The organism is Ruegeria sp. BHSC043 (genome assembly GCF_059612985.1).
Genome location: NZ_JBXWRS010000002.1, coordinates 112,289 through 222,311 on the forward strand (window position 1 = coordinate 112,289; position 110,023 = coordinate 222,311).

Annotated in this window: 109 protein-coding genes and 1 pseudogene (2 of these 110 cut by a window edge); 66 read left to right on the forward strand and 44 right to left on the reverse strand. The window is 63.7% G+C overall.

Annotated elements, in window-relative coordinates; all coding sequences use genetic code 11:
- The 3 genes from AC2FMM_RS05590 to tig all read left to right on the forward strand — a co-directional run.
- Positions 1–219 carry the end of an NAD(P)H-hydrate dehydratase gene (locus AC2FMM_RS05590; protein WP_496796026.1) on the forward strand. It extends 1,359 nt beyond the left edge of the window, so 219 of the gene's 1,578 nt are visible here — the last part of the coding sequence; the start codon falls outside the window, past its left edge; it ends in the stop codon at positions 217–219.
- A 308-nt stretch (positions 220–527) separates the two neighbouring features.
- A complete protein-coding gene (locus AC2FMM_RS05595) occupies positions 528–1,649 on the forward strand; it encodes a porin (RefSeq protein ID WP_496796027.1) in 1,122 nt (373 codons plus the stop codon).
- A gap of 184 nt (positions 1,650–1,833) precedes the next feature.
- On the forward strand, positions 1,834–3,165 hold the full coding sequence (gene tig / locus AC2FMM_RS05600; protein WP_496681325.1) for a trigger factor: 1,332 nt from the start codon (positions 1,834–1,836) through the stop codon (positions 3,163–3,165).
- 169 nt (positions 3,166–3,334) lie between these two features.
- Here tig and AC2FMM_RS05605 read toward each other — a convergent pair whose 3' ends face one another.
- The 6 genes from AC2FMM_RS05605 to rpsF form a co-directional block, all read right to left on the reverse strand.
- A complete protein-coding gene (locus AC2FMM_RS05605; protein ID WP_496681309.1) occupies positions 3,335–4,189 on the reverse strand; it encodes an acyl-homoserine-lactone synthase in 855 nt (284 codons plus the stop codon).
- Positions 4,190–4,286: 97 nt separating this feature from the next.
- Positions 4,287–4,988: a helix-turn-helix transcriptional regulator gene (locus AC2FMM_RS05610; RefSeq protein ID WP_496681312.1), complete on the reverse strand. Its 702-nt coding sequence runs from the start codon at positions 4,986–4,988 to the stop codon at positions 4,287–4,289.
- Positions 4,989–5,181: 193 nt separating this feature from the next.
- Positions 5,182–5,703 carry a transglycosylase SLT domain-containing protein gene (locus tag AC2FMM_RS05615; RefSeq protein ID WP_496711438.1) on the reverse strand — a complete coding sequence of 174 codons (522 nt, stop codon included), beginning with the start codon at positions 5,701–5,703 and terminating at the stop codon, positions 5,182–5,184.
- Positions 5,704–5,855: 152 nt separating this feature from the next.
- Entirely contained in the window at positions 5,856–6,473 is a 618-nt protein-coding gene (gene rplI / locus AC2FMM_RS05620) for a 50S ribosomal protein L9 (RefSeq protein WP_496681315.1), read from the reverse strand.
- A 12-nt stretch (positions 6,474–6,485) separates the two neighbouring features.
- Positions 6,486–6,713: a 30S ribosomal protein S18 gene (rpsR, locus tag AC2FMM_RS05625; protein WP_005982441.1), complete on the reverse strand. Its 228-nt coding sequence runs from the start codon at positions 6,711–6,713 to the stop codon at positions 6,486–6,488.
- A gap of 28 nt (positions 6,714–6,741) precedes the next feature.
- A complete protein-coding gene (gene rpsF / locus AC2FMM_RS05630; RefSeq protein ID WP_149774836.1) occupies positions 6,742–7,095 on the reverse strand; it encodes a 30S ribosomal protein S6 in 354 nt (117 codons plus the stop codon).
- Between the two features lie 283 nt (positions 7,096–7,378).
- Here rpsF and AC2FMM_RS05635 point away from each other — a divergent pair, with 283 nt between their 5' ends.
- Together AC2FMM_RS05635 and AC2FMM_RS05640 are read left to right on the forward strand one after the other, a co-directional pair.
- Positions 7,379–7,897, forward strand: coding sequence for a hypothetical protein (locus tag AC2FMM_RS05635; RefSeq protein WP_496711439.1), 519 nt, complete (start codon positions 7,379–7,381; stop codon positions 7,895–7,897).
- Positions 7,898–8,025: 128 nt separating this feature from the next.
- Entirely contained in the window at positions 8,026–8,598 is a 573-nt protein-coding gene (locus AC2FMM_RS05640; protein ID WP_496681320.1) for a YceI family protein, read from the forward strand.
- A gap of 73 nt (positions 8,599–8,671) precedes the next feature.
- Here the strand turns inward: AC2FMM_RS05640 and AC2FMM_RS05645 are convergent, their stop codons facing one another.
- The gene (locus AC2FMM_RS05645; RefSeq protein WP_496796028.1) at positions 8,672–9,901 is read right to left on the reverse strand and encodes a cytochrome b/b6 domain-containing protein; all 1,230 of its coding nucleotides are present in this window, start codon (positions 9,899–9,901) and stop codon (positions 8,672–8,674) included.
- A gap of 171 nt (positions 9,902–10,072) precedes the next feature.
- On the opposite strand from AC2FMM_RS05645, the gene fabD reads away from it, so the two are divergent.
- The 7 genes from fabD to mltG all read left to right on the forward strand — a co-directional run bounded on the left by fabD (position 10,073) and on the right by mltG (position 16,401).
- On the forward strand, positions 10,073–11,011 hold the full coding sequence (fabD, locus tag AC2FMM_RS05650; RefSeq protein ID WP_496711441.1) for an ACP S-malonyltransferase: 939 nt from the start codon (positions 10,073–10,075) through the stop codon (positions 11,009–11,011).
- 41 nt (positions 11,012–11,052) lie between these two features.
- Positions 11,053–11,790: a 3-oxoacyl-[acyl-carrier-protein] reductase gene (gene fabG / locus AC2FMM_RS05655; RefSeq protein WP_496681068.1), complete on the forward strand. Its 738-nt coding sequence runs from the start codon at positions 11,053–11,055 to the stop codon at positions 11,788–11,790.
- Positions 11,791–12,000: 210 nt separating this feature from the next.
- The gene (locus AC2FMM_RS05660; RefSeq protein WP_005982462.1) at positions 12,001–12,234 is read left to right on the forward strand and encodes an acyl carrier protein; all 234 of its coding nucleotides are present in this window, start codon (positions 12,001–12,003) and stop codon (positions 12,232–12,234) included.
- Positions 12,235–12,373: 139 nt separating this feature from the next.
- Positions 12,374–12,913 carry a GNAT family N-acetyltransferase gene (locus tag AC2FMM_RS05665; protein WP_496686512.1) on the forward strand — a complete coding sequence of 180 codons (540 nt, stop codon included), beginning with the start codon at positions 12,374–12,376 and terminating at the stop codon, positions 12,911–12,913.
- A gap of 123 nt (positions 12,914–13,036) precedes the next feature.
- A complete protein-coding gene (locus tag AC2FMM_RS05670; RefSeq protein ID WP_496740805.1) occupies positions 13,037–13,780 on the forward strand; it encodes a 1-(5-phosphoribosyl)-5-[(5-phosphoribosylamino)methylideneamino]imidazole-4-carboxamide isomerase in 744 nt (247 codons plus the stop codon).
- A gap of 194 nt (positions 13,781–13,974) precedes the next feature.
- Positions 13,975–15,240, forward strand: coding sequence for a beta-ketoacyl-ACP synthase II (gene fabF / locus AC2FMM_RS05675; protein WP_496681077.1), 1,266 nt, complete (start codon positions 13,975–13,977; stop codon positions 15,238–15,240).
- The gene (gene mltG, locus AC2FMM_RS05680) at positions 15,241–16,401 is read left to right on the forward strand and encodes an endolytic transglycosylase MltG (RefSeq protein ID WP_496740801.1); all 1,161 of its coding nucleotides are present in this window, start codon (positions 15,241–15,243) and stop codon (positions 16,399–16,401) included. It begins immediately after the preceding gene.
- A 121-nt stretch (positions 16,402–16,522) separates the two neighbouring features.
- On the opposite strand, the gene AC2FMM_RS05685 is transcribed toward mltG, so the two are convergent.
- Positions 16,523–17,773 carry a DEAD/DEAH box helicase gene (locus AC2FMM_RS05685; protein WP_496796029.1) on the reverse strand — a complete coding sequence of 417 codons (1,251 nt, stop codon included), beginning with the start codon at positions 17,771–17,773 and terminating at the stop codon, positions 16,523–16,525.
- Between the two features lie 517 nt (positions 17,774–18,290).
- Between AC2FMM_RS05685 and AC2FMM_RS05690 the strand changes: the two genes are divergently transcribed.
- Both AC2FMM_RS05690 and AC2FMM_RS05695 read left to right on the forward strand, forming a co-directional pair.
- Positions 18,291–18,635 carry a hypothetical protein gene (locus AC2FMM_RS05690; protein ID WP_149774847.1) on the forward strand — a complete coding sequence of 115 codons (345 nt, stop codon included), beginning with the start codon at positions 18,291–18,293 and terminating at the stop codon, positions 18,633–18,635.
- Positions 18,544–19,914, forward strand: a complete 1,371-nt coding sequence (locus AC2FMM_RS05695) for a DNA-packaging protein (RefSeq protein WP_496796030.1) — start codon at positions 18,544–18,546, stop codon at positions 19,912–19,914. Before AC2FMM_RS05690 ends, AC2FMM_RS05695 begins: the two co-directional genes overlap by 92 nt.
- Here AC2FMM_RS05695 and AC2FMM_RS05700 read toward each other — a convergent pair whose 3' ends face one another.
- Positions 19,915–20,718, reverse strand: a complete 804-nt coding sequence (locus AC2FMM_RS05700; RefSeq protein ID WP_496796031.1) for an SDR family NAD(P)-dependent oxidoreductase — start codon at positions 20,716–20,718, stop codon at positions 19,915–19,917.
- Between the two features lie 231 nt (positions 20,719–20,949).
- Between AC2FMM_RS05700 and AC2FMM_RS05705 the strand changes: the two genes are divergently transcribed.
- The 16 genes from AC2FMM_RS05705 (at position 20,950) to AC2FMM_RS05780 (ending at position 33,505) form a co-directional block, all read left to right on the forward strand.
- Entirely contained in the window at positions 20,950–22,122 is a 1,173-nt protein-coding gene (locus AC2FMM_RS05705; RefSeq protein WP_496796032.1) for a phage portal protein, read from the forward strand.
- Positions 22,115–22,339, forward strand: a complete 225-nt coding sequence (locus tag AC2FMM_RS05710) for a GTA head formation protein, RCAP_rcc01685 family (protein WP_093962401.1) — start codon at positions 22,115–22,117, stop codon at positions 22,337–22,339. The genes AC2FMM_RS05705 and AC2FMM_RS05710 overlap by 8 nt, the downstream gene beginning before the upstream one ends.
- A gap of 26 nt (positions 22,340–22,365) precedes the next feature.
- On the forward strand, positions 22,366–22,911 hold the full coding sequence (locus AC2FMM_RS05715; RefSeq protein ID WP_496796033.1) for an HK97 family phage prohead protease: 546 nt from the start codon (positions 22,366–22,368) through the stop codon (positions 22,909–22,911).
- 34 nt (positions 22,912–22,945) lie between these two features.
- The gene (locus tag AC2FMM_RS05720; RefSeq protein ID WP_496796034.1) at positions 22,946–24,124 is read left to right on the forward strand and encodes a phage major capsid protein; all 1,179 of its coding nucleotides are present in this window, start codon (positions 22,946–22,948) and stop codon (positions 24,122–24,124) included.
- 177 nt (positions 24,125–24,301) lie between these two features.
- On the forward strand, positions 24,302–24,901 hold the full coding sequence (locus AC2FMM_RS05725) for a head-tail connector protein (RefSeq protein WP_496796035.1): 600 nt from the start codon (positions 24,302–24,304) through the stop codon (positions 24,899–24,901).
- The gene (locus AC2FMM_RS05730; protein WP_496681100.1) at positions 24,898–25,236 is read left to right on the forward strand and encodes a phage head closure protein; all 339 of its coding nucleotides are present in this window, start codon (positions 24,898–24,900) and stop codon (positions 25,234–25,236) included. Before AC2FMM_RS05725 ends, AC2FMM_RS05730 begins: the two co-directional genes overlap by 4 nt.
- Positions 25,233–25,646 (forward strand): DUF3168 domain-containing protein, encoded by a 414-nt coding sequence (locus tag AC2FMM_RS05735; RefSeq protein WP_496686487.1) that lies wholly within the window; start codon positions 25,233–25,235, stop codon positions 25,644–25,646. Before AC2FMM_RS05730 ends, AC2FMM_RS05735 begins: the two co-directional genes overlap by 4 nt.
- A gap of 20 nt (positions 25,647–25,666) precedes the next feature.
- Positions 25,667–26,080: a phage major tail protein, TP901-1 family gene (locus AC2FMM_RS05740; RefSeq protein ID WP_496686484.1), complete on the forward strand. Its 414-nt coding sequence runs from the start codon at positions 25,667–25,669 to the stop codon at positions 26,078–26,080.
- A complete protein-coding gene (locus AC2FMM_RS05745; protein WP_496796036.1) occupies positions 26,080–26,400 on the forward strand; it encodes a gene transfer agent family protein in 321 nt (106 codons plus the stop codon). Before AC2FMM_RS05740 ends, AC2FMM_RS05745 begins: the two co-directional genes overlap by 1 nt.
- Positions 26,397–26,606 carry a rcc01693 family protein gene (locus AC2FMM_RS05750; protein WP_496796037.1) on the forward strand — a complete coding sequence of 70 codons (210 nt, stop codon included), beginning with the start codon at positions 26,397–26,399 and terminating at the stop codon, positions 26,604–26,606. Before AC2FMM_RS05745 ends, AC2FMM_RS05750 begins: the two co-directional genes overlap by 4 nt.
- The gene (locus tag AC2FMM_RS05755; protein ID WP_496711452.1) at positions 26,593–27,255 is read left to right on the forward strand and encodes an RcGTA-type gene transfer agent tail tape measure protein; all 663 of its coding nucleotides are present in this window, start codon (positions 26,593–26,595) and stop codon (positions 27,253–27,255) included. Before AC2FMM_RS05750 ends, AC2FMM_RS05755 begins: the two co-directional genes overlap by 14 nt.
- Before the next feature lie 15 nt (positions 27,256–27,270).
- Positions 27,271–27,903, forward strand: a complete 633-nt coding sequence (locus AC2FMM_RS05760) for a phage distal tail protein, Rcc01695 family (protein ID WP_496740788.1) — start codon at positions 27,271–27,273, stop codon at positions 27,901–27,903.
- On the forward strand, positions 27,903–28,790 hold the full coding sequence (locus AC2FMM_RS05765) for a phage/gene transfer agent baseplate hub protein (RefSeq protein ID WP_496686471.1): 888 nt from the start codon (positions 27,903–27,905) through the stop codon (positions 28,788–28,790). The genes AC2FMM_RS05760 and AC2FMM_RS05765 overlap by 1 nt, the downstream gene beginning before the upstream one ends.
- On the forward strand, positions 28,790–29,233 hold the full coding sequence (locus AC2FMM_RS05770) for a C40 family peptidase (protein ID WP_496711454.1): 444 nt from the start codon (positions 28,790–28,792) through the stop codon (positions 29,231–29,233). Before AC2FMM_RS05765 ends, AC2FMM_RS05770 begins: the two co-directional genes overlap by 1 nt.
- On the forward strand, positions 29,233–33,201 hold the full coding sequence (locus AC2FMM_RS05775; protein WP_496796038.1) for a baseplate multidomain protein megatron: 3,969 nt from the start codon (positions 29,233–29,235) through the stop codon (positions 33,199–33,201). Before AC2FMM_RS05770 ends, AC2FMM_RS05775 begins: the two co-directional genes overlap by 1 nt.
- A 7-nt stretch (positions 33,202–33,208) precedes the next feature.
- On the forward strand, positions 33,209–33,505 hold the full coding sequence (locus AC2FMM_RS05780; protein ID WP_496796039.1) for a DUF7742 family protein: 297 nt from the start codon (positions 33,209–33,211) through the stop codon (positions 33,503–33,505).
- On the opposite strand, the gene AC2FMM_RS05785 is transcribed toward AC2FMM_RS05780, so the two are convergent.
- On the reverse strand, positions 33,486–33,824 hold the full coding sequence (locus AC2FMM_RS05785) for a TraR/DksA family transcriptional regulator (RefSeq protein ID WP_496711457.1): 339 nt from the start codon (positions 33,822–33,824) through the stop codon (positions 33,486–33,488). The two genes, AC2FMM_RS05780 and AC2FMM_RS05785, sit on opposite strands and share 20 nt — an antisense overlap.
- 86 nt (positions 33,825–33,910) lie before the next feature.
- Here AC2FMM_RS05785 and cysE point away from each other — a divergent pair, with 86 nt between their 5' ends.
- On the forward strand, positions 33,911–34,720 hold the full coding sequence (cysE, locus tag AC2FMM_RS05790) for a serine O-acetyltransferase (RefSeq protein WP_496681130.1): 810 nt from the start codon (positions 33,911–33,913) through the stop codon (positions 34,718–34,720).
- A 68-nt stretch (positions 34,721–34,788) separates the two neighbouring features.
- Here cysE and AC2FMM_RS05795 read toward each other — a convergent pair whose 3' ends face one another.
- The 5 genes from AC2FMM_RS05795 to AC2FMM_RS05815 all read right to left on the reverse strand — a co-directional run bounded on the left by AC2FMM_RS05795 (position 34,789) and on the right by AC2FMM_RS05815 (position 40,294).
- On the reverse strand, positions 34,789–36,105 hold the full coding sequence (locus AC2FMM_RS05795; protein WP_496711458.1) for a pyruvate dehydrogenase complex dihydrolipoamide acetyltransferase: 1,317 nt from the start codon (positions 36,103–36,105) through the stop codon (positions 34,789–34,791).
- A gap of 14 nt (positions 36,106–36,119) precedes the next feature.
- Positions 36,120–37,499: a pyruvate dehydrogenase complex E1 component subunit beta gene (locus AC2FMM_RS05800; protein WP_496796040.1), complete on the reverse strand. Its 1,380-nt coding sequence runs from the start codon at positions 37,497–37,499 to the stop codon at positions 36,120–36,122.
- A gap of 15 nt (positions 37,500–37,514) precedes the next feature.
- Positions 37,515–38,504 carry a pyruvate dehydrogenase (acetyl-transferring) E1 component subunit alpha gene (gene pdhA, locus AC2FMM_RS05805; protein ID WP_496681139.1) on the reverse strand — a complete coding sequence of 330 codons (990 nt, stop codon included), beginning with the start codon at positions 38,502–38,504 and terminating at the stop codon, positions 37,515–37,517.
- A gap of 130 nt (positions 38,505–38,634) precedes the next feature.
- A complete protein-coding gene (locus AC2FMM_RS05810; RefSeq protein ID WP_496681140.1) occupies positions 38,635–38,934 on the reverse strand; it encodes an FtsB family cell division protein in 300 nt (99 codons plus the stop codon).
- Positions 38,935–39,103: 169 nt separating this feature from the next.
- Positions 39,104–40,294, reverse strand: coding sequence for a phosphoglycerate kinase (locus AC2FMM_RS05815; RefSeq protein ID WP_496796041.1), 1,191 nt, complete (start codon positions 40,292–40,294; stop codon positions 39,104–39,106).
- A 136-nt stretch (positions 40,295–40,430) separates the two neighbouring features.
- Between AC2FMM_RS05815 and AC2FMM_RS05820 the strand changes: the two genes are divergently transcribed.
- The 3 genes from AC2FMM_RS05820 (at position 40,431) to AC2FMM_RS05830 (ending at position 42,558) form a co-directional block, all read left to right on the forward strand.
- Positions 40,431–40,937, forward strand: coding sequence for a peptidylprolyl isomerase (locus AC2FMM_RS05820; RefSeq protein WP_496681145.1), 507 nt, complete (start codon positions 40,431–40,433; stop codon positions 40,935–40,937).
- The gene (locus AC2FMM_RS05825) at positions 40,930–41,475 is read left to right on the forward strand and encodes a peptidylprolyl isomerase (protein ID WP_496711461.1); all 546 of its coding nucleotides are present in this window, start codon (positions 40,930–40,932) and stop codon (positions 41,473–41,475) included. The genes AC2FMM_RS05820 and AC2FMM_RS05825 overlap by 8 nt, the downstream gene beginning before the upstream one ends.
- 120 nt (positions 41,476–41,595) lie before the next feature.
- The gene (locus AC2FMM_RS05830; RefSeq protein ID WP_496796042.1) at positions 41,596–42,558 is read left to right on the forward strand and encodes a DUF3179 domain-containing protein; all 963 of its coding nucleotides are present in this window, start codon (positions 41,596–41,598) and stop codon (positions 42,556–42,558) included.
- Positions 42,559–42,566: 8 nt separating this feature from the next.
- Here the strand turns inward: AC2FMM_RS05830 and aqpZ are convergent, their stop codons facing one another.
- The 5 genes from aqpZ to AC2FMM_RS05855 form a co-directional block, all read right to left on the reverse strand.
- Positions 42,567–43,256 (reverse strand): aquaporin Z, encoded by a 690-nt coding sequence (gene aqpZ, locus AC2FMM_RS05835; protein ID WP_496796043.1) that lies wholly within the window; start codon positions 43,254–43,256, stop codon positions 42,567–42,569.
- A gap of 180 nt (positions 43,257–43,436) precedes the next feature.
- Entirely contained in the window at positions 43,437–43,940 is a 504-nt protein-coding gene (locus AC2FMM_RS05840; protein WP_496681152.1) for a bactofilin family protein, read from the reverse strand.
- Positions 43,930–45,255 (reverse strand): DUF5930 domain-containing protein, encoded by a 1,326-nt coding sequence (locus AC2FMM_RS05845; RefSeq protein WP_496681160.1) that lies wholly within the window; start codon positions 45,253–45,255, stop codon positions 43,930–43,932. The genes AC2FMM_RS05840 and AC2FMM_RS05845 overlap by 11 nt, the downstream gene beginning before the upstream one ends.
- 188 nt (positions 45,256–45,443) lie before the next feature.
- Positions 45,444–46,262 (reverse strand): ferritin-like domain-containing protein, encoded by an 819-nt coding sequence (locus AC2FMM_RS05850; RefSeq protein WP_496796133.1) that lies wholly within the window; start codon positions 46,260–46,262, stop codon positions 45,444–45,446.
- A gap of 76 nt (positions 46,263–46,338) precedes the next feature.
- A complete protein-coding gene (locus AC2FMM_RS05855; protein WP_496681163.1) occupies positions 46,339–46,800 on the reverse strand; it encodes a peroxiredoxin in 462 nt (153 codons plus the stop codon).
- A 59-nt stretch (positions 46,801–46,859) separates the two neighbouring features.
- Here AC2FMM_RS05855 and AC2FMM_RS05860 point away from each other — a divergent pair, with 59 nt between their 5' ends.
- The 4 genes from AC2FMM_RS05860 to AC2FMM_RS05875 all read left to right on the forward strand — a co-directional run bounded on the left by AC2FMM_RS05860 (position 46,860) and on the right by AC2FMM_RS05875 (position 53,414).
- Entirely contained in the window at positions 46,860–50,243 is a 3,384-nt protein-coding gene (locus AC2FMM_RS05860; RefSeq protein WP_496796044.1) for a YhdP family protein, read from the forward strand.
- Positions 50,244–50,288: 45 nt separating this feature from the next.
- On the forward strand, positions 50,289–51,335 hold the full coding sequence (queA, locus tag AC2FMM_RS05865; RefSeq protein ID WP_496796134.1) for a tRNA preQ1(34) S-adenosylmethionine ribosyltransferase-isomerase QueA: 1,047 nt from the start codon (positions 50,289–50,291) through the stop codon (positions 51,333–51,335).
- A 121-nt stretch (positions 51,336–51,456) separates the two neighbouring features.
- On the forward strand, positions 51,457–52,728 hold the full coding sequence (locus tag AC2FMM_RS05870; protein ID WP_496681165.1) for an MFS transporter: 1,272 nt from the start codon (positions 51,457–51,459) through the stop codon (positions 52,726–52,728).
- 107 nt (positions 52,729–52,835) lie between these two features.
- Positions 52,836–53,414, forward strand: a complete 579-nt coding sequence (locus AC2FMM_RS05875) for a DUF924 family protein (RefSeq protein WP_496681166.1) — start codon at positions 52,836–52,838, stop codon at positions 53,412–53,414.
- Here the strand turns inward: AC2FMM_RS05875 and AC2FMM_RS05880 are convergent.
- The gene (locus AC2FMM_RS05880) at positions 53,411–53,845 is read right to left on the reverse strand and encodes a hypothetical protein (RefSeq protein ID WP_496796045.1); all 435 of its coding nucleotides are present in this window, start codon (positions 53,843–53,845) and stop codon (positions 53,411–53,413) included. The two genes, AC2FMM_RS05875 and AC2FMM_RS05880, sit on opposite strands and share 4 nt — an antisense overlap.
- A 213-nt stretch (positions 53,846–54,058) precedes the next feature.
- On the opposite strand from AC2FMM_RS05880, the gene lpdA reads away from it, so the two are divergent.
- On the forward strand, positions 54,059–55,453 hold the full coding sequence (gene lpdA, locus AC2FMM_RS05885) for a dihydrolipoyl dehydrogenase (protein ID WP_496796046.1): 1,395 nt from the start codon (positions 54,059–54,061) through the stop codon (positions 55,451–55,453).
- A 161-nt stretch (positions 55,454–55,614) separates the two neighbouring features.
- Here the strand turns inward: lpdA and AC2FMM_RS05890 are convergent, their stop codons facing one another.
- Entirely contained in the window at positions 55,615–57,000 is a 1,386-nt protein-coding gene (locus AC2FMM_RS05890; RefSeq protein ID WP_496796047.1) for a dipeptidase, read from the reverse strand.
- A 325-nt stretch (positions 57,001–57,325) separates the two neighbouring features.
- Between AC2FMM_RS05890 and hemA the strand changes: the two genes are divergently transcribed.
- The 3 genes from hemA (at position 57,326) to ispG (ending at position 61,085) form a co-directional block, all read left to right on the forward strand.
- Positions 57,326–58,549 (forward strand): 5-aminolevulinate synthase, encoded by a 1,224-nt coding sequence (gene hemA / locus AC2FMM_RS05895; protein ID WP_496711477.1) that lies wholly within the window; start codon positions 57,326–57,328, stop codon positions 58,547–58,549.
- Positions 58,550–58,679: 130 nt separating this feature from the next.
- The gene (locus tag AC2FMM_RS05900; RefSeq protein ID WP_496681175.1) at positions 58,680–59,891 is read left to right on the forward strand and encodes a helix-turn-helix domain-containing protein; all 1,212 of its coding nucleotides are present in this window, start codon (positions 58,680–58,682) and stop codon (positions 59,889–59,891) included.
- A gap of 72 nt (positions 59,892–59,963) precedes the next feature.
- Positions 59,964–61,085 (forward strand): flavodoxin-dependent (E)-4-hydroxy-3-methylbut-2-enyl-diphosphate synthase, encoded by a 1,122-nt coding sequence (gene ispG / locus AC2FMM_RS05905; RefSeq protein WP_149774887.1) that lies wholly within the window; start codon positions 59,964–59,966, stop codon positions 61,083–61,085.
- Positions 61,086–61,159: 74 nt separating this feature from the next.
- Here ispG and AC2FMM_RS05910 read toward each other — a convergent pair whose 3' ends face one another.
- Positions 61,160–61,918 (reverse strand): DsbA family protein, encoded by a 759-nt coding sequence (locus tag AC2FMM_RS05910; protein WP_496796048.1) that lies wholly within the window; start codon positions 61,916–61,918, stop codon positions 61,160–61,162.
- Positions 61,915–63,297 (reverse strand): M48 family metalloprotease, encoded by a 1,383-nt coding sequence (locus AC2FMM_RS05915; RefSeq protein ID WP_496796049.1) that lies wholly within the window; start codon positions 63,295–63,297, stop codon positions 61,915–61,917. The genes AC2FMM_RS05910 and AC2FMM_RS05915 overlap by 4 nt, the downstream gene beginning before the upstream one ends.
- On the opposite strand from AC2FMM_RS05915, the gene AC2FMM_RS05920 reads away from it, so the two are divergent.
- The 6 genes from AC2FMM_RS05920 to AC2FMM_RS05945 all read left to right on the forward strand — a co-directional run bounded on the left by AC2FMM_RS05920 (position 63,296) and on the right by AC2FMM_RS05945 (position 71,892).
- On the forward strand, positions 63,296–64,459 hold the full coding sequence (locus AC2FMM_RS05920; protein WP_496796050.1) for a pyridoxal phosphate-dependent aminotransferase: 1,164 nt from the start codon (positions 63,296–63,298) through the stop codon (positions 64,457–64,459). The two genes, AC2FMM_RS05915 and AC2FMM_RS05920, sit on opposite strands and share 2 nt — an antisense overlap.
- Before the next feature lie 65 nt (positions 64,460–64,524).
- The gene (locus AC2FMM_RS05925) at positions 64,525–65,745 is read left to right on the forward strand and encodes an N-acetylmuramoyl-L-alanine amidase (RefSeq protein WP_496796051.1); all 1,221 of its coding nucleotides are present in this window, start codon (positions 64,525–64,527) and stop codon (positions 65,743–65,745) included.
- Positions 65,746–65,840: 95 nt separating this feature from the next.
- A complete protein-coding gene (locus AC2FMM_RS05930) occupies positions 65,841–68,330 on the forward strand; it encodes a penicillin-binding protein 1A (protein ID WP_496796052.1) in 2,490 nt (829 codons plus the stop codon).
- A 107-nt stretch (positions 68,331–68,437) separates the two neighbouring features.
- Positions 68,438–69,565 (forward strand): peptide chain release factor 2, encoded by a 1,128-nt coding sequence (prfB, locus tag AC2FMM_RS05935; protein ID WP_496681191.1) that lies wholly within the window; start codon positions 68,438–68,440, stop codon positions 69,563–69,565.
- A 110-nt stretch (positions 69,566–69,675) separates the two neighbouring features.
- Positions 69,676–71,076 (forward strand): amidase, encoded by a 1,401-nt coding sequence (locus AC2FMM_RS05940; protein ID WP_496796053.1) that lies wholly within the window; start codon positions 69,676–69,678, stop codon positions 71,074–71,076.
- A 24-nt stretch (positions 71,077–71,100) separates the two neighbouring features.
- Positions 71,101–71,892: a DUF2189 domain-containing protein gene (locus AC2FMM_RS05945; protein WP_496796054.1), complete on the forward strand. Its 792-nt coding sequence runs from the start codon at positions 71,101–71,103 to the stop codon at positions 71,890–71,892.
- A gap of 9 nt (positions 71,893–71,901) precedes the next feature.
- Here AC2FMM_RS05945 and AC2FMM_RS05950 read toward each other — a convergent pair whose 3' ends face one another.
- The 5 genes from AC2FMM_RS05950 to AC2FMM_RS05970 form a co-directional block, all read right to left on the reverse strand.
- Positions 71,902–72,123, reverse strand: coding sequence for a hypothetical protein (locus tag AC2FMM_RS05950; protein WP_496796055.1), 222 nt, complete (start codon positions 72,121–72,123; stop codon positions 71,902–71,904).
- Positions 72,120–73,277, reverse strand: coding sequence for an aromatic ring-hydroxylating oxygenase subunit alpha (locus AC2FMM_RS05955; RefSeq protein ID WP_496796056.1), 1,158 nt, complete (start codon positions 73,275–73,277; stop codon positions 72,120–72,122). The genes AC2FMM_RS05950 and AC2FMM_RS05955 overlap by 4 nt, the downstream gene beginning before the upstream one ends.
- 110 nt (positions 73,278–73,387) lie before the next feature.
- Positions 73,388–74,056, reverse strand: coding sequence for a helix-turn-helix domain-containing protein (locus tag AC2FMM_RS05960; protein WP_496796057.1), 669 nt, complete (start codon positions 74,054–74,056; stop codon positions 73,388–73,390).
- Between the two features lie 311 nt (positions 74,057–74,367).
- The gene (gene ilvN / locus AC2FMM_RS05965; protein WP_496684483.1) at positions 74,368–74,928 is read right to left on the reverse strand and encodes an acetolactate synthase small subunit; all 561 of its coding nucleotides are present in this window, start codon (positions 74,926–74,928) and stop codon (positions 74,368–74,370) included.
- Positions 74,929–74,988: 60 nt separating this feature from the next.
- Positions 74,989–76,740: an acetolactate synthase 3 large subunit gene (locus AC2FMM_RS05970; protein WP_496740745.1), complete on the reverse strand. Its 1,752-nt coding sequence runs from the start codon at positions 76,738–76,740 to the stop codon at positions 74,989–74,991.
- A 403-nt stretch (positions 76,741–77,143) separates the two neighbouring features.
- Between AC2FMM_RS05970 and AC2FMM_RS05975 the strand changes: the two genes are divergently transcribed.
- Positions 77,144–77,989: a HalD/BesD family halogenase gene (locus tag AC2FMM_RS05975; RefSeq protein WP_496796058.1), complete on the forward strand. Its 846-nt coding sequence runs from the start codon at positions 77,144–77,146 to the stop codon at positions 77,987–77,989.
- 6 nt (positions 77,990–77,995) lie between these two features.
- Here AC2FMM_RS05975 and AC2FMM_RS05980 read toward each other — a convergent pair whose 3' ends face one another.
- Both AC2FMM_RS05980 and AC2FMM_RS05985 read right to left on the reverse strand, forming a co-directional pair.
- Entirely contained in the window at positions 77,996–78,640 is a 645-nt protein-coding gene (locus tag AC2FMM_RS05980; RefSeq protein ID WP_496684491.1) for a response regulator transcription factor, read from the reverse strand.
- Positions 78,640–80,073, reverse strand: coding sequence for a cache domain-containing protein (locus AC2FMM_RS05985; RefSeq protein WP_496684494.1), 1,434 nt, complete (start codon positions 80,071–80,073; stop codon positions 78,640–78,642). Before AC2FMM_RS05985 ends, AC2FMM_RS05980 begins: the two co-directional genes overlap by 1 nt.
- A gap of 250 nt (positions 80,074–80,323) precedes the next feature.
- Between AC2FMM_RS05985 and AC2FMM_RS05990 the strand changes: the two genes are divergently transcribed.
- The 3 genes from AC2FMM_RS05990 (at position 80,324) to AC2FMM_RS06000 (ending at position 84,829) form a co-directional block, all read left to right on the forward strand.
- Complete coding sequence (locus AC2FMM_RS05990; protein WP_496711782.1) at positions 80,324–81,406, forward strand: TRAP transporter substrate-binding protein; 1,083 nt, start codon at positions 80,324–80,326, stop codon at positions 81,404–81,406.
- A 123-nt stretch (positions 81,407–81,529) separates the two neighbouring features.
- Positions 81,530–82,456, forward strand: a complete 927-nt coding sequence (locus tag AC2FMM_RS05995) for a TRAP transporter small permease subunit (protein WP_496794802.1) — start codon at positions 81,530–81,532, stop codon at positions 82,454–82,456.
- Positions 82,457–82,474: 18 nt separating this feature from the next.
- Positions 82,475–84,829: a TRAP transporter large permease gene (locus tag AC2FMM_RS06000; RefSeq protein WP_496796059.1), complete on the forward strand. Its 2,355-nt coding sequence runs from the start codon at positions 82,475–82,477 to the stop codon at positions 84,827–84,829.
- 74 nt (positions 84,830–84,903) lie between these two features.
- Here the strand turns inward: AC2FMM_RS06000 and AC2FMM_RS06005 are convergent.
- The 4 genes and pseudogenes from AC2FMM_RS06005 to AC2FMM_RS06020 form a co-directional block, all read right to left on the reverse strand.
- Positions 84,904–85,289 (reverse strand): annotated as a pseudogene (locus AC2FMM_RS06005) (VOC family protein).
- A gap of 6 nt (positions 85,290–85,295) precedes the next feature.
- On the reverse strand, positions 85,296–86,120 hold the full coding sequence (locus AC2FMM_RS06010; RefSeq protein ID WP_496686399.1) for an arginyltransferase: 825 nt from the start codon (positions 86,118–86,120) through the stop codon (positions 85,296–85,298).
- Between the two features lie 74 nt (positions 86,121–86,194).
- Positions 86,195–86,626, reverse strand: a complete 432-nt coding sequence (locus AC2FMM_RS06015) for an RDD family protein (protein WP_496796060.1) — start codon at positions 86,624–86,626, stop codon at positions 86,195–86,197.
- A gap of 61 nt (positions 86,627–86,687) precedes the next feature.
- A complete protein-coding gene (locus AC2FMM_RS06020; protein WP_496683893.1) occupies positions 86,688–87,107 on the reverse strand; it encodes a DUF2852 domain-containing protein in 420 nt (139 codons plus the stop codon).
- A 178-nt stretch (positions 87,108–87,285) separates the two neighbouring features.
- Here AC2FMM_RS06020 and glnE point away from each other — a divergent pair, with 178 nt between their 5' ends.
- Genes glnE through AC2FMM_RS06040 form a run of 4 tightly spaced genes read left to right on the forward strand, consistent with a single transcriptional unit; the run spans position 87,286 to position 92,132 of the window.
- Positions 87,286–90,078, forward strand: coding sequence for a bifunctional [glutamate--ammonia ligase]-adenylyl-L-tyrosine phosphorylase/[glutamate--ammonia-ligase] adenylyltransferase (glnE, locus tag AC2FMM_RS06025; RefSeq protein WP_496796061.1), 2,793 nt, complete (start codon positions 87,286–87,288; stop codon positions 90,076–90,078).
- Positions 90,065–90,337, forward strand: a complete 273-nt coding sequence (locus AC2FMM_RS06030; protein WP_496740741.1) for a hypothetical protein — start codon at positions 90,065–90,067, stop codon at positions 90,335–90,337. Before glnE ends, AC2FMM_RS06030 begins: the two co-directional genes overlap by 14 nt.
- A 47-nt stretch (positions 90,338–90,384) precedes the next feature.
- Entirely contained in the window at positions 90,385–91,593 is a 1,209-nt protein-coding gene (locus AC2FMM_RS06035; RefSeq protein WP_496796062.1) for an RSP_2647 family RNA methyltransferase, read from the forward strand.
- The gene (locus tag AC2FMM_RS06040; protein WP_496796063.1) at positions 91,590–92,132 is read left to right on the forward strand and encodes an RSP_2648 family PIN domain-containing protein; all 543 of its coding nucleotides are present in this window, start codon (positions 91,590–91,592) and stop codon (positions 92,130–92,132) included. The genes AC2FMM_RS06035 and AC2FMM_RS06040 overlap by 4 nt, the downstream gene beginning before the upstream one ends.
- A 63-nt stretch (positions 92,133–92,195) precedes the next feature.
- Here the strand turns inward: AC2FMM_RS06040 and AC2FMM_RS06045 are convergent, their stop codons facing one another.
- Positions 92,196–92,882 (reverse strand): M48 family metallopeptidase, encoded by a 687-nt coding sequence (locus AC2FMM_RS06045; RefSeq protein ID WP_093962334.1) that lies wholly within the window; start codon positions 92,880–92,882, stop codon positions 92,196–92,198.
- Positions 92,883–93,085: 203 nt separating this feature from the next.
- Here AC2FMM_RS06045 and AC2FMM_RS06050 point away from each other — a divergent pair, with 203 nt between their 5' ends.
- Complete coding sequence (locus tag AC2FMM_RS06050) at positions 93,086–94,570, forward strand: inorganic phosphate transporter (protein WP_496686388.1); 1,485 nt, start codon at positions 93,086–93,088, stop codon at positions 94,568–94,570.
- A gap of 19 nt (positions 94,571–94,589) precedes the next feature.
- On the opposite strand, the gene AC2FMM_RS06055 is transcribed toward AC2FMM_RS06050, so the two are convergent.
- The 5 genes from AC2FMM_RS06055 to AC2FMM_RS06075 all read right to left on the reverse strand — a co-directional run bounded on the left by AC2FMM_RS06055 (position 94,590) and on the right by AC2FMM_RS06075 (position 98,732).
- The gene (locus AC2FMM_RS06055; protein ID WP_496796064.1) at positions 94,590–95,774 is read right to left on the reverse strand and encodes a vWA domain-containing protein; all 1,185 of its coding nucleotides are present in this window, start codon (positions 95,772–95,774) and stop codon (positions 94,590–94,592) included.
- Positions 95,775–95,778: 4 nt separating this feature from the next.
- Positions 95,779–95,949 carry a hypothetical protein gene (locus AC2FMM_RS06060; RefSeq protein ID WP_496683914.1) on the reverse strand — a complete coding sequence of 57 codons (171 nt, stop codon included), beginning with the start codon at positions 95,947–95,949 and terminating at the stop codon, positions 95,779–95,781.
- A 23-nt stretch (positions 95,950–95,972) separates the two neighbouring features.
- Positions 95,973–97,322, reverse strand: coding sequence for a DUF2927 domain-containing protein (locus tag AC2FMM_RS06065; protein WP_496796065.1), 1,350 nt, complete (start codon positions 97,320–97,322; stop codon positions 95,973–95,975).
- Positions 97,319–97,765, reverse strand: coding sequence for a GNAT family N-acetyltransferase (locus tag AC2FMM_RS06070; protein ID WP_496796066.1), 447 nt, complete (start codon positions 97,763–97,765; stop codon positions 97,319–97,321). The genes AC2FMM_RS06065 and AC2FMM_RS06070 overlap by 4 nt, the downstream gene beginning before the upstream one ends.
- 121 nt (positions 97,766–97,886) lie before the next feature.
- Positions 97,887–98,732, reverse strand: coding sequence for an AAA family ATPase (locus AC2FMM_RS06075; RefSeq protein ID WP_496683935.1), 846 nt, complete (start codon positions 98,730–98,732; stop codon positions 97,887–97,889).
- Between the two features lie 378 nt (positions 98,733–99,110).
- Here AC2FMM_RS06075 and dksA point away from each other — a divergent pair, with 378 nt between their 5' ends.
- Positions 99,111–99,533, forward strand: coding sequence for an RNA polymerase-binding protein DksA (gene dksA / locus AC2FMM_RS06080; RefSeq protein WP_496683923.1), 423 nt, complete (start codon positions 99,111–99,113; stop codon positions 99,531–99,533).
- Between the two features lie 71 nt (positions 99,534–99,604).
- On the forward strand, positions 99,605–100,756 hold the full coding sequence (locus AC2FMM_RS06085) for an FAD-dependent oxidoreductase (RefSeq protein WP_496796067.1): 1,152 nt from the start codon (positions 99,605–99,607) through the stop codon (positions 100,754–100,756).
- 4 nt (positions 100,757–100,760) lie between these two features.
- Here the strand turns inward: AC2FMM_RS06085 and xth are convergent, their stop codons facing one another.
- Entirely contained in the window at positions 100,761–101,540 is a 780-nt protein-coding gene (xth, locus tag AC2FMM_RS06090) for an exodeoxyribonuclease III (RefSeq protein ID WP_496686377.1), read from the reverse strand.
- A 284-nt stretch (positions 101,541–101,824) separates the two neighbouring features.
- Positions 101,825–102,148 carry a HesB/IscA family protein gene (locus tag AC2FMM_RS06095; RefSeq protein WP_496796068.1) on the reverse strand — a complete coding sequence of 108 codons (324 nt, stop codon included), beginning with the start codon at positions 102,146–102,148 and terminating at the stop codon, positions 101,825–101,827.
- 76 nt (positions 102,149–102,224) lie between these two features.
- Between AC2FMM_RS06095 and AC2FMM_RS06100 the strand changes: the two genes are divergently transcribed.
- The 7 genes from AC2FMM_RS06100 (at position 102,225) to AC2FMM_RS06130 (ending at position 109,105) form a co-directional block, all read left to right on the forward strand.
- Positions 102,225–103,382, forward strand: coding sequence for a deoxyguanosinetriphosphate triphosphohydrolase (locus AC2FMM_RS06100; RefSeq protein WP_496796069.1), 1,158 nt, complete (start codon positions 102,225–102,227; stop codon positions 103,380–103,382).
- Positions 103,383–103,464: 82 nt separating this feature from the next.
- Positions 103,465–105,210 carry an arginine--tRNA ligase gene (gene argS, locus AC2FMM_RS06105; protein ID WP_496796070.1) on the forward strand — a complete coding sequence of 582 codons (1,746 nt, stop codon included), beginning with the start codon at positions 103,465–103,467 and terminating at the stop codon, positions 105,208–105,210.
- Between the two features lie 88 nt (positions 105,211–105,298).
- The gene (locus tag AC2FMM_RS06110; protein WP_496796071.1) at positions 105,299–106,363 is read left to right on the forward strand and encodes an SPOR domain-containing protein; all 1,065 of its coding nucleotides are present in this window, start codon (positions 105,299–105,301) and stop codon (positions 106,361–106,363) included.
- Complete coding sequence (gene nagZ / locus AC2FMM_RS06115) at positions 106,360–107,367, forward strand: beta-N-acetylhexosaminidase (RefSeq protein ID WP_496796072.1); 1,008 nt, start codon at positions 106,360–106,362, stop codon at positions 107,365–107,367. Before AC2FMM_RS06110 ends, nagZ begins: the two co-directional genes overlap by 4 nt.
- Entirely contained in the window at positions 107,357–108,151 is a 795-nt protein-coding gene (locus tag AC2FMM_RS06120; RefSeq protein WP_496682257.1) for a segregation and condensation protein A, read from the forward strand. The genes nagZ and AC2FMM_RS06120 overlap by 11 nt, the downstream gene beginning before the upstream one ends.
- Positions 108,144–108,803 (forward strand): SMC-Scp complex subunit ScpB, encoded by a 660-nt coding sequence (gene scpB, locus AC2FMM_RS06125; RefSeq protein ID WP_496682259.1) that lies wholly within the window; start codon positions 108,144–108,146, stop codon positions 108,801–108,803. Before AC2FMM_RS06120 ends, scpB begins: the two co-directional genes overlap by 8 nt.
- A 62-nt stretch (positions 108,804–108,865) precedes the next feature.
- On the forward strand, positions 108,866–109,105 hold the full coding sequence (locus tag AC2FMM_RS06130; protein WP_496682261.1) for a hypothetical protein: 240 nt from the start codon (positions 108,866–108,868) through the stop codon (positions 109,103–109,105).
- 3 nt (positions 109,106–109,108) lie between these two features.
- Here AC2FMM_RS06130 and AC2FMM_RS06135 read toward each other — a convergent pair whose 3' ends face one another.
- On the reverse strand, positions 109,109–110,023 hold the 3' portion of the coding sequence (locus tag AC2FMM_RS06135; protein ID WP_496796073.1) for a 2'-deoxycytidine 5'-triphosphate deaminase. Its footprint extends 165 nt past the window's final position; the window shows 915 of its 1,080 coding nt (coding positions 166–1,080); its start codon lies beyond the right edge, outside the window; it ends in the stop codon at positions 109,109–109,111.

Below are 110,023 nucleotides of genomic sequence, written 5' to 3' on the forward strand. Positions count from 1 at the left end.
CACCACGACCGCGCCGTTCCCTGGCTGGCGACGGCCGGGGCCGGTGATGTGTTGTCGGGGTTCATCGCAGGGCTGCTGGCGCGCGGGATCTCCGCGCCGACGGCGGCCGAGATCGCCGCCTGGCTGCATGTCGAGTGCGCCCGCAGTTTCGGGCCTGGCCTGATTGCCGAGGATCTGCCCGAACAGCTGCCGGAGGTGCTTAGACTGTTGCAGGTATGAACTCTGGGTGACATTTCCAGTACAAATCATCGGATTTCCGGCGAATTTCTGCCGTCAAGCCTGCGCAATTGCAGAGCCAGTGTTTGCTATATGCATGGCCAAGTGGCAGAATTCATTCGCAGCTTTGATGATGTTGCGAAGTGGAAAAGCTAAAGCATTGAAAAAACTTTGTATCTTGGCGTAATCGCGTCGCAGTGTGTGGCGAAATTGCAATGTCCGGCCATGGTGGGCGGAGGACCACTGGAACCGCAAGGTTCGACTGAACATCTGAGCAGTATCCGAAACCGGAAGCATTTATGGTGAACGACATGACACTCAATCTCAGACTTCCCTCGGCAGCAGCGCTGCTGGCGGCCACCACGGCGATCCCCGCCGCGGCTGAAATGAAATATGAAAACAACTCGGGCGGATATGTCCTTCTGTACGGGCAACTTAGCCCGGCAATCATCTCGGTGGATGATGGTCAGGATACTGATACCCGCCTTCTGGACAACGACCTGTCCAACAGCCGCGTCGGCCTGAGCCTGATGCAGCCCTTCGGACAGAACGAGTTCACCTTTCGCTTCGAGACCGCGCTGGGTCTGCCGAACTCGACCGAGTGGAACCAGAACGGCACCAATTTCAGCGGCTGGACCCGTGAAGACATCCGCTATGTCGATTTCGGGCTGAAGGGCAGCTGGGGTAAATTCTCGGCCGGTCAGGGCAGCATGGCATCGGACGGGGCGGCGCAAACCGACCTGTCCTATGTGGGGACGGCGCTGTATTCCTATACGGCCGACGAAAACTCGGGCTTCTTCTACCGTGGAACCAACGGGGCTCTGAGTGGCATAACCGTGGGCGATAGCACCAGCAACTTTGACGGCGCGCGCCGTGGCCGCGTGCGGTATGACACCCCTGACTTCAGCGGATTCTCGGCCAGCTTCGCCTATGGCCAAAACATCCTGTCCAGCAGCGATGACGACGACTATTACGACGTGGCGGTGAACTACAACAACACCTTCGCCGGTGGTGTCGAGTTTGCGGCCAGCCTCGCCTATGCCGTGCGCGACTTCGACAATGGGTCGGGCGAGCGCAACGATACCGTGGGGTCGGCCTCGGTGCTGCTGCCCAGCGGGTTCAGCTTTACCGCGGCGGCCGGCAGCCGTGACAACGTCGCAGGCCAGAGCGACCCGAGTTTCTGGTACACCAAGATCGCCTATGAAGGCGACTGGGTGTCCTGGGGCAAGACGGGCGTCGGCATCGACTATTATGACGGCTCGGACTTCGACACTGACGGCTCCAGCACTGACTCCTGGGGCATCGCCGTGGTCCAGCGGATCGACAGCATCAACACCGATGCCTACCTGAAATACCGCAACCACGATTTCGACGACGGCACATCGTTCGACAAGAACGAAGCCTGGGTTCTGGGCGCGCGCTGGAAGTTCTGATCGCGTCAAACCGTCAATCCAAGCGCCCCGGCCCGGTCCGGGGCGTTTTTTGTAGGGCAGGGCGGCAAATCGGAGCCGAACAGGCACCTTGCCCCTTGCCCTTCGGCGGCTGGGCAAATAGAAGGCGTCAAATTTGCCCGGCGCGCCCGTTTTGCGCGCCCCGAATCCTATGGGGACTACCAGAATGCAGGTTACCGAGACGCTGAACGAAGGTCTGAAACGCGGCTACAACATCGTTGTCACCGCCGCCGAGCTGGACGAGAAGGTCAACGAGAAACTGGCCGAAGCCCAGCCGGAAATCGAGATGAAAGGTTTCCGCAAAGGCAAGGTGCCGATGGCGCTGCTGAAAAAGCAGTTCGGCCAGCGTCTGCTTGGCGAAGCCATGCAAGAGACCATCGACGGCGCCATGAACAAGCATTTCGAGGAGAGCGGCGACCGTCCCGCCCTGCAGCCCCAGGTCAAGATGACCAACGAGGACTGGAAAGAAGGCGACGACGTTCACGTCGAGATGACCTATGAGGCGCTGCCGGAAATCCCCGAGGTTGATCTGAAGTCCGTTAAGCTGGAAAAGCTGGTGGTCAAGGCCGACGACGCCGCCGTGGAAGAGGCTCTGAAGAACCTGGCCGAAACCGCGCAGGATTTCAAAGCCCGCCGCAAGGGCTCGAAGGCGAAAGAGGGCGATCAGGTCGTCATCGATTTTGTCGGCAAGATTGACGGTGAGCCCTTCGAAGGCGGTTCGGCCGAAGACTATCCGCTGGTTCTGGGATCGAACAGCTTCATCCCCGGTTTCGAGGATCAACTGGTCGGCGTGAAGGCCGAAGAGGTGAAGGACGTGACCGTGTCCTTCCCTGAGGAATACGGAGCCGAGCACCTGGCCGGCAAAGAGGCCGTGTTCACCTGCACCGTGAAAGAGGTGAAAGAGCCCGTCGCAGCCGAGATCAACGACGAGCTGGCCCAGAAATTCGGTGCCGAGGATCTGGACGCGCTGAAAAAGCAGATAGCCGAGCGCCTGGAAGCCGAATATGCCGGCGCCTCGCGAGCGGTGATGAAGCGCGCCCTGCTGGACGAGCTGGATAAGATGGTGTCGTTCGATCTGCCGCCGACCCTTGTCGAGGCTGAAGCCAAGCAGATCGCGCACCAGCTGTGGCACGAAGAGAACCCCGACGTCCAGGGCCATGATCACGAAGAGATCGAGCCCACCGAAGAGCACACCAAGCTGGCCGAGCGCCGCGTGCGCTTGGGCCTGCTGCTTGCCGAACTGGGCCAGAAGGCCGAGGTGGAGGTCACCGATGCCGAGATGACCCAGGCGATCATGAACCAGGCCCGCCAGTATCCGGGGCAAGAGCGCCAGTTCTTCGAATTCGTTCAGCAGAATGCTCAGATGCAGCAGCAACTGCGCGCGCCGATCTTCGAAGACAAGGTCGTCGACTATGTGGTCGAACTGGCCGATGTCACCGAGAAGGAGGTCGGCAAGGACGACCTGCAGAAGGCCGTCGAAGCGCTGGAAGAGGAATAACAATCTCCGTCAGCCGGAAACCGATTGACCGTAATGTTCAAAGGCCCCCGCGCAGGGGGCCTTTTCTTTTGTCTGCCCCGTGTCAGAAGACCCCCCCAAATAAAAAGCGGAGCCGCCTGGAATGGGGCGGCTCCGCATGGGTGGCTTTTGTTCTTATGAGGTGAGGGGGTCAGGCCTCATGAGCAAAAGCACGGGGGGTCTGAAGGAGAGCTGTTTTCTGTTCGGGCGTGAACTGGTCCGACAGCGCCTCGATAAGGTTCAGCACGGCCTGGCGTTCAGATTCGGTCTTGGCCGCGGCCATCTGTTCGACGAAATAGGTTTCGAGCTCGGACAGGGGTTTGTGATCCCGGTTCGCCGGCGACAATTGCGTTGTCTCGATTCTGTCGAACAGGTCGCGGGCCTGCTGGTCGCTCAGGAACACGTCATGGTCGATTCCCGCGTAGTTCCGGATGGACGTGATCCGCTCTTCCGAGCAATCCATCAGGGCAGCCATGGCTACAACCTTGCCCATCGGTTTGGCTGTTCCGACATAGTCATACGGCGCATTTCCCGAACGTTGCAGGACGCGGTTCATGACCGGGTCGATGACGGCCACTGCGTCCATGACGCCGGCTTCCATCGCGTATTCGAAGGAACCGATCATGACCTCGCTGGTAACATAGGACACTGAGTTCTTGCCCCGTCCGCGACCAAGTTTCTTTGTATCGACACAGAAACGCGTCGCTTCCCACACTTGGGCGCTGCGGATCGGCGGCTCACCATCCAAGATCGAGTTGAACACATCGGCCAGCATATGCGGACCGGTCGTCTGCAAGAGACGCATACAGCCGACAACATCGCCCTCGTCGCTGATGCTGACAACATGGGCAGGATTGAGGTCGTCGAAATGATCGCGTTCCCGGCCATCCTTAATGTTTACTTCCCAGCCCAAGCGATCCCCGAAAACGCGTGCGCGCAGCTTGAACATTTCGTCCAGGACGTCTTTGAATTTGTGCTGGTTGATACCATCAATTACGATGATCATTCCATCCCCCTACAGTCTGGTTACCGTGAAGTTGAGATTAACCAACTTTGGAAACATGACTATTGGGGATTTCCCGTAATTTTCTGCCTTAATTCGGTCAGCCGGGGTAGATCAAGCCCAGGCCGATGGCTCGGCCGATCGCCTGCGCAGTGGTCAGAGCGCCAAGTTTCTCGCGTCCGGACCGCAAGTGGACTTCGACCGTACGATGAGAAATGCACAGAATATCTCCGATATCCTGCTGTGACTTGCCTTCGGCAACCCATTGCAGAATCTCTTTTTCGCGCGAGGACAGAGTTGGCAGGTACAAGGCTTTGGCCAGAACCCCCGATTGCATCACCGTGTCATGCGCCTGAACCGCCGCCATCTGAAGGTCGCCCATGACATGGCGTTTGAGCTTCTTCCATTCCGAATCCGAGCAGTCTTTGGTGACGCTCAGCAGCCCGCACTCGCCGTAAGGACCGCGGACGGGGACGGTCAGGCCTCGGTCGGTGATTCCAAAATCATGTGCATCGCGGAATACCGCATTGAACTTGTCATCGTGGTTGAAACGGCTCCAATCGACCGGCGCGATGCTCAGGGCCGATTGGTACAGAGTGGGATCAAGATGATGATAGCCCTGCGTCCCATAGTGTATCTTCCATTCTTCTGGATAGTTGGCATAGCCTTGCACGTCACCCTTCACGGGATGCGTGGTGGCATAGGACGCATAGTCGAAGCCGAGTTCGTTACAGACAGAATCAATGATGTCGAAGGCCGACCGTTCCCCATGGTCAATCGCGGCCAAGTCGATAAGTTTCACCAGTCCAACCTTTGTTCCGTTGGCATTTTCCCCCGAAATGCCGGTTCTGTCCCTTTAATGTATCGACGTTGCGTCAAGTGTTGAGCAAGACGCAAGCTTTTTGTGCATATCATATTGTCGTTTTGGGTGCCATTGCCAACGGTCGGAGCGAATTTTTTGAAACCGCCGAGCGGGATCGCCGCATTGCGGATCGTCATGATCGGATCGCGCCGTAGCCTGGTGACCCCGATAAGTCGGGACGCAGTCCCGTTTCCACCAGCATGCCGCGCGCCTTGGCCTCGGGGTAGTAGCCCTTGGCATAAAGAAATATGGCCCGATCCATGTCGCCGTCCGACAGCATCCAGGCGCCCCGCAGGTATTTCCCGGCAAACTCGAGATTGGTGTCGGCATCCAGCAACCCCTCGGGCTTGCCCTTGTAACCCATTGATCTTGCAGTCGCAGGCAGGATCTGCAGCAGGCCGTAATACGGTCGGTTCACGGCCCAAGGGCGGTGGGTACTCTCGCGGATTGCCAGTTTGTGCACCAATTCCCGTGGCAGCCCGTAGTGGTCGGCCCACTTGTTGATCGATGCCCTCAATTGGGGTGTTTCGTTCGGGTAGAGCGGCGGATCGAATGTCGCGGTGCGCGATACCACGTCCGGGTTCGGGGTGCCGCACGCAGCCAAAGGCGCAACCATAAGCAATTTCAGAAAACCGCGGCGATATTTGTCGGGCATGGGGCTCTCCTGTCACTTTGCGACCATGATAAGATTGCAACACCGCGCTGCAAGCAGAGGGCAGGGCGTCGGCTGAATGCTGCCCGATCGGCCAGCAAAAGAAAAAGGCCACGCGTCTGCGCGGCCTTTCCCAAAACAGGTTCGTCGAGAACTCAGGCCTTGGCTTCGTCGCCTTCGGCCGGGGCCTCAGCGGCCAGATCTTCATCGTCCGAAGCGGCAGAGCCGATGTCGTCGAACAGTTCGGCGATCTCGAAATCGGCAGCTGCCTCTTCCTCGGCGGCCAGTTCCTGGATCGATTTGCCCGAGGCCTGCAGTTCGGCTTCTTCTTCCGAACGGGCGACGTTCAGCTTGATCTCGACCTCAACCTCGGGGTGCAGGCGCACTGCAACGGTGTGCAGGCCCAGTTCCTTGATCGGGGCAACCAGCGCGACCTGCTTCTTGTCGACGCTGAAACCGGCTGCGGTTGCGGCTTCGGCGGCGTCACGCGGGGTGACCGAGCCGTACAGCGCGCCAGCGTCCGACGCCGAGCGAATCACGATGAACTGCTGACCGTCCAGCTTTTCGGCCAGGGCTTCGGCTTCTTTCTTGGTTTCCAGGTTGCGCGCTTCCAGCTGCGCTTTCTGGGCTTCGAAGGATGCGATGTTGGCTTCCGATGCGCTCAGAGCCTTGCCCTGGGGCAGCAGGTAGTTGCGCGCGTAGCCGGGCTTGACGTCGACGACATCGCCCATCTGACCCAGTTTCGCGACGCGTTCCAGAAGGATAACTTGCATGTCAGTCTCTCCTTACTTCACGGCGTAGGGCAGCAGGGCGAGGAAGCGGGCGCGCTTGATGGCGCGGGCCAGTTCACGCTGCTTCTTGGCCGAAACGGCGGTGATGCGCGACGGAACGATCTTACCGCGCTCGGAAATGTAGCGCTGCAGCAGACGGGTGTCCTTGTAATCGATCTTGGGCGCGTTGTCGCCCGAGAACGGGCAGACCTTGCGGCGGCGGAAAAACGGTTTTGCGGCCATGGTTTGGTGTCCTTTCCTCAGGCGTTGATCAACGGCGCTCGCGGCGGCCTTCGCGCTCGTCGCGCTTCTGCATCTGAACCGACGGGCCTTCTTCGTGTTCATCGACCTTGATGGTCAGAACGCGCATCACGTCGTCATGCAGGCGCATCAGGCGCTCCATTTCCTGAACGGCGCCGGCGGGGGCGTCGGTCTTCAGGAAGGCATAGTGGCCCTTGCGGTTCTTGTTGATCTTGTAGGCCATCGTCTTGACGCCCCAGTACTCGCTGTCGACGAGCTTGCCGCCGTTGTCAGCCAGTACGGTGCCAAAGTGTTCGATCAGGCCCTCGGCCTGCGCGTTGGACAGGTCCTGACGCGCGATCATTACATGCTCATACAGTGGCATGTTCACTCCTGTTTGTATCAAGGCGCATTTCATAGGCGGGGCCAGAAACCTTCGCGACCCTGCCACGAGAGGCTGCGCGATTCATGCGATTTGCGAAGGATGGCTCGGTATACACGTTTCTGGCGGGGGGGCAAGACCTGTCGGGGTTTGCGTCTGGGGCCGCCGTTTTTCCACCCCATTAACACCCCGCCGCCCAATTCCTGACGCTTTTCGAGCCGACTCTTTCGACAAATCCGGCACCCACTGGGGCCACTGAACACGGACATGGACAGGGTAAAAGAAGATGGCGGTCACGAACACCAACACGTTCCAGCAGGCACAGACCGGCAAGGCCTATGAAAAATCGGTGCCGGTGCTGATCACCTTCGCTCCAAACTGGAAGGCGCGGCTGGTGCTGTTTCGCGTGGTCGGCGCAGCGCTGATCATCGCGGCTTTCTCGATGTGGCTGATGCCGGGGTCGATTTCCGGTGCAGAGGTCTGGGGGTTCAAGCTGACCGTCTCGATGCTGTTCCTACTGTTGGGGGTCAGCCTGCTGACGATAGAAGTGCTGGACCCGCGTCCCGACGCCTATTTCGATCCGATCCGTCGCGAAGTGCGGGTTTTGCAAAAAAATGAAAACGGTCGCCCCAAAACCGTTCTGCGCCGGTCCTACGAAAGCCTGGGCGGCGCCCGCTTTGCCGACGACCAGGTCGAACTGTTCGAGGTGGATGGCAGCCTGTTGATGAAGCTGCCCTTGCAATCGGCGGATGTCAGCCGAGCGCTCAAGGGTCAACTGAGCGGAAACGTGACGATTTTCGCCTGAAACTCGGTCTGTTCAAAAAAGAACAGAACTTGTGAGATTTAAATGGATTGTGTGCCGCCCATGGGCGGCACATTTTCTTTGGCAAGCAACCCAGTGGGTTTGCGTTTACATTATTTTTGGAGATCGACATGAAAACCACCCTTCTTGCAGCCGCGCTTGCCGCCACTGCCACCGCTGCCTTCGCCGCGCCCGAGAAATACGTTCTGGACTCCAGCCACAGCCAGGTGATCTTCAGCTACAATCATCTGGGCTTTTCGACCACCACCGGCATGTTCTCGGGCTTTGAGGGCGAGATCATGTTCGACCAGGAAGACCCCGCCGCGTCTAGCGTGACCGTGTCGATGCCGGTCATGTCGATGATCACCGGCTGGAAGCCGCGCGAAGATCACTTCATGTCCGAAGACTTCTTTGCAGCGACCGAGGACGAGATGGTAACTTTCACCTCGACCAGCATCGAGGTGACCGGTGAGACCACCGCCAAGATCACCGGCGACCTGACGTTGAACGGCGTGACCAAGCCGGTTGTTCTGGACGCCAAGCTGAACCAGGTGGGCGAGCACCCGATGGCCGGCAAGCCCTGGGCAGGCTTTGATGCGACCACGACACTGGTGCGCAGCGACTTCGGCCTGGGAAAGTTCGCGCCGTTCGTCAGTGATGAAGTTGCAATCCAGATTTCGATCGAGGCGCAGAAGGCCGACTGATCCGTTCCAGGATGTGAAAGAGAAAACCGCCGGCGGCCTGCGCCTCGGCGGTTTTTTCATGCACGCGGTGCGCTTATTCGGCGCTGCGCGTGGCGGTCAGATTGGCCGCGACGGTAACGCCAAAGGCCAGCGAATCCTCCTGTGGCAGGGTCTTGCCAATGCCGAAATCCAGCCGATTCAGATCGACCGAGCCTGACATCCGCGCTGTGTCGCCCTGCAGGTCAAGGGCGAAGGGCAGCACGATGTCGACGGACTGGTCGCGGATGGTTAAAGGGCCACGCGCCTCGTAGCCTGTCTCGGTCTTGACCAGATCGGCCTGGAACCGGGCGGTGGGAAATTGGGCAGCGTCGAAGAAATCGGGGGCCATGGCCTGATCTGTCACGCTGCCCAGGCTCAGCGAGCCGATCGACACCGTCACGTCCACGGTCCCCGCCGGCCCCGGCGCACCAGGGTCGTCGAAGGTGATGGCGGCCGTCCAATCGGCAAACCGGCCGGTCACCGGGTTGCCCAACTGGGTGATCGTGATCGCCAGTTCGCCGTCCTGCACCTGCCAGTCCGATTGAACCTCTGCCAATTCTGTAGAGCCAGCATCGGCCTGAGTCCCGGCGCCAAGCATCCCGGTCGCCCAGCCGCCCGCCAGTACCGCGACCCAGACGACCGCTGCCGCGGCTGCCGGCGCCGCAGAATGTGTCTGGTCGGGCGGGGTCGGCGCGTCGGACCGCCCCGGCAGCATCCGGCGCAGGGTCGAATCCTTATCGATGACGTGGTGCTTGAGCGCTCCCGCCACGTGCAGAAACACGGCGACCACCAGCACCAGCATGAACAGCCAATGCAGCGCGGCCATCAATTCGGCGAGGTGCGGAGATTTCGGCACCAGCGGCAGGTTCTGTCCGAATGGCCACAGGATGGGCGCAAAGCCCTCGGTCGCGGCATGGTCGATCCAGCCCGACAGCGGAACCAGCACCAAAGACCCGTACAGCAGCCAATGCACCGCATCGGCGGCGAAGGCCTCGGGCTTGTTGTCGGCGTTCAGCAGACCCGGCTTGGGTTGGCTGAGCGCCCACAGGATGCGCGCCAGTGCCACGAAGAACACCGTGATCCCGACGGTCTTGTGCAGCGAAAACAGGCGGGCGGCGCGGGCGATGTCGGCCTCGGACGAGGGGATCGCCGGGTCTGAGATCGCATGTGCCAGGTCATTGGCGATCCAGCCGAGCGGTAGCGCGGTAAAGATCAGCAGGGCTGTCACCCAGTGAAAGGTCTTGGTCACGCTGCCATAGCTAGCAGGGGTGTTGGTCAGGGGCATGGGTGGTACGCTCCGGAATTGGCTTCTGCGCCAAGGTAGCGGCCCCGCGGGGCGACACAATAGCGTGCTGCGCACAGACAGGGTGCCATAATGCAGAGTGCAGGCAAAGCTTGTGCCAGACCGCCACTCGGTTTACACCCCGCGCAACCTGACGTCATCCAAGAGGTCGCAATGACAATCGCGTTTGTTTTTCCGGGGCAGGGCGCCCAGACCATCGGCATGGGCAAGGCGCTGGCCGATACCTATCCCGCCGCCAAAGCCGTGTTCGACGAGGTGGACGAGGCGCTGGGCGAGAAGCTGAGTACCCTGATCTGGGAGGGCGACATCGAAACCCTGACCCTGACGCAGAACGCGCAGCCGGCGCTGATGGCCACGTCGATTGCGGCGATACGCGCGCTGGAGTCCGAGGGCGTTCAGGTCACTCGGGCGGCTTTCGTCGCGGGCCATTCCTTGGGTGAATATTCGGCTCTGGCTGCGGCCGGCGCGCTCAGCGTGGCCGACACGGCTCGCCTGTTGCGCACCCGCGGTCAGGCCATGCAAAGCGCCGTGCCGGTGGGCGAGGGCGCGATGGCTGCGATCTTGGGGCTGGACCTGGATGCGGTGCGTGCCGTGGCCGAGGAAGCGGCACAGGGCGACGTGTGCCAAGCCGCCAACGACAACGATCCCACGCAGGTCGTGGTGTCGGGGGCGAAGGCTGCCGTCGAACGCGCGGCCGAGATCGCGAAGGCAAAGGGCGCCAAGCGCGCCGTGATGCTGCCGGTCAGCGCCCCGTTCCATTGCGCCCTAATGCAGCCCGCCGCCGAAGTGATGGCCGAAGCGCTGGCAAGCGTCGAAATCAAGGCGCCGGCTGTTCCTCTGGTGGCCAATGTCCGCGCCGAGGCGGTGACCGATCCCGACCTGATCCGTCAATTGCTGGTCGAACAGGTCACCGGTTCGGTCCGCTGGCGCGAATCCGTTCAGTACATGGTGGCCCAGGGCGTGACCGAAGCTTGGGAGATAGGCGCGGGCAAGGCGCTGTCGGGCATGATCCGCAAGATCGATCGGGCCGTGGCCTGCACCGCCGTTGGCACGCCGGAAGACGTTCAAAAAGCGCTGCAGGCAGGCGAATAACCTAAAGTTGGTCCGACAGGACACTCGAAAAGGATGCAGGTATGTTTGATTTGACTGGAAAATGCGCCCTGATCACCGGGGCTTCGGGCGGGATCGGGGGCGAGATCGCACGCACCTTGCACGCCGCAGGGGCCACTGTGGGCCTGTCGGGCACGCGCGTAGAGCCGCTGCAGAAACTGGCGGATGAACTGGGCGAGCGTGCTCATGTCCTGCCGTGCAACCTGGGTGACGCCGAGGCCGTGGCCGCGCTGCCGAAGCAGGCCGCCGAGGCCATGGGGTCCGTTGATATTCTGGTCAACAACGCAGGGATAACCCGCGACAACATTTTCATGCGCATGTCTGATGAGGAATGGCAGAGCGTGATCGACGTGAACCTGACCGCGACCGCCAAGCTGTGCAAAGGCGTTCTGCGGGGCATGATGAAGGCGCGTTGGGGGCGCATCATCAACATCTCGTCCGTTGTCGGTGCAACCGGCAACCCGGGTCAGGTGAACTATGCCGCGTCCAAGGCGGGCATGGTCGGCATGACCAAGTCGCTGGCCTACGAGGTCGCAAGCCGGGGCATAACAGCAAATGCGGTTGCGCCGGGTTTCATCACGACCGCGATGACCGAAAAGCTGACCGACGACCAGAAGGCCGGCATCCTGGCGCAGGTGCCCGCCGGTCGGATGGGCGAACCGTCGGAAATCGCGGCGGCCGTGCTGTATCTGGCAAGCCCCGAGGCGGGCTATGTGACCGGAACCACCTTGCATGTGAACGGCGGCATGGCCATGTTGTAGGCGCATCGCGGGGCAGGTGCGAAAGCGTTTGCCTCTTGCGTCGTCTGTGCTATAGGCGGCGCATGTAATTAGGGGCCGGGCGTTCAGGTCGGCCTTCTACTTTCCCGGAGACCCGGGACCCAAACCGCCCGGATCGGGCAAATCAAGGCCACCCCGAGCGGGCAAGGGCAGAACCGGGCAGACCGCCCTGAAATGGAATGAGGAATAGACATGAGCGACGTCGCAGATCGCGTTAAAAAGATCGTTGTTGAGCACCTGGGTGTTGAAGAGGACAAAGTCACCGAGAACGCGTCCTTCATCGACGATCTGGGCGCGGACAGCCTGGACACCGTTGAACTGGTCATGGCTTTCGAAGAAGAGTTCGGCATCGAGATCCCCGATGATGCAGCCGAAACCATCCAGACCTTCGGCGACGCCGTGAAGTTCATCAGCGAAGCTTCCTGATCGCTTTGAATTATTGGGAAAACGGCGCTTCCGGGCAACGGAGGCGCCGTTTTTCTTTGCGCCGGCCATTTCCGGCTTGCCTCGCACGGCCAGGATTTGCTCTGCTCTGGATGTAGGCAGGTTCTGAACGGGCAAGGGCATGATAAGATCCACCCCGACGATCAATACCGCGCGGCTGACCCTGCGCGGGATGCGACCCGAGGATTTCGAGCGGTTCGCCCACATTTGGCGCGACCCGGATGTCGTGCGTCATATCGGCGGCAAGCCCCGCACACGCGGCGAGGCCTGGGATTCCTTTCTGCGCAATGCGGGCCATTGGCAGATGGCCGGGTTCGGCCAATGGGGCGTGCTGCTGCAATCGAATCGCACTTTGATAGGTCAGGCGGGGTTCTTTTTCGGCAACCGCTGTCTGGGCGAGGACTTCGACACCTTCCCCGAAGCCGGCTGGGTCCTGGCGCCCGAGGCGCATGGGCAAGGCTACGGGTTCGAGGCCGCGCAGGCCGCGCATGACTGGTTCGACCGGATCATGCCGGGCCCGCTGGTGGCGATGATAGATGCCGATCATCAGCCGTCGCAGCGACTGGCCGCCAGGCTGGGCTATGTCGCACTGCGCGAAACCCGGTTTCGCGACACGACCGTCAAACTGTTTCGTCGGGATGGCCCGCCCGCGCGTTTCTGAAACGCAACTTTCCGCTTGTTGCCGCAAATGGCTCTCAGTTTGCCGAAACTGGGAAGCGAAGGCCGTTGGCGGCCGCCTATGCTATCGTGGAAATCCGCAACGACTGGGCAGAGGAGTTGGCTGATGAGGATCTATCCCACGATGGAATTGCAGAATGGGCGGTGCGTAACCCTGGAAAAGGGCCGCCTGGACGAGGCGCTGATCTGGCATGTCGATCCGGTAGAAACCGCCCAAGGCTGGGCCGCGGCGGGGGCGGAATGGATGCACCTGACCGATTTCGACGCGATCGAAGGTTGCGACACGAACTCTGTGCTTGTCGAGCAGATCATCCGCAGCGCCGAACTGCCTGTTCAACTGGCGGGCGGGTTCCGCTCGCGCGAGCAGGTCGAGCGTTGGATCGACAAAGGGGCGGGCCGCATCGTAATCGGCACCCTGGCGGCGCGTGATCCCCATCTGTTCAAAGAGTTGGCCAAGCTATACCCAGACCAGATCGTGTTGGCCGTGGACGTGTGGCAGGGTTACGTGATGACGGACGGCTGGCGCACCCAAAGTGCGTTCACCCCGGAGGCTTTCATCGAAGCGTTTGCCGATGCTCCGCTGGCTGCCATTCTGGTCACCGATATCGACAGCGACATGGAGGATGTCGAGGCGCAGTTGGGCCTGATTTCGGGGCTGGCCGCGCATTCGCGCACACCGGTGATCGCCAGCGGCGTCGTGCGCAGCAGCGACGACATCTCGCGTCTGGCGTACATCCCCAATATCTCGGGTGCGTTGGTCGGGCGGGCGCTGTTCCGCAAGACGGTCGACTTGTCCGAGGCTTTGGCGGTAGCCAAAACCGCCCATGAACCTGTAGCGCAATTCCAGTAACGCAACAAATCCGTCCGGGCCGCCTCTGACAGGTTGTCGGGGGCAGTTCCTGTAGTTTTGCCTTTGCCGTGCGCGGTGTGCGCTGCGAGAGCAGGCGGCAAGCTGCCGGCGCGGAATACGCTGTTGCTCTTGCCCCCGGACCCCGGGCCGGGGTATGAGCGTGTCTCAAACAGCAAGCAGGCAAGAGGCATTTCATGCGCAGAGTCGTTGTAACCGGTCTGGGATTGGTCACTCCACTGGCCAGCGGGGTCGAGGAAACCTGGTCGCGGCTGCTGGCCGGCGAGTCGGGTGCCGGCCCGATCACCTTGTTCGATGCCGAAGCCGCAGGGGTCACCACGACCTATGCCTGCGAAGTGCCGCGTGGCGATGGCACCGACGGGACCTTCAACCCCGATGACTGGATGCCGCCCAAGGAACAGCGCAAGATCGAGGATTTCATCCTGTATTCGATCGCTGCGGCCGAGATGGCCTGCAAGGACGCGAACTGGCTGCCCGAGGACGAGGAAGAGCGTCTGCGCACCGGCGTTCTGATCGGGTCAGGCATCGGCGGTCTGGGCTCGATCGCTGAGACGGCCAATCTGATCCGCGACAAGGGTCCGCGCCGCGTGTCCCCGTTTTTCATCCCGGGCGCGCTGATCAACCTGGCCTCGGGTCAGGTCTCGATCCGCTTTGGCTTCAAGGGTCCGAACCATTCGGTCGTGACCGCCTGTTCGACCGGTGCCCACGCGATCGGCGATGCCAGCCGTATCATCCGCTCGGGCGATGCCGACGTGATGATCGCCGGCGGCGGCGAGGGCTGCATCTGCGAGATCGGTATTGCCGGCTTCAACGCCTGTAAGGCATTGTCGACCAAATATGCCGATAACCCCAAGGCCGCCAGCCGCCCCTATGACGTCGATCGCGACGGTTTCGTGATGGGCGAGGGCGCCGGAATCGTGGTTTTGGAAGAATACGAGCACGCCGTGGCCCGCGGCGCCAAGATCTATGCCGAGGTTCTGGGCTATGGCATGTCGGGCGACGCCTATCACATCACCGCGCCGGCCGAGGATGGCGACGGGGCGGAGCGCTCGATGAAGGCGGCGCTGCGCAACGCGGGGCTCGAGCCGAAGGATCTGGACTATATCAACGCGCATGGCACCTCGACCATGGCCGACACGATCGAATTGGCCGCGGTTGAACGCCTGCTGGGCGAATACGCTAGCAAGGCGACGATGAGTTCGACCAAATCGGCCACCGGTCACCTGCTGGGGGCCGCAGGCGCGATCGAGGCGATCTTCTCGATCCTGGCGATCCGCGATCAGGTGGCCCCGCCGACGATAAACCTGGACAACCCCGAGGTGGAAACGCCGATTGACCTGGCGCCGAATACCAAGCGCGAGCGTGAAATAAACGTGGCGCTGTCGAACTCGTTTGGGTTCGGCGGTACCAATGCCAGTGTGATTTTCGGAAAGGCGAAATAGATGTGGCGCGCGCTGGCCTCGAACATGCTGACCCTGCTGGTGGTCGGGATGTTCCTGCTGGGCGGGCTGATCCTGTGGGGGCAGTCGCAGTACAAGGCTGAAGGCCCTCTGGAAACCGCGATCTGCCTGCAGGTCAAAAGCGGTAGCAACATGACCGGCGTCAGCCGCCAGTTGGAAGATCAGGGCGCGATCAGCAGTGCCACGATCTTTCGCTTGGCCGCCGACTACACAGACAAGGCGCAGCGGCTGAAGGCGGGCAGCTTTCTGATCCCCGAAGGTGCCTCGATGGCCGAGATCATCGACGAGATCACCCGCAGCGGCGCCAGCACCTGTGGCACCGAGATCGAATATCGCATCGGCGTGACCCGGACGCAGATCCGCGTGCGTGAACTGGACCCGGCGACGCTGGAGTTTGTCGAGATCGCCTTGTTCGTGGTGGGTGAAGAGGACGCGCCGGAGATCTACCAGGAAAAGCGGAACAATCCTGACACGCGCTATCGCGTGTCCGTGGCCGAGGGTGTGACCAGCTGGCAGGTGGTCGAGGGGCTGAAGGCGGCGGACGCGTTGACCGGAGAGGTGGCCGAACTGCCGCCCGAAGGCATGCTGGCCCCCGACAGCTATGAGATTTCGCCCGGTGACGACCGCACCGCGCTGCTGCAACAGATGCAGGACAAACAGCAGACCCGCATCGCTCAGGTCTGGGAGACCCGTCAAGACGGTCTGCCGATCGAGACGCCGGAGGAGATGCTGATCCTGGCCTCGATCATCGAGAAGGAGACCGGCATCCCGGAAGAGCGCGGCCAGGTGGCCAGCGTGTTCATCAACCGTTTGCGCAAGGGCATGAAGCTGCAGACCGATCCCACGGTGATCTATGGTGTGACCAAGGGGCAGGGCGTTCTGGGCCGGGGTCTGCGGCGCAGCGAACTGCGGCGGGCGACCCCGTGGAACACCTATCTGATCGATGGATTGCCGCCCACGCCGATTGCCAACCCGGGACTGGCCAGCTTGCAGGCCGCCGTCGCACCGGACGAGACCGACTATGTCTTCTTCGTGGCTGATGGAACCGGCGGACATGCCTTTGCGGAAACTCTGCAGGAGCACAACCGCAATGTCGCCAAGTGGCGTGAGATCGAGGCCGAAAGGAACGGGTCGGGGAACTGATCCGCGCGGGCCCGAGCAAGGGTGATCAGGCCGAATAAGACGATCTGTCTGGTTTGAACGTTCGACGAGTATTCAGGACTCGATGGCCGGCGCGCATGGGGGCATGCGCGCCGGTCTTTTGTTACGCCGCCGATTTGCGGCGCGGACGGCGCCGACGGTTCGCAGCGCAATTTGCGCCTTGCGGCTTTGGCCCACGGCGCCGATTGCGCTGACGTCCACCGGGTTTGGCAGTGGCCGCGGCCTCGGGGGCCGTTCCGCTGGCCACGGGAATTTCGATCTTCATCAGCTTCTGAATTTGACGCAGCAGATCGTATTCATCCGGGGCGCAGAAGGCGATGGCTTCGCCTTCGCGACCCGCACGCGCGGTGCGGCCGATTCGGTGGACATAGTTGTCGGGCACCTCGGGCAGGTCATAGTTGATCACATAGGCCACCCCCGGAATGTCGATGCCGCGGGCTGCCACATCGGTGGCGACCAGCACGGTGATCTCGCCCTCGCGGAAGGCTTTGATGGCGCGGTCGCGCTGGCCCTGGCTTTTGTTGCCGTGGATCGAGGCGGCGTTGTAGCCGTCGGCCACCAGCCCCTTCATCAGCTTTTCCGCGCCGTGCTTGGTGCGCGAAAACACCAGCGTCAGGGCCTCGGTGTCGCGCGAGAGGATCTCGCGCAGCTTGGCGGGTTTTCCCGGCTTTTCAACGAAATGCACCGACTGGGTGATCTTGTCGGCCGCCTTGCCCGGAGGCGAGACCTGCACCCGTTGCGGGTTGGTCAGGTAGGCGCGGCTGAGCTCCTCCATCTGTTTCGGCATGGTGGCCGAGAACAGCATGGTCTGGCGCGGCGTGCCCAGTTCGGGCGCGATCCGGCGCAGCGCGTGGATGAAGCCCATGTCGAGCATCTGGTCGGCCTCGTCCAGCACCAAGTGCCGGACTTGGCCGAGATCCACCGCGCCGCGCTCCATCAGGTCGATCAGGCGCCCGGGGGTGGCGACGAGGATGTCGGTGCCGCGCGACAGGAACATGACCTGCTTGTTGATCGACTGCCCGCCGACGACGGTAGCCACGCGCAGTTTCGTCTTTTTGGTGAGCGTGCGCAGGCTGTCGGCGATCTGGTTCACCAGCTCGCGGGTGGGGGCGAGGATCAGGGCCTTGGCGGTTTTCGGCGCCGGTTTGCCGGGCTGGGCCAGAAGGTGGTCGATCAGCGGCAGGCCAAAGGCCAGCGTCTTGCCGGTGCCGGTCTGGGCGAGGCCCAGGATGTCATGACCTTCCAGGGCCAGCGGGATGGCCTGGTTCTGGATCGGGGTCGGTTGGGTGAATTTGGCGCGTTCAAGCGCGTCGTTCAGTGCTGGCGCAAGGCCAAGCATGTCGAAATCGAACAAGTAGTCTTCCTTTGTGGTCCGCGCCTGCATCTGCAACGCGCGAAGAGAGTCACTGATCGCGCGGGATGCGCGACCGGCAGGGGTTGTGCGTGGCCTCGGGATCAGCAGGCGAATCCTGCGGCATCCGGCCGACGCGTCGAGAACCCTGCGTGAATGGGAACTGGAGATATGGGGCGCTGTCGGACCTCGGTTCTGGTCCGCGTGCTCACGCGGCAGCGCTGCGGGACACATGAGGGCTGCGGCGTGGAATGTCAAGCCGCGTCGGCGGATTGGTGTGGAGCGGCGGCTTGTGTGGTATCTGGGCTGTGCCGTGTGAGGGGGTGGAAATTGAGATTTTGTTAACCCCGACAGTGCGCTACCCGTTGCGCGCTGTTGCGCGTCACCTTGACATGGCGCACTGTTTCGCGTATAAGTTGTGTCATGCTAGAAGAAGTGGGCGACGGCCCCGGGGCAACCCGGCGGCCGTTTTTCATTTCTCTCGTGCGGAGATCACTCACGCATGAGGTCACAGGCAAACATGACTTTGATTACCCCGGAAGAGCGGATGTCCCGGACGGCCGAGCTGTTGCAGTCGTTGGAGGTATCCATTCGCGGTTTGCGGCAAGCGGCGGAAGACCTGCGCAGGCGGATCGAGGCCGGGGAGGATGCAGACCTGGCGAGTTCAGCCAGACAACTCGGGCAGCTAGAGGGGCTGATCCGAAGTTGCCAGAAAGTGGAGACAAGCTTTGTCGAACAATGTCACAGACAAGCGGGAATTGCCCAAGGCGGCTATGCGCTCGACCTGGAGCGGGCCCGATCTGAGATCGGGTGCCGATTGGCTCGCCTCCGCGCCTGCTGCGGTGCGGGACAGATTTCTGAGTGAGATCGGGGAGGGGGGGCTGTGTGCCCTCCCTTTCCTGTTCGAGTTCTGGGCGCTGCCGCATCAGCTGCCGCCCGAGGGTGACTGGCGGTCCTGGGTGATCATGGGCGGGCGCGGCGCGGGCAAGACGCGCGCCGGGGCTGAATGGGTGCGATCCATGGTCGAGGGGGCCAAGCCGTTTGATGAGGGTGAGGCCCGGCGCGTGGCGCTGGTGGGCGAGACCTTTGACCAGGTGCGCGACGTGATGATCTTTGGCGACAGCGGGATCATGCAGTGCTCTCCGCCCGACCGGCGGCCGCAGTGGAAGGCATCGGAACGCAAGCTGGTCTGGCCCAACGGGGCCGAGGCGCAGGCCTTTTCGGCGCATGATCCCGAGGGGCTGCGGGGGCCGCAGTTTGACGCGGCCTGGGTGGATGAGCTGGCCAAGTGGAAAAAGGCGGGCGAGACCTGGGACATGCTGCAATTCGCGTTGCGGCTGGGCGAGCGGCCGCGGGTCTGCGTGACCACGACGCCGCGCAACGTGAAGGTTTTGAAGGATCTGCTGGCGGCGCCGTCGACGGTGATGACCCATGCGCCGACCGAGGCGAACCGGGCCAACCTGGCGGAATCCTTTTTGCAGGAGGTACGGGCGCGTTATGCGGGCACGCGGCTGGGGCGGCAGGAGTTGGACGGGGTGCTGCTGGCCGATGCCGAGGGGGCGTTGTGGACCGGTTCGATGCTGGATGCGGCGCGGGTCAAGGCGGTGCCCGAGCTGGACCGCGTGGTGGTGGCGCTGGACCCGGCGGTGACGGGCGGATCGGGCGCGGATGCCTGCGGGATCGTGGTGGTCGGCGCGCAGGTGCAGGGGCCGCCCGAGGACTGGCGCGCCTATGTGCTGGCCGACCGGACGGTGCAGGGCGTTGGCCCGGCGGGCTGGGCGCGCGCGGCGATTGATGCGATGGACGAATTCGGGGCCGAGCGGCTGGTGGCCGAGGTCAACCAAGGCGGGCAGTTGGTCGAAGAGGTGGTGCGGCAGGTGGACCCTCTGGTCCCGTTCCGGGCGGTGCGGGCCTCGCGTGGGAAGGTGGCGCGGGCCGAGCCGGTGGCGGCGCTGTATGAGCAGGGGCGGGTGTTCCATGCGGCCGGGCTGGACGCGCTCGAGGAGCAGATGTGCCAGATGACCGCGCGTGGGTTCGAGGGGCAGGGCTCGCCCGATCGGGTCGATGCGCTGGTCTGGGCGCTGCATGAGTTGGTGGTGGGGCCGGCAGCGGCCTACCAGCGGCCGAGGGTGCGGGTTTTGTGATCAGCCCTCGCGCTTTTCGAACTTCGCGAAGGCCTCGGCATAGTCGGGGTGCCAGCGCGAGAGGGCGGGGCGGTTGTGAATGATGTCCTCGGCGGCCCATTGAACGCGACGGCGGTCGCGTTCGGCATCGACGTCGTTGTCGGGGCAGAGGATGTAGAAATCGCCCTGGGCGATGCGGTCCAGGAAATAGTCGACGGTCTGCTCGCTGGTCCAGGCGGCGGCTGGTTTTTCCGGCAGGAATGACGCGACCATGCCGGTATAGGTAAAGCCCGGAACGAAGAGATGCGCGGAGATCGGTGCGCCGGCCTCGCGCAGCTCGTGCGCGAGCTGTTCGGTCAGCGTTTTGACGGCGGCCTTGGACACGTTGTAGCCGGGGTTGCCCGGCGGGGTGGTGATCCCCTGCTTTGACCCGGTGTTGATGACGACCGCCGGGCGGTCAGCCTCGATCATGTGGGGCAAAAAGGCTTGGACGCCGCGCAGCACACCCAGAAAGTTCACGTCGAGAATTTTCTGCCAGTTGTCGAATGACTCCCATGTTTTCGTCGGCAGGCTGATCCCTGCATTGTTCATCAAAACGGCGACTTGCCCGGCGGCGAGAGCTGTATCAGCCAGGTTTTCCATGTCGGCTTGAGAGGTGACATCCGTCGGCACCGCGGTGATGTTTACCGCGTCAAAGCCTGCTTTGAGGTCTTCCGTCGTTTCGTCGAGCGCCTGTCCCGGAAGGTCGGCGAGTATGACGTCCAGCCCGGCTTGAGCAAAACGCTGTGCCGCGACGCGCCCGACTCCGCTGGCGGCGCCGGTCACGACGGCGATCCCGCCGGTTTCAATTGCACGTTTGTACATGACTGGTCCCTCCTGATAGATTGACGACGAGGGTAGCGCATTTCTGGTTGATGCCGAGGTAAAACCTGAAGGCATAGGCTCCGACGCCGTTGCGCAACCGCCGTACGCCCCATTCCCGAGGCTTAAAGATCTTTCCGTCATAACTCCTTTCAACAAGCCGGGCAGAGCGGCGGCAGAAAGGAGCATCTGGACATGGTATTCGATTTCTTGCGTCGTGGATCGGCTGAGAAGGCCCCCGAGGCAAAAGTAAGCGCAGCCGGGCCGGTGGTGGCTTGGCAGACCGGCGGTCGCGTTGCCTGGAGCCTGCGGGACACAGCCTCGCTGACGCGCTCGGGGTTTTCCGGCAACCCGGTGGGGTTCCGGTCGGTCAAGCTGATTGCCGAGGCCGCGGCGGCGCTGCCTCTGGTGCTGCAGGACGACGCGCAACGGTACGAGACGCACCCGGTTCTGCGTCTGATGCGCCGTCCGAACGCGGCGCAGGGCAAGGCCGAGCTGCTGGAGGCGCTGTTCGGGCAGTTGCTGCTGTCGGGCAACGCCTATGTCGAGGCGGTGCAGGCCGAGGGCGGGCTGCCGGTCGAGCTGCATGTGCTGCGCTCGGACCGGATGAGTGTGGTGCCGGGGGCGGATGGCTGGCCCAGGGCCTATGACTACACCGCCGGGGGCAAGACGCACCGGTTCCCGGCCGAGGCCATCTGCCACATCAAGTCGTTCCACCCGCAGGATGACCACTATGGCTTTTCGCCCCTGCAGGCGGCGGCGATGGCGATCGACGTGCACAACAGCGCCTCGCGCTGGTCGAAATCGCTGTTGGACAATGCCGCGCGGCCCTCGGGGGCGCTGGTGTGGAAGGGCGGCGACGGGCAGGGCGTGATGGCCGAGGAACAATTCCGCCGTCTGAGCGACGAGATCGAGGCAAACTATCGCGGCGCGCGCAACGCCGGGCGTCCGATGGTTCTGGAAGGCGGGCTGGATTGGAAGCCGATGGGCTTTTCGCCCTCGGACATGGAGTTTCAGAAGACCAAGGAAGCCGCCGCCCGCGAGATCGCGCTGGCCTTTGGTGTCCCGCCGATGCTGCTGGGGATCCAGGGCGACGCGACCTATTCGAACTATCAGGAGGCCAACCGGGCGTTCTATCGCCTGACCGTTCTGCCCCTGGTGACGCGGGTGGCGGCGGCGTTGTCGGACTGGCTGTCGGGCTTTACCGGCGAAGATCTGGTGCTGAAGCCCGATCTGGACCAGGTGCCGGCGCTGGCGGCGGAACGCGATGCGCAATGGGCGCGGGTGGCCAATGCCGATTTCCTGACCGATGCCGAAAAGCGCGCTCTGCTGGGCCTGCCGGCGCTGGCGGAGACGGCGGATGGCTGACACGCCGGGATACCCGCCCTTTGACTGCGCGCCGGGCCTGCGCCTGGCCGCGCACGAGAGGGTGGCCGAGATCCAGCATGCGCATCTGTGCAGGCGGCTGGATCAGATCGAGGAAATGATGGAACGGCTGGAGCGGCGGTTGTGGCTGACGGTCTATGGCGTGGCGGCGGTGATCCTAGCGCAGGCGTTCCAGTCATTCCTGACGGTAGCGCCATGAATTCAGTGGCTTACGAGGAGTTTTTCATGGATTTGGAACGCAAGTTCGCGCGGTTCGGCGATGGGCTGTCGGTGACCGAGGACGCGGTGATCGAGGGCTATGCCAGCCTGTTCGGCCTGGTCGATCAAGGCCGCGACGTGGTGCAGAAAGGTGCCTATGCCGTATCGCTGGCCGGGCTGAGGGCGGCCGGTCAGCGGGTCAAGATGCTCTGGCAGCACGATCCGACGCAGCCCATCGGCGTGTGGGACGAGGTGCGCGAGGACGAGCGCGGCCTGTGGGTCAAGGGGCGGTTGCTGGAAAGCACCCAAAAGGGGCGCGAAGCGGCCGAGCTGATCCGCGCGGGTGCGCTGGACGGGCTGTCGATCGGCTATCGCACAAAGCGGGCCGTGAAGGATGACAAGGGCCGGCGGCTCTTGACGGAACTGGAGCTGTGGGAGGTGTCGCTGGTGACCTTCCCGATGCTGCCCAGTGCGCGGGTGGCGGCAAAGGGGACGGACCCCGATGCCGAGGACACCTGGCGCAGTATTGCCGAGGTGTTCGAGAACGCCCGGCAGGAGCTGGCGCGAACCTAGCGCGCCTCAACCCCCACCCAGAAAGGAAGTGCTGATGAGCAAGACCGAGACCGCGGCCTTGACCGGAGAGGGTGTGCCCCTGGTTCAGGAGGTGAAGCAGGCGATGGCTGGCTTCGTGAGTGAATTCAAGGGCCTGAAGGCTGAAGTTCAACATAAACTGCAACAGACAGAAGAGCGACTGACCATGCTGGATCGTAAATCAACCATTGCGGCGCGCCCGCATCTTGCGGCCTCGACCCTGGAGGAAGCGCCGCACCAGAAGGCCTTTGACGCCTATGTGCGCTCGGGCGACGACGATGCCCTGCGCGGGCTGGAGATGGAGGCCAAGTCGCTGTCGACGGCCGTCAACAGCGATGGCGGTTACCTAGTCGATCCGCAGACCGCCGAGACGATCAAGTCGGTGCTGAAATCCACCGCGTCGATCCGCTCGATCGCGTCGGTCGTGAATGTCGAGGCCAATTCGTTCGACGTGCTGATCGACCACACCGATGTGGGCGCGGGCTGGGCCGATGAAGCCGCGGCCGCCTCCGAGACCGGCACCCCGTCGATCGACCGCATCTCGATCCCGCTGCACGAGCTGAGCGCGCTGCCCAAGGCCTCGCAGCGGCTGCTGGATGACAGCGCATTCGACGTCGAGGGCTGGCTGGCGGGCCGTATCGCCGACAAGTTCGCCCGCGCCGAGGCGGCGGCCTTCATCAACGGCGACGGCATCGACAAGCCCAAGGGCATTCTGAGCCATCCGGCGGTGGACAATGATGTCTGGACCTGGGGCAACCTGGGCTATGTGCCCACCGGTGTCGCGGGCGGCATCGATGCGGATGCGATCGTTGACGTGGTCTATGCGCTAGGCGCGCAGTACCGCGTGAATGGCACCTTCGTGATGAACTCGAAAACCGCGGGTGTAATCCGCAAGCTCAAGGATGCCGACGGCCGCTTCCTGTGGTCGGATGGCCTGGCCGCGGGTGAGCCTGCGCGACTGATGGGTTATCCGGTGCTGATCGCCGAGGACATGCCGGATCCGGGCACCGACAGCTTCTCGATCGCCTTCGGTGACTTCTCGGCCGGCTATACCATCGCCGAACGCCCCGACCTGCGCGTGCTGCGCGACCCGTTCAGCGCCAAGCCGCATGTCCTGTTCTACGCCACCAAGCGCGTGGGTGGCGACATCAGCGACTTTGCCGCGATCAAGCTGGTGAAATTCGGCACCGCCTAAGCGGTGACGGATCCGGGGGGCCGGTGGGCCGGTCCCTCGGGCGGCGGGCGCGGGCCGGGGTGAGATCCCCCGCGTTGTCTAGCTGCTCCCCTCCGTCCGAGCAACGTGGGGCGGCACGTGCCCGCCATTTTCCAAGGATGCGGCCCCCGGAGGGGTCCGAGATTGCGGAGTGAATGGATGATGTTGATCGAAGAAACCGCCATCGCGGATGCGGCGCTGCCGGTGGATCAGTTCAAGGCGCATCTGCGGCTGGGCACGGGATTTGCCGAGCCCAGCCTGCAGGATGACGTGTTGAAAGGGTTCCTGAGGGCGGCGATGGCCGCGATCGAGGCGCGCACGGGCAAGGTGCTGATATCGCGCAGTTTCACATGGACGCTAAGCCGGTGGCGCAACGACGCGGGCGAGGTCCTGCCGGTTGCGCCGGTGACGAGTATCGACGCGGTGATGCTGACCGACGCGCTGGGCGCCCAGCAGGTGGTGGCGCCCGGCACCTACCGCCTGGAGCGGGACAGCCAGCGTCCCTGCCTGCGGCCGATGGGGGCTCGCCTGCCCGCCATTCCCACCGGTGGAGAGGCGACTATCGCGCTGACGGCCGGGATGGCGGCGGACTGGGGCGGACTGCCGGCCGATCTGGGGCAAGCGGTGCTGCTGCTGGCGGCGCATTACTATGAGTATCGCGACGAGACCAGCCTGAGTGACGGCTGCATGCCTTTCGGCGTGACCAGCCTGATCCAGCGCTATCGCATGGTGCGCTTCGGCGCGGGGGTGATGCAATGAGCGCGCCCCGTCTGAACCGGCAGCTGGTGCTGGAGGCCCCGGTGCGGGTAGCCGACGGTGCGGGCGGCTATGCCGAGACATGGACGCCGCTGGGCACGCTGTGGGCCGAGGTGACCGCCCGGACCGGCACCGAGCGCGCGGTCGCGAATGTGCCAGTGTCGCGCGTGAGTTACCGCATCGTTGTGCGCGGCGCGCCCGAGGGGTCGTCGATGCGCCCGGCGCCCGATCAGAGGTTTCGCGAGGGCGAGCGGCGCTTCGTGATCCGTGCCGTGGCCGAATACGACGCGGCCGGGCGCTATCTGACCTGTTTCGCGGATGAGGAGGTGGCGGCATGAGCTATGGCGTTTCGGCGGCGCTGCAGGCGGCGGTGTTCCAGCAATTGGTGGCGGATGCCCAGGTGGGCGCGCTGAGCGGCGGCGCGATCTATGACGCGGTGCCTTCGGGGACGGTTCCTCAGACCTACGTGACGCTTGGCCCCGAAGAGGTGCGCGAGGCTTCGGACAAGACGGGGCAGGGCACTTTGCATCGCTTCACCGTATCTGTGGTCTCGGAGGCCGCCGGGTTCGGCGCGGCCAAGACGCTGGCTGGGGCCGTGTGCGACGCGCTGGACGACGCCGCATTGACGCTGGATCGGGGGCGGCTGGTGGGGCTGTGGTTCGAGCGGGCCTCGGCCCGGCGCACCGGGACCGGCGGCGCGATCCGGCAGATCGACCTGAGATTCCGCGCCCGCGTGGAAGACAACTAAGCAATCAATGGAGAGAGCATATGGGTGCCCAGAACGGTAAGGACCTGCTGGTCAAGGTGGACATGAACGGCACGGGTCTGTTCGAAACAATCGCGGGGCTGCGGGCCACGCGTATCAGTTTCAACGCCGAAAGCGTGGATGTCACCACGTTGGAAAGCCAGGGCGGCTGGCGCGAGTTGCTGTCGGGGGCGGGGGTCAAGTCGGCCTCGATTTCCGGATCGGGCGTGTTCAAGGACGCCGGCACGGATGAACGCGCGCGGCAGTTGTTCTTTGATGGTGAAACGCCCGCCTTCCAGGTGATCATCCCCGATTTCGGCATCGTCGAAGGCCCGTTCCAGGTGACCGGGATCGAGTATGCGGGCTCGCACAATGGCGAGGCGACCTATGAGATGAGCCTGGCCAGCGCCGGCGCCCTGACCTTTGTGGCGCTGTGATGGTCAATCCGTGGGCGGGAGAAGTGGCGCTGGTGATCGATGGCCAGCGCCGGTTGCTAAAGCTGACGCTGGGCGCGTTGGCCGAGCTGGAGCAGGAGCTGGGCGCAGGGTCGCTGGTGGAGCTGGTGCAGCGGTTCGAGAGCGGCGCCTATTCCAGCGGTGACGTGCTGGCGCTGATCCTGGCGGGGCTGCGCGGAGGCGGGGCGGATGTGACCCGCGCCGACATGCTGCGGGCCGAGATCGAGGGCGGCCCGATGGCCGCGGCGCGGGCGGCGGCCGAGCTGCTGGCGCGGGCCTTCATGGTGCCGGGTGAGTCATGAGCGGCTTTGACTGGCCCGGCCTGATGCGGGCCGGGCTGCACGGGCTGCGGCTGACGCCGGATCAGTTCTGGCGTCTGACCCCGGCCGAACTGCGGCTGATGCTGGGGCAGGGACGCGGGATTCCGGCGATGAACCGGGCGCGGCTGGACAAGCTGCTGGCCGCCTGGCCCGACAAGATACGAGGAGAGCGTGATGGCGGAAAATGACGGGTTTGACGACCTGCAGGAGCGCGGCGAGGCGCTGGGCGATGCCCTGGGCGATGCCGCCACGATGGCGGCGGCCTTCGATGCCCAGATGAAGCGGATCAGCGCCGCTTTTGAAGAGACCGGGAAGGATGTCGCCACCTTGGAACGCGGCATGTCAACCGGGCTGCGTAAGGCATTCGACGGCGTGGTTCTGGACGGCATGAACCTGTCGGAGGCGCTGGACGTTCTGAAGAATTCGATGATCCGCACGGCCTATTCGGCAGCGATCAAGCCGGTGACGGATCATTTCGGTGGCATGCTGGCCAATACGGTCGGCGGCTTGGTGCAGGGGCTGCTGCCCTTTGCCGACGGTGGCAGTTTCGCCCAGGGGCGCGTCATGCCCTTTGCCAATGGCGGCGTGGTCACCGGGCCCACCATGTTTCCGATGCGCGGTGCGACCGGGTTGATGGGCGAGGCCGGCCCCGAGGCGATCATGCCGCTGGCGCGTGGACCCGACGGCAAGCTGGGCGTGCGCAACTCCGGCGGCGGACGGGCGGTGAACGTGGTGATGAACATCACCACACCCGACGTTCAGGGCTTTCGCCGCAGCCAAGGCCAGATCGCAGCCCAGATGAGCCGTGCCCTGGGGCGCGGCAATCGCAACCGGTAGTTTGGGGAGCAGGACATGAATTTCCACGAAATCAGATTTCCCGCCAGCCTGAGTTTCGGCTCGGTCGGCGGACCCGAGCGGCGCACGGATATCGTGACTCTGGCCAACGGGTTCGAAGAACGCAACACGCCCTGGGCGCATTCGCGGCGGCGTTATGACGCCGGTTTGGGGATGCGGTCGCTGGACGACATCCAGACGCTGATCGCCTTTTTCGAAGCGCGTCAGGGTCAGATGTACGGGTTCCGCTGGAAGGACTGGTCGGACTACAAGTCCTGCGCCGCCACTGCCGAGGTCGACATGGGCGACCAGGTGATCGGTCAAGGAGACGGGGTCACGACCGTGTTCCAACTGGTCAAGACCTATGCCTCGGGTGGGGTCAGCTATGTCAGGCCCATCGTCAAGCCGGTGCTGGGTACGGTCAAGGTGGGGCTCGATCAGGACGAGGCCCGAGAGGGCGTGGATTTCGAGGTGGACCTGAATCGCGGTCTGATTCAATTCGCGGTCCCGCCGGCCGAGGGGGTCGAAGTGACCGCCGGGTTCGAGTTCGACGTGCCGGTGCGCTTCGACACCGACAGGATCCAGGTCAGCGTGGCCAGCTTTCAGGCAGGCGACGTACCCAATGTTCCGGTGGTGGAGGTGCGGGTCTGATGAGCGGCGACAAGCAGGCATTGCTGACCCATCTTCAGTCCGGCATGACTACGGTCTGCCGCTGTTGGGCGATCACTCGAACCGATGGCGTGTCCTTCGGGTTCACCGACCATGACCGCGAATTGGCCTTTGACGGACTGGTGTTCAAGGCAAGCTCCGGTCTGACGGCCTCGGCGATCGAACAGGCAACGGGCCTGTCGATCGACAATTCCGAGGCCATGGGCGCCCTGACCGATGCGGCCGTGCGCGACGAAGATATCGAGGCCGGCCGGTTCGACGGCGCCGAGGTGCGGGCCTGGCTGGTCAACTGGGCCGCGCCGGACCAGCGGATGCTGCAGTTTCGCGGCTCGATCGGCGAGTTGCGGAGGGCCGGGCGCGCGTTTCATGCCGAATTACGGGGGCTGACCGACCGGCTGAACCGGCCATTGGGGCGGATCTACCAAAAACCCTGCACCGCGATTTTGGGCGACAAGGCCTGCAAGTTCGACACGACCACGCCCGGTTATTGGGCTGAGGTCGCGATCGCCGCGGTCGGCGACGGCCCGGTCTTGCGCCTGGAAGGGGCCGAGGAGATTGACGCGGGCTGGTTCGATCGGGGCCGGCTGGATGTGCTGAGCGGCGCATCGCAAGGGCTGTGGGCGACGATCAAGACGGATCGGCCGGTCTCGGGTGGGCGCGAGGTTATGCTGTGGTCCGGGATCGGTGGGCGCCTTTCAGCCGGTGATCGCGTCCGGCTGACGGCGGGTTGCGACAAACGGATGAGAACCTGCCGGTTGAAATTCGACAATCTTCTGAACTTTCAGGGATTTCCCGACCTGCCAGGCGAAGACTGGGTGATGGCCGTGCCCAAGAAAGGAAAACCGTACAAAGGAGGGAGCCGACGGTGATGCCGACCCGACATGACATCGTAAGCGAAGCGCGCCGCTGGTTGGGGACACCGTATGTCCACCAGGCCTCGGTCAGGGGGGCGGGTACCGACTGCCTTGGGTTGCTGCGTGGCGTGTGGCGCGCCGCAATCGGGGACGAGCCCGAAGCAGTACCGGCCTACAGCCAGGACTGGTCCGAGCTACAGGGCGAGGAGCGGATGTGGGTGGCTGCCCAACGCCACCTGATCGAACGTCCTGACCTTAGCCTGGCCATCGGAGCGGTGCTGCTGTTCCGCATGCGCGACCGAGGCGTTGCCAAGCATCTGGGCATCGTCAGCGAGACCGGCCCGGTCCCGCGCTTCATCCATGCCTATTCAGGGCATGGGGTGGTTGAAAACGCTCTGAGCGATCCTTGGCGCCGCCGGGTGGTCGCCTGTTTTGATTTTCCTTTGGAGGACACCTGATGGCGACCATTCTGTTATCGGCGGCCGGGGCCGCGCTGGGCGGGTCCATCGGCGGAACGGTGGCCGGCCTGTCCACGGCGATCGTCGGCCGTGCCATCGGCGCCACGCTGGGCCGTGTGATCGACCAGCGCCTGATGAGCCAATCGGTGATGGGAAGCGGCAGCGAAGTGGTCGAGACCGGGCGGCTGGACCGCTTCCGCCTGACCGAGACCGGCGAAGGCGCGCCCCTGGCCACCGTTTTCGGCCGGATGCGCGTGGGCGGGCAGGTCATCTGGGCTTCGGATTTTCTGGAGACGCGGTCGACCACGACCACGACGCAGTCTGCCGGGGGCGGCAAGGGCACGCCCAAACCCGCCGAAGTGACGACGACCACCCACAGTTACAGCTACTCGGTGTCGCTGGCGATTGCGGTCGGGGCAGGCAAAATCGCCGACGTTTCGCGCATTTGGGCCGATGGTGAGGAAATCGAGCGCACCAGCGTGAACATGCGGATCTATCGGGGGACGGATACTCAACTGCCCGACCCGTTGATTGAATCGATCGAGGGCACGGGCAACGTGCCGGCTTATCGCGGCACGGCTTATGTGGTGATCGAGGACCTGCAACTCGGCAGATTCGGCAACCGCGTGCCGCAGTTCTCGTTCGAGGTGATCCGCCTCGATCAGGAGGACATGCCGAACTATGAGAGCGAGCTGCAACGGATCGTGAAGGGCGTGGCCCTGATGCCGGGCACGGGCGAATACACGCTTGCCAGCCGCCAGGTGAACTATGGCAAAGGGCAGGGGCGGACCTGGGCCGCGAATGTCAACGCGCCGTCCGGCCAGCCGGATCTGGTCGACTCGCTGCGGGCAATGCGCCGGGAATTGCCCGCTTGCGAGGCAGCCTCGTTGGTCGTGTCGTGGTTCGGGGATGATCTGCGGTGCGGCCAGTGCAGCATTCGGCCCAAGGTTCTGCGACGGGATGTCGATGGCAAGAACATGCCGTGGAACGTGGCCGGGGTTGCTCGCAGCGCGGCTGCGGTCGTCAAGGAGATTGACGGCCGGTCGGTTTATGGTGGGACCCCGGCGGATGAGTCGGTCAACGAAGCCATCGCGCACCTGAAGGCCACGGGCAAGCGGGTCATGTTCTATCCGTTCATCCTGATGGATCAACTGCCGGGGAACGGCCTGCCGGACCCGTGGTCCAGTGCGGGCGATCAGCCACATCTGCCGTGGCGCGGGCGGATCACGTTGGACGTTGCGCCGGGTCGGGACGGGTCTGTGGACGGAACGGCCCAGGCCGATGCGCAGGTGGCCAGCTTCTTTGGCGCGGCCAGGGCGTCGGATTTCACAATTGGCGTAGGCACCGTCACCTATTCGGGGCCGCAGGAATGGGGGCTTGCGCGCTTCATCCTGCACTATGCCGCCCTGTGCAAGGCGGCCGGGGGGGTCGACTCGTTCTGCATCGGGTCCGAGATGCGGGGACTGACGCAGATCCGCGGCGCGTCAGGGTTTCCGGCCGTGGCCCGGCTGCGGACCCTGGCGGCCGAAGTGCGCCAGATTCTGGGGCCGCAGACCCGGATCGGCTATGCGGCCGACTGGTCCGAGTATTTCGGCTATCAACCGAGCGATGGCAGCGGAGACCGGTATTTCCACCTGGATCCCCTGTGGGCCGACGACAACATCGACTTTGTCGGGATCGACAACTACATGCCGATTTCGGACTGGCGCGACGGCGACGGGCATCTTGACGTCAAATCCGGTGCGCGGTCGATCTATGACCTTGGGTATCTGCGCGCCAACATCGAAGGCGGCGAGGGCTATGACTGGTACTATGCCTCGCCGGAGGAGCGTGACGCCCAGATCCGGACCCCGATCGAGGATGCCGAACACGGCGAGCCGTGGGTCTGGCGGTACAAGGACATCCGGAACTGGTGGTCGAACCCGCATCACGAACGCATCGGCGGGGTGCGGCAGCCGGCGCCCACCGCATGGGTGCCCGGGTCAAAGCCCATCTGGTTCACCGAACTGGGCTGCGCGGCCATCGACAAGGGAACCAACCAGCCCAACAAGTTCGTCGATCCGAAATCCTCGGAATCGGACCTGCCCAGGTTCTCGAGCGGGTTGCGCGATGACTTCATCCAGATCCAGTACCTCAAGGCTACCCTGGGCTATTGGGCGGACCCGCAGGTGAACCCGGTCTCCGAGATCTATGGCGGGCCGATGGTGGATGTGTCGAATGCCTTTGTCTGGGCCTGGGATGCGCGGCCCTATCCGACCTTTCCGAATCTGCGCTCGCAATGGAGCGATGGGGCCAACTATGCGCGCGGTCACTGGCTGAACGGGCGATCCGGTTCGCGCACTCTGGCCTCGGTCGTGACCGAAATCTGCCATGGTGCAGGGGTGACCGACATTGATGTGTCGGGCCTCTACGGCGTCGTGCGGGGCTATGCGGTCGAAGACGTGTCGGACGCGCGCTCGGCCTTGCAGCCGCTCATGCTGCGCTATGGGTTCGACGCGGTCGAGCGCGACGGGATGCTGGTGTTCCGTATGCGCGAGGGTCGGCATCCACACGACCTTGAACTGGACCAGATCGCGGAAAGCCCCGAGATCGAAGGGCGCGTGCAGTACCAGCGCGAGGCCGAAGCGGAAATGGCGGGCCGCGTGCGTCTGCGGTTCGTGCAGTCGGATTCCGACCACGACCTGGTGTCGGAAGAGGCGGTAATGCCCGATGACCGGACCCACTCGGTGGCCGTGAATGAAATGCCCTTGTCGATGACCCGGGGCGAGGGGCGACAGACCGTCGAACGGTGGCTTTCCGAGGCACGCGTGTCGCGCGACACGGCTCGGTTTGCGCTGCCGCCATCACTGTTGCATCTGGGCGCCGGAGACGTGGTGCGCCTACCTTCGGCAAATGCGGCGTCGAAGGCCCTGTATCGCATCGACCGGGTCGAGCAGGCCGACCTGCAGTTGGTGGACGCGGTCCGGATCGAGCCGGCGGTCTATGACCGGCCAGACATGGAAGATGACGGCGGCAGCGCCAAGCCCTATGCCGCGCCGGTGCCGGTTCTGTTCTATTTCCTGGATCTGCCGCTGATCACCGGTGCGGAAAGGCCCCACGCTCCGTATATTGCGGCGACGGCCGACCCCTGGCCGGGCAGCGTTGCCGTCTATGCCTCGGACCGGGATGAGGGGTACGAATTGCGGGATGTTCTGTCGGGGCAGGCCGTGATCGGATTTACCGAAACCCAACTGCCCAGGGCCGCGGCCGGGGTCTGGGACGAAGGCGCCCCTTTGCGGGTCAGGCTTATTGACGGGGTGCTGCAGTCGCAGTCGCGGGCTGCCTTGCTGAACGGGGCGAACCTGGCGGCCATCGGCGATGGCACCGCCGGTAACTGGGAGCTGTTCCAGTTCGCCGACGCGCAGTTGCAGGAACCCGGGGTCTACGACCTGTCGGGGCGGTTGCGGGGTCAGTTGGGCACCGATGCCCTGATGCCCGACTACTGGCCGGTGGGTTCGGTCTTTGTCTTGCTGGACGAGCGCATTTATCAGGCCAGTCTCGCCCGCACCGAGCGCCGCGTCGAGCGGCACTTCCGGATCGGGCCGGCAACGCGGGGTTACGACGACGAGTCCTACACCCACAGGGTCGAAACCTTTGACGGCAACGGGCTGCGCCCCTATGCGCCGGTGCATCTGCGCGCCCGGAATTCGGCGGGCGACGACCATCTGACCTGGGTGCGCCGGACCCGGATCGACGGAGACGACTGGAGCTTTCTCGAGGTGCCCTTGGGCGAGGAAGCCGAGGCCTATCTGATCCGCATCAGCGCCGGTGGCGCGTTGGTGCGCGAAGAGGTGGTCTCTGCTCCAGCCTGGACCTATACGGCCACGATGAAATCCGCCGACGGTGTCACCGGTTCCTATGGTGTCGAGGTCGCGCAGGTTTCGGCCAGCTATGGCCCGGGCCCCGCGGCGCGAATGACCGTGGGCTAGGTCGGCCATGCGCCCCGTTCTGCACGGAGACATCAGCGCGGCGGCGCGGGTTCTGTTGACCGCGCCGCCGCCCCAAAGGGACCGCCTGTGTGCCCGCATTTTCATCGAGGCCGAGCTGGCCGACCGGCATGTCGCGGCCACCGGGCGGCTGCATCCGCAGTTCGGCAACGGGTCGTTGATGGCGGCGGCGCGTGGCCGACCTCTGGCGGATGAACCGGGTTTCGACGACACGGATTACTGCCAGTGTTTCGAGACGGTTCTGCGCCACCTGATCCGGTTTCAGATCAGCCGGACGCGCAGCTGACGCATTTTCCGGCGGCGGGATCCAGTTCCAGCCGCCCGCGCGCGATGGCCTCGCCACAGTCTTCGCAATACCCGAATTCGCCCTCGTAGATGCGCGTCAGAGCGGCGTTTAGCCGGCGGGCTTCAAGGTCGCGCCGGGTCTGTTGGGCCTTGGCCATGGCCTGGTTCTGCAGCGCGTCCATCCGGCTGAGGCGCCCAACCGCCTGCTGATCAAGCTGGACGACCGACTGGGCCTGTTTCCCGGCTTCGGAATTCTGTTCCAATTCGGCCAACCGGGCGCGGATCAGTGTTTCGAATTCCTTCAGTTCCGCCTGCTTCATTTTCGGTTGCGTCGCACATCAAGGGTTTGCGTTTGGCCTTTTTGGGCCTAGATGGCTATTCTAGGCGCAGAAAAGGAACAAAAGCCATGTTTGAAACGCGCACCCAAGTCACTCCGGTCGATCCCGTCTGGGACCGGATCACATCCGAGGCGCAAGCCGCCGTCGAGAAAGAACCGCTGATGGGCGGGCTGGTGCACGCCTGCATTCTGCACCACAAATCGCTGGAACGCGCCTTGTCATATCGGATTTCGGCCAAGCTGTGCTCGAACGAAATGTCGATGATGGTGCTGCGGGAAGTCGTCGAGGAGGCCTATGCTGACGACCAGAGCCTGCTTACTGCCGCCCGGGCCGACCTGATGGCCGTGTACGAGCGGGATCCGGCCTGCCATCGCCTGCTGCAGCCGATTCTGTATTTCAAGGGCTACCAGGCCATGCAGGCGTATCGGGTAGCGCATTGGCTGTGGCGCAAGGGGCGCCACGATCTGGCCTATTTTCTGCAGATGCGCTGTTCCGAGATTTTCGGTGTCGACATCCACCCCGCCGCGAAGATTGGCAAGGGCATCATGATCGACCACGCCCATTCCATCGTGATCGGTGAAACCGCGGTCGTGGGCGACAACGTCTCGATGTTGCATTCGGTGACCCTTGGCGGGACCGGCAAGGAGGAAGAGGACCGCCATCCCAAGATCGAGGATGGCGTTCTGATCGGCGCTGGCGCCAAGGTTCTGGGCAATATCCGCGTAGGCCATTGCAGCCGTATCGCCGCCGGTTCGGTGGTTCTGCAGGATGTGCCGCCCTGCAAAACCGTAGCCGGAATCCCCGCCAAGATCGTGGGCGAGGCCGGATGCGACCAGCCCTCGATCTCGATGGACCACATGCTGGGCAAGGATCAGTAAGCCTTTTCTCAGGCACGAAAAAAGCCGCCTCGGGGTCCGAGGCGGCTTTTTGATTCTTGCGGCGTGGATCAGGCCAGCATGACCATCGGGTTTTCCAGGTTGTCCACGATGGCCTGCAGCAATTGAGCCCCAAGCGCGCCGTCGATCACCCGGTGATCCACCGACATAGTGACCGACATGACGGTCGCCACGGTCAGTTCGCCGTCCTCGCCCACAACCGGCTTCTTGGCGCCGGTGCCGACGGCCAGGATGCCCGCATGCGGCGGGTTCACGATGGCGTCGAAATTGTCGATGCCATACATGCCCAGGTTCGAAACCGCAAAGGTGCCGCCCTGGTATTCATGCGGGGCCAGCTTGCGCTCGCGTGCGCGGGCGGCCAGGTCCTTCATTTCGGTCGAGAGCGCCGACAGAGATTTGGTGTCGGCGTCCTTCAGGACCGGGGTGAACAGCCCGCCTTCGATCGCCACGGCCACGGCCACGTCCGAGGGTTTCAGTTGCAGCACCCGGTCGCCCGCCCAGACGGCATTGCATTCCGGTACCTGCTGCAGCGCGTTGGCGACGGCCTTGATGATGAAGTCGTTGACGCTCAGCTTCACGCCGCGGGCTTCCAATTGCTTGTTCAGTTGGCTGCGGAATTTCAGCAGCGCGTCCAGCTTGATGTCGCGGCGCAGGTAGAAATGCGGGATGGTCTGCTTGGCCTCGGCCAGACGGGCGGCGATGGTCTTGCGCATGCCGTCCAGCTTGACCTCCTCGTACTCGCGGCCTTCGTACATGCGGGCCACCATGTCGGCCGAGGGGCCGGCGGGGGCCGCCGCGGGTGCAGGCGCTGCGCTGGGGGCGGCTGCCGGAGCCGGAGCGGCGGCCGGAGCAGCGGTTGCGGCTTCGACATCCGCCTTGACGATGCGGCCATGCGGGCCCGAGCCCTTGATCTGCGCCAGGTCCAGCCCTTTCTGAGCGGCGATCCGGCGGGCCAGCGGAGAGGCGAAGATGCGTCCGCCGTCGGCTTTGACCGGGGCCGCCGGAGCCGGGGCAGGGGCGGGCGCCTCGGATGCCGCGGGGGCGGCAGCCTCGTTGCCCGCGTCGGCTGCGGGCGCAGCCTCGGGCGCCTTGGCCGGGGCCGCGGCGATGTCATCGGCGCTTTCGCCTTCTTCCAGCAGCACGGCGATCGGGGTGTTGACCTTGACCCCCTCGGTGCCTTCGGGGATCAGGATCTTGCCGACGATGCCTTCGTCGACGGCTTCGAATTCCATCGTGGCCTTGTCGGTCTCGATCTCGGCCAGCAGGTCACCCGAGGAGACGGTATCGCCTTCCTTGACCAGCCATTTGGCGAGCGTGCCTTCCTCCATGGTCGGCGAAAGGGCGGGCATCAGAATTTCGGTGGGCATCTGTCAGTCGCTCCTTACCGATAGGTCACTTGTTTGACGGCTTCGATCACCTCGTCGGTGGTCACCAGCGCCAGTTTTTCCAGGTTCGCGGCATAGGGCATGGGTACGTCCTTGCCGGTCAGGTTGATGACGGGCGCGTCGAGATAGTCGAACGCCTCTTGCATCACCACCGAGCTGATGTAGCTGCCGACCGACCCTTGGGGCCAGCCTTCCTCGACCGTGACCAGACGGTTGGTCTTCATCACCGAGTTGATGATCGCGCCGGTGTCCATCGGGCGGATGGTGCGCAGGTCGATCACCTCGGCGCTGATGCCGTCCTCGGCCAACTTGTCGGCAGCTTCCAAGGCGTATTGCATGCCGATGCCGAAGCTGACGATGGTCACGTCGGTGCCTTCGCGCCAGATGCGGGCTTTGCCCAGCGGCACGGTCAGGTCATCGACCTGCGGCACGTCGAACGAGCGGCCATAGAGGATTTCGTTTTCCAGGAACACGACCGGGTTGGGATCGCGGATGGCCGATTTCAGCAGGCCTTTGGCGTCGGCTGCCGAATAGGGCATCACCACCTTCAGGCCGGGGATCTGCATGTACCAGGCGGCATAGTCCTGGCTGTGCTGGGCCGCCACGCGCGCGGCGGCGCCGTTGGGGCCGCGGAACACGATCGGACAGCCCATCTGACCGCCGGACATGTACAGCGTCTTGGCGGCCGAGTTGATGATCTGGTCGATCGCTTGCATGGCGAAGTTGAAGGTCATGAACTCGACGATCGGCTTCAGCCCGCCAAAGGCCGAGCCGACGGCGATGCCTGTAAAGCCATGCTCGGTGATTGGCGTATCAATCACGCGTTTTGCGCCGAACTCGTCCAGCAGACCCTGAGAGACCTTGTAGGCGCCCTGGTATTCGCCGACTTCCTCGCCCATCAGGTAGACGTCTTCGTCGGCGCGCATCTCTTCTGCCATCGCGTCGCGCAGAGCTTCGCGGACAGTCTGTTGTTTCATCGGCGCGTCGGCTGGCCAATCGGGCGACAGATCCACGACGGGCGCGGCAGGAGCCGCCGCAGGGGTGGGTGCGGACGCCTCAACCGCCGCAGGCGCGGCGGCCTCGTTGCCCGCGTCGGCTGCCGGGGCAGCCTCGGGCAGGGCGGAGACGTCTTCGCCCTCTTCGACCAGCACGGCGATGGGTGTATTGACCTTGACCCCTTCGGTGCCCTCGGGGATCAGGATCTTGCCGATTATGCCTTCGTCGACGGCCTCGAACTCCATCGTGGCCTTGTCGGTCTCGATCTCGGCCAGTATGTCGCCGGAACTTACGGTGTCGCCTTCCTTGACCAGCCATTTGGCCAGGGTGCCTTCCTCCATGGTCGGCGAAAGGGCGGGCATGAGAATTTCGGTTGCCATGTCTTGTTCGTCCTCTCAGGCGTAGATGTCGGTCCAGAGCTCTTCGACGGGCGGCTCGGGGCTTTCCTTGGAGAATTCGGCGGCCTTGTTGACGACTTCCTTGATCTCCTTGTCGATCGCCTTCAGGTCATCCTCGGTGGCGTGCTTGCCCGATAGCAGCAGCTCGCGCACATGTTCGATCGGGTCGCTCTGTTCGCGCACTTTCTGCACTTCTTCGCGGGTGCGATACTTGGCCGGGTCTGACATCGAGTGGCCGCGATAGCGGTAGGTCTTGACCTCAAGGATATAGGGCCCCTTGCCTGCGCGGCAGTGGGCCACTGCTTTCTCTCCGGCCTCTTTCACTGCCAGCACGTCCATGCCGTTGACGATTTCGCCGGGAATGCCGAACGCCTCGCCGCGGTGATAGATGTCCTTGGTCGAGGTCGAGCGCGACTGCGCCGTTCCCATCGCGTACTGGTTGTTCTCGATCACGAAGACCACCGGTAGCTGCCACAGGGCGGCCATGTTGAAGGTTTCGTAGACCTGGCCCTGGTTCGCCGCGCCATCGCCGAAATAGGTGAAGGTCACGCGGCCGTTGTCCTTGTATTTATCGGCAAAGGCCAGACCCGCCCCCAGAGGTACTTGCGCGCCCACGATGCCGTGGCCGCCATAGAAATGCTTTTCCTTCGAGAACATGTGCATCGAGCCGCCCTTGCCCTTGGACAGACCGCCGATGCGCCCGGTAAGCTCGGCCATCACGCCGCCCGGATCCATGCCGCAGGCCAGCATGTGACCGTGGTCGCGGTAGGAGGTGATGCGCTTGTCGCCATCCTCGGCAGCGGCTTCGAGCCCCACGACGACGGCTTCCTGACCGATGTAGAGGTGGCAGAAACCGCCGATCAGACCCATCCCATACAGTTGCCCCGCCTTTTCTTCGAATCGGCGGATCAACAACATCTCGCGGTAGTAGGTCTTGAGTTCTTCCGCAGAAACGTTTGGTTTCTTTGTGGTTTTTCGCGCAGCCATCGTGGCGATCTCCCCCTTCCGGCAAGATAGTTTAGCGTTAAACTATCTTTTAATGCATTTCGCGCAGTCTGGCGAGTGGAAATGTGACGCAGCGTCTCGGCGCGCGCCGTGCCACAGCCGGAGTTGGCATTCAGCGGATGACGATTTCGTCGGCGCGGATCATGCCCAGAACCGAGCGTGCCTGTTCGTCCAGAAGATCAAGGTCAAGATAGGTGTCCGAAAGCCTGCGCGTCAGGTTCTCCATCCGCGCGATTTCGGCGTTCAATCCGCCGAGGTCGCGCGACAGAGCATCCCGTTCCGCCGCAATCTCGACCCGTCTGAGCAGGCCATAGTCGCCCTGTACGGCGGCGAAGGTGAAATACACACCCAGCAAAAACGCCACTGAAAAGAACAGGACTGTGCCCAAACCGGGCCGACTGGAACGGGACACTCTGTTTACCGCCGTATGAATACTGCCTCAAAATCGTGCCCGTTTCCCGGGCATCTGTCGGCACTATGTCACAGGTGATTCGGCTTGTGAATCCCCGAAAACGCGAAAATCTCGACAGCGATTCAAAAAAACAGGGCGCCTCGCCGGGCAGGGCGCCACCGGCCTTGGATCATTGGTCCAAGGCGGCGACGCCGGGTAGGGTCTTGCCCTCCATCCACTCAAGGAACGCACCACCGGCGGTCGAGATGTAGGTGAAATCATGCGCCGCGCCCGACGCGTTCAGCGCGGCGACCGTATCGCCGCCGCCGGCCACCGAGACCAGCTTGCCCGCGCGGGTCAGCTCGGCCGCTTTCAGCGCGGCGGCGTTGGTGGCCGCGTCGAAGGGCTCGAGCTCAAAAGCGCCCAACGGGCCGTTCCAGATCAGTGTTTTGCTATCTTCAAAGGTCTTGCAGATCGTGGCTACGGTTTCCGGCCCCGCGTCCAGGATCATCGCATCGGCCGGGCACTGATCGGCCGGCACCACCTTGTGCGGGGCGTGGGCCTCGAACTTTTCGGCCACGACCACGTCGCTGGGCAGGATGATGCGGCAGCCGGTTTCCTCGGCCTTGGTCATGATCTGCGCCGCGGTGTCGGTCATGGCGTGTTCGGCCAGCGATTTGCCAACGTCATACCCTTTGGCCAGCAGGAAGGTGTTGGCCATGCCGCCGCCGATAATCAGGTTGTCGACCTTCTCGATCAGATTGCCCAGCAGGTCCAGCTTGGTCGAGACCTTGGCCCCGGCGACCACTGCGGTGACCGGACGCTGAGGGTTGCCCAACGCGGCTTCAAGCGCGCTCAGCTCGGCCTGCATCAGGCGCCCGGCGCAGGCCGGCAGCAGCCGTGCCAGCCCCTCGGTCGAGGCATGGGCGCGGTGCGCGGCGGAAAAGGCATCGTTGCAATAGATATCGCCGAGCTTGGCCATCCCTTCGGCCAGTTTGGCGCTGTTCTTGGTTTCGCCGTCGTGAAACCGCGTGTTCTCCAGCAGTACGACCTCGCCTTCGCCTTGGTTGGCCACGGCCAGCTCGGCCTCATATCCGACGCAATCCTCGCCAAAACGGACCTTGGTGCCAAAGGCCGCTTCCAGCGCGGGAACCAGATGTTTCAGCGACAGGTTCTGCCGCCGCTCGCCGCCGGGGCGCCCGAAATGGGCCAGCAGGATGGGTTTGCCGCCCTTGGCCAGGATGTCGCGCACGGTGGGCACGATGCGTTGGATGCGCGTGTCGTCGGTCACCGCGCCGTCGACGACAGGCACGTTGATATCCACGCGCACCAGCACGCGTTTGCCCTGCAGGTCCATGTCGTCCAGCGTTTTCCAGCCCATCGTGTCATCCTCGCCGTTGTCACCACACGTCAGCGGTTCTTTTCCTGCATTTTGCCGACAGGTCAATGCTTCACTTGGCTTTCCCGCGTCCGGCGCATAGGTATTTGCGCAAATCATTTCCACAGGAGAGAGCCCCATGGCCGAGATCAAGGATCCCGAAAACACCATCATCATCGAGCTGAAGGATGGCAAGGTCGTCATCGAGCTGCTGCCCGACGTGGCACCCCAGCATTGCGAGCGCATGAAAGAGCTGGCGCGCGCGGGCGAGTACGACAACGTGGCCTTTCACCGGGTGATCGACGGCTTCATGGCGCAGACCGGTGATGTGCAGCACGGTGACATGGAAGACGGCTTCAACCTCCGCATGGCGGGCACCGGCGGGTCGTCACTGCCGAACCTTCCGGCGGAATTCTCGAAACTGCCGCATGACCGGGGTACGCTGGGCGCGGCCCGGTCGGCAAACCCGAACTCGGCCAACTCGCAGTTCTTCATAAACTTCAAGGACAACCACTTTCTGAACGGCCAATACACCGTTTATGGCCGCGTGATCGAGGGGATGGAGCATGTCGACGCCATCACCCGCGGCGAGCCGCCCGCGAACCCCGACCGCATGATCAGCGTCAAGGTGGCCGCCGATGTATAAGCTAGCCGCCGTTTTTGCCTTGCTGGCCAGCCCGGCGCTGGCCACGGGCCTGCAGATCGAAGTCGAGGGCGAGGCCAACGGCACGATCACCATCGACCTGTTCGAAGATGTCGCGCCCAAGCATGTCGAGCAGATCACCGCTCTGGCCGCCGAGGGCAAGTATGACGGGGTGGTATTCCACCGCGTGATCGACGGTTTCATGGCGCAGACCGGCGATGTTGAATACGGCAAGCTGGGCAGCGATATGCGCCGTGCGGGCACCGGTGGGTCCGATCGTCCTGACCTGCGGGCCGAATTCTCAGATGTTCCCTACGAGCGCGGCATCGTCGGCATGGCGAGGGCGCGCGACCCGAACAGCGCCAACTCGCAGTTCTTCATCATGTTCGCACCGGCGCCGTCGCTGAACGGCCAGTACACGGTTGTCGGCGAGGTGACCGGTGGGATGGACGTGGTGGACGCCATCAAACGCGGCACCGGCCCGAACGGCGCCGTGATCGGCCAGCCCGATGTGATGACCAAGGTCACCGTTACCGAATGACCTCGACACCCGGCGCGGATTCCGCGCCGGGTTTGACGCACGGGTGTTCACGTCCCCGTGCGGGGGGCTTGGCCCGCCGTCCGCGCATCGCGCACCATGGCAGACAGCCAGAGGTGCCTCATGCGATCCCTTCTATCCGCTCTTTTGCTGGTCTGCGCGGCGGCTGCGTCCGCAAACCCCGATCTGTGGCGCGGTGAATGGCCTCGGACCGATTTCGCGATGACCTCGGTACAGGACTGGAGCCAGATCCGCTCGGGCGGGCCGCCCAGGGATGGCATCCCGGCGCTCAGCGATCCCGTTTTCGTCGAGGTGTCCGTGAATACCGGACTGGCCGCTGCCGAGCCGATCATCTCCGTCGAGCTACCCGGCGCGCGTCCAAGGGCCTATCCGATCCGCTATCTGATCTGGCACGAGATCGTGAATGACCGGATCGGCAACCGGCCCGTCGCGATCACCTATTGCCCCCTGTGCAACTCGGCGCTGGTGTTCGACCGGCGGACGGAGCAAGGCGTGCTCAGTTTTGGCGTCACGGGCAAGCTGCGCCATTCGGACATGGTCATGTACGATCGTGAAACCGAAAGCTGGTGGCAGCAGGCCACGGGCGAGGCCATTGTCGGGCGGCTGACCGGAGCCCGGCTGCGGGCGCTTCCGGCGTGGATGGAAAGCTGGGCGCAGTTTCGCGAACGCAACCCCGATGGGCTGGTGATGGCCGAACCGGACTACAATCGCGACTATGGCCGCAACCCCTATCGCGGCTATGACACGTCGCGCCAACCGTTCCTGTATGACGGAGCGCTGCCACCACATGGCCTTCACCCTCTGGAACGTGTGGTGCGGGTGGGCGACCGGGCCTGGCCTCTGACCCGCCTGCGCCGCCAAGGCCAGGTGACCGAGGCTGGCGTGACGATCTCGTGGCGCAGCGGCCAGGCCTCGGCGCTGGACGCCGGGCGCATCGCCAAGGGGCGTGACGTCGGCTCGATCCGCGTCACTGATGCCGCCGGGCAGGACGTGGTGCATGACGTGATGTTCGCCTTTGCTTTCCACGCCTTCTGGCCCGACGGAATCTGGATGACGGGTCGCTAGGCCGGGCGTCAGTCCTCGGACACCATCGCGTTCCAGATCAGCGCGCCCACCGCGCCGCCGATCAGCGGGGCGACCCAGAACAGCCACAGCTGGGCCAGCGCAGGCCCGTCGGCGAAGAGCGCAACGCCGGTCGATCGCGCCGGGTTCACCGACGTATTGGTGACCGGGATCGAGATCAGGTGGATCAGGGTCAACCCCAACCCGATGGCGATGGGGGCGAAGCCGGCCGGCGCCTTTTCGGACGTGGCGCCCAGGATGATGATCAGGAAAAAGGCGGTCAGGACGATCTCGATCACCAGGGCGGACATCATCGAATAGCCCTCGGGCGAGGCTTCGCCATAACCGTTCGAGGCAAAACTGCCGACACCGGAAAACCCGGGCGCGCCGCTGACGATCAGGTGCAGAACCGCAGCCGCCAGTATGGCGCCGATCACCTGCGCGGCCCAATAGGGCAACAGATCCTTGGCTGGAAAGCGTCCGCCGATCATCAGGCCCAGGCTGACGGCCGGGTTGAAATGCCCGCCCGAGATATGGCCTACCGCAAAGGCCATCGTCAGCACCGTAAGGCCGAAGGCGAAGGAAACGCCCAGCCAGCCGATGCCGACATCGGCTACGCCCGCGGCCAGAACCGCACTGCCGCACCCGCCAAGAACCAGCCAGAACGTGCCGAAGAACTCGGCCATCAATTTTGCTCGCATCGTGAAATCTCCCAAATACATCGGAGGCAAGTGTAGCCGAAATCAGGAAAATTTCGAATCCCGCCCCGATATCCGTCCGGTATTGGTGTTAATTGGCCACCGGCTCCGGGGGCATCGCGCACGAAAAAACGCCGCGGCAGGGCCACGGCGTTTGGGTCGGAACCGTTGGGTTCTTCGGATTTACTGGCTGACTTCGGCGGCCGGGTTGGCGCCGGTCTTGCTGCTGCGGCCCGGGTTCAGCGGGTCGTCCTGACGCTGGACCGAGCCCTCGAAATGCGCGCCGCTTTCGATTGCGATGGTCTTGTGGATAATGTCGCCCTCGACACGCGCGGTCGAGGTCAGGCGCACCTTCAGCCCGCGCACGCGGCCTACGATCCGGCCGTTGATGACCACGTCATCGGCAGTCACCTCGCCCTTGATCGTCGCGGTCTCGCCGATGGTCAGCAGATGCGCACGGATGTCGCCTTCGACGGTGCCTTCGACCTGGATGTCGCCCGAGGTCTTGATGTTGCCGGTGATGTGCAGATCTGACGACAGAACCGAAGCCGGCGGCTTGGGTTTCGGTGGGGTTGCGGCCGCTTTCTGCTCGGTCGGGGCAGGGGTCGCCTGAGCGGCCGGAGCGGCGGGCTTCGCCGTTTCGGATGCCTTGGGTGCGGGCTCGTTGATCTTGCTCTTAGAAAACATTGTTCGCAGCCTTGATGTAGGTCATGGGGTTTACGGGTTTTCCGTTCACATGCACTTCGTAGTGCAGATGCGTTCCGGTCGACCGTCCGGTGTTACCCATATCAGCAATGTGGTCCCCGCGCGAGACCCTTTGGCCGACCTTCACGCGGATGTTCGAATTATGGGCGTAATAGGTTTCGATCCCGAAGGCGTGCTTGATCTTGACCAGCTTGCCGAAACCCGATTGCCAGCCGGCATGGGTCACGACGCCGTCGGCGGTCGCATAGATGTTTGTGCCCTTGGGGGCGGCGAAATCGGTGCCCTTGTGCATCCGGCGGCCACCGGTCTTTGGGTCGCGGCGATAGCCGTATCCGCTGGTGAACCGGAAGGACGAACGGATCGGCGTGGCAAAGGGCGCCTTTTCAGCGGCGATGCGATACAGGTTCAACTGGTCCATCTGTTCCAGCAGGCGGTTGGCGCGGATTTCATCCGGCGACAGTTCCTCGCCGCGGGTGCTGAACGATATCGGAGTCAACGGCCCGCCGATGCCGCTGTAGCCGCGCCGCACCTCGTCGAGGATGCGGTCCGTCGGCATGCCGGCCTGTCGGAACATCTTGTCCAGCGGCTCGACCGAGATCAGCATCGCCTCTTCCAACTGGCGGAAGATCTCGTCATTGCGTTCCTGCATCAACTGGATTTCAAGTTCCAGCTCGTCGCGCTGGTCCAGCGCACTCTGGGCATCGGACGCGATCTGGTCGCGCTGCTGGGCCGTGCGGGCCAGGGCCTCGGACAGGAATCCCAGTTGAACGGGGGCGGCCGATGCAAACATGGCCACGGCCGGGTCGTCGGCCTTCTGTTTCAGCGCGGCCAGTTCGGCGCGCGCCTCCTCGCGCTGTTTCATGGTGGCGCGCAGAGTGGCCTGAATCACCTCGATCCCTGTTTCCAACTCGTGCCGGCGGTTCTCGGATTCCAGCAGTTCAGACTGCATCGCCGAGATCCGCTCGAGCGCGGAATTGAAGCGTTCATGTGCGGCCAGCGCCTCTTGGGCGCGGGCGTCCCGTTCGGCGGACAGAATGTTCAGACGTTCCTGATAGACCGCCTGATCGCGTTTGGCCTGTTCCCGGAAATTGCCCGAACCGATGCTGTCCATCAGCAACAGCGCAGTTGCCACCGACGTCCAGCCGACCATGACCGCCACGCCCAGAACCGCCAGTACCTGGGTTTCCGAGCTAAGCCGGACAAAGCGCGTGTCCTTGTCGGATTTCAGAAAGACCCTGCGTTCGGGAAAGTGCCGTTCGAGCAGTGAGTGCAGTTTGATCGCCAGACGTGTTCGCACGCGTCTTACTCCTCATCCCCATTGTCCGGGTCGGTCATGAGTGGTTGCCGTGACGGCTTGCCGACCCTTGGGGCGACTGATTAATGGCCGGGCAGCGATTGGGCAAGTTTGTTAACCGATTGGTGCAAAAATCGCGCAATTTCGGGCTACGGATCGGCGAGAATTTGCCGAAGCGCGCGCTGCCCGGTCTATTTCCGGGCCGTTCCGGGCGGGGGCAGATCTTCGGCCAGGGGCCAGTAGAAATCGGGCGGCAATCCGGCCTCGGCCCGCTTCTCCTCGTTGAAGGGCGGTTTCAGGGCGCCGTGGAAATACCGGCGGACCAGATCGTGAAACACGTCCTTGGGGTCGGCATTTTCCCGACCGCACAGAAAGTGGAACCATTTCGACCCATAGGCGACGTGGCCGACCTCTTCGGCATAGATCACTTCCAGCGCAGCTACGGCCTGATCGGCCTTTGCCTTGCGGAAAATCTCGATCATGCCCGGTGTAACGTCCAAGCCGCGCGCCTCGAGCACCATCGGCACTACCGCCAGCCGGCCCATCAGGTCCCCGGCGGTGTCCTCGGCCGCGCGCCACATTCCGGCATGGGCGGGAAGCGCGCCGTAATGGCTGCCCATCGCCTCCAGGCAGTCGCAGACCATTTCGAAATGGCGCGATTCCTCCTCGGCGCATTTGACCCAGTCGTCGTAGAAGCCGATCGGCATCGGCACATGTCCGAACCGGGCGATGATGTCCCAATGCAGGTCCACCGCGTTCAGCTCGATATGGGCTACGGCGTGCAGCAGCGCGATGCGCCCGGCCTCGGACCCGGGGCGGCGGCGCGGCACGTCGCGCGGTGATAGCCGCTCGGGGCGGGCGGGGCGCGCGGGATGCAGCGGCGGTTCGGCGGTGCCGATCTCGATCGCCGGGGCATCGCCCTTGCGGGACGCGACCCAGTCGGCCGCATAGCGCCGCGACAGGGCGGTCTTGGCCCGCCCGTCCGCGGTGGTCAGCACGTCGGTTGCCATCTGGGTCAGGGTCTTGGCCACGGTGATCCTCGGGTCGAATGAAACTGCCGCCTCTTAGACCGGATGGCGCGCGGCGTCAAAGCGCGCGCACGGCCTCCAGCACCTCATCGACGTGACCGGGGACCTTCACCTTGCGCCAGACGCGGGCGATCTTGCCGTCGGTGTCGATCAGAAAGGTCGAACGCTCGATCCCCATCGATTTCTTCCCGTACATGTTCTTTTCGACCCAGACGCCGAAGGCCTCGCAGACGGTTCCGTCTTCGTCGGACAGAAGCGGCGTGGTCAGACCGTGCTTGGCGACGAATTTGTCATGTTTGGCGACGCTGTCGCGCGAGATGCCGAAGACCTGCGCGCCCGCCTCGGCGAAGGCGGGCAGAGCTTCGGAAAATCCGATGGATTCCTTCGTGCAGCCCGGCGTATCATCGCGGGGATAGAAGAACAGAACGACGGGGCGGCCGCGCAGGGCCGACAGGGTGACCGAACCGCCGCCGTCACGGGGCAGGGTGAAATCGGGGGCGATGTCTGAGAGGTCGGGCATGGAGGTCTCCGGTTGTGGTTGTCATGAACTGCCGCGGATAATAGAGCGGCGTCAGCGGGTTGGAAGGCTTGGTAGGCGAATTGGCTGAGCGGCAGGACGAAAAATCGGACAAACCAGGCCGGGCGCCGCGCCGCCGATCCCGCCGCCGGACGGCCGTTCTGTGGGCCTTGCGCGGGGTTTTCCTGCTGGTGTTTCTGGCCGTGTTCTCGGGGTTGATGGTCCTGGGGCAACGGGTGCATGCGCCGAACTGGCTGCGCGACCGGGTCGAGGCGCGGCTAGACCAGGCGCTGGACGGGGTGAAGATCCGGTTCGGCGATGCCAGTTTCATCATCCACGAAGGCTGGCGTCCGAGTCTGCGGCTGAGCGACGTGTCGATCAGCGATGCCGAAGGGCGGCAGATCGCACATGTGTCGGACTTGCGGGCCAGCCTGTCGATGCGCCCATTGCTGCGCGGACATGTCCGGCCCAAGCGGATCGTACTGAACGGCGCCCAGATCACGCTGGTCCGCGGGCCAGACGGGATGCTGACCCTGATCGTGGGGTCCGGCAGCGCCCCCGTGAGGCAGGCGCCAAATCTGGCCGAACTGATCGAGCAGGCTGATGCCGTTTTCCAATCTCCGGCCCTGTCCGCACTGGCGTCGGTCGAGATGGAGGCGATCACGCTGGACTACAGCGATCAGCGGCTTGGTCGGTCCTGGGTTCTGGATGGCGGGCACATCCTGGTCACCCGCGACGATCGGGCCTTGCGGCTGGCCACAGGGTTTTCGGTTCTGGCGGGGCGAGACTATGTGAGTATGGTCGAGGCCAACTATACCAGCTCATTCGGCTCGCCTCAGGCACAGTTCGGCATATCGATCACGGACCTGCCCGCCGTGGACGTGGCCGCGCAGGCGCCGGCCCTCGCGTGGCTGCAGGTGCTGGACGCGCCGATCTCGGGCGCCCTGCGCGGCAGCATCGACGAGCAGGGGGCGTTGGGGCCGGTTTTTGCCACGCTCAACCTCGGCCCGGGCGCCGTGCAGCCCAACCCCGAAACCCGTCCGGTGCCGTTTGACACGGCCCGCACCTATTTCACCTATGACCCCTACCGGCAGGTTCTGGATTTCAACGAAGTATCCATCGCCTCTGCCTGGGGAACGGTCCAAGGTGAAGGTGAGGCCTATCTCGAGGGTGTGGAGACGGGTGCGCTGCAGAGCATGGCGGTTCAGGTCCGCCTGACGGGAATCGGGCTGAACCCGGCTGATCTGTTCGTGGACGACCTGCACCTGAACCGGGCCCAGCTGGATTTCCAGGTCAGTCTGAATCCGTTCCGCCTGCAACTGGGGCAGGCGGTTGTCGAGGACGATAACGTGCGGCTGCAAGCGTCGGGCGCGGTGCAGGGCCTGCCCGACGGCTGGAGCGTGGATCTCGACGCTCGGATCAATCAGATCTCGCAGGGGCGCGTTTTGCAGTACTGGCCGCCGCGACTGGCGCCTAAGCCGCGCAAATGGGTCACGGAAAACGTGCTCGGCGGGCAGATGTCGAACGTGGATTTCGCTCTTCGCCTGCGCCCCCGGACCAAACCGCAGATCTACGCGGATTTCGAATTCGACGAGGCGACCGTGCGATTTGCCAAGACCCTGCCGCCGTTGCAGAACGCACGCGGTGAGGCCAGCCTGATCGAGCGGCGCTTTACCGTCACCGCCCATCAGGGATTAGTGCAGGCCGATCAGGGCGGAGTCGTCGATGCCGCGGGCACCTCGTTCATCATCCCGGACACCGGGATCAAGAAATCGACGCCGGGCATTGTTCGCATTCAGGCCAGAGGCAGCGTGACCGCGGCGCTGTCGCTGCTGGACCGGCCGCCATTGTCCGTGCTGACCAAGGCCAAACTGCCGGTCGATCTGGCCGACGGGCAGGTGCGGTTGAGCGGCACATTGGCCCTGCCGCTGATCAAGGGGCTCAAGCTGGAAGAAACCCGGTTCCATTTTGCCGGGGACATCCTGAACCTGCAGACCGATCGTCTTGTGCCCGGTTTCCGCGTCAGCGCGGCGAAACTGGCCCTGAGCGGCACCCAGGACGAGGTCTCCATCGCCGGCGACGGGTCTTTCGGCGCGGTCCCGATGCAGGTCCGCTGGCGACAGCCCATCGGCGGCACCGAACCGCAACGCAGCACGCTGACCGGGCAGATCGAGCTGTCGCCGCGTTTGATGGACGAGTTGAAGGCGGGATTGCCGCCGCAGATGCTGGCGGGGCAGGGCGTGGCGCAGATCGAACTGGGGATCGGGGGCGGTCAGCCGACGCGTCTGCGCGCCAGTTCGGATCTTGCGGGGGTGACGCTGGCGATCCCCGAATTGGGCTGGCGCAAGCCTCCGTCCGGCACGGGCGCGCTGACGGTCGAAGCCACCGTCTCCGAGCCGCTGAGCATCGACAGGCTGCTAATCGAAGCCGCCGGGCTGCGGGCCGTGGGAGCGATCTCGATCAGCGACGGCGCGCTGGACCGGATCCGATTCAGCACGTTCGAACTGGGCGACTGGCTAGCGGTTCCGGCCGAGCTGATTGGGCGGGGTGCGGCGGCCCCGGATATCCGGGTTCTGGGTGGGGTTCTGAACCTTGCCAAGGCGACCTTCGCCAGCGGTGGCGGGGGCGGTGGCGCAGGTCCGAAACTGGACGTGACGCTGGACCGGCTGCAGGTCACCGATACGGTGGCCCTGACCGGCCTGACCGGGAATTTCCAGACGACGGGCGGCCTGCAGGGCGGGTTCAGCGCCCGGGTGAACGGTGGTGCCGCCGTTCAGGGGCAGGTCTTCCCCAGCGGCGATGGCCGCAGCGCAGTCCGGCTGCAATCGGTGGATGCCGGGGCCGTTTTGCGGTCGGCCGGGTTGCTGACGCAGGCGCAGGGTGGCACGCTACAGGTCCAGCTGGACCCAGTGGCCGAGCCCGGAAATTACGACCTGAACCTGAATATCCGAAACACCCGCATCACCGACGCCCCGGCCATGGCGGCACTGTTGAACGCGATCAGCGTGGTAGGGTTGCTGGACGAGATGTCCGGGCAGGGGATCCAGTTCTCGTCGATCGAGAGCGTAATGCGAATCACGCCGACGCAGGTCAAGATCCTCAGCGGCAGCGCGGTCGGTCCGTCGCTGGGGTTGTCGTTCGACGGCACGGTCGATCTGAACCGCAAATTCCTGAACCTTCAGGGCGCGATTTCTCCGATCTACCTGGTCAACGCCATCGGCAGCGTACTGACCCAGAAGGGCGAAGGCGTTTTCGCCTTCAACTACAAGCTGGTCGGGCCGGTCTCGGCGCCGCAGGTCTCGGTCAATCCGCTGTCGGGATTGGCGCCATTGTTTCTACGCAACCTTATGCGCGACCCGGCACCGACGGTTTCGGACGGCCCCAACGCAACGCCCCAACGCGATGGCCCCAGCCCGTCTTTGGGGGCACGCGGAGAAGATCGTTGACCGGGATCTGTGGTCAAATCCATTCGGGCGTTGTATGCCGCGCGCATGAAGCTGAGTGATTTCGATTTCGACCTGCCCGAAGACCTGATCGCTACCCGGCCCGCCAGCCCGCGCTCGTCGGCGCGTCTGTTGGTGGCGCAGGGCGATGACCTGACCGATGCGCGCGTGTCCGACCTGCCCGACTGGCTGCGACCGGGTGACCGGCTGGTGCTGAACGACACCCGGGTCATTCCCGCGCGCCTGTCGGGGCGGCGCCACCGCAACAGCGCGCAGGGGCCGGTGTCGGCCGCGGTCGAAGCCACCTTGCTGGACCCGCAGGCCGACGGCAGTTGGGCGGCACTGCTCAAGCCTCTGAAAAAGGTGCGCGTCGGCGAAGAGATCGTGTTCTCGGGCGAACTGTCTGCGATTCTGGAACGCGTCGTGGACGGGCAGGCCCATCTGCGGTTCAACCTGACGGGCGAGGATTTCGACCGCGCGCTTGAGCAGGCCGGGGCGATGCCGCTGCCGCCCTACATCGCCGCAAAGCGACCGGCGGACGAGCGGGACAAGACGGACTATCAGACGGTCTGGGCGCGCCATTCCGGTGCCGTGGCGGCCCCCACCGCCTCGCTGCATTTCGACGAGTCGCTGCTGCAGGCACTGGCTGCGCGTGGGGTGGATTTCACCTATGTCACCCTGCATGTGGGCGCGGGCACCTTCCTGCCGGTCAAGGTCGAGGACGTGACCACCCACAAGATGCATGCCGAATGGGGGCGTGTCAGCGCGCAGGCCGCGGCCGAGATCGCCGCCACCAAGGCCACCGGCGGCCGCGTCATTCCCGTGGGCACCACGGCGCTGCGCCTGATCGAAAGCGCCGCGCGCGGCGGACGGATCGAACCGTGGGAAGGCGAGACCGACATCTTCATCTATCCCGGTTTCAAATTCCATGTGACCGATGCGCTGATGACCAATTTCCACCTGCCCAAATCCACCCTGCTGATGCTGGTCTCGGCATTGATGGGTAAGGACCGGATGCTGCGGATCTACGATCACGCTATTGCCAGCCGGTACCGCTTCTTTTCTTATGGTGACGCGTCGCTTTTGATCCCTTAAAGGGCGCGATCACCGGACCGAATCCGGGAAATGTCGTAGACAAGCGCGACCGGGGCGTATTCAGGTCGTTTACCGCAACGAGTTTGACGCAAAGAATTGTTCAGCAGAATTGGAGGCAGTCATGCTTCAGGTACTTGCCAGCGCATGGGCGCTTCTTCTTGGAATGGGTCTGCTGATGATCGGCAACGGCCTGCAGGGTACCCTGCTGGGCGTGCGGGGCGAGATCGAGGGCTTCTCGACGCTGGAGATGTCCTTTGTCATGTCGGCCTATTTCGTGGGATTCCTGGGCGGCTCGCGCCTGGCTCCCGAGATGATCCGGCGGGTCGGGCATGTGCGGGTCTTCGCGGCGCTGGCGTCGTTCATCTCGGCAGTGATGATCATGTATCCGATGCTGACCGACCCGATCGCCTGGTCGCTGGGCCGCGTGGTGATCGGCTTTTGTTTTTCCGGCGTGTATGTGACGGCCGAAAGCTGGTTGAACAATGCCGCCAGCAATGAAAACCGGGGGCAGGCGCTGTCGCTGTACATGATCGTCCAGATGATCGGCATCGTCAGTGCGCAGGCGCTGATGCTGGTGGGCGATCCGGCGGGGTACGAGACCTTCGTAATCGCCTCGATCCTGGTCTCGGTCTCGTTCGCGCCGATCCTGCTGTCGATCTCGCCGACACCGGCCTTTGACACGACCAAGCCGATGACGCTGAGACAGTTGATGGAAACCTCGCCGCTGGGCTGCGTTGGCATGTTCCTGCTGGGCGGCGTCTTTTCGGCCCAGTTCGGCATGGCCGCGGTCTATGGCGCCCGCGCCGGGTTGACCCTGGTCGAGATTTCGACCTTCGTGGCAACCTTCTACATCGGTGCGTTGCTGTTGCAGTATCCGCTGGGATGGTTCTCGGACCGGATGGACCGGCGGGTGCTGATCCTGCTGGTTTCGGTCGCCGGGGGGGCCGCGGCTCTGGTGGGCATGCTGTTTGGCATGACCTTCGCGGTTCTGCTGGCCGCCGCCTTCGTGATCGGAGGCATGTCGAACCCGCTTTATTCGCTGCTGATCGCCTATACCAATGACTATCTGGAATACGAGGACATGGCCGCTGCCTCGGGCGGGTTGATCTTCATCAACGGTTTGGGGGCGATCGCTGGCCCGCTCATCACCGGTTGGCTGATGGGCGATGCGGTGTTCGGGCCGTCCGGGTATTTCCTGTTAATCGCCGCGCTGCTGTTCGCCATGGCTGCCTATGCGTTGTACCGGATGACCCAGCGTGCCCATGTGCCGGTGGACGAGACCGCCGCGCTTGCGCCGCTTTACCCCACCGCCTCGCCGGTGGCGCTGGAAGTTGCGCAGGAAATCGCCATCGAGGCCGCGCAGGACGACGAAGAGGCTGAAACTCCGGCCTGAGCGCCGGATATGTGTCGCAAGTGTTGCAATATGTTACTGTAACATTTCTGTAAAAGACCCTTAAATGACCCTACGTCTCTTGGGGGAGAACACACGGAGTCATTGGGATGGTCGGTCCTGAAGAAGTATTGAGTTTTTGGTTGGATGAAGTCGGCCCCAAGGGCTGGTACCGCGAGGATGAGGCACTGGATACCCGGATCCGGGAGAGGTTCCTGACGACGTGGGAAGCGGCGTGCCAAGGGAAATTCTCGCTGTGGCTGACCTATCCCAGCGGGGCCTTGGCCTACATCATTCTGATGGATCAATTTCCGCGCAACATGTTCCGGGGCAGCGCTCGGGCCTTCGCGTCCGACAGGGCTGCGCTGGCGGCGGCCAAATGCGCCATCGACAAGGGCTGGGACCTGAAGATCGACGAACCGGCGCGGCAGTTCTTCTACATGCCGCTGATGCATTCCGAGAACCTGTGCGACCAGGAACGCTGTGTACGACTGATGTGCGAGCGCATGCCCAAGCATGGCAGAGACAACCTGCTGCATGCCCGCGCGCATCGCGAGGTGATCAGAAAATTCGGGCGGTTCCCCTATCGCAACGCGGCGCTGTCGCGGGAAACGACTGCGCCCGAGGCCGCCTATGTCAGCAACGGCGGTTACGGTGCCACCGTGCGCGAGTTGCAGGCGATCGCCTAGCTTTCCTGCGCCCCGCAGCCCCGCAGCGTCATCAGGCGTTGGCTGGTGGTGTCGATGGCCGTGATTATGGCTCGGTCGATCAACAGTTCCGGGGTTTCGGCGATCTGTGTCAGGGTATCTTGTGCCCGGTTCAGGGCTGCCAGGCTCTGGTCGAGCCGGTCCAGCGTTCGCGCCAGCTTCTGTCCAGTGTCCAAATCGGTACTGCCGCCGGCGCGAACGGCCTTCAACTCGTCCCGCAACGCGCTCAAATCCGCTCTGATGTTGCGGGCCTGCTCCTGAAATGGGCGCACGATCTGCAGATTCTGCTGGAACCGGTCCTGAATGTTCTCGACGCTCTGCGCCAGTTTCCAGCCGAGAAACAGGCACAGAGCCAACAGGATCAGAGTCGCGTTCAGTAGGGCAATCAGCAGATCCTTGAGTGTTCGGGCCATGGCCTGGGCCTCCTATGTCTCGGTCAAACACGTGTTGCCAATGGATTTGGTATCTTTTCTAGCCTTCCGCCCAGCGCTGCAATAGTCTTGACGGGCTGGGTTTCTACTTTTGTGACCTTACGTCACCAATGTCGCAGGCAGCGATGTTGAAGCGCCCGCAGAAATAGTTTAGCACTAAACTAGTTTTCATCAGACCCGCGCCGAGAGGTACACATGGCTGCAAAATCCTTTGATCTGATCGTAATCGGGGCCGGCCCCGGCGGCTATGTCGCTGCTATTCGCGCGGCCCAGCTGGGCCTGAAGACCGCAATCGTCGAGCGCGAGCACCTGGGCGGCATCTGTTTGAACTGGGGCTGCATCCCGACCAAGGCGCTGCTGCGGTCTGCCGAGGTATTCCACCTGATGGAACGCGCCAAGGATTTCGGGCTGAGCGCCGAGAAGATCGGATATGATATCGATGCTGTGGTCAAGCGGTCGCGCGGCGTGGCCAAGCAGTTGGCCGGTGGCGTCGGGCACCTTCTGAAAAAGAACAAGGTTACCGTGGTGATGGGAGAGGCGACGATCCCCGCACGCGGCAAGGTTTCGGTGAAGACCGACAAGGGAACCGAGGAGTTGGCCGCCAGCAACATCATCCTCGCCACCGGGGCCCGGGCGCGTGAGTTGCCTGGGCTCGAGGCCGACGGCGACCTGGTCTGGACCTACAAGCACGCGCTGCAGCCCCCTCGGATGCCCAAGAAGCTGCTGGTCATCGGCTCGGGCGCGATCGGGATCGAATTCGCCAGTTTCTTCAATACGCTGGGTGCGGACACGACGGTGGTCGAGGTCATGGACCGCGTTCTGCCGGTCGAGGATGCCGAGATCAGCGCCTTTGCCAAAAAGGCATTCATCAAGCAGGGCATGAAGATCATGGAGAAATCCATGGTCAAGCAGCTTGACCGCGGCAAGGGCAAGGTGACCGCCCATATCGAAACCAGCGGAAAGACGGAAAAACACGAATTCGACACGGTCATCTCTGCCGTTGGGATCGTCGGCAACGTCGAGAACCTGGGGCTCGAGGCGTTGGGGGTGAAGATCGACAGAACCCATGTCGTGACCGATGAATTCTGCCGTACCGGCGTCGATGGCCTCTATGCGATCGGCGACATCGCAGGGGCACCTTGGCTGGCGCACAAGGCAAGCCACGAGGGCGTCATGGTCGCGGAACTGATCGCCGGAAAACATGCCCATCCCGTCAAACCCGAGAGCATCGCTGGGTGCACCTACTGCCAGCCCCAGGTGGCATCGGTCGGCTACACCGAAGCCAAGGCCAAAGAGTTGGGCTTTGAGGTCAAGGTCGGCCGTTTCCCCTTTATCGGTAATGGCAAGGCCATCGCGCTGGGAGAACCCGAGGGCATGATCAAGACCGTTTTCGATGCCAAGACGGGTGAGCTGTTAGGGGCGCACATGGTCGGTGCCGAGGTGACCGAGCTCATCCAAGGATATGTCGTAGGGCGCCAGTTGGAAACCACGGAAGAAGACCTGATGAACACCGTCTTCCCGCACCCAACGCTGTCGGAAATGATGCACGAGGCCGTTCTGGACGCTTACGGACGCGCCATCCACTTCTAGCTGCAAATCGGATCATTGCGGAACGCGGAATGGGGCTCTGCCCCTACCGCGCTGCGCGCGGCTCCCCCGGGATATTTTGGGCCAGATGAAGTGCGGTCGTATTCTTCATCTGGCGTCAAATATCCCGGAGTGCGAGGCAGAGCCTCGCAAACTGCTTCTGCTCAGCGGGTCAGGGCGTCCAGGATACGGGCCCACGAGCGGATGCCCTTGTGAAAGCTGTTCACGTCATACTTTTCGTTGGGTGAATGGATGGCGTCGTCGTCGTTCGCAAATCCGACCAGCATCGAATCCAGCCCCAGAACGGAATTGAAATATCCCACGACCGGGATCGAGCCGCCCATGCCGGTGAAAACGGCCTCGCGGTTCCATTCATCTGAAAGGGCGCTGCGGGCGGCCTCGAACTCCCGCCGGTCCAGATTCATCACCGAGGCGGGGGAGCCTTCGAGGTCATTGTCCCAAACGACCTTGGCGTCGGGCGACAGGCGGTCTTCGACGTGTTTGCGGATCTTGTCCCGCAGTTTGTTGGGGTCCATGTCGCCGACCAATCGGCAGGTGATCTTGCAATGGGCTTCGCTGGGGATCACGGTTTTCGACCCCGCCCCGTTGTAGCCGCCCCATAGCCCGTTGATTTCCAGCGTCGGCCGTGCCCATTGCTGTTCAAGCGTCGAGTAGCCCTTTTCGCCGTGCGGCTGCGTGTAGCCGACCGAATTGAGGTACTCGGCCTCGTCAAAGCCGCAATTCTCCCATTGGCGCAGCTGGTCGGCGGGAACCTCGTGCACGCCTTCGTAGAAGCCTTCGACCGCAACGCGGCCGGTTTCCTCGTCGTAGAACGAGGCGACGATCCGGGAAATCTCGCGCAGCGGATTCAGGCCCGGGCCGCCGTAGTGGCCCGAATGCAGGTCGATGCGCGGGCCGATGATCGTGAATTCATCCTTGAGCATGCCGCGCAGTTGCGAGGCGATCGAGGGCACGCCGCGCGACACCATCGACGTGTCGCAGACCAGCGCCAGATCGGCCTTCAACTCGTCCTTGTTGGTCTCGAGGAACGGGACCAGCGAAGGCGACCCAGACTCTTCTTCACCTTCGAAGAAGAAGGTGATCCGGCAGGGCAGTTTGCCATGCACGGCCTTCCACGCACGGCAGGCCTCGACGAAAGTCATCAGCTGGCCCTTGTCGTCCGAGGCGCCGCGCCCGCGGATCACCTGGCCGTGCTCGGTCTCTTCCAGAGCCGGGTCGAACGGGTCGCGCTTCCACAGGTTCAGCGGGTCAACCGGCTGAACGTCATAGTGCCCGTAGAACAGCAGGTGCGGCGCGTCAGCATCATCGCCAACATGACCGACGACCATCGGGTGGCCCGGCGTTGCGCGCTTTTCTGACTGAATGCCCATGCTCTGCAAATCGGCGACCAGCCAGTCGGCAGCCTTGTCAACGCTTTCCTTGTAGGCTGGATCGGTCGAGATGGACGGGATCCGAAGAAATTCCATCAACCGGTCGATCGAGGTGGTAAGATCAGCGTCGATCTTGCTCAGTACGGCGTCAAGCGACATCGGGGGCTCCTGAATGGTTTTGAATTTGCGCCGAACCTATCAGCGCCAGCGGTGCCGTCCAGCCCAAGCCGCAGGGAAACCGCGGACAATATCGGAAACATGCGGGCATGTGAGGCGCCCGGCCTGCGTCGTTTCCTCGCGCTTGGTGGTGTCGAGTTTACTTGTCGCGGCTGGCCCGAGAGGATAATTGATGCAAATCAATGTTGCGACGGGTCCCGACGGGCTAGGCAAGTGCAGGAAACAAATAGCGGACGTTGCCTGAAAATCGGGTACTATGGCACGGAGAAACGCCTGGCCGCGCGAAAGGGTCATGAAGGAGGGTCCTTTGGACTATACAGCTCAGCTCGATACGGCGATTGCCAAGCTGCATGAAGAAGGACGTTACCGGACCTTTATCGACATCGAACGTCGCAACGGACAGTTCCCGCATGCGGTACGCACGCGCCCCGACGGGTCGCAGCAGGACATCACGGTCTGGTGCGGCAACGATTATCTGGGCATGGGGCAGCACCCTGTCGTGTTGCAGGCGATGCACGAGGCAATCGACGCAACCGGTGCCGGATCGGGCGGGACGCGCAACATCTCGGGCACGACCGTCTATCACAAACGGCTCGAGGCGGAACTGGCCGATCTGCACGGCAAAGAGGCGGCGCTGCTGTTCACCAGCGCCTACATCGCCAACGACGCCACTCTTAGCACGCTGCCCAAGTTGTTTCCGGGCCTGATCATCTATTCCGACGAACTGAACCATGCTTCGATGATCGAGGGCGTGCGCCGCAACGGGGGCGCCAAGCGGATCTTCCGCCACAATGACGTGGCCCATCTGCGCGAACTGCTCCTAGCCGACGACCCGGCCGCGCCCAAGCTGATCGCCTTTGAATCGGTCTATTCCATGGACGGCGATTTCGGTCCGATCGAGGAAATTTGCGACTTGGCCGACGAGTTCGGCGCGCTGACCTATATCGACGAAGTGCATGCCGTGGGCATGTACGGCCCGCGCGGCGGCGGCGTGACCGAGCGTGACCGGCTGGCGCATCGGATCGACATTATCAACGGCACCCTGGCCAAGGCCTATGGCGTGATGGGCGGCTACATCGCGGCCAGCGCGAAAATGTGCGATGCCGTTCGCTCTTATGCGCCGGGTTTCATCTTTACCACCTCACTGCCTCCGGCGGTCGCTGCGGGCGCCGCAGCCTCGGTCGCCTTCCTCAAGCGTGCGCCGGAACTGCGCGAGCAGCATCAGACCCAGGCCAAGATCCTCAAGCTGCGGCTGAAGGGGCTGGGCTTGCCGCTGATCGACCACGGCAGCCACATCGTGCCGGTGATAGTAGGCGACCCGGTACATACCAAAAAGCTCAGCGACATGCTGCTGGAAAGCTATGGCATCTATGTCCAGCCGATCAATTTCCCGACCGTGCCCCGCGGGACCGAGCGCCTGCGCTTTACCCCGTCGCCCGTCCATGGACCGGACGAGATGAACTGCTTGGTCCAGGCAATGGACGAACTTTGGTCACATTGTGCGCTAAATCGCGCCGAACTTGCCGGGTAGCCTCTGACTGACATGTGCAACATGTTTGGCGCGTGTTAAGCTCTCGCTAACAAAAGAAAACGGATGATTCGTTGTGGGGATGATTCGCCGTTTGCGTGTAACACGCGGTAGGCAGTTTGGGGCAGCAGGGATGATTGGGCGCAGGACTCAGCGCAATTCCGAGCAAGACGTGGAGGTCAGGCCAAAAGGGTTTGACGACTATGAGGTTCGCCTGGGCGATGTCATGCGCGGCGAGCGTGCCACCAAGGGCAAGTCTCTGCTGGATGTCCAACGTGAACTGCGGATCAAGGCCAACTACATCGCCGCCATCGAAAACGCCGACCCTGATGCGTTCGACACACCCGGCTTTATCGCCGGGTATGTGCGTTCCTACGCCCGGTATCTGGGCATGGACCCGGATGAAACCTTTGAAACCTTCTGCAAGGAAAGCGGGTTTTCGGTGGCGCATGGCATGTCGGCCCAAGCCTCGGTGGTCAAGAAAGGCGGCGGCGACTTGCCGGCGCGTGGACCAATGGGGCGCGACCCGTTCATTTCGCCGAACACGCCTTATCTTCCGGGCCGTGAATCCGTCTTCAGCCAGATTGAACCCCGGGCAATCGGCTCTTCGCTGGTCCTGCTGGCACTGATCGGCGGCATCGGCTATGGCGGCTGGTCGGTTCTCAACAAGATCCAGCAGGTGCAGGTCGCCCCGGTCGAACAAGCGCCGGTGGTGTTGGCCGATCTCGATCCGCTGGCGGCGATCCGGTCCGACACCGACGATGATATCGACGGCTTGCAGGCCCCCAGTGCAGAGGCGTTGGATCGTCTGTATCGGCCGCAGGCGCTGGACGTGCCGGTGCTGGTGGCGCGCGATGCGCCGATCTCGACGCTCGATCCGCGCACCGTAGGCACCTTCCGCCCGCCGGAACTGCCCGAGGTGGCTATGGCCGAAGTGCACACGGTCGAGCGCACACCGCTGCCGCAAGTGGTCGAACAGGTGGACACTGCGCTCAAGATCGTTGCGGTAGAACCTGCCTGGATGCGGGTCACCGCAGCCGATGGCAGCGTGATCTTCGAGGGAACGCTTGGCACGGTCGAAAACGGCAACGTCTTCGAGGTGCCGCTGACAGAAGAGCCCCCGCAACTGCGCGCAGGGGCATCGGGCAGCGTGTATTTCTCGATGAACGGCCAGCATTACGGCCCGGTCGGTAAGCCCGGAACCGTGTCCAAGGGCGTGATCCTGTCCAAGGACGCGGTTGCCGAAAACTACGCCGTTGCCGATCTCACGTCCGAGGCCAACAGTGCGCTGCGGCGTCTGGTGGCCGAGCTTCAGACCCAAGCGACCGAAGCCCCGGCAGAGTGATCTTGCCATTGCGGCGGGCTTGCCCCCGGACTATCTAAAGGCCAGACCTCAGACTGACGCGGATCCGTTTTCATGTCTCTGAACCACGTGCGCCCCTGGCGCGACATCTATCGCCGCAAATCCCGCCAGATCATGGTCGGCAACGTTCCGGTGGGCGGCGACGCGCCGATCGCCGTGCAAACCATGACCAACACGCTGACGACCGATGTCGCCGCGACCGTGGCGCAGGTACAGGCGGCGGCCGAGGCCGGAGCGGATATCGTGCGCGTATCGGTCCCGGACGAGGCGTCGTCGAAGGCGTTAAAGGAGATCGTGCGCGAAAGCCCGGTGCCGATCGTGGCGGATATCCATTTCCACTATCGGCGCGGCATCGAGGCCGCCGAGGCCGGCGCCGCGTGCCTGCGCATCAACCCGGGCAATATCGGTGATGAAAAGCGGGTGAAAGAGGTCATCAAGGCCGCGCGCGACCACAATTGCTCGATCCGCATCGGCGTGAACGCGGGCAGTCTGGAAAAGCACCTGCTGGAGAAATATGGCGAGCCGTGCCCCGAGGCGATGGTGGAAAGCGGGCTCGAACATATCCGCATCCTGCAGGACAATGATTTCCACGAATTCAAGATCAGCGTGAAGGCCAGCGACGTTTTCCTGTCGGCTGCTGCCTATCAGGGCATCGCCGAGGCCACCGACGCCCCGATCCATCTGGGCATCACCGAGGCCGGGGGGCTGGTCAGCGGCACGATCAAATCGGCCATCGGGCTGGGCAACCTGCTGTGGATGGGGATCGGCGACACGATCCGCGTCAGCCTGTCCGCCGATCCGGTCGAAGAGGTGAAGGTCGGTTTCGAGATCCTAAAATCTCTTGGCCTGCGCCATCGGGGCGTGAACATCATCTCATGCCCGTCCTGCGCGCGGCAGGGGTTCGACGTGATCAAGACGGTCGAGACGCTGGAAAAGAGGCTGGAACACATAAAGACCCCCATGAGCCTGTCGATCATCGGCTGCGTCGTGAACGGCCCCGGCGAGGCGCTGATGACCGATGTCGGCTTTACCGGCGGGGGCGCGGGTTCGGGCATGGTCTATCTGGCGGGCAAGGCCAGCCACAAGATGTCGAACGAACAGATGATCGACCACATCGTCGAGCAGGTGGAGAAGAAGGCGGCCGAGCTGGACGCCGCGGCCGAGGCGGCTGAATAGAAACAAAAAAAACCGCAGCACCTGGCTGCGGCTTTTCTCTGTGGTGTCGTATCCGGTCTCGACCTCTTGGCCGACTATCCCTGTTCGGCGCGCACGGCGTCGGCGATCTGCTGCATCTGATCGGCCTTCAGATAACCGCGCAACATTTCCGTACCCAGCACGAAGCTGGGCGTGCCAGAAATCTTGAGCCGTTGCGCCAGTTCGCGGGTCTGGGCGATTTCATCTGTCACCGCGTCGCTATCCATTGCAGCCAAGATCGCATCGCTGTCCAGGCCCAGCCCGTCGGAGATGCGGCGCAGGGCTACTTCGGTCACGTCTCCGCCGAATTCCATCAGCGCGTCATGCACCTGCTTGTAGGCGTCGTCGCCTGCGACTTGCTTGGTCGCGATAGCAAAACGTGACGACAACACCGAAGCGTCGCCAAGGATCGGGAACTCTTTGATGATAAAGCGGATGTTTCCATCCTGTGCCAGCAGGGCGTCGACCTCGGGCACCGCTCGGCGGCAATAGCCGCAGCGATAGTCCATGAACTCGACCAGAGTGATGTCGCCGTCTGGATTACCACCCACCCAGCTGTAGCCGTCGTTGAACAGCGCCTCGGCATTGGCTGCGACCAGGTCTTTGTCGGCTGCGGCTTCGGCTGCGGCGTTGCGCTGCTCCAGAATGTTGACCGCTTCGATGATGACCTCGGGGTTTTCCAGCAGATATTCGCGCACGGCCGCGCCGAACTCGGCCTTTTCGTCGGGACTCATCGCGCTCAGGTCCAGCGCCTGCGCGGGGCCGGATATCAGGGTAAGCCCCAGAAGGGCAGGTGCTACGTGTCTGAGGATCATTTCCGTTTCCTTTTCGATTTCTCAGCTCGTTCTGCGGCAATCAGCACATCCTGTGCCCGTTGCCAACCCGGTGAGCCTTCGGGCAATTGCCCGACGGCGCGTCTTGCGTGGATGCCCGCATCGGCCAGGCGGCCTTGCAGGGCATAGCGTTCGGCGGTGACGGTCGCGGCCATGCCGGGCTGTCCCAGCTTGGCATAGGCCACCCCCAGATCCTGCATCAGCCGCAGGTTTCGATAGTCGCGGGCGCGTGCCTTTTCAAGCACTTGCAGGGCTTCCTTCGTACGCCCTTCGGCCAGCAACCCGCGCCCGTACCCGGCCATGATCAGAGCATCGCGCGGCGCCAGTTCCATGGCCTTGGCATAGGCGTTGACCGCTTGCGCAAACCGGCGGTTTTCCAGCAGGATCTGACCTTTCAACTCGTAATAGTACGGATCCTCGGGCCGGATCGCCAAGGCCCCGTCGATGGACGACAGGGCCGCACCCAGATTGCGGTTCTGGTGATGGGCGGCGGCTTCGCGCATCAGGCGGATGTCCCGTGCGCTTTCTTCTTTGGCGCGGCGCAGGGTCCAGCTGGGCGAGCGCAGGAAGGCCGACAGTTTGCCCTTCACCCGCGCGAACCAGTAGTCGGCGTTCGGGTCGGGTTTGGCGCGGTCGCCGAATTCATCCAGAAAGGCCTCGGCGGCGCGCAGACGCTCGCGGCTGGTGGGGTGCGACCGCATGTAGGGGTCCTGATTGGCCTCGCTCAGCAATTCCTGGCCGGCGAATTTCCGGTGCAGGGCGACCATGCCGCTGGGCGAGATCTCGGCCCAACGCAGGTATCCGGCCGCGCTGCGGTCGGCCGAGGCCTCTTCGGCGCGGGTGTGGCCCAGAAAGCTGCGCAGCGCCGAGGCGGATGTTCCGGCGGCGATCCCGGCTGCGGCCTCGCCGCCCCCTGCAGCCGCGGCGATCATGGCCAGCGCGGTTCCGAACCCGGCGGCCCGCTTGGCGGCGCGCAGGTTTTCGGCCCGCCGGGCCAGATGCCCGTTGGCGATATGGGCGGCCTCGTGCGCGATGACGGCCTGCAGCATCTCGGGGCTGTCGACGCTGAGGATCAGCCCGTGGTTCACGTAGATCGTGTTGTAGTCGATCACGAAGGCGTTGAACGTATCGTCCTTGACCACCAGAACGCGCACGCGGTTGGTGTTCAGCCCCGCCGCGCGCAGGATCGGAAAGGCCAGTTCGCGCAGCCCGTGTTCGATATCTGGGTCGCGGATCAGGCTTTGCGCGTGGCTTTGCGCGGTGGCCGCGATCCACAGCGCCACCGCCAGCAGAAATGCCGGGATTGACGCCAGCCGGGATCCGCGTTCAAAAGCCATGGTCGCAACATGGGAGATGGGCATGCGAAACTCAACCCGGTCGGGCGTTGATCCCTTCATCGTGATGGACGTGATGGAGGCCGCGCGCCGCGCTGAAGAGGCCGGGCGTCACATCATCCACATGGAAGTCGGCCAGCCCGGAACCGGCGCGCCTCAAGGCGCGTTGGAGGCGCTGGCCCGCGCGATGCGGCACGGCCCGCTGGGCTATACCGTCGCGCTGGGTCTGCCGGCGCTGCGGCAACGCATCGCACGGATGTATGGCGAATGGTACGACGTAGACCTGAACCCCGAGCGGGTGGTGATCACCCTGGGATCCTCAGGCGGATTCCTGCTGGCCTTCACCGCGCTGTTCGACAGCGGCGACCGGGTGGGGATCGGCGCGCCGGGTTATCCGTCCTATCGTCAGATCTTGCGGGCGCTGGGGCTGGTGCCGGTCGATCTGCCGACTGCGCAGGAAAACCGCCTGCAACCCGTGCCACAGGATTTTGCCGGGCTCGACCTGCAGGGGCTGATGGTGGCCTCGCCCGCAAACCCGACCGGAACCATGCTGGACCACGCCGCCATGGGCGCGCTGATCGAGGCCGCGCAGGGGCAGGGTGCTTCGTTCATCAGTGACGAAATTTATCACGGGCTGGAATACGAGGCCAAGGCGGTCACTGCTCTGGAATTGACCGACGAGTGTTATGTCATCAACTCGTTTTCCAAGTATTTCTCGATGACCGGCTGGCGCGTCGGCTGGATGGTGGTGCCCGAGGATCAGGTGCGCGTGGTCGAACGCATCGCCCAGAACATGTTCATCTGTGCGCCCCATGCCAGCCAGGTCGCCGCGCTGGCCGCGATGGATTGCGAGGACGAACTGCAGGGCAACCTAGCCGTCTATCGCCGCAACCGCGACCTGATGCTGAAGGGCCTGCCCGAGGCCGGGTTCACCAACATCGCGCCTCCGGACGGGGCGTTCTATGTCTATGCCGATGTCTCGGACCTGACCCAGGACAGCCGCGCTTTTGCCGCCGAGATCCTGGACAAGGCCGGCGTCGCCGTGACGCCGGGGTTGGATTTCGACCCAGTGCGCGGCCATACGACCCTGCGCTTTTCCTACGCCCGGTCGACCGAGGACATCGAGCAGGGCCTGGAACGGCTCCGCAGCTTCATGGTGGATCGCCGAGCCGCGCAGAAGTCGGCCTGAGGCGTTCACAAACCGGCCGTGCTGCGATAGGCTGCCGCCAAACGATCTCGGGAAAACTTGAGGCCATGAGCAGGATCCTTTTCGCACTCGCCCTGATCTGGGCGCTGATCGGCGCGGCATGGGCGCAGGACTTCAATGCTTTGGCGCGTGTCCTGCCCGAGGATAGCCGGATCATCGACGATGACGGCGCGGGCGTGCAGGTCCAGCTGGGGCTAAGCCAGGGCGTGCCATATCGCATCTTCACCCTTCAAGACCCGTACCGGATGGTGATCGACTTCAAGGAAGTCGACTGGAGCGGGTTGAACCGCGAGGCCTTCCTGCAGACCCGGCGCATCAGCGCGGTTCGGTTCGGGGCCTATGTGCCCGGCTGGTCGCGTCTGGTGCTGGAACTGGGGGCGCCGCTGGCGGTGGACCGGGCCGCGATGCGTGTCGATCCGGCCTCGGGCGCGGCGGTGTTGACCCTGAACCTGAAAGGCACCGATTTCGAAAGCTTCGCCGCAAGCGCGGGCGCGCCGCACACGCCCGGATGGGATCTGCCGCCCCCGGCCGATCTGCCGGCGCTGCGCGGCGCGGATGACCGACGGGCGCTGCGGGTGATGCTTGACCCGGGCCATGGAGGCATCGACCCCGGCGCCGAGGCGGGCGGAACCAACGAAAAGACCTTGATGCTGACCTTCGCCCGCGAACTGCGCGAGGAACTGCTGCGCGCGGGCGGGTTCGAAGTAGTCCTGACGCGGGCCGACGATCATTTCGTCTCGCTGGAACGGCGGATCGCGCTGGCGCATCGCGCCGCAGCCGATGTCTTCATCTCGCTGCATGCCGACGCGCTGTCCGAGGGGCAGGCCCACGGCGCCACGATCTATGTCCTGTCCAACGAGGCCTCGGACGTGGCCAGCCGCAAACTGGCCGAGCGGCACGACCGCGACGACCTGATCGCCGGCGTTGATCTGAGCGGCTCGGACGACCAGATCGCCGACGTTCTGCTGGACATGGCCCGGCAAGAGACCCAGCCCCGGACCGAGGCGCTGGCGCAGACGCTGGCCAACGGCATGGCGCAACAGGGCGGGCCGATGAACCGCCGCCCTGTCCGTCGGGCCTCGTTTTCGGTACTCAAGGCCGCCGACATCCCGTCGGTTCTGGTCGAACTTGGGTTCTTGTCCAGCCCCAGAGATCTGAAAAACCTGAAAAATCCCGAATGGCGATCCACCATGGCGCGCGGCATCCGTCAGGGGCTTCAGGCTTGGCGGCAGCAAGATCTGGCCCGCCGCGACCTGATTGGGCAGTGACCCTGCGGCGCAAAACGGCTAGTATCGGCGCGGGTGCTTTGACCCTTGTGTGCAGCGGCACTATATAGGCGGCACCGCGAACAAAAGGCAGCAACGTGATCCGGTTCATTCTTTCGATTTTCGGGGCGATCTTCAGCCTCGTGACGCTTGGTATCTTCATGGCGGCGCTGGTGATCGGCGCGGTGTTCTGGATGTACGGCCGTGACCTGCCCAGCCACGAGTCGTTGGCCCAGTACAAGCCGCCCACCATCAGCCGTATCTATTCGGGCGAAGGCCACCTGATTGACGAATTCGCCCAAGAGCGCCGCCTGTTTACCCCGTCCGAGGAAATCCCCGACCTGGTCAAGCAGGCCTTCATCTCGGCCGAGGATAAGAATTTCTACACCCACCAAGGCTATGACCCGCGCGGCATCATCGCCGCCGCGGTCGAGGCGGTGAAGTCCAAGGGCGAAAACGTTCGCGGGGCCTCGACCATCACCCAGCAGGTGATGAAGAACTTCCTTCTGTCGGGCGACCGCCGGGCCGAGCGCAAGATCAAGGAAATCATCCTTGCCACCCGCCTGGAAGAGACGCTGGACAAGGAACAGATCCTCGAGCTTTATCTCAACGAGATCTTCCTGGGCCAGAACTCCTACGGCGTGACCGCTGCCGCGCAGACCTATTTCAACAAGACCTTGCAGGAACTGGCCCCGCATGAGGCGGCGACGCTGGCGGCGATGCCCAAGGCGCCGTCGGACTATCACCCGGTCCGGCAGAAGGATCGCCTGCTGGCGCGGCGCAACTATGTGCTGCGCGAAATGTACCAGAACGGGTACATCGACAAGGCGACCTATGAGACCGAAGTGGCGCAACCGCTGCGCTCGGTCCAGAACGGCGATTTCGAAAGCTTCCGCACCGCGCTGCCGCCGCGCGACTATTTCACCGACGAGATCCGCCGTCAGCTGAGCGAGGATTTCGGCGAGGGCGAATTTTTTACCGGCGGTTTCACCGTCCGCGCCTCGGTGGACGAAGAGATGCAGGTCGAAGCCGCACTTGCCCTGCGCGAGGCCTTGCAGAAATACGACCGGTCGCGCGGGAAATGGCGCGGAACCGGCCTGACCATCCCCGAGGAAATATTGGCCGACGAGGCACAATGGCGCGCAGAGCTGGCCAAACTGGAGGTTCCACGCGACGTGGTGCTGCCCACGCCGTGGTATCCGGCGGTGGTGCTGGACGTTGCTGACCAGCAACTGACCGTGGGGGTCGAAAACGGTCCGGCCGACGGCATCATCCCGCGCAGCGACATCAAGTGGATGCAGGGCGATTTCCGCGCCAATTTCAAGCGCGGCGACGTGATCCTTGTGATAGCCGCCGAAGACGGCCAGTGGTCGGCCCGCCAGATCCCCGAGGTTCAGGGCGGATTTGTCGCGATGGACGTGAACTCGGGCCGCGTTCTGGCGGTACAGGGCGGGTTCTCGTACCAGGACTCGGTGTTCAACCGCGCCACCCAGGCGCTGCGCCAGCCCGGTTCGGCCTTCAAGCCCTTCGTCTATGCCGCCGCGCTCGACAGCGGCTACAGCCCGGCGACCATCGTGGTGGATGCGCCCATCGAGGTGAATACGCCGCAGGGTCTGTGGACCCCCAAGAACTCGACCAACAAGTTCTATGGCCCCACGCCGCTGCGCACCGGGATCGAGCAGTCGCGGAACCTGATGACCATTCGCCTGGCACAGGAAGTTTCGATGCCCGTGGTCGCAGGTTATGCGGAACGGTTTGGCGTGTACGACAACATGGGCCCCTACCTGGCCAACGCGCTGGGGGCCGAAGAGACGACGCTCTACAAGATGGTTGCGGCCTATGCGATGTTTGCCAACGGTGGCGAGCGGGTCAAACCCACCCTGGTCGACCGGATCCAGGACCGGTTTGGCAAGACGATCTATCGGCATGATGATCGTCAATGCCTCGATTGCAATTCCAGCTGGCTGGAACCCGATGCGGCCCCCACCATCGTCGACGACCGCGAGCAGGTGATGGACCCGATCACCGCCTATCAGCTGACCTCGATGATGAAGGGCGTGGTGGATCGCGGTACCGCGTCGCGTGTGGTCAACCTGCCGGTTCCGACGGCTGGCAAGACCGGTACGACCAACGAATCCAAGGACGCCTGGTTCATCGGCTTCACCTCGAATATCGTGGCCGGCTGCTATATCGGCTATGACCGTCCGCGCCCGATGGGGAGGGGGGCCTATGGCGGCACGCTGTGCGGGCCGGTCTTCCAGAGCTTCATGGAAAAGGCAGTCGCGAAATACGGCGGCGGCCCGTTCGAAGTGCCCCCGGGCGGCCATTTCATCAAGATCGACCGGTTCAGCGGCGCGCGGCTGCCGGAAGATGCGACCGGCGATTACGTCGTAGCCGAATATTTCCGCGATGGTGTCGATGGTTTCATCGACCGCGTGTACGACGGCGGTTTCGCGATGGGATCCGACCTGCCTCTGTTCGAGGAGGTCACGAGCGGAGGCCGTCAGGTTCGGACATCGACCGGCGAAACGGTCATCGTGGGACCCAAAGCCAGCCAAGGCGATCTGCAGGGCGGCGGACTTTACTGATCCGCCACCGAGCGGGGGAAAGCTATGCAAACCCGCGCGGGTCATCTTGTGGTGGCCTGAACCTCTTGCTATCACGCAGGCCTGATTGAGCAAGTTGGGACCTGACCATGCGCGCCGAAATCCAGAACATCGTGGCCGAGATCCAAAAATCGCTGGAGCTGCTGGCCCAGCGTATGGACTATGAAACCGCGCCGCACCGGCTGGAGGAGTTCAACGCCCGCGTCGAAGACCCCAACCTGTGGGACAACCCCGAAAACGCGCAGAAGCTGATGCGCGAACGGCAGGTTCTAGTCGATGCGATCGAGACCTACGAGTCGATCAAGACCGATTTGAACGACAATGTCGAACTGATCGAACTGGGTGAGATGGAAGACGACGAAGAAGTCGTCAAGGATGCCGAAGAGGCCCTGAAAAAGCTGCGCGACAAAGCGGCCGAAAAAGAGCTCGAGGCGCTGCTGGACGGCGAGGCCGACGCCAACGACACCTTCCTGGAAATCAACGCGGGCGCCGGGGGCACCGAAAGCTGCGATTGGGCCTCGATGCTGGCGCGGATGTATGTCCGCTGGGCCGAGAAGAAGGGCTACAAGGTCGAGCTGCAGTCAGAAACCCCGGGCGAAGAGGCGGGGATCAAGTCGGCGGCCTACAAGATCTCGGGCCACAACGCCTATGGCTGGCTGAAATCCGAAAGCGGCGTGCACCGGCTGGTGCGGATTTCGCCCTATGACTCGGCGGCCAAGCGGCACACATCGTTCAGCTCGGTCTGGGTCTATCCGGTGGTGGACGACAATATCGAGATCGAAGTGAACCCGGCGGATATCCGCGTCGATACCTACCGGTCCTCGGGGGCGGGCGGTCAGCACGTCAACACGACCGACTCGGCGGTTCGGATCACCCACATCCCGACCGGCATCGTGGTGACAAGTTCGGAAAAATCGCAGCACCAGAACCGCGACATCGCCATGAAGGCGCTTAAATCGCGCCTCTACCAGATGGAACTGGACCGTCGAAACGCCGAGATCAACGCCGCGCACGAGGCCAAGGGCGACGCGGGCTGGGGCAACCAGATCCGGTCCTACGTTCTGCAGCCCTATCAGATGGTCAAGGACCTGCGCACGGGTTACGAGACCTCGGACACCAAGGGTGTTCTGGACGGTGATCTGGATGGGTTCATGGCGGCCACGCTGGCGATGAACGTATCGGGCAAAAGCCGGGCCGAGGCGCAGTCGGACGCCTGATTGCGCACGGGGCGGGTGGCACACCGACAAAAGATACATACAAAACACCGGGTTTAAATACGATCCGTCCATCGCTAGGCTGAGTTCGATCATAGCCTGGACGTAACCCCATGACCCCAATCGAAACTTCGGCCGTCGAACTGCTGAGCAAGCTGCGCGCGGGGCAGGTTTCGGCCGTCGAAGTGATGCGCGCGACGCTGGACCGGATCGCGCAGGTCAACGACCGGGTCAACGCCATCGTGGCACTGCAGGATGAAGATGCACTGATGGCGCAGGCGCAGGCGGCCGACGGCCATGCCCGGCATGGCCCGCTGCACGGTCTGCCAATGGCGGTCAAGGATCTGGTGAACGTGGCGGGCATTCCTTCGACCCAGGGTTCGCCCCTGTTTCGCGGCCATGTGCCCGATGCCGACGACCTCATCGCGGCCCGACTGCGCGCGGCAGGCGCGATCCTGATCGGCAAGACCAACACGCCGGAATTCGGTCTGGGGTCGCATACGTTCAACCCGGTCTATGGCGCAACCCGCAACCCCTATGACCTGACGCGCAGTTGCGGCGGGTCTTCGGGCGGGGCGGCGGTCGCCCTGGCCACGGGAATGCTGGCGCTGGCCGATGGGTCCGACATGATGGGCAGCCTGCGCAACCCGGCCGCCTGGAACAATGTCTATGGCTTCCGCCCGACTTGGGGCCGCGTCCCGTCCGAGCCGGTGGGCGATCTGTATCTTCATCAACTTTCGACGCTGGGTCCGATGGCGCGCAGCCCAGAGGATATCGGGCTGCTGCTGGACGTGATGTCGGGCGCGGACCCGCGCCAGCCCCTGTCGTTCGACAGCGATCCGGTCTCGCCCGTGCCGGTCAGAAGCCTTGAGGACATGCGCATCGGCTGGCTGGGTGACTGGGGCGGGGCCTTCCCAACGGAAGACGGCATTCTGCCGCTGTGCGCGCGCGAGTTGACGCTGTTTGCCCAGTTGGGCGCAACGATCGAGGAGGTACCGCCCCCCTTCGATGCCGAACGGATCTGGGAGTCCTGGATCACACTGCGCTCGTTCAGCGTGGCGGCCGGGCTGCAACCCCTGGCCGACCGCAAACACGCCCTGAAGGACAGTGCCCTATGGGAGCTCGAGCGCGGGCTGGCCTTGACCGCGATGCAGGTGCAGGCCGCCAGCGTGACCCGGTCAGACTGGCACCGGCGGGCGGTTGCGCTGTTTTCCGAATATGACGCGCTGGTGCTGCCAGCAGCGCAGGTCTGGCCGTTTCCGGTGGACTGGCCGTATCCGCGCCGCATCGCCGGGGTCGAGATGGACAGCTATCACCGTTGGATGCAGGTGGTGACGCCGGTCAGCCTGTTGGGGCTGCCCTGCCTGTCGATTCCGGCCGGATTCGGGCCGGGGGGGCTGCCGATGGGGATGCAGCTGTTCGGTCCGCGGGGCAGCGATGCCCGACTGCTGTCGATCGGGGCCGCCTATCATGCGGTTACGCATTGGCCGCAGAAACGGCCGCCCGAGATTTGAAGGAACTGGGAGGACAGACGGAACATGGACAGGCCATTCGGAGTTCCAAAGTTGAAACCCGCCAGCCGCGAAATGCTTCGCACGGCGCTGCGCCGGGGCTGGCAGGACTATTGCCGCGCGCCGATCTTCGGCCTGCTGTTCGCGGGGTTCTACGTTCTAGTGGGTTGGCTGATGGCATGGATCACGGTGCAGACGGGCACCTCGTACTGGCTGGTGCTGGCCGCGATCGGGTTTCCGCTGTTGGGGCCGTTTGCAGCGGTGGGGCTGTACGAGGTCTCGCACCGGCTGGAACAGGGCGCGCCGCTGGATTTCGGCGCGATCTTCGGCGTGGTGATCCAGCAGAGCCGCCGACAGTTGCCGTCGATTTGCGCCATCATCGTTGTGATCTTCCTGTTCTGGTTCTTTCTGGGCCACATGATCTTCGCCCTGTTCATGGGCCTGTCGACCATGACCAACGTGTCCTCGTCGCTCGAGGTGTTCCTGACTGCGAACGGGTTGACCATGCTGGCCGTCGGAACCGTGGTCGGAGCGCTTTTCGCGATCCTGCTCTACATGATCTCGGTGCTGTCGATTCCGATGCTGCTGGATCGTGAACTGGATTTCGTGACGGCGATGATTTCCAGCTATGCCTATGTCGCGGTGAACAAGCGTGTGATGCTCGGGTGGGGCGCGTTCATCGCCGTCACCACCTTCATCGCCATGATCCCGTGGTTTCTGGGCCTGCTGATCGTGCTGCCGCTGTTCGGCCATGCCAGTTGGCACCTGTACCGGCAGATCACGGGGGATAGTGACGGCGAAGAAACCGCCCCAACCTGATCGGTGCGGTCACTGCTGCGGAACCTCGCGCCCCATGTCGATCAGGCGCTGGCGCAGCCGGTCGGCGGCCGGCAGACCGGCCTCGAGCGCATGCACATAGGCGTGGGTCAGGAAGAACGCTGCTGCATCCGCATCGGTCTGCGCGTCTGCGGCCTGTTCATACAGGGCCGCCAAGGCCCGGATGTCGCCGGCCGCATGTGCGTTCAGCAGACGGTCGTCCAGTGCGCTCATTCGGCGGCGGGCCTATCGTGGCGCGCGATCAGCCGCTGTGCGACCCAGTCATGGAACAGATGCGTCGGCCCATCCATCGCCGGTGAGAAATGCCCTCCGTCGAAACCGGGGGCCGCGCGACCGCGCTGCATGCCTTCGACCACGAACACGTCTTCTTCGAACACCAGTTTCCACTGCTCGGTGTTGCGCGCGCGCAGGTCGGCATCTGTGTCCGGCGACGCATAGAACAGATGGATATGTTCCGATGTACGGTCCTGCGCCTCGGGGCGCAGGATGATGGCAAAGGCGTGGTCGCGATGCACGCCCAGCAAAACGTTGGGAAAGGCGGCGATGTATTCGGCGGCCGTGTCCCACTTGGCGCTCAGCCCCGGAAAATCGGGGAAGGTGCGGCCGTCCTCGCCGGTCAGCTGGCGATAGACAAGGGTACCCTGGCCGGAAAACAGGCCGGGCTCCTGGATGTGATAGTGGTCTTCCAGCCGGGAATAGCTGTTCAACCCGGGATGCACCCAGGGCAGGTGATAGCTTTCGCAGTAATTCTCGACCGCCAGCTTCCAGTTGCAGTTCACGTCCAGCCGGAAGGCGCTGTCGGGGCCGCCATGGTACAGCGGCTGGTCGAACTCGGCCCATCGTTCGATCAGCTTGGCGTTGGCATCCTCGAAGGCCGGAGCGGTTCCCGAGACGTTGATCCAGACCACCTCGCTCCAGATATGGCTGCGCACCTCGATCAGGCCCAGTTCGGACCGGTTCACCGCGTCATGCGCGTTCTGGCCCGGCCCGCCCACATGCGGGGTCGCCACCAGGCGACCCTCGGTCGAATAGCACCAGCTGTGATAGGGGCAGCGGATCGCGCCTTCGATCTTGCGCGGTTCGGCCACCAGGATCATGCCACGGTGGCGGCAGATGTTCTGAAACACCCGTACCTGGCCCGACCGGTCGCGCAGCAGCAGCAGGGGGATGCCGAGAAACTCGATCGGGACCGCGTCGCCCGGTTCGGGCACGTCGGCGGTTACGGCCAGTCCGGACCAGCCGTCCAGCAGCAGGGCCTGGCTCTCCTCGGCGTGCAGCCGGGGGTCGGTATAGTGCGCGTTGGGCAGGCCCAGCGCGGTTTCGATGCTTTGGCGAACGGCAGACAGATCGGTCAGGGTGCTGGCCATGTGGTCCTCCTCGGTTGCCACCCAGCCTAAGCAGTCCCACCGCCGGCCCGCTGTCATGTCCGCGACCCGGGTTTTTCTCACAACGACATGTTGGCGGCCTGCCGGGGTGGTCAGGACCGGGCCAGCCGCGCGACCCCGAGGGCCGCCTTCAGATCTTGCCCCAGGAACCGCAGTTCCAACTTTCGGCAGTCGGAGGCGCTTGCGCCTAGCCTGACGCTGTATCCGGTGCGTACCGACGCGGCCGGAGTGGTTGCGTCCGCAAGAACGTAGAAACGGGTGCCGATGGCATCGCGATGCGCCATCATGATTTGTGTCGTCGTGCCTGAGCGGAAGGCCAAGCCGCGCAGTTCGCGCGAAGCCGGTGTCGCACCCGGCGTGACGGGGTCGAAGGCGCGTACGGTCGCGTGGCTGCCCTGGTTCCGGGCAAACAGCAACAGATGGCAGGTGTGCCGCGGCTCTGCGGGATGGGTTTCGATGACATGATGAAACCCGCTGCACAGCAGGGTTTCCTCCCGTTTTATTTGGCCCGTCGCGAAAAACTTCAGCAGGGACGGAGGCAGCGGCGCCGACTCGATTTTCGGTATTTCAGAAAGGGGGGTAAGAAGGATGCGGGCATCAATCCCGAAAAAGCGGCAGATCCGGTCCAGCACATCAGGCCGTGGAAAGCTTTCGCCAGACAGATATCGATTGAACTGGGTGCGATTGATGCCCAGACGGCGGCAGACCTCGGACACCGAGGGATAGCCGCTGACCAGCTGCCGGAGGTTCTCGCCAAGCATTGTGCGCAATTCTTCAGGTGTGCGTGCTTTATGGCCCATGCCTTGTCCAGTCATGGCCTATGGCAACGCAACACGACTGTGCCGACACAGCGTCCGCCGTCGGCCTGAACCGGAATATCGCATAATTTTCCCCAAGAGCTTTCCTGTCGGAAAGAACCGACGCTAGGCTAATGCCTTATAGGCCAAAGGCAATAGGCATTTGGCGATTTTGCACAAACTATTTGGGAAAACCGGCCAGATGACACTGACCGGCGACAGTCTCGAGTGGATATGGAGACAAGCGGCCCCCCTTGCGCGGGGGCGACGACCCGTCAGCTGCCGCGCAGCAGGGCGGCCACGCCGGTCCGGGCGATTTCCATCAGTCCAAGCGGGCGCATCAGGTCGGCAAAGGCGTCGATTTTTTCGGGTGTGCCAGTAATCTCGAAGATGAAGGAATTCAAGGTGCTGTCCACCACGTTGGCGCGAAAGATGTCGGCCAGGCGCAGCGCCTCGACGCGCTTTTCGCCTTCGCCCACGACTTTGATGATCGCCAGTTCTCGCTCGACCGAGGGGCCTTCGACGGTCAGGTCATGCACGTCGTGCACAGAAACGATCCGGCCCAGCTGCGCCTTGATCTGCTCGATCACCTGCGGTGTGCCGGTGGTCACGATGGTGATACGGCTGAGGTGGCCGGTGTGGTCGACCTCGGCCACGGTCAGGCTTTCGATGTTGTAGCCACGTCCGGAAAACAGCCCGATCACGCGCGCCAGGACGCCGGGTTCGTTTTCGACCAGAACGGCGATCGTGTGGCGCTCCTGCACGTCCGAAAACGTCGGGCGCAGGTTATAGGCCGAATGGCGGGTAGAGCCTTTTTTAATGTGTAGGGCAGACATTTATGTCCCTTTCTTCAACTTTCGTGCGCCGGAAGGTCCGGCCGGGTGCGATGGGAGCGATCAGACCAGTACCGAGCCCTTGGAGTCGATCACACCCTGTGTTTCGGCCTCACCCAGCAGCATCTCGTTATGCGCCTTGCCCGACGGGATCATGGGGAAGCAGTTTTCGTGTTTTTCGACGAGGCAGTCAAAGATCACCGGACCGTCGTAATTTATCATCTCCATGATCGCGTCATCCAGATCGGCCGGGTCCGAGCACATGATTCCCTTGGCCCCGAAGGCTTCGGCCAGCTTGACGAAATCGGGCAGGGCCTCGGACCAGGAATGCGAGTAGCGTTCGCCGTGCAGCAGCTCCTGCCACTGGCGCACCATGCCCAGGCGTTCGTTGTTCAGGATGAACTGTTTCACCGGCAGGCGGTATTGGACGGCGGTGCCCATCTCCTGCATGTTCATCAGCCAGCTGGCCTCGCCCGCGACGTTGATCACCAGCGCGTCGGGATGCGCCATCTGCACCCCGATCGAGGCCGGGAAGCCATAGCCCATGGTGCCCAGCCCGCCCGAGGTCATCCAGCGGTTGGGGTCTTCGAACCCAAGGAACTGCGCGGCCCACATCTGGTGCTGGCCCACTTCTGTACAGACGTAGCGGTCACGGTCCTTGGTCAGTGCCTCAAGTCGCTGCAGCGCGTATTGCGGTTTGATCGACTTTTCGCTGTTCGTGTAGGCAAGGCAGTTCACCTTGCGCCAGTCCGAGATCTGGGCCTGCCACTTGGTGACGGCCGCGGCGTTGGTCTTGCGCCCGCGCGCCTTCCACACTTTCAGCACGTCTTCCAGAACATGCGCCACGTCGCCCACGATGGGGATGTCCACTCGGATCACCTTGTTGATCGAGGACGGGTCGATATCGATATGCGCCTTTTTCGACTTGGGCGAGAACGCGTCGATGCGCCCGGTGATCCGGTCGTCGAACCGGGCGCCGACATTGATCATCAGGTCACAGTCATGCATGGCCATGTTCGCCTCGTACAGGCCGTGCATGCCCAGCATTCCGATCCAGTTCTTGCCCGATGCGGGGTAGGCGCCCAGACCCATCAGGGTCGAGGTGATGGGGAAGCCGGTCGCGTCCACCAGCTCGCGCAGCAGTTGGCTGGCGGCAGGGCCCGAATTGATCACGCCGCCGCCGGTATAGAACACGGGCTTCTTGGCGGTTTCGATGGCAGCGACCAGTTCGGTGATCGCGTCCAGATCGCCCTTGACCGCCGGCTGATAATGCGAGGTCGAGGGTTTCGGCGCGGTATAGGTGCCGGTCGCGAACTGCACGTCCTTGGGAATGTCGATCAGCACCGGGCCGGGGCGGCCGGCAGTGGCGACGTGAAACGCCTCGTGCAGGGTTGCGGCCAGCGAATTGGTGTCCTTGACCAGCCAGTTGTGCTTGGTGCAGGGGCGGGTGATGCCCACCGTGTCGGCCTCCTGGAACGCGTCCGAGCCGATCATGAAGGTCGGCACCTGGCCGGTCAGAACCACGATCGGGATCGAATCCATCAGCGCATCGGTCAGGCCGGTCACCGCGTTGGTCGCGCCGGGGCCCGAGGTCACCAGCGCGACGCCGGGCTTCCCGGTCGACCGGGCATAGCCTTCGGCGGCATGGACCGCGCCCTGTTCATGCCGCACGAGGATGTGACGGATGTCGTTCTGCAGAAAGATCTCGTCATAGATCGGCAGGACGGCGCCGCCGGGATACCCGAATACCGTGTCCACGCCCTGATCCTTGAGGGCCTGGACCACCATCTTTGCGCCGGTCATCTCACGTGTCATCTGCTTTGCTCCGTTCGCGACATGTGTCTTGCGTTTGACATAAAAAAGCCCCCGAAGTTTCGGAGGCGCATGGGTTCGATTATGGTGTACCGTTACCGGCCCATGCGCGTGGTTCCTACGATTACGACTAGCGTTTTCATCGCCAGAGGCTCCTTTTTGCGTGCAGGGACATTATGGGTGGGGGGACGGGGCGTCAACAGGCAATCTGGCCAATTTCCTGTCTCTGCGGTCGAATTTTGCGACATTTTATTGCGCAGATTGACGCATGGCCGGAATTTCCGCGAATGGTGCCGCGGGCAAGGGTTCCGAAGTCAGAAAGCGGCAGGTCGATGTCTGAAATGGGCATGAGCCGCACGCGCCGCCGGGTCAGGCTGAAACGGAAAGTGCAAGGACGGAGGCGCGCATGCTTGTGGATTTGGTGGACCTGGGCCGTTATCCGATCGACCGGCCGGACTCGGCGGCCTACCAGCGGCTGATCGCCGATATCCGGCGCGAGCTTGACGCGGACGGGTGCGCGGTGCTGCCCGGTTTCGTGCACGACGGTGGTCTGGCGCAGTTGCTGGCCGAGGCCGAGGCCGTCGCCCCGCGCGCGCATCGCAGTTTCAACCGCACCAACCCCTATTTCACCCGAGACGACCCCCGGTTCGGCATCCGCCACCCGATCCGACGGTTCTATGACCGGTCGAACGCATTTGTACCGGCCGACAACTTCCCCGAGACCGGCCCGTTGCGGCGTATCTATGAATATGATGGCTTTCTGCCCTTTATCCGCGCGGCCCTGAACGAACCCCAGGATCGGTTCTTTCGCTATGACGATCCTCTGGCCGACGTGATCATCAACGTGGTCGAGGAAGGGCAGGGGTTCCCCTGGCATTTCGATACCAACAACTTCACCGTGACTCTGGCGATCCAGAATGCCGAACGGGGCGGGGCGTTCGAATACGCGCCCAACCTGCGCACGCCTGAACACGAGAATTTCGACAAGGTGGCCGCGATCCTCGACGGTGACATGAGCGCTGTCCGGCAACTGGAACTTCAGCCTGGTGACCTGCAGATATTTCGCGGCCGCTACTCGCTGCACCGGGTTGCACCGGTCAGCGGCCCTTGGCCGCGCTATGTGGGTATCTTTTCCTTCGTTGAGGCAGAGGGGATGTGTGGCGGCATAGAGCGGACAAAACAGCTGTACGGCCGCGTGCTGCCGCATCACCTTGCGCGTGCCGGGCGGCGGGCTGACCGTCTGTTGGACTGACCCGCGTCAGTACCCGACGCCGGTGCCCTGCAATACGCCATGTTCCAGCGCATAGCGCGTCAGGCCGGCGGTCGAGGAAATGCCCAGCTTGCGCTTGATGTTCTTGCGGTGGGTCTCGACCGTGCGGACCGAGATGTCCAGCGTCTGGGCCACTTCCTTGTTCGACTTGCCCTGCGCCAGTTCCAGTAGGATCGTCTGCTCGCGCCCGGTCAGCGCTTCGCGGGTGCTGTCGCCCTTGGGCTCCAGAGAGCCGCTGGCCCCGGTGCACAGATAGCGCTCGCCGCGCATCACCGCATCGATGGCCTGTTTGATCTCGTCGGTCGGCACATCCTTGAGGATGTATCCCTTGGCGCCATGGCTCAGCGCAGTCGAGATGTATTCGGGGCTGTCATGCATCGACAGGATCAGGATTCGGGTCTGGGGCAGGCGTTCCAGAATGATCTCGGTGGCGCTCAGCCCGCCCGTGCCGGGCATGTTCAGATCCATCAGAATCACGTCGGGCCGCAGATCCGGGGCCAAGTCGATTGCTTCCTGCCCGTTGCCCAGGGTGCCGACCACGTTAATGTCGTCATAGCTTTCAAGGATCGACTGGATGCCCTCGGCAACCATCGGATGATCGTCGACGATCAGGACTCGGGTCGTGTCTGTCATCAGGAACCGGCCTTTCTTTTGGGTGTCGCGTCTTCCTGCGGCGGCAGCAGGTGGCTCAGCGGCAGGCTGACCTCGATCACCGTTCCGCTCTGCGCGCCGCGTGATGACAGAATGCGCAGGGTCCCGTCAAGCTGTTCGATCCGCTCCTGCATGTTGCGCAGGCCGATCCCGGTGCTGATCTGGCCCGGCCGGCTGCGCAACCCGCGCCCGTTGTCGGTGATGCGCATCGTGGCGCCTCGCTTGTGGCCGCGCAGGTCGATCGTCACCCGCGTCGCGCCGGAATGGCGTTCGACATTGGTCAGCGCCTCTTGCGCGATTCGGTAGAGCGCGATCTTGCTGTCATGGTCCAGACGGTTGCGGAACACGACGGTGGAAAACTCGGTCTCGATCCCCGTGCGTTCGCGGAAATCGTCGGTCAGCGCCTTGAGCGCGGGGCCGAGGCCCAGATCGTCCAGAACACCGGGGCGCAGGTCGCGGCTGATGCGGCGCACCTCGGTGATGGCGGTGCCCAGATTGTCGATCCCCTTGTCCAGCGGCGCCCGCGCACCGTCATGATCGCCTTTTGCGAGGCGCCGGCGCGCATTGTCCAGCGCATAGCGCACTCCGACCAGAATCTGGCTGATCCCGTCATGCAATTCGCGCGCTACGCGGCCGCGCTCTTCCTCCTGGGCGTCGATGACCCGCTTGGTCAACTCTTTCAGCTTGGCATCCGCGAGGCGACGTTCGCGGATGTTCAGCAGCATCCCCGAGGCAAAGACGATCAGCACCGCCGCCAGAACGATGCCGCCGATATAAAGGAAGGTGCGCTGCACGCGCGCCTCGACCTCGGCGCGGGCATTGGCGACGGTGGCAACGATGTCGTCGATGAACACGCCGGTGCCCACCGCCCAGCGCCAGTCCTGCAGGCCGACCACATAGGCGATCATCATCGCCTCTTCCCCGGTCGAGGGCTTCTGCCACATGAAGCTGTGCCACCCGGCGCCTTGCCGGGCCAGCCGGATGAACTCGTCCACCACGGGCACGCCGTTGCTGTCGGTCAGACCTTCCCAGTTGCGGTTGATGAACTCGGTCTGGCGGGGGCTGACCAGGTTGTTGCCGTCATAGTCATAGACGAAAAAGAACCCGTCCTTGCCGTAGATCATCGCCGACAGGATCTGGGCGACGGTCTTCTTGGCCTCTTCGTCATCGGGGGCAGCGCGGCCGTAGATATAGGCAAAGCCGTTACGCGCCTGGGTGACATAATTGCGCAGTTCCTGCTTCTTGGCCTCGATCAGGCGACGCTCCAGCGCCTGTATCTCACGCTCGGCCGTGGCGCGGGATTCGATGGCCACCATCAGCGCGATTGCCGCCACCGCCAGCACCAGCGGGATGGCCGCGACCAGTGACAGTTTCTGCGCATAAGTCAGCGAAAACAGAGATCGAAGTTTCCCCATGGACGAATCGATACGCAAGCCGCGGCGCAAATGCAAAGAGATTGGGCATCTTTCGCCGTTCCGGGCCCGAAAGTCACGCAGACGATAGCGGTAACAGCCGGTTTTGCCATCATGCCGGATCAAAAAATCGCGCGCTCTACGCAGTAGTAGGTATTCACTTTCAAGCGGCCTTGATTAACGTGTCGACACTCGAAGCGACTGGTCCGGGTGCGCCCGGGCCGTGAATGAATGAAGGGGAGGATCACCTGATATGGATCGTCGCAAGTTTCTGAAGACATCGGCACTGGGCGGCTCGGCCGCGGCGGCAACCGCACTGGCGGCACCGGCCTACGCGCAGGGCAAGCGCACGCTGACCATGGTTACCTCGTGGGGCCGCGGTCTGGCGGGCGTGTTCGACAGCGCCCAGCGCTGCGCCGACAGCATCACCGCAATGTCCGACGGCAACCTGACCGTCGACATCAAGGCCGCGGGAGAACTGGTCGGCGCGTTCGAAGTGTTCGACGCCGTGTCGTCGGGCCAGGCCGACATGTACCACGCCGCCGACTATTACTTCGTCGGTCAGCACCCGGCCTATGCCTTCTTCACCGCGGTTCCGTTCGGCATGACCGCGCAGGAACTGGTGAACTGGTACTACTTCGATGGCGGCATGGAACTGCATGACGAGCTGGGTCAGATCTTCGGCCTGAAGTCGTTCCTGGCCGGCAACACCGGCGCGCAGGCCGGCGGCTGGTTCTCGAAAGAGATCAACAGCCCCGAGGACTTCAACGGTCTGAAGTTCCGTATGCCGGGCCTGGGCGGCAAGGCGCTGGGCAAGCTGGGCGCATCGGTCCAGAACATTCCGGGTTCGGAAGTGTACCAGGCGCTGTCGTCCGGTGCGATCGACGGCACCGAGTGGATCGGTCCCTGGGCCGACGAAAAGGCCGGCTTCCAGGAGATCACCAAGATCTACTACACCGCTGGCTTCCACGAGCCGGGCGCGGGCCTGTCGCTGGCAACCAACCGCGAAGTGTTCGAAAGCCTGTCGCCGGCGCACCAGAAGATCATCGAGATCGCGGCCGCCGAAGCGCACCAATGGAACCTGGCGCAGTTCCTGGCCAACAACGGTGCGGCGCTGCAGCGTCTGCAGGCCGGTGGCGTGAAGGTCATGGAATTCCCCGACAGCGTCTGGGATGCCTTCGGCAAGGCCAGCCAGGACGTTCTGGCCGAGAACATGGGCGACGAGCTGTTCAAGAAGGTCCATGACAGCGCAATGGCGTCGATGAAGGCCTCTTCGTCGTGGCTGAACATGTCGTCGGGCGTCTACACCGCGCAGCGCGACCGCGTTCTGGGCTAACTGGCCAACTGGCAATCATTCGGTTTCCCCGCCTCGCGCGGGGAAGCCATTTCTGTTGCAGGTGCGCGGATCGGTCAAATTCCGGTATAATCAGCATCGCAACTGACGGGACCTGGGGACATCATGCAGGACGAAAACGGTATCTCGTTCTTCGGCGCCCTGTGGAACGGACTGCTCTGGTTCGTTCAAAACATCGCCGAAGCCTTCTATAATTTCGGATACGCGATCACGCATCCGCAGCTGTGGCTGGACTGGTCGAACAAAGAAGCGATCATGCGCTTCGTCTATTATGGCGGATCGGTCGAGTTCTTCTTCGTGGTCTTCACAGGCTTTCTGGTGATGACGGCCATCGGCATCTATCACCGGAATTTCATGTGGGGCGTCGTGCGCGTTCTGGAAGGCTTTGCCAACACGACGGGTCGGTTCTTTGCCTGGGCTGGCCTCCTGATGGTGATCCAGCAGATCGTCATCGTGTTCATGCAGCGTGTTTTCGCGCGGCCCGACATGGCGTTCGGCCTGGGTATTCCGTTTCAGATGGATATCAGCTGGTACGCCGAAGAGCTGAAGCTGTACAATGCGCTGGTCGTCTGCCTGTGTTGCACCTACACCTTCGTGCAAGGCGGCCATGTCCGGGTTGACCTGATCTATGCCGGCATCTCGCACCGGGCCAAGCGCGTGGTCGACATGCTGGGCTCGATCCTGTTCATGATGCCCATCGCGGTTCTGGTCTGGCTGTATGGCTGGTTCTTCCTGTGGCGGCACCTGATCGTGCCGAATCCTTCGGCCAGCGACACGCTGGACCGGCTGGTGATGAAATCCCGCGCGCTGCGCTGGAACGTCGAAACCATCGGTTTCAGCCCCAACGGCTTCAATGCCTACTTCCTGTTCAAGATCCTGCTTGTGGCCTTTGCCGCGATGGTGTTCCTGCACGCGATCGCGTTCTTCTACCGGTCCTATCTCGAATTCGTCGAAGGCCCGGAAAGCGCTGGAAAATACCTTGACAAGGACAGCCTTGGCGAAGGTGAAGAAGCCTACGAAGGCACACATTAAGGACGGAGACCCAGACACATGCTATTCGGACTTGATGGCGTCGAGATAGGCCTCATTATCGTATTTCTCTGCCTGTTTGGCGGGATTCTCAGCGGCTTTCCGGTGGCGTTTGCCATCGGCGGGGCCGGCATCATCTCTTTCGGGATCATCGCCGCGCTGGACAGCGCCGGATTGCTGATCCACCAGGCGATCGACACAAGCTCGCAAGCCTATCGGGACCTCGTGAATTCGGGCGTGAAACCCGATGTGATTTCCGTGTTCCGATATCCGGATCTGCCAAGGATTGCCGAGCCGGTCTTCGCCTCGGGCTGGGAAACCGCGCTGGACCGCAACGTGTCCTTCATCGTGAACCGCATCAACGAACGGGTTCTGGCCGGTCAGTCGATCGAGACTCTGCTGGCGGTGCTGATGTTCGTGCTGATGGGCATCACGCTGGAACGCTCGAAAATCGCCAACGACCTGCTGACCACCATGGCGCGCGTCTTTGGGCCGCTGCCGGGCGGTCTGGCGGTGTCGATCGTGGTCGTGGGTGCGTTCCTTGCGGCCTCGACCGGGATCGTGGGCGCGACCGTGGTGACGATGGGCTTGCTGGCCCTGCCGACCATGCTGCGCAACAACTACTCGCCGGAACTGGCGACTGGCGTGATCGCGGCCTCGGGCACGCTGGGCCAGATCATTCCGCCCTCGATCGTGATCGTTCTGTTGGGCACTCTGGCGGGAGACCTGTATTCGACTGCGCAAGAGACCCGCGCAGTCGAGGCGGGCTGTACCGACGCGCTGACATATCTGGGTGAGCCGGCCGTGGTTTCGGTGGGGACGCTGTTCCAGGCGGCGCTGCTGCCGGGGATCATGCTGGCGCTGCTTTATGCGCTCTACGCATTTGGCTACGCGTTGTTGAACCCGCACAAGGCGCCTGCGGTCGAACTGTCGGGTGGCAGCGGCGAGCCGATCACGCGTTCGGAAGGGCTGACCTGGCTGCTGGGTGCTCCGGTCGCTCTGATCGTGGGCGCGGTGCTGCTCGGCAACCTAGGCGTCATCGGCAGCCAGAATATCACGGTTTCGGGATTCTCGGATATCGGTGAGGCAGCCACGCTGCGTACCAACGTGTCCGAAGAGTGCAAGGCCTCGATGATCGAACTGCATGGTCAGGAGGCCTGGGACAAGGCTGTGGCCGAGCAGGAAGCCATCGACGCTGCCGGCGGCGTGACCGAGTCGCAGCGGCTGAGTGAGGAAGAGCTGGTTGCCGCGCGTGAAGCCAAGATCGCCGCCGCCGCACCGATCGGTACCGGTGTTGCAGTGATTGTCGTGCTGCTGGGGCTGACGCTGGTGATGGGCCGGGGCATCGCGCCGTCGCAATCGCCGCAGCCGCTGATCGTGGGGGCAATCGGGCTTGTCCTGATGCTGCTGGTCGATGTGCTGCTGATCGCGCCGACCACCTCGTCGGGGGCCACGTTCCTGCTGTTGGCGCTGCCGTTCGCACTGGCAATGTATGGCTGCAAAGCCGCGGCGGCGCGCTGTGCCACCAATGATCTGATCCGCGTGGTGTTCCCGCCGCTGGTTCTGATCATCGCGGTTCTGGGCTCGATCCTGGGCGGCGTGACCAACCCGACGCCGGCGGCGGCGCTGGGGGCGGGCGGGGCCATCATGCTGGCGGCCTATCGCAAGCTGCAGGACCAGGGGCGGTCGGGCAAGGTGATCATCTGGTCGACCTTCGCGGTCATCATCTGCCTGCTGCTGGGCGTGAACTTTGACCTGCGCATCAATCAGGGTGGCGTCTCGGTCGAGAGCTGGATCGCCTTCATCCTGGCCTATGCTGCCTATCTGTACGCGCTGTTCGGCCTGCTGTTCGCGTGCTGGGTGTTGTTCACAAGCGGCGTGCTGACACCGGTGGTGCGGGAAACCGCCAAGGTGACCTCGATGGTCTTCACCATCCTTATCGGCTCGCAGCTGCTGAACCTCGTGGTGATCTCGTTCGGCGGGGAGCACTATATCCAGCAGTTCCTGAGGAGCTTCGACAACGAATTCACGGTCTTCCTGATCGTGATGTTGGTGCTGTTCATCCTGGGCTTCGTGCTGGACTTCCTCGAGATCATCTACATCGTGATCCCGATCGTGGGGCCGGTGATCTATGGCGGGTCGTTCGATCCGAAATGGGTGACGATCATGGTGGCGGTGAACCTGCAGACCTCGTTCCTGACGCCGCCATTCGGGTTCGCGCTGTTCTATCTGCGCGGCGTGGCGCCGAAAGAGGTGACGACGGGCCATATCTACCGCGGGATCATCCCCTTCGTGCTGATCCAGGTGGTGGGCATAGCGATCCTGTGGTTCTTCCCGTCGATCGTGACCATCGTTCCGGACCTGATCCCGAACTGACAGGTCTTGGCGTTTTCAAATTGAAAAGGGGGCCGCGTGGCCCCCTTTGCTTTGCCACCGGCTGACGCCGGTTGTCAGGTGAACTGGATCAGGTCACAGCGGTTTCCGAACGGGCCCTGCCAAACGGCAACAATGCATAGGGTTTGTGGCGCGACTCCTCCTCGAACAGAACGCCCTTGGCCCGCATGTCCGCGTGATCGCGGGCGAAATCATCGGTGGCTAGGAAGAAGCCCACCCGGTCGCCGGTCTGGTTGCCGATGGCGGCCTGCCGATCGGCCCCATCGGCCTTGGCCAGCACCAGCCCAGCGCCGCCGCCGGGCGGGGTGACGAGAACCCAGCGTTTGCCGTCGCCCAGTTCGACATCCTGGGTCAGTCGAAAGCGCAGCGTCCGGGTGTGGAACGCGATCGCGTCCTCATAGTCCGGCACCACCAGGGTGACGGCTTGCAAGGTTTGCCGCATGGATGTTCAACCCCTGGTCGGGTGTCGGTCGGGAAGCTGGATGCTTGCGACCTGTTCGGCAATCGGAGCGGCCGCCAGCGGATGGTGTTCGCTGTTCGAGAAGGCCGAGGGGTCGCTGACCGATTGCCACCTGTTGCCCAAATAGACTTCCAGGCCCGCGAACTTGGCCTTGTACCCCATCTTGGGGCTGCCCGGCACCCAATAGCCCAGATAGACATAGGGCAGGCCGGCCTCGCGCGCGATATCGATATGGTCGAGGATCATGTAGGTGCCCAGAGAGTTCTGCGGCTGATCGGGGTCGTAGAAGGAGTAGACCATGCTCAGCCCGTCATCCAGGACGTCGGTCAGGCTGACGGCGATCAGGTTGCCGGTTTCCGGGTCGGCATATTCCACCACGCGGCTGCGGATCGGGGTTTCCTCGATCATCGCAGCAAATTCGAACACGTCCATATCGGCCATTCCGCCATCTGCGTGACGCGCATCGAGATAGCGCCGGAACAGTTCGTACTGGTCATCGGTGGCCCAGGGCGAGGTTGCACGCCGCTGGAGATGCGCGTTGCGTCGCGCCGCGCGTTTCTGGCTTTTGCTCGGGTGGAACGCCGACACGTCAATCCGCGCCGAAAGGCAGGCGGCGCAATCGGCGCAGGATGGCCGGTACAGTACGTTCTGCGAGCGCCTGAATCCCTGTTGCGACAAGGCGTTGTTCAGGTGATCGGCACCTTCACCCTGAAGCGCGGTGAACAGCTTCCGCTCAACCCTGCCCTCGAGATAGGGGCAGGGTTGTGGTGCAGTCACATAGAACTGCGGCGCAATCGGCAGCGTGTGTCGCATGAAGGCCCCGTGTTTCCTCGGGGATGATGATAGCAACGCAAATCCGGGTCGCCAAGTCCCTGAAACGGTTGGGTTCAGGCGCGCTGGTTCAGCATGACGGTGCCCAGGAAGGCATCGGTCAGGCCCTGGTTGCGGGCGCTGGTCAGCATCATGATGACCGAGATGATCTGCAGGATCGGGAAGGCCATGCTAACGAAATACCCCGCAGTGTGGGCCACGGCCTTGCCGGTGTCCATCCGTTCGCCGAAGGCGTCGCGCAGCTCGATTCCCATGAATCGCATGCCCAGCGTGGCAGAGCCGTTGGCGATGGTGACCACCCGGTAGACAAAGCTGACCGCTGCGTAGATCAGCGCAAGCACGAAAAGCCCCATGCCAAAGGTCAGCAGAATGGCGACCGTGCATAGCAGCGAGATGAAGGCGATGTCGAACAGCCAGGCGAAGAAACGTTTGATCGCCACCGATTGATAGAATTCTGGCTGGCGGTCGGGATCAGGCAGGTGGGTCATTGCAGGTTCCGAATATCCGTTGGGGCGCCCTGTCCCTAAACCGGGGCAGGGCCAGTGTCCATCAGGCGGTTTCGCCTTTGTCGTCCGCATCGTTGGCGCGGGCGCGCTCGTCCATGAACTGGTCGAACTCGGCCTTGTCCTTGGCCTCGCGCAGGCGGCGCAGGAAGGCTTCAAAGTCCTGCTGCTCGCGCTCCAGCCGGGCCAAGGTATCGGCCTTGTAGGCATCGAACGCGCTGTTGCCCGAGGGCTTCATCGCGCTCATGTGGCTGTGCCACGAATGGCGGCGGCTGCAGGATTTGCTGAACATACGTTTGCTCCAGATCATGTAGGCAAGAAGGGCCAGCCCGACGGGCCAGAAGAAGATGAAACCAAGGACCATGGCGGCGATCCAGGCGCCTTTGCCCTTGTCGTCCAGCCAGGTTTCGGTGCGGTGCAGCCATCCCGGGTTGCGGGGGACGGCGGATTCGGACAATGCGGTCATGTGGGCTCTCCTGGGTTAATGTAAAACGCTTTCACATTGATGTAGATGGGGGCGTGCGGCCGGGTTGCAAGGGATCAATGTGAAAAAGATTTACATTTTTGTGCGTCCGTGCGGATCTTCCCCGCAGGGCCGCTTTGCCCCATTGACCTTAACGGACGGCAATGTGCACCTTGCGCGCATGAGCGAAGCCCTGTCCATCACCCGTGTTCCGCGCGCCTATGACCCCGATCTGGGGCGCGAAGCCGTTGCTGCCGTGCCCGATCTGACGCCCGAGCAGTCCGAGTTGATCCTGGGCGCCGCTGGCAGCAGCCCCTATCTGAACGGTCTGATCCAGCGCGAAGGCGACTGGCTGGCGAAGGCCTTGCGGGACCCGCAGCAGGCGATGGAACGCGTCATGTCCAAGGCCCGTGCCCTGCCGTCCGACCAGTTGAAGCCCGGTTTGCGGCTGGCCAAGCGCCGCGTCGCGTTGCTGACCGCGCTGGCCGATCTGTCGGGCGCATGGCCGTTGGAACAGGTCACCGGCGCGTTGACCGACTTTGCGGCGCTTGCCGTGGACATCGCGGCCAAGGCCGAGATCGCGGCGCTGATCCGGCGCAAGAAACTGCCCGGCATGACCGAAGACGACGTCGAGACCGCCGCCGGGATGGTGATCCTGGCGATGGGCAAGATGGGCGCGCACGAACTGAACTACAGCTCGGATATCGACCTGATCGTGCTGTTCGACGAAACCCGGTACGATCCGGATGATTTCTATGAGGCGCGACAGGGCATGGTGCGGGCGACGCGCAATTTCTGCGCCACACTCAGCGACAAGACGGCCGATGGTTACGTGTTCCGCACCGATCTGCGCCTGCGCCCCGATCCCGCGGTCACCCCTGTCTGCATGGCGACCGAGGCGGCCGAGCGCTACTACGAAAGCCTGGGCCGCACATGGGAGCGTGCCGCCTATATCAAGGCCCGCCCATGTGCCGGCGACATCGCCGCCGGGCAGCGGTTTGTGGAAACCCTGCGGCCCTTTGTCTGGCGCCGCCATCTGGATTTCGCCGCCATCCAGGACGCCCACGACATGCGCCTGCGCATCCGCGAGAACAAGGGCACCGGGGGGGCTCTGACGGTCCCTGGCCATGACATGAAGCTGGGGCAGGGCGGCATTCGCGAAATCGAGTTCTTTACACAGACCCGGCAGTTGATCGCCGGGGGCCGTGACCCCGATCTGCGGGTGTGCGGCACGGTTCCGGGACTGGCGGCGCTGGCGGCAAAGGGCTGGGTACCGCAGGACGCGGCCGACAAGCTGACCGACCACTACCGCGCCCATCGCGAGGTCGAACACCGCATCCAGATGGTGCATGATGCGCAGACCCACAAGGTGCCGCAATCGCCCGACGGGATCGAGCGCATCGCCTGCCTGATGGGCACCACCAGCGCCGAGCTGACGGCCGATCTGACCCGCCGCCTGAGCGAGGTGCACGAGCTGACCGAGGGCTTTTTCGCGCCCGGCGCCGGCCCCGCGCCGACCGCAGCGCCACCGGTCGCGTTCGACGCCGGCGTTCTGGCCCGGTGGACAACCTATCCCGCGCTGCGCTCGCAAAGGGGCGCGCGCATTTTCGAGCGGCTCAAGCCCGAACTGCTGGCACGGCTGGCCAAGACCGCCCGCCCCGACGAGGCGCTGCTGGCGCTGGATGGGTTTCTGGCCGGCTTGCCCGCCGGTGTTCAGCTGTTTTCCCTGTTCGAAGCCAACCCGCATCTGATCGACCTTCTGGTCGATATCGTCGGCACCTCGCACGCGCTGGCGTCGCACCTGTCGCGCAATGCGCAGGTGTTCGACGCCGTGATCGGCGGCAGCTTCTTTGCCGAGTGGCCCGGTCAGGCCGCGCTCCGGCAAGAACTGGCTGCGGCCCTGTCCGCCGAGACCGACTATGAAACCCAGCTGGACCTGGCCCGACGCTGGTGCAAGGAATGGCATTTCCGCATCGGCGTGCATCACCTGCGCGGGCTGATCGATGGGCTTGAGGCCGGTCGGCAATATGCCGAGCTGGCCCAGGCCGTGATCGCCGCGATCCTGCCTTGTGTCGAGCATCAGTTCGCGCGAAAGCACGGGCCGGCGCCGGGCCGGGGCGCGGCGGTGCTGGGCATGGGGTCGCTGGGGGCGGGCCGAATCAACTCGCAATCCGACCTGGACATGATCGTGATCTATGACCCGCAGGGCGAGGAGATGTCGGATGGCCTGCGGCCGCTGGCCACGCGTACCTACTACGCGCGGTTCACCCAGGCGCTGATCACCGCGCTGTCCGCACCCATGTCTCAGGGGCGTCTGTACGAGGTCGACATGCGCCTGCGCCCGTCGGGCAATCAGGGGCCGGTGGCGACAAGCTGGGCCAGCTTCACCCATTACCAGCAGAAGGAAGCCTGGGTGTGGGAACATCTGGCCCTGACCCGCGCCCGCGTGGTCGCGGGCGAGCCCAGGCTGGCCCGCGACATCGAGGCCTTCCGCTCCGACTTCATCGCGCGCCCGCGGGACGCGGGGCATGTCCTGCGCGAAGTCTCGGAAATGCGTGCGCGTTTGGCGGCAGCCAAGTCTCCCGCTGGGATCTGGGACGTCAAGAATGGGCCCGGCCGCCTGCTGGACATCGAACTGATGGCCGAGGCCGGGGCCTTGCTGGCGGGCTCGGCGGAACGCGATGTGGTCTCGGGCCTGCAGGGCGCCGTCGCTACGGGGCTGCTTGAGGTCGCTCAGGCGCAGGTCTTGTGCGAGGCCTATGACCTATTCTGGCAGGTGCAATGCGCCGCGCGGCTGCTGTCGGGCAAGGTGATCGAGGCCGACAAGATCGGGCAGGGGGGCACGGCCTTTCTGTGCCGGGCCACTGGGTTTGAGCAGGTCGAACAGTTGCAGGCCGCATTGCAGGAAAACTATGCCGCCGCCGCCGCCATCATAAGCGCGGTGATCGAGGAGGGACGCGATGCCGCGCAGTGACGACCCCAACGACCCCAAGGGCCTGATCCGCGAGGCCTATCGCATCGAGGGCATCGCCTTGCCCGAATGCCGCAGCATCTTTCTGGACTGGGCGCTCAGCCTGCCGGACGGGCGCGACCAGAAACAGGCGCTGACCGCGTTGCACGCTTTCTATGCCGCGCGCGATGCTGATCATCCCATGACACAGGTCTTGCGCGAAGGTCTGGACACCGCGCAGGCCCCGCGCCGGCGCGGCGGTTGGCGTGCCCGGCCACGGTGACCCAATCGGGGCTTTCCTGCCCGCGCAATCGCGACTATGAGGGCGCCATGACGCAATCCACCACGCCCGACCGCCCCAGAATCCGTTTGAAACCCAAAGCCAACGCGCGCGGTCTGCGCCACGGCTTTCCCTGGGTCTATGCCAATGACATCGTTACCGACCGGCGCACCCGCAAGATCGCGCCCGGTGCGCTGGCCGTGCTTGAGGATGACAAACGCGCCCCGATCGCGCTGGTGGCAGTCAATCCGAACTCCAAGATCATGTGCCGGGTGCTGGATCGCGACCTGTCGGCGCAGCTGGATGCCGGGTGGTTCGAAACCCGCCTGCACCGAGCGCTCGACCTGCGCGAACGCCTGTTTGATGCGCCGTTCTACCGGCTGGTCCATGCCGAGGCCGACGGTTTTCCCGGTGTCATCATTGACCGGTTCGGCGACGCCTGCGTGATCCAGCCCAACGCCGCGTGGGCCGAGGCGCATCTGGACCTTCTGACCGACGCGCTGGTCGCGGTGACAGGGGTGACGACCGTACTCAAGAACGCCGCGGGCCGCACCCGTGGGCTGGAAGGTCTGGATGACGTGAACCAGACCCTGCGCGGCACCGCGCCCGATGCACCACTGCCCGTTCCGATGAATGGCGCGATCTACATGGCCGACCTGACCGGGGGCCAGAAAACCGGCCTGTTTTACGACCAGCGCCCCAACCACGCCTTTGCCGCCCGCTTGGCGGGCCCCGGTGCGCATGTGCTGGACGTGTTCAGCCACGTGGGCGGGTTTGGCCTGGCCATGCTGGCCGGTGGCGCCGACCACGCGCTGTCGGTCGATGGCTCGGCCGCCGCGCTGACTCTGGCCGAGCAGGGCGCCGTCGCCTCGGGCTTTGGCGACCGCTTTGAAACCCGACAGGGCGATGCTTTTGACGTCCTGACCCATCTGGGCGAGGACGGTGCGCAGTTCGACGTGGTCATCTGCGATCCGCCAGCCTTTGCGCCGTCGAAACAGGCGCTGGATGCCGGGCTGCGGGCCTATGAGCGGATCGCCCGCCTGGCCGCGCCGCTTGTCAAACCGGGGGGGCATCTGGGCCTGTGTTCCTGCTCGCATGCCGCCGACCTGACCCGCTTCCGCGAGGCCTGCGCCCGCGGTATCGGCCGGGCCGGGCGTCAGGCGCAGATGATCCACACCGGCTTTGCTGGACCTGACCATCCGCAACTGCCGCAGCTGGCCGAGAGCGGTTATCTGAAATCCGTGTTCTACCGACTGTGAAGGCGGTTCTCGACACCTGCGTCATCTACCCGACGGTGATGCGCGAGATGCTGCTGGGCGTGGCGGCGCGGGGCCACTTCTCCCCGCTCTGGTCGGCTCGCATCCTCGAGGAATGGGTCCGCGCCGCCCGCAAACTTGGCCCCGAGGGCGAGGCACAGGCCCGGGCCGAAATCGCGTTGGTGCAGGCACATTGGCCACAGGCCGAACGCCCCGAGGCGCCCGGCCTCGAACAGCGCCTCTGGCTTCCCGATCCGGCCGACACGCATGTGCTGGCCACCGCGGTCGCCGCTTCGGCCGACACGATCATCACCGTCAATGCCAAGGACTTTCCAAGACATATCCTGGCCGAAGAGGGCCTTGCCCGCATCGACCCCGACAGCTTCCTTCACGGCATCTGGCAGAATGATCCGATCAGCGTCGAACAGGTGGCTCAATCGGTTCTGACCGAAGCCAACCGCCTGTCGGGCGACAGATGGACTCTGCGCGCATTGATGAAAAAGGCCCGCCTGCCGCGCCTAGGCAAGGCTCTGGCGGCCTGACCGCTTCATCTGGCCCAAAATATCCCGGAGAGCGCGAGAGGCTGGCCTCTCGCATCCTGACCCTCAGCCACGCTCCCAACGTTGCTCAAGGGCCTCCAGCGCGGCAATTCGCTCGTCCGTCTTGGGATGGCTCATCAGCCAGGCCGGAACCACGCCCGCCCGTTGCTGTGTCAGATCCTCAAGCTTGTGAAACAGGGATTTCTGCGGTCCGATCCCGATTCCGGCCTTGGTCAGCAAGGCGGCTGCGTATTCGTCCGCCTCATACTCGTCCGCCCGCGACAGGCGCGAGGCCAGCAGCGCGGTCAGCGCATTGGCGATCCACGCGCCGATGAACGGAATGAACCGGTTGAGCAGCATCATCAGCGCCGCCCGCATTGCGTTCTGACCGGAAAAATCGATCATCCGCCGCCGGGCATGGCCCAGCGCCACATGCCCCAGCTCGTGCGCGATGACGCTGGCCATCTCCTCGGCCGAGACCTCGCCGTTGCGGAACTTGCGATAAAACCCACGGGTGATGAAGATGCGCCCGTCCGGCGCGGCCAGTCCGTTCACCGGGTCGATTTCGTAGATATAGACCGGCACGCGCGCCACATCCAAGGCGGCGGCCAAGCGGTCGGTCATGCGTTTCAATTCGGGATCGGCCAGCTCGGTCGACTTCGCATCCAGCTCGCGATGGGTGCGCCAGACGGAAATCCGATACATCACAATGGCATAGGCAATCGCCAGTAGAATTGGGGTCAGACGCAACATACCCCAGATATGGGCGGATCGGGATGCGGGGGCAAGTCGTTGCTCATCACTTTCGGGCAATGTGGGCGACTTAGGGCAGTCCGTGAGACGGAAATCGCCCGGCGTCAGATTGCAAATTCCATATTTCAAAGGTTGAAGCGAGGGCGAAACCCTTCTAGGGCAAGGCGCGCGCCGTGCCAGCGCGCGCTATGCAAGAGGGACAAATGGCCAATACAGACTCAGAAGCCCGGCACCTTGAAACATTGGATCGTGATCTGCGGCGGTTTTCCCGCCTCGAGGTCGCAACGGCGCAGGTCGGGCGGCCGTTTGTCGGATCGGGCATCGCATTCGTGTTTATCGTAATCGCCGGGATCACGGCTGCTTTGTTGTTCGGACAGGCCAGCAACACGATGATCGTCGTGATCGCGGCCATGTTCGGCGCTTACATGGCACTGAACATCGGGGCGAACGATGTGGCCAACAATATGGCTCCGGCGGTGGGCGCGAACACCCTGACCATGGGCGGCGCCATCGCGATTGCTGCAATTTTCGAAAGCGCCGGCGCCCTGATCGCGGGTGGAGACGTGGTCTCGACCATCGCCAAGGGCATCATCAATACCGAAAGCATGGGAACAGCAACTGTCTTCATTTGGGCCATGATGGCCGCGCTGCTGTCTGCCGCGCTTTGGATCAACCTGGCCACCTGGATCGGCGCTCCGGTCTCGACCACGCATTCGGTCGTGGGGGGCGTCATGGGGGCAGGGATCGCAGCGGCGGGGTTCGGTGCCGTCAGCTGGGGAAAGATGAGCCAGATCGCTGCAAGCTGGGTCATCTCGCCGGTTCTGGGCGGTGTCATTGCTGCTGCTTTCTTGTGGTTCATCAAGTCCCGGGTCATCTATCAGGACGACAAGATCGCCGCGGCGCGCAAATGGGTTCCGGTTCTGGTCGGCATCATGGCCGGGGCGTTTGCCTCGTACCTTGCGCTGAAAGGCCTCAAACATCTGTTCAAGATCAACCTGCAGACGGCCCTGGTGATCGGCCTGGTCAGTGGCGTGCTGATCTGGTTGGTGACGATTCCGGTCATTCGTCGTCAGGCCGAGGGGCTAGAGAACCGCAACAAATCGCTCAAGATCCTGTTCGGTATTCCGTTGATCATTTCGGCGGCGCTGCTCAGCTTTGCGCATGGGGCCAATGACGTGGCCAATGCCGTCGGGCCTCTGGCCGCGATCGTTCAGGCCTCGGCGGTGGGTGATTTCACCCATGCGGTGAACATTCCGCCCTGGGTCATGATCATCGGCGCCTTTGGTATCTCGTTCGGCCTGTTCCTGTTCGGGCCCAAGCTGATCCGGGTGGTCGGCAGCCAGATCACCAAGCTGAACCCGATGCGGGCCTATTGCGTGGCGCTGTCGGCGGCGATCACCGTGATCGTAGCCAGCTGGCTTGGCCTGCCGGTCAGTTCGACCCACATCGCCGTTGGCGCGGTGTTCGGCGTCGGGTTCTTCCGGGAATGGGACGCCGAGCGGCGCCTGATCAAGGCGCGCGGTGCCGTGCCGGAACGCCCGGTGCTTGCCCCCGAAGAGCGCCGCCGCCGCAAGCTGGTACGCCGGTCGCATTTCCTGACGATCATCGCGGCCTGGGTGATAACCGTGCCCGCAGCGGCCCTGCTGTCGGGGCTGCTGTTCCTGGGAATTCAGGCAATCGCCGGATAAGACCAAAGCCGGGCTGTCGCTACCGCGTCAGCTCGCGCATACCGCGTTCCAGCCCGGCCAGCGTCATCGGCACCATCCGGTCTTCGAATATCTCGCGGATCATGCCGATCGAATGGGTGTACTCCCAGTATTTCTCGGGCACCGGATTGATCCACAGGTTCGACGTCCACTGCTCGCGCGCGCGCTGCAGCCAGACCTGACCGGGCTCTGCGTTCCAGTGCTCGTTGGCGCCGCCGGGATAGGCGATCTCGTAGGGCGACATCGAAGCGTCACCCACAAAGATGCACTTGTAGTCGGGGCCATACGTCCGCAACACCTCATGCGTGGGGGTCTGCGCATCCCACCGGCGTCGATTGTCGCGCCAGACGCCTTCGTACAGGCAGTTGTGGAAATAGAAATATTCCAGGTGCTTGAACTCGGCCCGGGCGGCCGAGAACAGCTCCTCGACCACTTTCACATGCGGGTCCATCGATCCGCCGACATCGAGAAACAGCAGCACCTTGACGGCATTGTGCCGCTCGGGGCGGGTCTTGACGTCGAGATAGCCATGCTCGGCCGTGGCGCGGATGGTGCCGTCGAGGTCCAGCTCTTCGGCGGCGCCCTCGCGGGCCCAGCGGCGCAGGCGTTTCAGCGCGACCTTGATGTTGCGGGTGCCCAGCTCGACCGTGTCGTCCAGATTGCGGAACTCGCGCTTGTCCCAGACCTTGACCGCGCGCTGGTGGCGGCTTTCCTTCTGACCGATGCGCACACCTTCGGGGTTGTAGCCATAGGCCCCGAAGGGCGACGTGCCCGCGGTGCCGATCCACTTGTTGCCGCCCTGATGGCGGCCTTGCTGCTCCTTCAGCCGCTCGCGCAGTGTCTCCATCAGCTTGTCGAACCCGCCAAGCGCTTCGATCTCGGCCTTTTTCTCGTCTGACAGGTGCTTCTCGGCCATCTTGGCCAGCCACTCGGCTGGTATGTCCACAGCCTCAAGCACCTGATCCATGGTGATCTCGGACAGCCCCTCGAAGCTGGCGGCGAAGGCGCGGTCGAACTTGTCGATGTTACGCTCGTCCTTCACCATCGAGACACGGGCGAGGTAGTAGAACGCCTCGATGTCGTAGGTGGCCAGCCCCTTTTTCATCCCCTCCAGAAAGGTCAGGTATTCCCGCAACGAGACGGGGATGCCGGCTTTTCTGAGGTTCTCGAAAAAGGGAATGAACATCCGATCAGCCCACCATCCGAACCAGGATCAACGACGCCACCAGCCCCAAAAGGGCGAAGGCGATGCCGTATCCGGCGGCGTATTGGGCGATGTCGGCCCCGCTGCCCTTGCGCCTGCGTGCCGTCAGCGCGCCCAGAATCGCTCCTACGATCGCCATGCCCCAAACCAGTCCCATTCGCTTGCCATCCGTTTGCTGTGTCACGGGTTGCGCAGCGCGATGTTCTGCACCAGCGCGCGCACCACCAATTCAGAACCGAAGGCGTAGCGCGCCCACCCCAGACTGTCCAGCCTGACGGCGCGTGCCGTCTCGGGGCGAGCGGCCTGATCCAGCGCTTCGGATTTCAGCAGCAGCAGGGTTGCCAGCAGTGCGGCGTTTTCGGCCCGTCGCGCCGTTTCTATGGCCGTGTCCAGTTGCGGCAGCATGTCCGGCCCCCGGTCCCGTCCGAGCGCATAGGCTGCAATCTGGGCGATGACATGGGCCTGATGCACTTCGGTTCCGGGCGTATTGCGCAGGAATTGCATGGCAATCGCATATTCGCGCTGTGCGTCTTCAGGATCGTCATACTGGATCATCCGGCCCTTGAGATAGTGCGGATAGGCGCGCCGGTGGTCGGTCCAGCCTTGCTGTTGGCCGATCCGCATCGCCCGGTCCAGCGCGCGCAGCCGCCGGGGCGAGGGCGCGCCGTTGCCCACCGCGATCTGCACCGCGTCGATCCAGGCGCGCGGTGTGGCCGATACCGCTTGGGCGGGCAGACGTGCGCCGCGCGGATTGAGGCGCGCGATCACGCCGGGGATCACTTGCGCGACCTCATCCCGCGTCATGCCGGTGCGCAGCTCGGGCGCATAGGCGGCCCGAAGGATCAGCATGTCGAACCCGGTCAGAGTGGTGTGGAAATTGTCGTCATTGAACACCGAATCCGGCAGGCGGTACATGTCGTTCAACGGACCCAGCGCCTGCGCCAGTTCTTCGTTCAGGCAATCGCGGATTTCCTGCGGGCTGACATCGTTGGGGATGAAAATGCCCAGCCGCTCGCGGCTGCGCAGGGCCGACCAGCTGCTTTTGGGTTTGCGCCTGTCGCGGCGGTATTCCTCTAGGCTTTGGGCGTTGGGTACGACGAAACAGGCCGCCTGCGGCAGAACGCGCTGGATCTGGCGCTGGGGGACGGCCTGGATGGTGATGTTGGCCGGCCCGTCCGGGACCTGCCGGATGTCGATCCCGGCCTCGGTGCGCAAGCGCGTCAGCACCCGGCTCAGATCGGCCTGCATGGTCGGGGCCGGCGTGCCCGTCAGGCGCAGCGTGATCGGAGTTTCGAACCGGGTGAACACGGGCAACGGGGTGCCGCTTTCCAGAAAGAAGAACAGGTCGAGAAAATCGGCGGCGATGTTGGCGTTCGCGCGCATGGGCGGAACCGGGCGCGGCGCGCCGAAGGACCTGGCCGGGGGCAGGGTGCTTTCGGTCGATTTGACCTCGGCGGGCAGTTCGATCGTTTCGACCGTACTGCAGCCAGCCAGCATCAAAGCCAGAACGAAGGCCGCCAGCCTTGTCATGGACGCTGATATTTGATGAACGGGGTCAGTTGCCCGACCCTGTCATACAACCGGCGCGCAGCGTGGTTGAACTCTTGCGTCAACCAATAGACCGAGGGCGCGCCCCGGCGATCGGCCTCGGCATAGACGGCCTCGATCAGGGCGCGTCCGACGCCGGTGCCGCGCACCTGCGGATCGGCGTAGAGGTCCTGCAGGTAGCAGACATCCTCGGTCTTCCAGGCGTGGCGATGAAACAGGAAATGGGTCAGCCCCACCAACTGCCCGTCGCGCTCGGCCACAAGGCAGGAAAAGTCACGGGGGTCATCGCTCAGCAGGCGCGAGAAAGTGCTGTCATAGACCGCTTGCGGCAGCTCGGTTTCGTAGAAGGCCAGATAGGCGCGCCACAGAGCGGCCCATTCCGGCCGGTCCTGGGCGGTCAGAGGGCGAATGCACGGCTGGGTCACATTGGTGGCCTTTGCGGTCTGGTTGCTCGATTGGTGGCCGCGGAAGGGCGCGCGCCGATGCTGGCATCAGGTGCGCCCCAAGGCAAGCCGCGATCACGGAATGGTCAACGACCGGCGCGCTTCAGCGCTTGGCGCGCGCCATGAAGGCCAGCCGTTCGAACAGGTGCACGTCCTGTTCGTTCTTCAGCAGGGCGCCGTGCAGCTTGGGCAGGGCATTGACCCCGTCGCGCTTAAGGTCCTCGGCGTCCAGATCCTCGGCCAGCAAAAGCTTTAGCCAGTCCAGCACCTCGGAGGTCGAGGGCTTTTTCTTCAGCCCCTGCGTCTCGCGGATTTCGTAGAACTGGGTCAGGGCGGTGGTCAGCAGCGCTTCTTTGATTCCCGGGTGGTGCACCTCGACGATGCGGCGCATCGTGGCCTCGTCGGGGAACCGGATATAGTGGAAGAAACAGCGGCGCAAGAAGGCGTCGGGCAGTTCCTTTTCGTTGTTCGAGGTGATGATCACGATGGGGCGGTTTTTGGCCCGGATGGTTTCGCCGGTCTCGTAGACATGAAACTCCATCTTGTCGAGCTCCTGCAGCAGGTCGTTGGGGAACTCGATATCGGCCTTGTCGATCTCGTCGATCAGCAGCACGACCTTTTCTTCGGCCTCGAAGGCCTGCCACAGCTTGCCCTTCTTGATGTAGTTGCGGACGTCGTTCACGCGCTCGTCGCCCAACTGGCTGTCGCGTAGGCGACTGACGGCATCGTATTCGTACAGGCCCTGCTGCGCGCGGGTGGTGGATTTGATGTTCCACTCGATCATCGTCAGTCCCAGCGCCGAGGCTACCTGCTTGGCCAGTTCGGTCTTGCCAGTTCCGGGCTCACCCTTGACCAGAAGCGGTCGTTCCAGCGTCACGGCGGCGTTCACCGCGATGGTCAGATCGTCGGTGGCAACATAGTCTGCGGTGCCTTCGAAACGTGTGGTCATGTGGCCCTCGTGATGATTGTCGCGCAGCGCGCCGGCAAAGAACTCGGGCACCGGGTTACCGGCAGGGGTGATCTTTTACAACCCGGGTCGCAGCGTCGCGGTTTGGGCCCGGCCAATCGAACCGCCCCTGGTTGATTCGGATCACCCGGTTCGATCCGGCGTTGAACCTGCCGCAAAATGGCCGGATCCGTTTCACGAAAAAAGTCGTTTTCATACGTTAAGTCTCATGCTTGTACCAATTTCATCAGTGGCGTGCCGGGCTGGCGTTTGCATAGTGACATTCCTGGCCGCGTGGGATAAACGCTGCGCAGAAGGGGGTGCCGAATGTCAGGCGATACAACCGCAAAAGACGTTTCCGGCCATGCCAAGGGAGCAGATATGAAGCAGGAAGTTTTTCTGCCGGAAGACTACCGTCCGGCCGAAGATGAGCCTTTCATGAATGAACGACAGCTTGAGTATTTCCGTCGCAAGCTGCTGAATTGGAAACACGAACTTTTGGCGGGCAGCCGCGACACCATCGAGGGGCTGCAGGGCAATACCCGCAACATTCCCGATGTCGCCGACCGCGCCAGCGAAGAGACGGACCGCGCGCTGGAACTGCGGACCCGCGATCGTCAGCGCAAGCTGGTGGCCAAGATCGACGCTGCGCTGCGGCGTATCGACGAAGGCGAGTACGGCTATTGCGAGGTCACAGGCGATCCGATTTCGCTCAAGCGGCTGGATGCCCGTCCGATTGCGACCATGACGCTCGAGGCGCAAGAGCGGCACGAGCGGCGCGAGAAGGTGCACCGCGACGATTGATCGCTGGAACGTTCTGACGAATTCGAACGCCGGGGCCTGTGGTTCCGGCGTTTTTGCGTTATGCCAGCTGCATGAAGATCGACGGCTTGAAGTTTGTGGTGGTGGGCGGAGGGATCGGTGGCCTTGCGGCCGCCGTGGCGCTGCAACAGCGCGGCGCACAGGTGACTGTGCTGGAACAGGCGCCCGAGCTGGCCGAGGTGGGTGCCGGGTTGCAGATCAGTGCCAACGGGATGGCGGTGCTGCGCGCGCTGGGTGTGGCGGGCTCTCCGCCCAAGGCCGCGCAGATCTCGCACGGAACCGTGTTGCGCGACTATCGGCGCGGGCGCGTCATCAGCCGGGTGCCGCCGCCTGCGGCCGGGGCGACGTATTACTATCATCGTGCAGACCTGCTGGACCTGTTGCGCGACGCGGCCTTGCGGACAGGGGTGGATCTGCGTCTGAACGCGCGGGTCACGCACGTGCGCAAACACTCCTCCGACGCCGAGATCTCGTTGCGCGACGGGACACGCCTCCGGGCCGAATGCGTCATCGCGGCGGACGGTGGGCGCAGCCATGTCCGCCCGGTTCTGAACGGAAGCGAGGCGCCCCGGTTCACGCATCAGGTCGCGTGGCGCGCGACAATTCCCTGGGCCGACCGCACGGCGACCCCCATGGCCACTTTGACCATGGGGCCGGGCCGTCACGTGGTGACCTATCCGCTGCGGGATCAATCGCAGATGAACATCGTCGCGATCGAAGAACGCTCGGACTGGACCGAGGAAGGCTGGAAGCTGGAAGGCGATGTCGGCGACCTGCATGCGCGCTTCGCCGATTTCGGCGGGGTCACGGGGGAAATCCTTGCCCGCATCGACAAGGTGAACATCTGGGCGCTGTTCCTGCGTCCGGTGGCACAGAAATGGCAGAACGGGCGCGTGGCCCTGTTAGGTGACGCGGCCCATCCGACTTTGCCGTTCATGGCCCAGGGCGCATGCCTCGCGCTCGAGGACGCGTGGGTCCTCAGGCGTGCATTCGATGACCAGTCAGGTGTCCAACGCGCACTCGCCTCCTATGAAGCCAGGCGCCGCCCCCGCGCCCGCGCGGTGGTCGCTGCCGCCGCAAGTAACGCGCGAAACTTCCACCTGAAAGGTCCGACGCGTATCGCGGCGCAGATGGCTTTGTCGCTGATCGGTCGCAGGCTGACGCGGCGATATGATTGGATCTACGATTACGATCCGACGGCATGACGGGTCAGAGATCCAGATCGACCCAGATCGGAACGTGATCCGAAGGCTTTTCGTGCCCGCGTACCTCGGCGTCGATCCGGCAGTCCTGCAACAGGTCCGCGGCCTGCGGGGTCAGCAGGAAATGGTCGATACGGATCCCGTCATTCCGGTTCCAGGCGCCGGCCTGATAGTCCCAGAACGTATAGTGTCCGGGACCTTGGGTTCGGGCGCGGAACGCGTCCGTGAACCCGAGGTTCAGTATTTTTTGAAAGGCGGCTCGGCTTTCGGGACGAAACAACGCGTCCTCGCGCCAGGCATCCGGGCGCTTGGCGTCTTCGGCCTGCGGAATGACGTTGTAGTCGCCTGCCATCAGGGCGGGTTCCTCGGCCTTCAGCAATTCGAGTGCACGTTGATGCAGCCGATCCATCCATGCCAATTTGTAGTCGAACTTTGGCCCGGGTGCGGGGTTCCCGTTAGGAAGGTACAACCCGCAGACCCGCAGAGCTTTCTTGCCCACGACGGTCGCTTCGATCCAGCGAGCCTGATCGTCGCCATCATCGCCCGGCAATCCGCGGGTGACATCCTCCAACGGAAGTTTTGACAGGATCGCGACCCCGTTGAAGCTTTTTTGACCGTGGGTTTCGACGTTGTAGCCGCGCTCCTCGAAGATCTCTCGCGGAAAATTCTCGTCGACGGATTTTATTTCCTGCAACACGGCGACGTCGGGCTGTGCGTCGTCGAGCCAGCGAAGCAGGGCGTCGGCGCGGGCCTTGATGCCGTTGATGTTGAACGAGGCAATTTTCATGCGAGCCCTCCGGTTGAACCAAGGCCACCTATCGCGCAGAACCACCCCAACGGCAAGCAGTTAGCCGGGAATGCGAGGCTCTGCCTCGCGCTCCGGGATATTTGAGGCCAGATGAAGTAACGGTGTGTTAACCAGATTGTCGGAGAAAGAAGGGGCGGTACAGGCGGGGACGCCGATGACCGCGCCAGGTGAAGCCCTCCGGCTTTGGGGGTCGGAGGGCCGACCTCCGCCTTCATCTGGCTAAAAATATCCTGGGGGTGTGGGGGCAAAGCCCCCGCGATGCACTACATCGAAAAAGACGTGCCACAGCCGCAGGATGAGGTGGCATTAGGGTTGTCGATGATAAAACGTGCGCCGATCAACTCTTCGGTGAAGTCGATGGTGGCGTTTTCAAGGAAGGGCAGGGAAATTGCGTCCACGACGACCTTTTGGCCTTTGCCCTCCAAAACCAGATCGTCCTCTTTGGGCTCGTCCAGCGCGATTTCGTATTGGAAGCCGGAGCAGCCACCGCCTTCCACAGCGATGCGCAGCGCCTTGCCATTGTCGGCCGCGCCGATTTCAGCCAACCGCTCAAACGCGCGTTCCGTGACCGTGGGGGGCAGATTCATGCCGGACTCCAAAGGTTTCTTTCTTGACCATCGTACAATATAGAAAACCCGACGACGGGCGACAAGGACAAGACCATTGGAGCGAGCAGGTTTTGCCTCGGACCCCAGCCGCGCACGGGGGCGGTTGGTGCCAGAGGAGGAGAGCAGCTTTCGGTCCTGCTTTCAGCGGGACAGGGACCGGATCATTCACGCCAGCGCTTTTCAGCGGCTCAAGCACAAGACGCAGGTCTTTGTTGAGCACGAGGGCGACAACTACCGCACTCGGCTGACTCATTCCATCGAGGTGGCGCAGGTCGCCCGCACAATCGCGGGCGCTTTGGGCCTGAACCAAGAACTGACCGAGGCCGTCGCGCTGGCGCATGATCTGGGTCATACTCCGTTTGGGCATACCGGCGAGGACGCGCTGCACGCGCTGATGGCACCTTACGGCGGGTTCGATCATAACGCCCAGGCCATCCGGATCGTGACGAGGCTCGAGCGCCACTATGCCGAATTCGACGGTTGCAACCTGACATGGGAATGCCTTGAGGGGATCGCCAAGCACAATGGTCCGGTCACCGGCGATCTGCCCTGGGCGCTGGCCGAATGCAATGACGCCTTCGATCTGGAACTGCACACCCATGCCAGCGCCGAGGCGCAGGTGGCGGCGTTGTCTGATGACATCGCCTATAACAACCACGACCTGTTGGACGGATTGCGCGCCGGGCTGTTCACCGACGACGAGATCACGCAATTGCCCATCATCGGTGAATGCTACGCGGATGTGGATCGCAAGTACCCCGGCCTTGATCCCTATCGCCGGCGGCACGAGGCCTTGCGGCGCGTGTTCGGCGTGATGGTGTCCGATGTCATCGACACGTCCCGCGCCATTCTGGCCGCTTCGGGGGCGCAATCGGTCGAGGATATCCGCCACCTGGGCCAACCGGTCATCCGGTTCTCGGAGGGGCTATGGGCGCAGTTGCGCGAGATTCGGGCTTTTCTGTTCACCCGCATGTATCGTGCGCCCAGCGTCATGGAGGTGCGCGCCCGGGTCAGTCGCGTGGTCGAGGAGCTGTTCCCGATCTACTTGAACGATCCCCGGCAGATGCCCCGGCACTGGCATGACGATATCGAGGCCGCAGCGGACGAAACCGAACTGGCCCGGATCGTGTCGGACTATATCTCGGGGATGACCGACCGGTTCGCGCTGCAGGATCACGCACGCCTGACTGGGAAAACACCGCTGGAGCGTTAGGCGCCCGCGTCCTTGGCCATCGCCCGCATTGACCTTGCCGCCTTGCGTGATAAACCGCCGGGCAAGCAAAAGGACATCCGAAATGAACCTGTTCTCTGATATCCGCGACCTTGTTCTGGACGCGTTGACCCAGATGCAAACCGAAGGCGCTCTGCCCGAGGGGCTGAGCTTTGACAACGTGGCGGTCGAGCCGCCGCGCGACGCGGCGCATGGCGACATGGCCACGAACGCGGCGATGGTGCTGGCGAAACCGGCGAAGATGAAGCCCCGCGACATCGCCGAGACGCTGGCCGCGAAGCTGGCCGAGGATGAGCGGATCACCAGCGCCGAGGTCGCCGGCCCCGGCTTTCTGAACCTGCGTCTGGCGCCGTCGGTCTGGCAGGGCGTTCTGGGCGCGGTGCTGGAAAAGGGCACCGACTATGGCCGCTCGACCATGGGGCAGGGGCTGAAGGTGAACGTCGAATACGTCTCGGCCAACCCCACCGGGCCGCTGCATGTGGGTCATACCCGCGGTGCGGTGTTCGGCGACGCGCTGGCCAGCCTGTTGGCGTATTCCGGCCATGACGTGACCCGCGAATATTACATCAACGATGGCGGCGCGCAGGTCGATGTTCTGGCCCGGTCTGCATTCGAGCGGTACCGCGAGGCCAACGGCCTGAGCCCGGAAATCGCCGAGGGCCTGTATCCCGGCGACTATCTGATCCCGATCGGCGAGGCGCTGAAGGAGAAATATGGTGACAGCCTGTTGGACAAGCCCGAAAGCGAGTGGCTGGCCGAGGTGCGTGAATTCGCCACCGATGCGATGATGGATCTGATCCGCGCCGATCTGAAGGCGCTGGGCGTCGAGATGGACGTGTTCTTCTCGGAAAAATCGCTCTATGGCACCGGCAAGATCGAGGCCGCGCTGGAGGCGCTGAACGAAAAGGGCCTGATCTATGAGGGCGTGCTCGAGCCGCCCAAGGGCAAGAAACCCGAGGATTGGGAGCCGCGGCAGCAGACCCTGTTCCGCTCGACCGCGCATGGCGATGACGTGGATCGCCCGGTCAAGAAATCCGACGGCAGCTGGACCTATTTCGCCCCCGATATCGCCTATCACTATGACAAGGTGACCCGCGGGTTCGACGCGCTGATCGACGTGTTCGGGGCGGACCATGGCGGCTATGTCAAGCGAATGAAGGCCGCCGTTTCGGCATTGTCGGACGGCAAAGTGCCGCTGGACATCAAGCTAACCCAGCTGGTCAAGCTGTGGAAGAATGGCGAGCCGTTCAAGATGTCGAAACGGGCCGGCAACTTCGTCACCCTGCGCGACGTGGTCGATCAGGTCGGCCCCGACGTGACGCGGTTCGTGATGCTGACCCGCAAGAACGACGCGCCGCTGGATTTCGATTTCGACAAGGTGCTGGAACAGAGCCGCGAGAACCCTGTGTTCTATGTTCAATATGCCCATGCCCGGGTGATGAGCGTGCTGCGCCGCGCCGCCGAGGCGGGCATCGACGCCACCGACGAAACCCTGCGCGGGGCAGACCTGGCGGCGCTGGATCACCCGGCCGAACTGACCGTGGCCAAAAAGCTGGCCGAATGGCCACGCCTGGTCGAGATCGCGGCCCGCACCAACGAGCCGCACCGCATCGCCTTCTATCTGTATGAACTTGCAGGGGATTTCCACGCCTTGTGGAACCGTGGCAACGACGAGCCCACGCTGCGGTTCCTGCAGGATGGTGATGTGGCCACAAGCCAGTCAAAAATAGCGCTGGCCCGGGCCGTTTCTGTTGTGATTTCAGCGGGCTTGGGTATTCTTGGGGTCAAGCCGGCGCAGGAGATGCGGTAACCAACACCGCCCGAACCGCCGGTACGAGGTAGGCAAGAAATGACCCGCGCGCCGCGATTTCAGGCGCATTTCGGGCAGTGAGGCGGATATGGCACGTTACGATTTCTCGGGGCAGACAGGCCCCGAGCATATGCATTACTCGAATCAATTCACCGCTGAAGACGGGTACGAGCACCCCGGCGACATGCCGGATTTCGACGGGGCATCGGCCGGTGTCCCGGGCTTTGGCCGCATCGTGAATATTCTTGGCGCCGCGGCGTCCCTGGCGCTGGTGGCCGGGGTGACAGTCTGGGGCTACAAGCTGGTGATGCGGGACGTGTCCGGCGTGCCGGTGGTGCGTGCGGTCGAAGGTCCGATGCGCGTGCAGCCCGAAAACCCCGGTGGAACGCCGGCCGATCATCAAGGTCTGGCGGTGAACGCCGTGGCGGCGGTCGGCACGGCCGCGCCGCCGGCCGACCGGCTGATCCTTGCCCCGCGCCCGGTCTCGCTGAGCGACGAGGACGCGCCGATGGGCACGTTGAAACCGACCCCGGCGGTTCTGAAGGTTGAAGAGACAATAACAAATCAGGAGGCCGCCGAGTTGCGGCAGGACGCGGTGGAGTCGCTGGCTTCGGAATTGTCGGGTGATGTCTCGGCCTCTGCCGAGCTGGAACCGGGTGTGCAACTGGCCGCGCTGACCATGCCCGAGGACGAACCCGCCATCGACCCGGCCGATCTGGCCGCCCAATTGCCCGACCCGGAGCTTGCCGCCTTGCCCGGTGTGCGGCGGTCTCTGCGCCCGCTGACGCGCCCCGCCGGGTTGCGCCGCGCCGCTCCGGTGGGTGGCGCAATCGACGCGGATGCGGTGAATGCCGCCGTGAAATCGGCATTGGGTCTGGATGTCGATCCCGACTCGCTGGCCAAGGGTACACGGCTGGCCCAGCTGGGCGCCTATGAGAGCCCCGATGTGGCCCGCGCTGAATGGGATCGCCTGTACCGCCGCTTTGGCGAGTACATGCAGGGGAAACAACGAGTTATCCAGAAAACCTCGAGCGGCGGTCGCACCTTCTATCGCTTGCGCGTGCATGGGTTTGCCGATCTGAGCGACTCGCGTCAGTTCTGCGCGGCGCTGGTGGCGCAGGATGCCGACTGCATCCCGGTTGCCGTGCGGTGAGGTACGGCGCCACGATCACTGATGCGGCGGGTCTGCGCCTGACGCCCGAAGAGAAGACGTTGTTTCGGCAGATGAACCCGTTCGGCTTCATCCTGTTCGCGCGCAACATCGACACGGCCGATCAGGTGCGCGCACTGTGCGGCGACATGCGCGAGGCCGTGGGCCGCGACTGTATGATTACGATCGATCAGGAGGGCGGACGGGTGCAACGCCTGCGCCCGCCGCTGGCCCGTCAATGGCGTCCCCCGATGGATCATGCCGAACAAGCCGAGGGCCAGGCCGAACGCGCCATGTACCTGCGCTATCGCCTGATTGCGCACGAGCTGTTTTCGCTGGGCATCGACAGCAATTGCGCCCCGATGGTCGATCTGGCCCGACCTGAGACGCACGATTTCCTGCGCAACCGATGTTATGGCGGCGATGCGGCCACGGTCGCACGCCTCGGCCGAGCGGTCGCACAGGGGCACTTGGATGGCGGCGTTCTACCCGTCGTCAAGCACATCCCCGGCCACGGGCGCGCCACGCTCGACAGCCATTTCGACCTGCCGCACGTGGATGCGCCGCTGGACGAGCTGATGCAGACCGATTTCGAGTCTTTCCGCGCCCTGAACGACTTGCCGATGGGCATGACAGCCCATCTGGTCTATGATCAGGTTGACGGAAAACCGGCCACGATTTCGCCTGCGATGATGCGGATCATCCGCGAGCGGATCGGGTTCGACGGGTTGGTCATGACCGATGACATCTCGATGAAAGCGCTCAGCGGATCGCTAGCCGATCTGTCGCAACAGGCGCTGTCGGCGGGCTGCGACGTGGTTCTGCACTGCAACGGTACGTTCGAAGAACGCGCCGAGGTGATGGAGGCCGCGGGCGAAATGTCCGAGGCGGCGCAAGCCCGCGCGGACCGCGCCTTGGCCCGGCGGCAAAGCCCCGAGGAACTTGACATCCGTGCCGCCGAGACGGAACTATCCCGTCTGATGGGCGGGCAGGTGTATGACGGATAACCTTTTCAGCGAAGACCCGGTTTCGGTCGCCGATCGGCTGGCCGCCGAGGCGCTGATCGTGGACGTGGACGGGTTTGAAGGCCCGTTGGACGTGCTGCTGACCTTGTCACGGACGCAAAAGGTCGATCTTCGCAAAATCTCGGTACTGGCGCTGGCGCAGCAATATCTGGCCTTTGTCGAACGGGCCCGCGCCCTGCGGATCGAACTGGCCGCCGACTATTTGGTGATGGCCGCATGGCTGGCCTTTCTGAAGTCGCGCCTGCTGTTGCCGCCCGACCCCGATGAAGAGGGGCCGACGGGCGAAGAACTGGCCGCGCACTTGGCCTTTCAGTTGGAACGCCTGCAGGCGATGCGCGATGCGGCCGCCCGCCTGATGGCGCGCGATCAGTTGGGGCGCGATTTCTTCAAGCGCGGGCAGGGCGAAGACGTGACCCGCATCCGCACGGTCACCTATTCCGCCACGTTGCTGGACCTGATGCAGGGCTATGCCCGCATCCGCACCCGTGACGAATTCCGGCCCTTCGTGATGGACCGCGATTCGGTCTTCACGATGGAACAGGCGCTGGAGCGAATGCGCCCGCTGATCGGATTTGCCGGAACCTGGACCGACATGGAAACCTACCTGCCCGAAGGCTGGGACGTTGACCCGATGCGGCGCCGTTCGGCAACGGCGGCGACGTTTGCGGCCTCGCTGGAGCTGGTCAAGGAAGGACATATGGAGATCAAGCAAAGCGAGACCTTTGCCCCGATCCAACTGCGCAGAAGGACGAAGCCCAGTGACTGACGCCCCCGAAGACGACGGCACCGGCACCCTGTTCGAAGCCCCCCCACTGGCTGAGCAGGAACGCATGGTCGAGGCGGTATTGTTTGCCAGCGCCGAGCCGGTGACGGTGGCCGATCTTGAGGCGCGGATGCCGCATGGCTGTGACGCCAAGCAGGCCTTGGAACTGCTGCAGAAACGCTATGAGGGGCGCGGGGTGCGCGTTGTTCGGGTGGGCGAGGCCTGGGCCATCCGCACGGCCCCCGATCTGGGGTTCCTGATGCAGAAGGAAACGGTCGAGACCCGCAAGCTGAGCCGCGCCGCCATCGAGACCCTGGCGATCGTGGCCTATCATCAGCCCTGCACCCGCGCCGAGATCGAGGAAATCCGCGGTGTGTCCGTGTCGCGGGGAACCATAGACCAACTGCTGGAAATGGAGTGGATCCGGCTGGGCCGCCGCCGCATGACGCCGGGGCGCCCGGTCACCTTCGTGGTGACGCCACAGTTCCTGGACCATTTCGGCCTGGAAAGTGCCCGAGACTTGCCGGGCCTTAAGGAATTGCGTGCTGCGGGGCTGTTGGAGAACCGCCCGCCGCCGGGGACCATGCCGATCGGCGAGGCCAATGAAGATGAACCCGGCGACGAAGACCAGACCGAATTGTTCGAGGAAGACTGAACGCGTCACCCTTTTGTCGGCGAATTCCCCGCCAGGTTTGACACCGAGGAACGGAGACCGGAATGAACGCAAACCGCATCATCGACATGATCGTTCGGCAAGTCGTGCGCCGGCTGGTCACGCGCGGCGTGGACAAGGGCCTCGACCTGGCCGAACGTATGGGACGCAAGTCCGGGCAGCCGGACGGACCGCGCGACCCCAAGGCCGACCGGTACATGGCGCAAAGTGCGCGCCGCCAAGCCCAGAGCATGAAGCAGGCCAGACAGTTGACCCGCCAGATGCGGCGGTTCATGCGGTTCTAGGGATTACTGGACCGACTTGAAATGCTTCGACAATTTCAGGCCCTGACCCTGATAGTTCGAAGCGATTCCCGCGCCGTACAACTGAGTCGGCATCTCGGCCATGCGTTCGTAGACCAGCCGCCCGACGACCTGTCCGTGTTCCAGCACGAAGGGCGCCTCGTGGCAACGGACTTCCAGCACGCCGCGTGATCCGGCGCCGCCGGCTTCGGCATGGCCGAAACCGGGATCGAAGAATCCCGCGTAGTGAACCCGGAATTCACCCACCATCGCCAGATAGGGCGCCATTTCGGCGGCATACATCGGCGGAATGTGGACCGCCTCGCGGCTGACCAGGATGTAGAACGCGCCCGGGTCCAGAATGATGCGCCCCTCGCGGGTGCGCACCTCTTCCCAGTAGTCCTGCGGGTCGTATTCACCGATCCGATCCAGGTCGATCACGCCGGTATGTGGCTTGGCCCGGTACCCGACCAGATCGGTGTTGGGAAGGCGCAGATCGACCGAAAACCCCAACCCGTCCTGAATGACGGCCGGGCCGTCCACCAGCGGCGATTGCGCATGCAACGCGGCCAGATCCGCGTCGGACAGCACCGCCTGACCGCGGCGGAATCGGATCTGGTTCAGGCGCATGCCCGGACGGACCAGAACCGAGAACGAACGCGGACAGATCTCGGCATAGAGTGGGCCGGCATACCCGGCGGGAACGCGGTCGAACTCGGTTCCGCCATCGGTGATGGTGCGGGTCAGCAAGTCGAGCCGCCCGGTCGAGCTTTTGGCGTTGGCCACGGCGGTCACGTCGCCGGGCAGGGCCAGCGATTCCATCAGCGGTACCAGATACACGCAACCTTTTTCCAGTACCGCACCTTCCGAGATGTCGATGTGATGCATCTCGAACTCAGCCAGCCGGTCGGCCACGCTCTG

What these genes read in the sequence shown, in the direction of transcription:
- AC2FMM_RS05595 (WP_496796027.1), top strand. Translation starts at nt 528, where the DNA reads ATGACACTCAATCTCAGACTTCCCTCGGCAGCAGCGCTGCTGGCGGCC.
- tig (WP_496681325.1), top strand. Translation starts at nt 1,834, where the DNA reads ATGCAGGTTACCGAGACGCTGAACGAAGGTCTGAAACGCGGCTACAAC.
- AC2FMM_RS05605 (WP_496681309.1), bottom strand. Translation starts at nt 4,189, where the DNA reads ATGATCATCGTAATTGATGGTATCAACCAGCACAAATTCAAAGACGTC.
- AC2FMM_RS05615 (WP_496711438.1), bottom strand. Translation starts at nt 5,703, where the DNA reads ATGCCCGACAAATATCGCCGCGGTTTTCTGAAATTGCTTATGGTTGCG.
- rplI (WP_496681315.1), bottom strand. Translation starts at nt 6,473, where the DNA reads ATGCAAGTTATCCTTCTGGAACGCGTCGCGAAACTGGGTCAGATGGGC.
- rpsR (WP_005982441.1), bottom strand. Translation starts at nt 6,713, where the DNA reads ATGGCCGCAAAACCGTTTTTCCGCCGCCGCAAGGTCTGCCCGTTCTCG.
- rpsF (WP_149774836.1), bottom strand. Translation starts at nt 7,095, where the DNA reads ATGCCACTGTATGAGCATGTAATGATCGCGCGTCAGGACCTGTCCAAC.
- AC2FMM_RS05635 (WP_496711439.1), top strand. Translation starts at nt 7,379, where the DNA reads ATGGCGGTCACGAACACCAACACGTTCCAGCAGGCACAGACCGGCAAG.
- AC2FMM_RS05640 (WP_496681320.1), top strand. Translation starts at nt 8,026, where the DNA reads ATGAAAACCACCCTTCTTGCAGCCGCGCTTGCCGCCACTGCCACCGCT.
- AC2FMM_RS05645 (WP_496796028.1), bottom strand. Translation starts at nt 9,901, where the DNA reads ATGCCCCTGACCAACACCCCTGCTAGCTATGGCAGCGTGACCAAGACC.
- fabD (WP_496711441.1), top strand. Translation starts at nt 10,073, where the DNA reads ATGACAATCGCGTTTGTTTTTCCGGGGCAGGGCGCCCAGACCATCGGC.
- fabG (WP_496681068.1), top strand. Translation starts at nt 11,053, where the DNA reads ATGTTTGATTTGACTGGAAAATGCGCCCTGATCACCGGGGCTTCGGGC.
- AC2FMM_RS05660 (WP_005982462.1), top strand. Translation starts at nt 12,001, where the DNA reads ATGAGCGACGTCGCAGATCGCGTTAAAAAGATCGTTGTTGAGCACCTG.
- AC2FMM_RS05665 (WP_496686512.1), top strand. Translation starts at nt 12,374, where the DNA reads ATGATAAGATCCACCCCGACGATCAATACCGCGCGGCTGACCCTGCGC.
- AC2FMM_RS05670 (WP_496740805.1), top strand. Translation starts at nt 13,037, where the DNA reads ATGAGGATCTATCCCACGATGGAATTGCAGAATGGGCGGTGCGTAACC.
- fabF (WP_496681077.1), top strand. Translation starts at nt 13,975, where the DNA reads ATGCGCAGAGTCGTTGTAACCGGTCTGGGATTGGTCACTCCACTGGCC.
- mltG (WP_496740801.1), top strand. Translation starts at nt 15,241, where the DNA reads ATGTGGCGCGCGCTGGCCTCGAACATGCTGACCCTGCTGGTGGTCGGG.
- AC2FMM_RS05690 (WP_149774847.1), top strand. Translation starts at nt 18,291, where the DNA reads ATGACTTTGATTACCCCGGAAGAGCGGATGTCCCGGACGGCCGAGCTG.
- AC2FMM_RS05695 (WP_496796030.1), top strand. Translation starts at nt 18,544, where the DNA reads ATGCGCTCGACCTGGAGCGGGCCCGATCTGAGATCGGGTGCCGATTGG.
- AC2FMM_RS05705 (WP_496796032.1), top strand. Translation starts at nt 20,950, where the DNA reads ATGGTATTCGATTTCTTGCGTCGTGGATCGGCTGAGAAGGCCCCCGAG.
- AC2FMM_RS05710 (WP_093962401.1), top strand. Translation starts at nt 22,115, where the DNA reads ATGGCTGACACGCCGGGATACCCGCCCTTTGACTGCGCGCCGGGCCTG.
- AC2FMM_RS05715 (WP_496796033.1), top strand. Translation starts at nt 22,366, where the DNA reads ATGGATTTGGAACGCAAGTTCGCGCGGTTCGGCGATGGGCTGTCGGTG.
- AC2FMM_RS05720 (WP_496796034.1), top strand. Translation starts at nt 22,946, where the DNA reads ATGAGCAAGACCGAGACCGCGGCCTTGACCGGAGAGGGTGTGCCCCTG.
- AC2FMM_RS05725 (WP_496796035.1), top strand. Translation starts at nt 24,302, where the DNA reads ATGATGTTGATCGAAGAAACCGCCATCGCGGATGCGGCGCTGCCGGTG.
- AC2FMM_RS05730 (WP_496681100.1), top strand. Translation starts at nt 24,898, where the DNA reads ATGAGCGCGCCCCGTCTGAACCGGCAGCTGGTGCTGGAGGCCCCGGTG.
- AC2FMM_RS05735 (WP_496686487.1), top strand. Translation starts at nt 25,233, where the DNA reads ATGAGCTATGGCGTTTCGGCGGCGCTGCAGGCGGCGGTGTTCCAGCAA.
- AC2FMM_RS05740 (WP_496686484.1), top strand. Translation starts at nt 25,667, where the DNA reads ATGGGTGCCCAGAACGGTAAGGACCTGCTGGTCAAGGTGGACATGAAC.
- AC2FMM_RS05745 (WP_496796036.1), top strand. Translation starts at nt 26,080, where the DNA reads ATGGTCAATCCGTGGGCGGGAGAAGTGGCGCTGGTGATCGATGGCCAG.
- AC2FMM_RS05750 (WP_496796037.1), top strand. Translation starts at nt 26,397, where the DNA reads ATGAGCGGCTTTGACTGGCCCGGCCTGATGCGGGCCGGGCTGCACGGG.
- AC2FMM_RS05755 (WP_496711452.1), top strand. Translation starts at nt 26,593, where the DNA reads ATGGCGGAAAATGACGGGTTTGACGACCTGCAGGAGCGCGGCGAGGCG.
- AC2FMM_RS05760 (WP_496740788.1), top strand. Translation starts at nt 27,271, where the DNA reads ATGAATTTCCACGAAATCAGATTTCCCGCCAGCCTGAGTTTCGGCTCG.
- AC2FMM_RS05765 (WP_496686471.1), top strand. Translation starts at nt 27,903, where the DNA reads ATGAGCGGCGACAAGCAGGCATTGCTGACCCATCTTCAGTCCGGCATG.
- AC2FMM_RS05770 (WP_496711454.1), top strand. Translation starts at nt 28,790, where the DNA reads ATGCCGACCCGACATGACATCGTAAGCGAAGCGCGCCGCTGGTTGGGG.
- AC2FMM_RS05775 (WP_496796038.1), top strand. Translation starts at nt 29,233, where the DNA reads ATGGCGACCATTCTGTTATCGGCGGCCGGGGCCGCGCTGGGCGGGTCC.
- AC2FMM_RS05780 (WP_496796039.1), top strand. Translation starts at nt 33,209, where the DNA reads ATGCGCCCCGTTCTGCACGGAGACATCAGCGCGGCGGCGCGGGTTCTG.
- AC2FMM_RS05785 (WP_496711457.1), bottom strand. Translation starts at nt 33,824, where the DNA reads ATGAAGCAGGCGGAACTGAAGGAATTCGAAACACTGATCCGCGCCCGG.
- cysE (WP_496681130.1), top strand. Translation starts at nt 33,911, where the DNA reads ATGTTTGAAACGCGCACCCAAGTCACTCCGGTCGATCCCGTCTGGGAC.
- AC2FMM_RS05795 (WP_496711458.1), bottom strand. Translation starts at nt 36,105, where the DNA reads ATGCCCACCGAAATTCTGATGCCCGCCCTTTCGCCGACCATGGAGGAA.
- AC2FMM_RS05800 (WP_496796040.1), bottom strand. Translation starts at nt 37,499, where the DNA reads ATGGCAACCGAAATTCTCATGCCCGCCCTTTCGCCGACCATGGAGGAA.
- pdhA (WP_496681139.1), bottom strand. Translation starts at nt 38,504, where the DNA reads ATGGCTGCGCGAAAAACCACAAAGAAACCAAACGTTTCTGCGGAAGAA.
- AC2FMM_RS05815 (WP_496796041.1), bottom strand. Translation starts at nt 40,294, where the DNA reads ATGGGCTGGAAAACGCTGGACGACATGGACCTGCAGGGCAAACGCGTG.
- AC2FMM_RS05820 (WP_496681145.1), top strand. Translation starts at nt 40,431, where the DNA reads ATGGCCGAGATCAAGGATCCCGAAAACACCATCATCATCGAGCTGAAG.
- AC2FMM_RS05825 (WP_496711461.1), top strand. Translation starts at nt 40,930, where the DNA reads ATGTATAAGCTAGCCGCCGTTTTTGCCTTGCTGGCCAGCCCGGCGCTG.
- AC2FMM_RS05830 (WP_496796042.1), top strand. Translation starts at nt 41,596, where the DNA reads ATGCGATCCCTTCTATCCGCTCTTTTGCTGGTCTGCGCGGCGGCTGCG.
- aqpZ (WP_496796043.1), bottom strand. Translation starts at nt 43,256, where the DNA reads ATGCGAGCAAAATTGATGGCCGAGTTCTTCGGCACGTTCTGGCTGGTT.
- AC2FMM_RS05840 (WP_496681152.1), bottom strand. Translation starts at nt 43,940, where the DNA reads ATGTTTTCTAAGAGCAAGATCAACGAGCCCGCACCCAAGGCATCCGAA.
- AC2FMM_RS05850 (WP_496796133.1), bottom strand. Translation starts at nt 46,262, where the DNA reads ATGGCAACCGACGTGCTGACCACCGCGGACGGGCGGGCCAAGACCGCC.
- AC2FMM_RS05855 (WP_496681163.1), bottom strand. Translation starts at nt 46,800, where the DNA reads ATGCCCGACCTCTCAGACATCGCCCCCGATTTCACCCTGCCCCGTGAC.
- queA (WP_496796134.1), top strand. Translation starts at nt 50,289, where the DNA reads ATGAAGCTGAGTGATTTCGATTTCGACCTGCCCGAAGACCTGATCGCT.
- AC2FMM_RS05870 (WP_496681165.1), top strand. Translation starts at nt 51,457, where the DNA reads ATGCTTCAGGTACTTGCCAGCGCATGGGCGCTTCTTCTTGGAATGGGT.
- AC2FMM_RS05875 (WP_496681166.1), top strand. Translation starts at nt 52,836, where the DNA reads ATGGTCGGTCCTGAAGAAGTATTGAGTTTTTGGTTGGATGAAGTCGGC.
- AC2FMM_RS05880 (WP_496796045.1), bottom strand. Translation starts at nt 53,845, where the DNA reads ATGGCCCGAACACTCAAGGATCTGCTGATTGCCCTACTGAACGCGACT.
- lpdA (WP_496796046.1), top strand. Translation starts at nt 54,059, where the DNA reads ATGGCTGCAAAATCCTTTGATCTGATCGTAATCGGGGCCGGCCCCGGC.
- AC2FMM_RS05890 (WP_496796047.1), bottom strand. Translation starts at nt 57,000, where the DNA reads ATGTCGCTTGACGCCGTACTGAGCAAGATCGACGCTGATCTTACCACC.
- AC2FMM_RS05900 (WP_496681175.1), top strand. Translation starts at nt 58,680, where the DNA reads ATGATTGGGCGCAGGACTCAGCGCAATTCCGAGCAAGACGTGGAGGTC.
- ispG (WP_149774887.1), top strand. Translation starts at nt 59,964, where the DNA reads ATGTCTCTGAACCACGTGCGCCCCTGGCGCGACATCTATCGCCGCAAA.
- AC2FMM_RS05910 (WP_496796048.1), bottom strand. Translation starts at nt 61,918, where the DNA reads ATGATCCTCAGACACGTAGCACCTGCCCTTCTGGGGCTTACCCTGATA.
- AC2FMM_RS05920 (WP_496796050.1), top strand. Translation starts at nt 63,296, where the DNA reads ATGCGAAACTCAACCCGGTCGGGCGTTGATCCCTTCATCGTGATGGAC.
- AC2FMM_RS05915 (WP_496796049.1), bottom strand. Translation starts at nt 63,297, where the DNA reads ATGCCCATCTCCCATGTTGCGACCATGGCTTTTGAACGCGGATCCCGG.
- AC2FMM_RS05925 (WP_496796051.1), top strand. Translation starts at nt 64,525, where the DNA reads ATGAGCAGGATCCTTTTCGCACTCGCCCTGATCTGGGCGCTGATCGGC.
- prfB (WP_496681191.1), top strand. Translation starts at nt 68,438, where the DNA reads ATGCGCGCCGAAATCCAGAACATCGTGGCCGAGATCCAAAAATCGCTG.
- AC2FMM_RS05940 (WP_496796053.1), top strand. Translation starts at nt 69,676, where the DNA reads ATGACCCCAATCGAAACTTCGGCCGTCGAACTGCTGAGCAAGCTGCGC.
- AC2FMM_RS05945 (WP_496796054.1), top strand. Translation starts at nt 71,101, where the DNA reads ATGGACAGGCCATTCGGAGTTCCAAAGTTGAAACCCGCCAGCCGCGAA.
- AC2FMM_RS05950 (WP_496796055.1), bottom strand. Translation starts at nt 72,123, where the DNA reads ATGAGCGCACTGGACGACCGTCTGCTGAACGCACATGCGGCCGGCGAC.
- AC2FMM_RS05955 (WP_496796056.1), bottom strand. Translation starts at nt 73,277, where the DNA reads ATGGCCAGCACCCTGACCGATCTGTCTGCCGTTCGCCAAAGCATCGAA.
- AC2FMM_RS05960 (WP_496796057.1), bottom strand. Translation starts at nt 74,056, where the DNA reads ATGCTTGGCGAGAACCTCCGGCAGCTGGTCAGCGGCTATCCCTCGGTG.
- ilvN (WP_496684483.1), bottom strand. Translation starts at nt 74,928, where the DNA reads ATGTCTGCCCTACACATTAAAAAAGGCTCTACCCGCCATTCGGCCTAT.
- AC2FMM_RS05970 (WP_496740745.1), bottom strand. Translation starts at nt 76,740, where the DNA reads ATGACACGTGAGATGACCGGCGCAAAGATGGTGGTCCAGGCCCTCAAG.
- AC2FMM_RS05975 (WP_496796058.1), top strand. Translation starts at nt 77,144, where the DNA reads ATGCTTGTGGATTTGGTGGACCTGGGCCGTTATCCGATCGACCGGCCG.
- AC2FMM_RS05980 (WP_496684491.1), bottom strand. Translation starts at nt 78,640, where the DNA reads ATGACAGACACGACCCGAGTCCTGATCGTCGACGATCATCCGATGGTT.
- AC2FMM_RS05985 (WP_496684494.1), bottom strand. Translation starts at nt 80,073, where the DNA reads ATGGGGAAACTTCGATCTCTGTTTTCGCTGACTTATGCGCAGAAACTG.
- AC2FMM_RS05990 (WP_496711782.1), top strand. Translation starts at nt 80,324, where the DNA reads ATGGATCGTCGCAAGTTTCTGAAGACATCGGCACTGGGCGGCTCGGCC.
- AC2FMM_RS05995 (WP_496794802.1), top strand. Translation starts at nt 81,530, where the DNA reads ATGCAGGACGAAAACGGTATCTCGTTCTTCGGCGCCCTGTGGAACGGA.
- AC2FMM_RS06000 (WP_496796059.1), top strand. Translation starts at nt 82,475, where the DNA reads ATGCTATTCGGACTTGATGGCGTCGAGATAGGCCTCATTATCGTATTT.
- AC2FMM_RS06010 (WP_496686399.1), bottom strand. Translation starts at nt 86,120, where the DNA reads ATGCGACACACGCTGCCGATTGCGCCGCAGTTCTATGTGACTGCACCA.
- AC2FMM_RS06015 (WP_496796060.1), bottom strand. Translation starts at nt 86,626, where the DNA reads ATGACCCACCTGCCTGATCCCGACCGCCAGCCAGAATTCTATCAATCG.
- AC2FMM_RS06020 (WP_496683893.1), bottom strand. Translation starts at nt 87,107, where the DNA reads ATGACCGCATTGTCCGAATCCGCCGTCCCCCGCAACCCGGGATGGCTG.
- glnE (WP_496796061.1), top strand. Translation starts at nt 87,286, where the DNA reads ATGAGCGAAGCCCTGTCCATCACCCGTGTTCCGCGCGCCTATGACCCC.
- AC2FMM_RS06030 (WP_496740741.1), top strand. Translation starts at nt 90,065, where the DNA reads ATGCCGCGCAGTGACGACCCCAACGACCCCAAGGGCCTGATCCGCGAG.
- AC2FMM_RS06035 (WP_496796062.1), top strand. Translation starts at nt 90,385, where the DNA reads ATGACGCAATCCACCACGCCCGACCGCCCCAGAATCCGTTTGAAACCC.
- AC2FMM_RS06045 (WP_093962334.1), bottom strand. Translation starts at nt 92,882, where the DNA reads ATGTTGCGTCTGACCCCAATTCTACTGGCGATTGCCTATGCCATTGTG.
- AC2FMM_RS06050 (WP_496686388.1), top strand. Translation starts at nt 93,086, where the DNA reads ATGGCCAATACAGACTCAGAAGCCCGGCACCTTGAAACATTGGATCGT.
- AC2FMM_RS06055 (WP_496796064.1), bottom strand. Translation starts at nt 95,774, where the DNA reads ATGTTCATTCCCTTTTTCGAGAACCTCAGAAAAGCCGGCATCCCCGTC.
- AC2FMM_RS06060 (WP_496683914.1), bottom strand. Translation starts at nt 95,949, where the DNA reads ATGGGACTGGTTTGGGGCATGGCGATCGTAGGAGCGATTCTGGGCGCG.
- AC2FMM_RS06065 (WP_496796065.1), bottom strand. Translation starts at nt 97,322, where the DNA reads ATGACAAGGCTGGCGGCCTTCGTTCTGGCTTTGATGCTGGCTGGCTGC.
- AC2FMM_RS06075 (WP_496683935.1), bottom strand. Translation starts at nt 98,732, where the DNA reads ATGACCACACGTTTCGAAGGCACCGCAGACTATGTTGCCACCGACGAT.
- dksA (WP_496683923.1), top strand. Translation starts at nt 99,111, where the DNA reads ATGAAGCAGGAAGTTTTTCTGCCGGAAGACTACCGTCCGGCCGAAGAT.
- AC2FMM_RS06085 (WP_496796067.1), top strand. Translation starts at nt 99,605, where the DNA reads ATGAAGATCGACGGCTTGAAGTTTGTGGTGGTGGGCGGAGGGATCGGT.
- xth (WP_496686377.1), bottom strand. Translation starts at nt 101,540, where the DNA reads ATGAAAATTGCCTCGTTCAACATCAACGGCATCAAGGCCCGCGCCGAC.
- AC2FMM_RS06095 (WP_496796068.1), bottom strand. Translation starts at nt 102,148, where the DNA reads ATGAATCTGCCCCCCACGGTCACGGAACGCGCGTTTGAGCGGTTGGCT.
- argS (WP_496796070.1), top strand. Translation starts at nt 103,465, where the DNA reads ATGAACCTGTTCTCTGATATCCGCGACCTTGTTCTGGACGCGTTGACC.
- AC2FMM_RS06110 (WP_496796071.1), top strand. Translation starts at nt 105,299, where the DNA reads ATGGCACGTTACGATTTCTCGGGGCAGACAGGCCCCGAGCATATGCAT.
- AC2FMM_RS06120 (WP_496682257.1), top strand. Translation starts at nt 107,357, where the DNA reads ATGACGGATAACCTTTTCAGCGAAGACCCGGTTTCGGTCGCCGATCGG.
- AC2FMM_RS06130 (WP_496682261.1), top strand. Translation starts at nt 108,866, where the DNA reads ATGAACGCAAACCGCATCATCGACATGATCGTTCGGCAAGTCGTGCGC.